Origin of the sequence: Sulfitobacter sp. 1A13496, assembly GCF_043557225.1 — a bacterium.
GTDB classification, from domain to species: domain Bacteria; phylum Pseudomonadota; class Alphaproteobacteria; order Rhodobacterales; family Rhodobacteraceae; genus Sulfitobacter; species Sulfitobacter faviae.
On the sequence record NZ_JBIFFP010000008.1, the window covers coordinates 1 to 110,557 of the forward strand.

A 110,557-nucleotide genomic window follows, 5' to 3' on the forward strand; every position below is an offset into this window, starting at 1 on the left:
TACAGACGTTGATCCATCGAATGAACCAAACCGCCCACATATCTCTTCAGATATCAAATTTTCAAACAGCGTTGAGACAAAAGAAACTGAGATGCGCCCTAACTTCTTGGCGCGCCCCGCCCCTAATACCTCGAATTCTTATCCGCCTCGTGATACGAACCACCGCGTCTCCGCTGCCGTCCGCCCCGTCTGGCGCCCCAGCGGTGCGTCTCAGCGCCGCCGGTAGAGGGGGTTCTAAGGTTAGTGAGGCAAAGCCGCAAGCAGAAAGTTGAGAAAAGATGATATTTCGGGGAGCTTTTCGGCAAGATGCTGAAATAGCGTGCTAATTTCCCGCATCTAACGCGCCGGAGCTGGCCTCCCCTGCCCTATCTGAGCCGACAGCTTCAACGCGGGCCCATGAATCGGCCGCGATTCACGGGATCACAGGGCAAAATCGGCGACTCGCAGCGCAGGCCCTACCCTTCCTCTGCATCCTCCTCCGCCCGGCTGAGCGAAAGCGGCTCTTTGAAGGTGAGCGTGCGGTAGGGGAAAGGAATTTCCAGCCCTTCCTTGTCCAGCGCCCGTTTCACCGCGGTCACCACCTCATCCCGAGAACGGCGCTGCTCGACCGGGGCTGAGCCTGTCCACCAAGTGACCTCGAAATTGATGGAGGACTCCCCGAACTCTTGGGCGAAGACCTGAATCGGATGCTCCCCCTGCTCTACCGTCTCGCAGCGCGCGACCGCTTCGGAGATCACCGCCCGCGCTTCACCCAGATCGACATCATAGGCCACTCCGCAGATCACGGTTTGCCGACGGTGCTTTTGATCCGTGCGCACATAGACGGGGTTCTTGAAAAGCATCGCATTGGGCACGATCACCAGTTGCCCGTCTGTCTGCCTGATATGGCTCTCTCTTATGGCGATATGGGCAACCTTGCCCTCAATCCCCTCGCATTCGATATGATCCCCCATGCGCATTTCCCGGCGAAAGAGGATGATGATCCCGGCGAGGAAATTCTCAAAGACGTCCTTGAAAGCGAAGCCGATGGCGACCGACCCAATGCCGAGCCCCGCCAGAATGCTGGCAGGCGTGAGCCCGGGAAAGACGATCACGGCCGCGATCATGATGCCAAGGACCCAGATGAGGATAGACGTTAGTAGGGTAAAGAGGTCCTGAAGGCTCGGGCGCAGCTTGGTGCGCGACAGGGTGCTGCTGACCAGCGACCGGCCGAGCGCGGCAATGGCCCAGGTCAATATCAATACGAGGGTAGCGACAGCGATCTGCGGCAAAAATGCGATTGCGTCTCGCGCCATCTCCATGATCTGGCGCCACATGATCCTGACTGGCTCCACCCTGCCCCTCCTCTGGCTGTTTGGTAGTTTGCCGCAAAACCCATGCTGCGGCGAGTGTTACTTGCGCCCCGTTCAACGCGCCACCACTGGCCGTGCGACGATCGGGGGCTAGCTTAGGGCAAGGTTTAGTATATTTGGAAAGGAGCCCGGCGCACCCGGCGTGACACTATGGACATCATTCGCATCATCATCGCTATCCTACTGCCCCCTCTTGGGGTGTTCTTGCAGGAAGGTCTGGGAAAGCACTTCTGGATCAACATTCTCCTGACCTTGCTGGGTTACCTGCCCGGGATCGTCCATGCGCTCTATATCATCATCAAAAGGTGAGAGCGCGGGCAGCGGCCCGAATAGATAAAGCGCGCCTCTGCGAAGAGGCGCGCTTTTGCAATCAATCAGATAGTTTGTCCTTGGCGTCACCGACACCCTTTTGCACTTTGCCCTCGGCCTGATCGACCTGACCTTCGTGCTTCAGGTCTTCGTTGCCTGTGGCATCGCCGGCTTCTTCTTTCAACTTGCCACCGATGTCTTTCGCCTTGCCTTTTGCTTGGTCGTCATTTGCCATGGTTGCTCTCCTCTATCTAGGTAGAGGAACAACGTTGGGCAGGAGGCGCGGGTTCCGTTGTGAGTGACCTGCCACTGAACTTTCATCCAGTCGCGACCGGAGCCCGGTTAGTGTTTACGCCATCTGGCGATTGCGTTGGTCAGGGTCCGCGCGTAATCAGCCGGGGTTTGGTAATTCAAGGCTGAATGCGGGCGTTCGGTGTTGTAGTCGGTGGCCCAAGTCGAGATCACGACGCGGGCATGAGGCAGGTTGCGGAACATGGTCTCATTGAGCAACTCATCGCGCATCCGCCCGTTGAAGCTTTCGACGAAACCGTTTTGCATGGGCTTGCCTGGCGCGATGTAGTGCCATTCGATCCGGTGTTCGGAACACCACCGCAGGATCGCATCCGAAGTCAGTTCCGTCCCATTGTCGGAGACAATCATCCCCGGCTTCCCGCGGCGCTCGATCAGAGCCGTCAGCTCGCGCGCTACCCGGCGTCCCGAGATCGAAGCGTCCGGGATCGCCGCCAGGCATTCACGGGTAACATCGTCGACCACGTTTAGCACCCGGAAGCGCTGTCCATTCGCGAATTGGTCGTGAACGAAATCCAGCGACCAACGTGCATTGGGCTGCGCCTCAACCAGGATCGGCGCCCGAGCCCCGACAGCCTTGCGCCGGGCCTTCCGCTTGCGCACCGTCAGTCCCTCCTCGCGATAGAGCCGATAGATGCGGTTGATGCCGGATGGCTCGCCCTCGCGGCGCAGCAGCACGAAGAGCCGCCGATAGCCGAACCGACGTCGCTCATTGGCCAACTCGCGCAGCCTGCCCCGTAGCACAGTGTCAGGCGCACGCTGTGATCGGTAGCGCAGCATCTTGCGATCCGCTCCGGCTATCCGGCACGCCCGCCGTTCCGACAGCCCGAAGCGGGCCTTCAGATGCGCGACCGCCTCGCGCTTCACGGCAGGCGTCACCACTTTTTTGAAACCAGCTCTTTCATTGCCGCGAGATCCAGCATCTGCTCGGCAAGCAGCTTCTTCAACTTCGCGTTCTCATCTTCGAGCGCTTTTAGACGCTTGGCCTCCGACACTGTCATGCCGCCGAACTTGGCCTTCCAATTATAGAAGGTGCCTTCAGACATGCCGTGCTTGCGACACAGGTCCTAACCTGCTCCCCGAGGCTCCCTCATTCATAACGAGAGTTTGCGGGTCTGGTTTTCATATTCGTCGTCGTTGGTTTGGGCAAGCGCGCCGGGCGTGGAGCCCTCGACTTGCTCGAGCGTCCGGCGCGCTTGTGCGGGTGCTTGGTTGTCGAGCGATGAGTGCGGTCTGACATTGTTGTAATCGTATCGCCAAAGGGCCAGCTTGCGCCGGGCATCGTCCAAGCTGTCGAACATCTCCTCGTTGAGGAGTTCATCACGTAGGCTGCCGTTGAAGGATCCGATGAATGCATTCTGCTGCGGCTTGCCTGGGTCGATGTAATGCCAATCGACGCCGTTTTCGTTCGCCCATTTCAGGATCGCCCGGCTGGTGAACTCTGTCCCGTTGTCACTGACAATGCTGGCAGGCTTGCCATAGAGACGCACAAGCGCATCCAGCTCCCGCACAACGCGGAGGCCCGAGATGCTCGTGTCTGCCATCAGGCAGAGATTTTCGCGGCAGCAATCGTCGTTCACCGCCAGAATGCGGAACTTGCGCGAGGCGCCGAACGTGTCGGACAGAAAGTCCAGAGACCAGCGCTCACCCGGTCTCAGCGCCTCAGGCATCGGCCTCCGCGAGCCACGCGCCCGTTTCCGGCCCCGTCGTCGTCTGACGACAAGCTTCTCTTCCGTGTAAAGCCGATACAGCTTCTTGTGGTTCATGATCATACCATTGCGTTCCAGCATCACCCCGATCCGCCGATAGCCAAACCGGCGCCGCGTGGCTGCGACGGCCTTCATCTCTTTGCGTATCTCGGGATTGTCCGGCGGGCGTTCACGCCGGACCGTCTTGGGGTCGACACCGACAAGTCGGCAGGCCCGGCGCTGCGAGATGTCATGATCCCGCATCGCTCTGACCGCTGCCTCTCGCCGCTCATTCGGCGCCGTCAGCTCTTTCCCAGCAGGTCCTTCAGCACGACGTTGTCCAGCATGCTGTCCGCCAGCAGACGCTTGGGCTTGGCGTTCTCGTCTTCCAGCGCCCTCAGCTTGGCCGCGTTAGAAACCCCCATGCCGCCATACTTGGATTTGAACTTGTAGAACGTGCCTTGGCTGAGGCCATGCTTCCGGCACACCTCCGCTGTCGGCATTCCGGCTTCCTGTTCCTTGATCATCCCGATGATCTGCGCCTCGGTGAAACGACTCTTTCGCATCTGTTTGCTCCGTCGAAAGGTTGAGCAAACTCTACATCAGAACGAGGGAAGTTTCGGGGGGGGGGGGCAGGTCATTAACGAACCCCAGTTGGACAGTGCTTTGGCAAGCATCAGATCAAGATGCGCACCGCCACTAATAATCGTTAAACAATGATAGTCTTGCACAGAACGCTTAAGGATCACCCCTTGAGAGAGACGAGCAGCCCCCACTGCCCGTCTTTCTCTTTTCTCACGTGCCCTTATTCAGGATCGCGGATGGTAATCGCCGGGTTCATCGGGAAGAAGTTATGCGGCATGATATGCACCGTCTTCCACTCCGTCGACATGACAGGCCAATCTTCCATGCGCGGCACATGGTGAAACCCTGCTGTGAACCACGTTACGATGTCCTGATCCTGTAGCGGCGCGTCTTCCTTGACCCACTGCGCCAGCGTGTCGGACCCATCGCTTTGCAACGCGAACTTGCCGCCTGCATAGCGTTCCTCAGGGTCATGCACCGTGTTCCATACCGAATTCTCGATATAGGCGTTGCGGATCATCGGGGGGTCGTTCTTAAAGTCGAATGGCCCGTAAGCCACGCTGCCGTGGTGGATCATATAGCCCGGTTTATGCCCCAACGGCCCTTTGCGGTCGGGGTTCTGCAGCATGAAGTAACGCGGCTTGAACGAGGATACCTGATAGGCCGCCTCAGCCTCGGACTTGGGCATGTTATGCTCGACCTTCCATAATGACCGGCGCGGGCTATCTTCGGCCACTTCGGCGGGCACGATGTCCATCGTCATGAATCGGTTTTTGGGCTGGTCAATGTCGAAGTCGAGGCGGAAGTTGAAGTAGTGGTCATGGTTCGCCGCCACCAAGTTGGGCGCAATAAGCGTGCCGTACTCCGTCTCTCGCGCCGCCGAAGGATCATCCATTGATGTCGCATCGGCGCCTTTCACACCATCCAGTCCTGTGGCACCAATCTTGATCTCCATTTGGCCGTTCTGCTTGAAACGGTAGTCGATCAGATAGTCGTAGTTCCCCACTTCTGAAGCAGTACGCACCACCAACTCGGTCTCGGGCCGACCCTCGGCGGGGGTGTATTGATCGGGACCTTGGGCAAAGACCTCGAAATGTCGCCACGCCGGATCACCGATGTTGCGCTCAAAGATGCAGACCGCATCGGGGATTTCCAGCGGCTGACCGTCATCGCCCGCGATCATTGCTGGCAGGAAGGTCGCATAAGACGGGCAGTCGATCCCTGCCACCAGCGGGGTCAGGAACAGCCCGAAGCCATATTCCCCACTGTCCATATAGGTCCGCCAATAGAGCCCGGCGCTCGGGTCCATATAGGGCACGAAAACCTCGGACAGATGGGCCTGATAGAGCAGCGTGCGCCATTCGTCGCCATCCTTCACATCTATGTTCGACAGCACCGGACCGGGGCGTTTGTCGACCCGCAGGCGCATGCGCCACATGTCCCATTCCAGTGCGCCATCGGCATAGGTGAAATTCGGTCCGCCCTCTTGGGTCAGCACGGCGGGATTCGTCGCGGCGCGTTGTGGGGTCCGGGCCTCGATCTCCTCGCCCGTGTAGCCCCAGCCGTCTTCGGGGACCGCCACATTGCCCTCGTCAATCACACGCAGCGCCTTGCCGCTTTGCAGATCGACCACGGCGTAGATGTTCTCGATCGGTTTGGCATAGAAATTCGACCCTTCGGGCGAGACATAGCAAGGCACTTTCATCAACCGCGTGCCGTCGTCTTCGTCCGAAAAGAAATTGCCCGCAGTGAGCGGCAGGCAGAACACCTGATCCGGCGTCAGCCCCCGTTTCTCTAGCCCCGCGATCATGTCGGGATGCTCTAGCGCGGCGGTCATAGCGTTGGCGAACTCATTGAAGAGGATCATCGGCTGACCCTCAGTGGGCGCGCTGCTCTCGATCTCTCCGGTCGTCAGGTTCACGATGGTCTCGACAAAGCCGCTGTTATCGGCGTTGGACATATGCACCATCGCGCGACGGTCGAGCGTGTCTCCCTCGCTCCATGCCAGCACATCGGCTTTAGGCGGCTCGATCAGTTCGATCAGCGGATAAAGCGTGTCATCCCCCGCCAGATCATTGGCCCGCAGGATTTCGTTAATCTTCTGGTATTCCTCCCCGGAAAAACCGTCGAGCGGATGGGCGAATGCCCCCGCGGTGGTGAGGGCAAGGGCCGCGGCCCCGCCAAGTAGCGTTTTTCGTAACATGCTGTCTCCCTTCATGTTGCTATGAAAATGCCCGCTGCCGCGGGCACTAATTGATCGCCAAAGCGCTCCCAGCGTCAGGCGAAAATCACTTGAATGTCGGTGTATTCCTTCAGCCCCTCCTCACCGAATTCGACACCGAAGCCTGATTTCTTGACCCCGCCAAAGGGCGCGTTGGGTTGGATCATGCCATGGCTGTTGATCCAGACCGAGCCGCATTCCATCCGTTTTGCCACCTCCTTGGCCGCCGCCCTATCAGACGACCAGACAGAGCCACCAAGGCCCACGTCCAGCGCATTGGCCTGCGCCAGCGCATCGTCGAGGTCACTATAACGAATGATCGGCAGCGCGGGGCCGAATTGCTCTTCGTAGACCAACGGGTCATCGGCGCTCATCCCGGTAATGATCGTCGGTGGGAAGAAGAGCCCCTCGCCCGGCTCACCGCCCAGCAGAACTTGCCCGCGTTCCTTGGCCTGCGCCACCAGCTTCGCCACCTTGTCAAACTGCATCTGGTTCTGGACGGGGCCAAGGACGCTGTCCTCCTGCGTGCCTTCGCCCACTTTGATGTTGCGTGCATAGGCGACCAGTGCGTCACAGACCGCGTCGTGGATATCGTCGTGCACATAAAGCCGTTTCATCGCGGCGCAGGTTTGGCCGTTGTTGATGAAGGCGCCCCAGAACAGCCCTTCGGCAATCGCTTGCGGATCGGCATCGGGCAAGACGATGCCCGCGTCATTGCCGCCCATCTCAAGGGTCAGACGCTTCATCGTCTCAGCGCTGGATTGCATGACCTTCTGACCCGTCCCGCAGGAACCGGTAAAGACGATCTTGGCTATGTCCGGGTGCGCGGACATCGCCGCGCCCATGTTGAATGCGCCATCAGCGGCGCTGACGGAATTGACCACGCCTGCTGGCAGTACTTCGTTCATCAACTCAATCATGCGTAGGGACGCGAGCGGGGTCATCGGGGATGGTTTGCTGACCACCGTATTGCCGCTACGCAGCGCGGGCAGAATGTGCCAGACCGCGATCAGCACGGGGAAGTTCCACGGGGTGATCGACCCCACCACCCCAAGCGGCTTGCGGTACATCTCGACCCGCCCCTCCGGCGTGTCTTGCAGAACTTCCATCGGCAGCGAGAGTACCGCGGTATAGCGCGCCCAAGCGACCGCGCCGCCCAGTTCCCATTGCGATCCGATGCCGCCCAACGGCTTGCCTTGCTCGGCGGTGACAAGCTGGGCCAACTCCTCCGCATAGGCTTCGATCTTATCGGCCACGGCTGTGCAAGCGGCGGCGCGTTCTTCGTCGGATCTGGCTGACCACGCGGGGAAAGCCGCCTTTGCCGCGGCGACTGCGCGGTCCAATTCTGCCTGTCCGACATCCGGCGCCGTGCCTGCTTGGCCCCCCGTGCCGGGATTGGCCACGGGGAAACGCGCGCCCGTCTCAACCCGTGTACCGGCCGCGATCAGGCCGATGCTATCGATGGTGTCTTTCATGATGTCCTCCGTCATCCCGTTCCGGCACCGTGCCGAAACGCCTCCTCTGGTCAGAGGTTAGGCGCGGATTCGACGGGCATCTTGGGATAACGCGACAGCCCTATTGGACGATCGCGCCACCGTCGCGGGCCTGTGCGACAACGGCGCCCGGCGTCATCCCGTAGCGCTGGCGGAAGGCGCGGTAGAAATGCGAAAGATCGTTGAAGCCGCAGCGATAGGCGCAGTCGGTGACAGAGACCTCTTTGCCCCCGCGGCGAGAGAGTTCTGCATGCGCTTGGGTCAAACGCATTTGCAGCAGACGTTGACCCGGCGTTTCGCCCAAGGGTTCGAAATAGCGTTGCAGGCTGCGCAGAGATACGCCCAAATGCAGCGCCAAAGCGCTCGGCCCGAACTGAGGGTCGCGGTAGTGGCGGGTCATCAGCTGCAAGGCACGTTCCATGATCTGCCCGCGGGCATCCAACGTCTGACTGCGCCGCTCGTGGAAATAGGCCCCCATCAGCCCATAGAACGCTTCGGTCAACTGCAGTCCTGCCTCGGGCGGGCAGTGCATCATCTTGTAGAGCACTGCGCGCAGCGCCAGCCACAGCGGATCATTGCGGTCGATCGCCACTCCGCCATCACAGATGCCACCGAACCTGCCGATCATCTCATCCCGCGGGAGATGCACTGAAATCTGATGCGCCAATTGCCCGTCATAAACAAATTTCGAGGGACGCGTCGCGTCGACGATAAACATGTCGCCGGGCCGCAAAAGGGTAGATGCACCGCTTTGATGCACCACACACTCGCCAACATCCTGTACCAGCATAAAGAAATATTCGGCCGGATCGCGCCGAATGCAGGTCTGCGTGCGGGCCGCTTCCTGAGCATCGAGCGAAACCAGCGCGGCTTCAAACCCACCCATCCCCCGCTTTCGCGCCAGACCGTGAGACGGCCCCTCGCGGCGCGCAGGTTCCACCTCAAAAGCGCCGCAAATCTGCAGAATATCGTTGCGCAGGACTTCGATGGGAATGGCCTTTGTGGCGATCCGGCTCAATGCCTTCATGATCCCATTCTCCTCAAAAACCGGCGCAGTGACGCCTCTGGGAAAAGGTTATCGCATTCATTTGCATGCATCAAGCGAGGCAAAACTGGGAAATACCGAGCTTTGAGAGCGTTTCTAAAATCTCCATGACAGCTTGAGTGAGTGTTGCGAGCCGAGCAGAGCTTTTTGTCATTGGCGCAAAGGAAGTCATCGAAAAGCCTTGTGATCCTATGTCAATGGGCACGCAAATTAGTACGGCAATGGATGCGCGCTCCTTCTTCCGAGTGCTGAGAATATAAAGGCGACAGACTTCGTGATTAGAACTACACTCTTCACAAGCGTTGACATACTCCGACCCCACCAGCTGTCGTGAGACCACTTGAGTCAGCATATTGCAGTTCACAGGATAGAGTTGATCCTCAATTGCCAAGCAATTTAGCAACGAAGTCTCCAGTACATGATGGACCCCATCCGTGAACAAGCAGTTCGGCTGGTTGGTGAGGGAACAATCGCGATCAAGCAGGGCGAGAAGCGCGTCGATCCTAAGTCGTTCAGTGGGATATACCGCATCGCCATCGCCTAGAAGCCGGATTAGTCTTGCGCCAAGCCGCGCCACCAAACGGCCTGTAGTCTGTTCTCGGGGTGGTAGCGGCTCACGTCCGGGGCGCCGTCGTTCAACCAGACCGGCCCACGTTCGCCCAATGCCACCTTGGCCTCATGCACCTTTCCTTGAGGAGTTTTCACGTCTTCATTTGTCTTTGCATTCTTCACAGCCAAGCGTGCTTGCATGAGTTCTTTCACAAGCGCCGCCCGTTCCGCTTCGGGGAGGGTGGGATTGGTACAATGCCAAAGACGGTTCTTGAAAATCGATAATTTTAGGGGGATTACCTTAGCGGAATTGCATGACATACTAGCATTCCAACTATTTTCAGATGCAGGTTAAAAGATGGCGAAGATGACCAAGGATAAATTGCGCTCGCGAGATTGGTTTGCGCGCGAAGGTGATCCGGAAATGTCGGCGCTGTATCTTGAACGTTATCTGAACTACGGGCTCACGCGCGAGGAGCTTCAGGGCGGCAAGCCGATCATCGCGATTGCACAGACGGGCAGCGATCTCAGCCCCTGTAACCGCCATCATATCGAGCTTACCAAGCGTGTCAGGGACGGAATTATCGCAGCGGGCGGGACCTGTATCGAGGTGCCTGTGCATCCCATTCAGGAGACCGGCAAACGGCCTACGGCCAATCTAGATCGCAATCTTGCTTATTTGTCATTGGTTGAGACGCTCTACGGCTATCCCATTGACGGCGTGGTCCTGAACATCGGATGCGACAAAACGACCCCGGCCCTGTTGATGGCGGCTGCGACGGTCAATATTCCTGCGATCGCACTGTCTGTCGGCCCCATGTTGAACGGCTATTCGAATGGGGAGCGCGCAGGCTCGGGCACGGTGATCTGGAAAGCGCGCGAGTTGATGGCCAAGGGCGAGATCGATGGCGAGGAATTTATGGAGATTGCCGCCTCCAGCGCGCCATCCGTCGGATATTGTAACACGATGGGAACGGCCACCACGATGAACTCCCTGGCGGAGGCTTTGGGCATGCAGCTTCCCGGCTCCGCCGCCATTCCCGCGCCGTACCGCGAACGCGGGCAGATCAGTTATGAGACAGGAAAGCGTATCGTCGGGATGGTCTGGGACGATCTGCGCCCGTCCGACATCATGACGCGGGAGGCTTTTGAAAACGCCATCGTCATCAACTCGGCCATTGGCGGCTCTACCAATGCGCCCATCCATCTGAATGCGATCGCTGCGCATCTTGGTGTGCCGCTGGACAATGACGACTGGCAAGCCTTGGGGCATAAGGTGCCGCTGTTGGTGAACCTCCAGCCGGCGGGGGAGTATCTGGGCGAAGATTATCACCGCGCCGGCGGCGTGCCTTCCGTGGTGGCGCGTCTGTTGGAGGGTGGATTGCTGCCGCACCCTCAGGCGACCACTGTGAATGGACGGTCGATGGGCGACAATTGCGAAGGGCGCGCCGCGACGAACGATGACGTGATCCGCAGATTGGAGAACCCGCTATCGACGAATGCGGGGTTCTTGAACCTCTCGGGCAACCTGTTCGAAAGTGCGCTTATGAAGACCAGCGTGATCTCTGACGATTTTCGCAAACGCTATTTGTCGAATGCGGACGACCCCAATGCCTTTGAAGGCCGCGCTATCGTGTTCGACGGCACCGAGGATTATCACAACCGCATCGATGACCCTGCCGAGGATATCGACGAGAACTGCGTCTTGTTCATGCGGGGTGCGGGGCCGAAGGGCTATCCGGGCGGGGCTGAAGTGGTCAACATGCGCCCCCCTTCCTATTTGCTGACTAAAGGGATCGCCGCCTTGCCCTGCGTCGGCGACGGGCGGCAGTCTGGCACGTCCGGGTCGCCTTCGATCCTCAACGCCTCACCCGAAGCGGCGGAGGGAGGCGGCTTGGCTCTTTTGAAAACCGGTGACCGGGTGCGATTTGATCTGGGAAAAGGCACCGCGGACATGCTGGTACCGCTGGATGAGCTGGCCGAGCGGGCGCGTCAACTTGTCAGCGACGGGGGATACCAAATGCCCGCCAGCCAGACACCGTGGCAGCAGTACTTCCGCGAGCTAACAACCGAATTGGACAAAGGGATGACATTGCGCGATGCGCCTTCCTATCGCGATGTCGCCCGTAAGAGCAGTCCGAGGGATAGTCACTGACGTCCGGTTTGTTCATGCTATAGTGGGGGGTTGGACGCCATTCAGTCGCAGATTAGGGCTTGTTGAAAAGACCCTACTCTCTAGCGCCCCAACCAGCCGCCATCGACAGGCAGCGTAATCCCCGTGACATAACGCGCGGCGGGGGAGGCGAGGAACGTGACGGCGCCTGCGATATCCTCGGGCTCAGCCCAGCGACCCAGTGGGATACGGTCGAGGATCGCTTTGTTCCGATCGGGGTCAGCACGCAGGTCTGCTGTGTTGTTGCTGACGACATAGCCCGGCGCGACAGCATTCACCGTGATCCCCTGTGCCGACCACTCGTTAGACAGGGTTTTCGTAAGCCCCGCCACAGCGCTTTTCGATGCTGTATAGGATGGCACGCGAATGCCGCCCTGAAACGAGAGCAGTGATGCCACGTTGATCACACTGCCGCCTTGTTGTGCCGTCACGCGCGCCTTGGCAAAGGCTTGGCTGAGGAAGAAGACGACCTTGAGGTTGATATCCATCACGGCGTCCCAATCGGCCTCCGTGAACTCCAGACTATCCGCGCGGCGGATGATGCCTGCGTTGTTAACCAGTGTATCAATCGGCCCGAACTCGGCCACAGCCTGTTCGAACGCGGCGACCGCGCCTGCGACCGTTCCCAGATCGGCCTGCACCGCATCAGCCTTGCCACCTGCTTCGGCAATAGCCTTTAGCGTGTCCGCCATGCTGGACCGACCCACCGCGATGACGTGACAGCCTTGGGCTGCCATACCAATCGCGATTGCCTGACCGATGCCTGTGTTCGCACCGGTCACAAATGCACGGGTTCCCTGTAGTGAAAAGCGGTTCATCTGAGGTCTTCCATGGCGACCATGTCCATATCGGTGAAGGCCATATTGTCGCCCGCCATCGCCCAAATGAACGAATAGGCAGCCGTACCGGCACCGCTGTGTATCGACCACGGAGGGGACAAAACCGCCTGTTCGTTGCGCACGATCATGTGGCGGGTCTCATCAGGTTCACCCATCAAATGCACGACGTTCTGATCTTCGGGCAGATCGATGTAGATATAGGCTTCGGAGCGGCGTTCATGCACATGCGCCGGCATCGTGTTCCAAATCGAACCGGGGGCGAGTTTCGTCATCCCCATGACGATCTGGCAGCTTTCGATCCCTTCGGGATGGACGAACTGGTAGATGACACGCTCGTTGCAGGTATCTCGCGACCCGAGAGGAACCTGCCGTGCATCGTCGATGGTTACCAGTTGCGCAGGAATGGCGCGGTGGGCGGGGGCGGAGATGATATAAAAATACGCGTCCTCTCCGTTGAGCGTTACGGCGCCGGTTCCCATGCCAAGATACAGCATGTCGCAGCGGCCTAAGGAATATGTCTCTCCGCCCGCCTCAACAATGCCGCCTGTGCCGAGATTGACCAACACAGCTTCGCGGCGATCCAGCCAAGACGGTGTCCCCGTCTGGTCGACCGCATCAATCGCGAGCGGCCCGCTTTTCGGTTTGGCGCCCCCCACAATCATGCGGTCATACTGGGTGTATGTCAGATTGACCTCGTCGTCCTTGAACAGGCCTTCAATCATGAACTCCGCACGCAGTTCCGCGCTGCTCATCGTCTTGGCGTGGCGCGGATCAATTGCGCGGCGTAGGTTGGTCTTGTGCATCGTTTCCTCCCGTGATGCCTGAATGATCGAAGGCTTTAATGGGCCTTGCTTTGTAGGGTTACTCCCGTGCCCCTACTGATCCTCAAATGTCTCGAAATAGCTGGCGTTGGTATCGGTGATGCGCTGGATCGTTTCATCAAGACGTGACAAATGCAGCGCCCCCGCGGCGACAGCCTGGTCTGCATCATGCGCCTTGACCGCCTCTGAGATCGCTTTGTGATCCGCCAAAAGCTCAGGCATGCGCTGTTCCTTAGACAACCCAAGCCGACACAGGCGATCTACTTTCGCCTTCTCCCGCATGATGACGTCGAAGGCGAATTCTGCATCCGCGATGCCGCAAAGGGTTTCATGAAACTCATAGTCCAGCTTGCCGAAGCCATCGACATCGTGGTCCTGTATCGCCTGCTCTTGCAGCTTTAGGGCCGCGTCGATCTTTGCCGTACCATCGGCATCGCATTTTGCAGCGGCGCGGCGCAGAACTTCGTATTCCACAGAAGCGCGCACGAAGCGGGATTTCTCGATCTCCCGCATGGAGAACCGCTTTACCTCAGTTGCGCGTTGCGGGCGGATCAACAGCAGGTCTAAATTCGCCAACCGGCTAAAGGCATCGCGCACGGGTTGGCGCGAAATACCGAATTTCGTTGCGATCTCCGCCTCGGAGATCTTGTCGCCGGGAAGCAATGCCAATGTCGAAATTTCGCTATGCAGGTAATCGAACACCTCATCGACGCTGGTGCGCCGCTCGCTCAATTTGGTTACCTTCGCCATGTCGCTACCTTCTCTTAAAGGGGCCGTGAATTTCGCCGTCTCGTGGCATTGGGCATATTGGCCCCACAGGAGCGACTCACTCACTTTTGCTTCTTTGAAGCCGCCAGATCTAGAAGTCTAGGGATACCCTACCCAATAAATAACTAGTATGCTAGTACTCAGATCGAGTTGATTCGACCGAAGTTCGCGGCGAGACGTGTTGTAGATTGCTGGGCCTAGGGTCATTTCCCGCACCGCCCAGCATATGCCGATACGATCGATCGCGCTGCTTTGAACGCTTCGCAGAAACCGGCCAACATATTGTTGTGCCACGCCAGTTAGAAGAAAGTAGATTTATGAAACTTGTAGGAAAAACAGCCATCATCACTGGCGGTGGTCGGGATATCGGGGCGGCGGTCGCGCTTAAATTTGCGGAAGAAGGCGCGAATGTCGCGATCAACTATTTCGCCAGTTCCAAAGGTGCCGACGATGTGGTTGCCAAGATCGAAGCCGCTGGCGGGAAGGCAATTGCGGTTCAGGGTGATCTGAACAAACAGGCAGACGTCGATGATCTGGTGGCAAAAACGCTCGAAGCATTCGGCGGTATTGATATCCTGGTGAACAACGCAGGCGGGCTGATCGCACGCAAGACACTGGCGGAGATGGATCTGGACCATTGGAATGCCGTCATGTCGCTGAACCTGACCAGCACATTCATGATGACCAAAGCCTGCTTGGAGCACATCAAAACGGGGACGATCGTGAACCTTGCCAGTCAGGCGGCGCGTGATGGCGGCGGCCCCGGTTCGGTGGCCTATGCCTCCTCCAAAGGTGCCATTGTGACCATGACCCGCGGCTTGGCCAAAGAGCTTGGGCCCGATGTGCGCGTAAACGCGCTTTGCCCCGGCATGATCGACACGGATTTCCACAACATCCACACGCCTGATGCGGGTCGTCGCGGGTACGAAGCAAACGCCCCGCTGAAGCGCCAAGGCACCGTGGATGATGTAGCCAGTGCTGCGCTCTTCCTCGCCTGCGATGATAGTGCCTTCCTCACGGGGACAAATATCGACATCAATGGCGGTATGCTGTTCAGCTAAGGATCGAAGATGGCCGATTTTCCTGTTGTGTCCACCGGCGAAAACGTCACCCGCCAAGTACTCTCGGACCATCCTGAGATGATGGTCGTGGCGTTCCGTTTTGCAAAAACCGGTGCGGTTGGCGCACTGCACAATCACCCGCATGTGCAGTCGACATATGTCGAGACAGGGCGTTTCCGCTTCACTCTCGGCGATGTCGAAAAAGAGGTGGGACCTGGTGATAGCTTTGTCATTCCGACCCAACTGACCCATGGATGCGTCTGCCTTGAGCCGGGCACGTTGATCGACTGCTTCACGCCCAGGCGTGACGATTTCCTGTAGCCTTCGGTATGCGGATTTTGTCCATAGGCGAATGTATGGCCGAGCTTTCCCCGCAGGAGGATGCGGGGGCCTTCAAGCTTGGGTTTGCGGGGGATACGTTCAACACCGCGTGGTATCTGGCGCGCATCGCCCCCGACAGCCAAGTGTCCTATTTCACGGGGCTGGGGGATGACGCGATATCGAGCCAGCTGCGTGACACGATCACGGCTGCCGGCGTCGATGACAGCTATTGTGTCGAGGTGCCGAACCGGACCGTGGGCCTCTACCTGATCTCTTTGGAGAATGGAGAACGGAGCTTCTCCTATTGGCGTGGTCAATCGGCGGCCCGCAAACTGGCCGCTGACCTCCCCGCATTGGAACGTGCGATCGATGCACATGACCTGATCTATTTCTCAGGGATCACCTTGGCGATCCTTGAGACTGGCGACCGCGATGCGTTCATTTCTGCTGTGAAAGCGGCTCGTGCCAGCGACAAAACGATCGCATTCGACCCCAATCTTCGCCCCCGGCTGTGGGACGATAGCGACACGATGCTTTCGGTCATCATGGCGGGTGCTGCAGTGTCTGACATTGTCCTACCTTCGTTCGAGGATGAGGCGGATTGGTTCAAAGACACGTCCCCACAAGCCACGGCAGATCGCTACGGCGCGGCAGGGGCGGGCACCGTAATCGTCAAGAATGGCGCCGGTGACGTCTACTATGTCAGTCCAGAGGATCGCGGAACAATTGCCGTCGCACCGGTAACGCATGTGGTGGATTCCACGGCTGCTGGTGACAGCTTCAATGCGGCAATCCTTGCGGGGCATGTCGGAGGGCAGCCATTGTCAGACAGTATCGCGACGGCCTGTCGCCTGTCCGGCGCAGTCGTTCAGGGCCGTGGGGCGTTGGTCGACATCAATCTGGGCCCATCCGAAACTTGAAGGGGCGGAAAGATGCGGGAGACTTGGCGCTGGTTCGGTGAGTTCGACCCTATTCCGCTGGATCAGGTCGCACAGACAGGAACAGCGGGCATCGTGAGCGCTCTGCATGCGATCCCCTACGGCGAAGTCTGGACCCGTGACGCCATTTCCAAACGCCGGGACGAGATTTCGGCGGCGGGGTTCACATGGGATGTCGTCGAAAGCCTGCCCGTTCACGAAGACATCAAACGCGGGACCGGTGATCTGCCGGGCCTGTTCGAAAACTACCGACAATCCCTCGCGAACCTTGCCGCCGAAGGCATCACCACCGTCTGCTACAACTTCATGCCGATCCTTGATTGGACCCGCACCGACCTGACGGCGCCTGTCGCGCGCGGTGGCACTTGCCTGCATTTTTCAGCAGCCAAGATGGCCGCGTTCGAAATTCATATGCTGGGGCGTGAGGGTGCTAAGGAAACCTATCACCCCGATGCCGTCCGACAAGGCCGCGCGTGGCATGACACGGCTTCACAAGAGGACAAGGCGTCGCTCTTGCACGCGATCATGTCCGGCCTTCCGGGGGCGTATGACAGGTACGATATCAGCGGGTTGCGCGAGGTTCTGACCACATACGACGGGCTGACCCATAATGATCTCCGCGCAAATCTCGCGCGGTTTCTGGCGGAAATCATTCCGACCGCTGCCGAGCTTGGCATTCGCATGTGCATCCACCCCGATGATCCCCCACGCGACATTCTGGGCCTGCCCCGCATCGTGTCGACGCAAAGCGATATCGACTGGATTATGGACGCCCACCCTGAGCCTGTGAACGGCCTGACGCTTTGTAACGGCTCGCTCGGGTCTCATGCAGATAACGACGTGCCCCGGATTGCTCGCGCCTTTGCGGATCGCATCCACTTTGTCCATCTGCGGAACGTGGCCAAATCGCACGACGGGTCGTTTAGCGAGGTGGCCCATTTGACGGGCGATGTCGACATGGTCGCGGTGGTGGATGAAATCCTGAACGCCGAGAGGCTACGCAATGCCGAGATCCCCTTCCGCGCGGATCACGGTCACGCCCTTTTGTCGGATGCCGAGACTGAAACCCAGCCCGGCTATACTCTTATCGGGCGGCTGCGTGGCTTGGCCGAACTGCGCGGGATCATCACTGCCCTGAACAGATGACTTTCTTCTAGTATACTAGTCTGTATGGACGTAAGGTAAGGCGGGAGATTACTTGTTCGTCTAGGAGTAGAAAATGGAAAACCCTGTCATCGGCTTTATCGGGCTCGGCCTCATGGGCGGCAATATGGTCGAATGCCTTCAGAAGAACGGCATCGAACCCGTTATCATGGGCCGCAATAGAAAAGCGGTTGATGCGGCAGTCACCCGCGGAGCCCGCGAGGTGGCCACCCCTCGGGAGATGGCGGAGGCCTGCGACATCATCATGCTCTGCGTCACCACCTCTGACGTCGTGGAAAGCCTGGTCTACGGCGACGATGGCATCTTGGCTGGCATCAAAAAGGGCGCCGTTCTGATTGATTTCGGCACATCCATTCCGGCCTCCACGCGCAAGATCGGTGCCGACCTCGCCGCCAAAGGCGCGGGCATGATCGATGCGCCACTGGGCCGCACACCTGCCCACGCCAAGGATGGGTTGCTGAATATCATGGCCGCAGGGAATGAGGACATATTCGCCGCCGTTAAACCGGTGCTCGGTATTCTGGGAGAAAACGTATTCTACGTTGGCGCGCTTGGTGCGGGGCATACGACGAAATTGATCAACAACTTCATGGGCATGACGACCGTCAGCGCCATGAGCCAAGCCTTCGCCGTTGCCGACCGTGCGGGTCTCGACGCTGCGCAGTTGTTCGAGATCATGTCGGCAGGCCCGTCCAATTCCCCCTTCATGCAATTCTGTAAGAAATACGCCGTCGATGGTGTAAGCGACCTTGGGTTCTCATTGGCGAATGCCAACAAGGACATCGCCTATTTCCTTGAGATGGTCAGCGATCTTGGCACGCGGTCCGAGATTGCCGAAGGTACGTCGCATAACCTTCAGGCCGCCGTCGATGCGGGCATGAGCGATGGTAACGTACCCGAAATTTTCGACTATTTCCTGAAGCTTAAAGGCTAGGCGCCTTTTGCGTCAAACGCGTCAACACCGGCCTGTGCGACCTCAAGGTCTTGGGCCGGTGTTCCCGAACTTACGCCGATACCCCCGATCACTTCGCCATCCTTGAGTATCGGCAACCCGCCTGCAATCACGACAAAACGCCCGCCATGGGCGGAGGTGAGCCCATAGACCGGGCCGCCCGGCATGCTGGGTTCGGCCAAGGCCTGCGTCGGCTTCTGGGTTCCCGTCGCGGTAAAGCATTTGTCGATGGCCATCGTGATGCTGGGGATTTTCCCGCCATCCATGCGTAGAAACCCGATCAGGTGGCAGCTTTCATCCATAACCGCGATGCACATCGGCACGCCGATCGCCTCGGCGTGTTTCTTTGCGGCATCGATAATGCGCTGCGCGTCGTCGCAATCAAGACGGTGAATAGACTGCATTCTAAGTTCCTTCTTCTGTTTCTTGTGGGGCATTAACGGCCCGTTCAATCGCCCTGCGCACGCCGAAGGCCCAAACCTCTTTCGCGGCGGCGGTCAAAGGTGCTTTCAACTGACGCGCCAAGCCTTCGGGGAACACCGCGCTCATTCCCAGCAGCGCGGTTACGGTTGCTTCCGGCCCGTCTGCATTGGCGGTCAGTGCATTGAGCTCGCTGGCCAGAGGGTCGCGCAGATCGATGGCATTGCCCGTCTCATCGATGCCGCGCACATAGAACATCCATGCCGCGACCGCCAAACACATGAGCGGTGTATCGCGGCCGGATTGATGCGCGTCGCCCATGGTTCCCAGCAACCGTTGTGGCAGTTTCTGGCTGCCATCCATCGCGATTTGCCATGTGCGGTGCCGGATATTAGGATTTGCGAAACGGGTGAACAATGCGGTGGCATAATCACTCAGGTCAACGCCTGCCGGCGCTGTGACCGTCGGCATAATCTCACCCCAAAGACCGTGAACAAACCGCTCGAACACAGGATCGGCCACGGTTTCGGAAATGGTTTCATACCCTGCCAAATAGCCTGTGTAGGCCATAGCGGAATGCGCGCCGTTCAGCATTCGCAGCTTCATCTCTTCGTGGAAAGCGACATCGGCCACCAGTTCGGCGCCCGCAGCGGCCCAATTGGGCCGTGCATTCGCGACAAAGCTGTCTTCGATAACCCATTGGGCAAAGGGCTCATGCACAACCGGCGCGGCATCATAGCGGCCCGTCAGCGCGGCGACCCGCGCGATGTCATCTTGGGTTGTCGCAGGCGTGATACGGTCCACCATCGTGCAGGGAAACCGGGCGTTCTCGGCGATCCAGCGCTGCAACTCGGGATCGACGAGGGCCGCAAACTCGAGGACCAGCCCGCGTAAAAGCCGACCGTTCTGGGGAAGGTTATCGCAGCTCATCACCGTGAAAGCCGGTGCGCCCGCGCGCATACGTTCTGCCAAAGCGCGCACGATGTATCCGATCGCGGATTTCGGAAGCTGGCTCGCCAAATCATGTGCGATATCGGGGTGACCACGGTCCAGTTTTCCCGTCGCCGGGATGTGGCAATAGCCCTTTTCGGTCACCGTTAGGGTCACGATGCGCACATCCGCATCGGCCATCGCTTTCAATACTGCGGCAGGATTTTGCGGTGCGACGAGCACGTCATTCAGAATCTCCATCACACGCGGGGTTTCTGCCTCCGCTCCTACGGAAACGGCGGTGTAGGCCCAGCCCTGATCCCGCAAGGCGTCGAGCAGTTCCGAACTGCGAAGAGAGACCCCGACGATCCCCCAATCGCCGCCACTTGCCGCCATGGCATCGCTGGTTATCGGTGCGCCAAAAGCCCGAAAGAATGCTCCGAGACCGAGGTGGACAATACCGGTTTTGGGGCGCGGATCGGTCGAGCGTTGCAGACGGGGTCGGGTCATAGCTTATAGGCCGTCTTGGCCAACCCGTAGGACAGGTCATGGGCCACTTCGTCGGCCTCGTCACGGTCAAGTCGCCCTGTCTCAACCAGCGTGGCCAGAAAACTGCAATCGACGCGCCGCGCAACATCGTGCCGCGCGGGGATCGAGCAGAAGGCCCGCGTGTCATCGTTGAAGCCAACGGTATTGTAGAAACCCGCCGTCTCCGTGACCGTTTCGCGAAACCGCCGCATGCCTTCGGCGCTGTCGTGAAACCACCAAGGCGGCCCCAGTTTCAGCGCGGGATAGACCCCAGCCAAGGGCGCAAGCTCCCGCGCGAACGCCGTCTCATCCAGAGTAAAAACGATGATGGTCATTCTCGGGTCTTGCCCAACGGCGTTCAGCAAAGGGCGCAGCGCGTGGACATAATCGGTGCGCGTTGGGATGTCATAGCCTTTGTCGCGGCCAAAGCGTTCCATGATCGGCCCGCTGTGATTGCGATAGGACCCGGGGTGAATTTGCAGAACCAATCCATCATCCAGCGACATCCGCGCCATTTCAGTCAGCATATGACCGCGAAACGCATCCGCCTCCGCCTGCGTGCAGGCGCCACGCAGGGCTTTGTCGAACAGGGCGGCGGCGGCCTCTTGCGAGAGGTCCTCGGTTCGGGCGGTGGGGTGGCCATGATCTGTGGACGTGGCCCCGAACTCCTTGAAATAGGCACGCCTGTTTCGATGGGCGGCAAGGTATCCGGCCCAAGTGGTCGTATCCTCACCGGCCAGTTCGCCCAAGGTCGCGACATTGTCGGCGAATCCTTCGAACTCGGGGTCGATCACGGCATCGGGCCGGTAGGCCGTGACCACCCTTCCCGGCCAGCCGCTTTCCCGTATTATGCGGTGCCAGCGCAGGTCATCGATCGCGCTTTCGGTGGTGGAGATTGCTTCGATGTTGAAGCGTTCGAACAGCGCACGGGGGCGGTAGGTCTCTTGCGCGAGGCAATCGTCGATCTGGTCGTAAATCTCGTCAGCGGTGGCCGCAGACAAACGCTGGGTTACGCCGAACACCTCTTGCAGCGCATGGTCGATCCAAATGCGCGAAGGTGTGGCGCGAAATAGGTGATAGTTGTCTGCAAACAAACGCCAAATCTTACGCGGGTCTTGCTCGACGGCGCCGCCATCGACGCGGGGCACACCCAGATCCTCCAACGCGATCCCCTGAGAATGGAGCATCCGGAACACATAATGATCGGGCGTGACGAACAGCTCAGACGGGTTGGCAAACGCCTTGTTCTCCGCAAACCAGCGCGCAACAGTATGGCCATGAGGGCTGATGATGGGCAGATCGCGCACCCCATCATAAAGCGTGCGCGCCAGTTCTCGCAACTTGGGTTCAACCGGAAACAAGCGGTCGGGGTGAAGCAGGGTCATCACGGGGCCTTTGCTGAAGTCGTATCTGGTATTCTAGTCAGCACATGTTGGTCTGTCACGGGGTATAAGGAACTAATGACCTTCTCCTGTTCGATGCCTTCTCTCGCTACCGGATGAAGAAAATCCGAGGTTGAGCGTGATCCTTTGCACCCGCCAATTCGGGCGACGGTAGGGTGCCCGATAAATAATCGCCCCACTGACAAGAGACGCATATCGATCACTCACCCCCTAAAAATCTTAGTAAAAACCGCGGCCTCGTGCAAAAAATACCACTTTCGCAGATGGATAATTGACTCAAACATGGACATGCCATACTAGTATACCTGTTACGATGAGCGAGTGATGTGAGAGGGCACATCAACGTTCCAAATAGTCAAACGTATCTGGGAGGATCACATGACAATAGGTTTTACACTTCGCAGCGCACTGCTCGGCAGCTGTATCGCACTCGCGGCGACATCCGTTTCGGCGAAAGAGCTCAGAGGCTGGAACATTCACGTTGAAGAATATCCGGTGTCTATCGCCATGGACTTTTTCGCAGAGTCCCTCGCTGAGGCCACGGGCGGTGAATTGACGGCAAAAACTTTCCACAATGGCGTTCTGGGCAGCCAGCCCGACGCGATCGAACAGCTTCGCCTCGGCGTATTGGATTTCGGTGAATTCAGCCTTGGCCCGTTCGGGACTTCCGTGCCGGAGGCCAACGTCGTTTCGCTGCCGTTCATCTTCTCTTCTATCCCGCAGATGTACAAACTGATGGATGGCGAAGTGGGCGAGGCGATTTCCGAAGGCATGCGCGCCCGCGGTGTTGAGCCGCTTGGCTGGTATGACGCTGGCGCCCGGTCCTTCTACAACTCCGCCCGCCCGATCAACACGCCGGCTGATGTCGAAGGCCTGAAAATCCGTGTGATGAGCAACGACCTCTTCGTGCAGATGGTCGAATCCATGGACGGCAACGCGACACCGATGGCATTTTCCGAAGTGTACCAGTCGATCCAGACAGGCGTCGTCGATGGCGCGGAGAACAACCCGCCCTCTTACGAATCGACAAGCCACTATGAGGTCGCAAAATACTACTCGCTGACCGAGCACTTGATCATTCCCGAGTGCCTTTGCATGTCGAAAAAGACTTTCGACTCTTTGACACCTGAGCAGCAAAAGATCGTGAAAGAGGCGGGACAAGCCTCTACGGAATTGCAGCGTGAACTGTGGCAGGCCCGCGAAGCGGCTTCAATGGAGACGGTCAAGGCTGGCGGTACAATCGTGAACACTGTGGCAGATAAGGCGCCTTTCCAAGCCAAGATGACACCGGTTTACGAAAGCTTCCTTGAAGCGAACCCTGATCTTGCGCCTTTGGTGGACATGATCCGCAACGCTGAGTGAACCTGCTTTGAGTGAATGAATGAAACGGCCCGTGTCCTTTGCGGCGCGGGCTGTTTTGCATTCGGACAAGAATACTGAACACGGCGAGACTGTTATGAGTGGCAAGAAGACCGTTCTGAAAAGATGTGAAACCGTACTGGCGGCCGTTCAATGGGCCAGCATTCTGACGGCGTGTATCGCTCTCGTCGTTCTGATCGTTACATTCGGCTGGCTGGTCTTTGGCCGCTATGTCTTGAACGCCACACCAACTTGGGTCGAGCAGCTTGCGTTGCTTCTGATCTGCTACATTGCATTTTTGGGCGCTGCCGCGGGGGTTCGGGACAACACCCATCTGGGCGTCACACTGTTTCGCGACGTCATGCCCATTCCGGTGCAAAAAGTCATCATGATGGCAATCGACTTTATCCTCGCCGCGTTCGGTGGCGTCATGTTTTACGCAGGCACGCAATTGATGATATTCGGCTGGGATTCCAACCTGCCCATGCTGGACATCCCCGAAAGCTTTCGCACCCTCGCCATCACCCTGTGCGGCGCCTTGATCGTGCTGCATGCGGGTACGCGCGGCATCATTCGCATTCTTACCTATTCCGATTGGCATCCCCAATTCGAAACGCAGGAGTCCTGATATGGGCCTGATGATCCTTTTGCTCGTGTTTGCCATCGGCGTCTTCATCGGCTTGCCCGTCGCCTTTGCCATGGGCATCGCTGCCGCCTCTGCCTTCTGGATCGAAGGCTTTCCGATGCTCATCACTTTCCAGCGTGCGACAGCGGGTGTTTCGGTCTTCTCCCTCCTGGCGATCCCCTTTTTCGTCCTGGCGGGCGAGATTATGCTTCACGGCGGGATTGCTGCTAGACTGGTCAAGCTCGCCTCGGCCCTCGTGGGGCACCTCAAGGGCGGCCTTGCGATGGTGAATATCTTTTCGTCCATGCTGTTCGGCGGCATCTCTGGCTCTGCCGTGGCGGACATCTCGGCGCTTGGGTCGATCCTTGTCCCCGTTATGAAAGAGCGTGGATACCGGCCCGACTTTGCGGTGAATGTCACGGTGACGTCGTCCATCGCCGGGATCGTCATCCCTCCCAGCCACAACATGATCATCTTCGCTGTTGCCGCCGGTGGCGGGATCTCAGTCTCCAAACTGTTCCTTGCTGGGGTCGTCCCCGGTCTGTTGATGTGCATCAGCCTTGCGATCGCCGCCTATATCCTTTCCGTCAAACATAACTATCCAGCCGAACCATTCCCCGGATGGCGCGAGGTTGGGCGCAGTGCTGCCGACGCGATACCCGGCTTTCTGACAGCTGTGATTATCGTCGGCGGTACGCTGTCGGGTGTGTTTACGGTGACTGAATCCGGTGCCTTTGGTGCGATCTACGCAATCCTTTTGACCAAGTTCTACTATCGGAGCCTGACGTGGGACTCCTTCAAGATCGCTTTGGTTGGCACCGTGCGCACGACGTCGATGGTCATGATCCTTATCGCCTTTGCCAGCTCGTTTGCCTATCTGCTGGCCCTATACCAAGTACCGGCCCGCCTTAGCGAAGCCTTGGTTCTGATCTCGGATAACCCGATCATCATTTTGCTGATGATCAACGTGATCCTGCTGGTGCTTGGAATGATCATGGATATGGCCGCCCTCATTCTGATCTGCACACCGATCTTCCTACCCATCGCAAAGGGTCTTGGCATGGACCCGACGCAATTCGGCATCATGATGTTGATGAACCTCGGCCTCGGCCTCTGCACGCCGCCCGTCGGAACCTGTTTGTTCGTGGGATGTGCGGTCGGTCGGATCAAGATCGAAACGGCATTGAAATCGATCTGGCCCTTCTACATCGCGATCCTCGGCGCGTTGATCCTGGTGACCTATGTTCCGGCTGTGTCGCTGTGGCTGCCGTCGCTGTTCTGATTTTGCGCTCCCCGCTTTAAGGCGGGGGTTCACTGCTTTCGGTCTGACCTACTACTGTCTCGGGGCAGAGCGTTGCGGCGAAGCGCCGCTGAATCGCCCATTCATCCATCTTGTAGTATTGCCGGCGGATGAAGGCCGGGAAAGCGGACCTTAGTGATCTTAGCAGCAAAAGACAGGTTGAGCGATTGCTGACCAATTGAGGTGCAGAGTTCTTCGCCACTGCTGCATAGGCCGCGCCGCTAGGAGCGGCCCAAAGTATGCGTAATTGGACTGACCCTGAACTGAGGTCGAGTTCCCGATAGGATCACTGGGAAACTGTGAACAAGGGGGATTTCGAATGGAATATTATGCTGGTTTGGATGTGTCGCTGCGGTCCTGCGCGATTTGTGTTGTCGACGGCAAAGGCACGGTTCTGCATGAGCGAGACCTGCCGTGCGAGATTGAGGAGATCGCGAGGTATCTGACGGCGCTTCCCGTTTCGATCGAGCGCATCGGGTTCGAGTCCGGCACCTTGAGCCAGCATTTGTTCTACGGATTGAAGGCTGAAGGGTTTGAGGTCGTTTGCATGGAGTCGCGCCAGGTAAGCGCCGCCCTGTCGGCAATGCGCAACAAGACTGATCGCAACGATGCCCGCGGCATCGCTCAAATCTTGAGGACGGGTTGGTTCAACCCGGTTCATATGAAGAGCCAAGAGGCACATGGGGTTCGAGCCGGATATCAAAGGCTGGGGATCGAGATGTGAGAGCCGCGCTCTATGCCGCCCCCAACGCATTGCTGATGCGGACCGTGGCAGGATCACAGATCAAATCCTGGGGCATGCGCTTGATGCGCACCACGGGGCGGCGCCGCGCGGTTGTCGCCGTTGCCCGAAAACTGGCCGTTTTGCTTCACCGGATGTGGGTGGATGGCACCGAGTTCCGTTCAGAAAAGGTGGAGGGCATGGCATGATCTAACCGCCCAACACCAATCTGAACGGGATCGTCCTCACCGGACGAGGTTCGTGGATGAAGCCGAAAATGTCTGCTGCGCAACGAGAAGCGCGTCTCAAAGCGAGGCTGTCCACAACCAATCCGACACATGCGTGCAGCGATGTCCCGCGTGGCATCAAACAGACTGCGAAGAGAAGCGTGACCCGGATGAGTGACAATGATCCAAGACGACAAGGAAAACGAGCTTGACCCCAACGCCCAATTAGAGAAGCGGACGTTGTCGGCGGAGTGCAGCATTTTGGTATGGTCAATGACCGCAATGCGGACGAAGCTGCCATTGATTTGTTAGGCGCGCGCGTGCTTTGAGGACATGCACCTTTCCTGGAGCTACCATGACTTTCTCTGCGTCCGAACGGAACAACGCTGTCCCGAAACACCTGCCTGTGCCCGTCACTGTCTGGATGCTGGGTTTCGTGAGCCTGCTGATGGACGTCTCCTCGAAGATGATCAATGCGCTGCTCCCGCTCTATCTTTCCGGTGGTCTGGGCGTGTCGGCTCTGGCGATCGGCTTCATAGCGGGCTTGTCTGGGGCGGCTGCCACACTGTCCAAGTTCCTCTCCGGCGTGCTGGCCGATGTCAGCAGACGTGCGAAGCCGTTGGCGGTTCTGGGCTATGGACCGGGAGCGCTGTCCCGCCTGATCTTTCCCTGGGCGATGAGCTTGGACCAGATCTTTCTGGCGAAGGCCATGGATCGAGCCGGCAAGGGCATTCGGGGCACGCCGCGCGATGCATTAGTTGCCGCCGCCAGCCCGCCGGAGACCCGCGGCGCGAGCTTCGGTTGCGGAAGTCGCTCGATGCCCTCGGCGCCTTCCTGGGGCCGCTCGTCGCGGTCGCGGGCATGATCGCATTCGCAGGCGACATTCAGTCAGTTTACTGGATTGCCGTTCTCCCCGCCGTGCTCTGCATGATTGTGCTGGTCTTCCTTGTGAAGGAGCCAGCACAAACCCATCCAATGAAGCGCGGTGACTTCCGGATTGCCGATGCCCTCCGGCTCAATCGTGCAGTCTGGGGTGCAATCGGACTGGCCTCTGTGATCATGCTGGCGCGGTTCAGCGAGGCTTTCGTGCTGCTGAAGGCCCTCGGGGCTGGTTTCTTGCCGGCCTGGGTTCCACTGTCCCTCGTTGTCATGCATGCGGCCTACAGCCTGACGGCATTTCCAGTCGGCAGGCTCTCGGACAGGCTGGGGACTTCGGGCCTGCTGATCTGGAGCCTTGGATTCCTGGTCGCGGCGCATCTGACGCTTGCCCTTGCCATGACCCCCTGGGTCTATGTTCTCGGCACCGTCTTCTGGGGTCTGCACATGGGGTTCTCGCAAGGATTGCTGGGCGCCATAATCGCTGCCGCGACGCCGGACCACCTGAAGGGCAGCGCATTTGGAACGTTCAATCTTGTGACCGGGCTGGTCGTGTTTTTGGGGAATACGCTTGCCGGGTGGCTCTGGCACAGCACGGGATCGGCCACACCATTTCTTGTCGGGGCGGGCATTTCGGCTGTCGCGATGATATTGATCGCTATGCGAAAACCGCGGCGTACCCGGCTCTGACCCGTTGGTATGGGTCCGCTTCGGGCTCAAAGCCGACCTCGGATGCGGCGCAGCATCATATGGTATGATGTCTTGTCTACGTCGGGTTGTCGATGTGGGAGGGCGTGGTGGATCGGAGGCTCCATCATGGAAACATCAAACTTACCGGCCATCCGCGCCTTACGCCCAGCCTGGAACAAAGGCCGGATCGTCGGCCAGAAAAGGCCGCTCAAGCCCAAACACGTCTGGGCGATCAGGGTGCGGCTGGAATTGGCCGAGAACCACCGTGATCTGGCCCTCTTCAATCTTGCCATCGACAGCAAGCTGCGCGGCTGCGATCTGGTAAAAATGAAGGTTGTTGATGTTATGGCATCCGGCCAAATCAAGGAACGCGCGTCGGTTCTTCAGAGCAAGACCCAGAAACCTGTGCGCTTCGAAATCTCCGAAGGCACCCGTGCATCGCTGCCAAGATGGATGCGGGAACCGCTGATGGTCGGATCCGAATACCTCTGGCCTGGGCGTTTTCACGAACGGCTTCACATCTCGACCCGCCAGTACGCGCGCATTGTGCGTGACTGGGTGACATCCATTGGTCTGGAGGCAAGCGCCTATGGCACGCACTCGATGCGGCGAACGAAAGTCACGCAGATTTACAAGAAAACAGGCAACCTGAGGGCGGTCCAACCGCTGTTGGGTCACACCAAGATGGACAGCACTGTCAGGTACCTCGGCGTCGAGCTTGAAGATGCGCTGGTGATCGCCGAAGCTATCGAAATCTAAACCGCTGGGCCGTCGCCGAAGACGGCCCCAAGCCGACCTTCCTACCAGATGCAGCGGATGACCGATCCCAGCCCAATTCAGACGTTCGCACGATGCGCTTGCGTCGCCCTCGCCCCAAGCGCAAAAGTTCCAGGCAGATTCCCCGAAAGCGGAACTTCAGGGCTGCACTATTGAGCAGGACGATGCTGAACCCCGCTCGAAGGTCGGCTATGCTGGCTGAAGCCGGTAACGTTGATCGAAACCACTCCGCTCAAAAGGTTGCACTGAGGCGCAGCCCTGAAACCGTGACCGTTGTCTTGCTTGGATTGTCTATCGGGTTCGTGATGAATCGAACCGACGGGGTGATGGCGACGTTGTCGAGCAGTTGGAACCGGTAGTAAATCTCGCTCGTTATCTGGTCCTGCAGGACATCTTTCTGATCAATGCAAAGCCCCACTGACGGATCAGCGGGGCTATCAACATTCGCCATAAGCGGCTGGGGGCCGCCACGGCGGCCAGGAGAAAGGAATGTTACGGGTGCGAGCTGCTCCTTAGGTCTTCCGAAAACAAACGGAGCGCCGCATCGGCGCCGCGCGGTTTCCCAGGAGAAGCGGGCCCGGTGCAGCCAGAGCCTGGGAGGGTCCTTATGCACCGGCCTTCTGCGCGCGGCTGCGGAAGCCGAAAAACAGGGCCGCCGCTAAACCGGCAGGGACCAGCAGTCCGAGGGACATCGGCAGGGCCGTATCCATGCTCCCCAAAGCGACGCAGGAGGACACCGAAAACGCGATGGCGAATTGCGTGGCGCCGAGCAGGGCGGATCCGATACCGGCCCCCTCGCCGCACAGGTCCATCGTCATCGCCATCGCATTGGCCGACAGCAGGCCGACCATGCCGATGGACACCCAAAGTGGAACGGCAAAGACCCACAGCGTCTGCGTGCCGGAGACCACCACCAGGCACAGGGCTGCGGCGGCAAATACGGGCAAGCCGGCCGTGACGATCTGTTCCGGGCTGTAACGGTTGAGCAAAACCCCGTTGATCCGGCCGAAAAGGATCAGCGCAGCGGCAATGACAGCAAACATGATGCCGAATTCAAGCGCGCTCAGCCCGAAGATGCCCTGAAACACGCCGGAGGAGCCGGTGATGAACGCAAACATGCCGCCCTGTATCAAGCCGGACACCAGCACCATGACCACAAATCTTCGTTGCGACAGCAGCATGGCGGCTGCCCGCAGGCTGCCGATGAACGGCCGGGGCTTGCGGCTGGCGGCAGGAAGGGTTTCCGGCAGGACAGCCGCCGCCAGCGCGAAGGCGGTGATGCTGATCAGCGCCATCGCCGCAAAGATTGAGCGCCAGCCGAAAGCTTCGAGAAGGAGGCTGCCCAGCGTCGGCGATGCAATCGGACCGATTGTCAGCAGCATGACCAGCACGGTCATCACCTGAGCCGCGCGGCGTCCCTGATAAAGATCCTTGACCACGGCCCGGCCCACAACCATGCCCGCGCTCGCCCCGATGGCCTGCACGAACCGCAAGGCGTTGAACCATGCGATGTCGCTGAGAAGCGGCAGAGCGATGGATGTCCCGGTGAACAGCGCGACTCCGGCCAGCAGCGGTGCCTTGCGCCCATAGGTGTCGGTCAGCGGGCCGAGCAGCAGCTGTCCCGCGCAGAGGCCGAGAAAGAAGACCGACAGCGAAAATTCTGCCGCGGTGCGCGTGGAGCCCATGGAAGCGGCCAGATCGCCGAGCGCGGCCAGGTACATATCTGTCGCCAGAGGCGGAAACAGGGACAGCAAGCCCAGCGTCGCCGTAATCGCCGCTGCGTGTTTGGGGGAAAGGGTCGTGTGAGGCATCATCGGTCCTGCTGCGTTATTAGACTGCGGTCTACTTGCGGTTAATAGACTTTGGTCCAATAAGTAAAGCAGGATATGTTCTGCATCGGTGAACAGGAGCTGTGCATGACCAGGACCCCGCCAGGCGGACGCCCCGTGAATGCCCAGGCCGGAGCCGCTTTGAAAGCGGCCGCGCTGCGCCTTGTGCGCGAAAGAGGGTACGGCAAGGTGACGATCGCAGCCATTGCCGAGGAGGCGGGGGTGGCCCGCCAGACGCTTTACAACCGGTGGAACACAAAGGCTGATCTGGTTCTTGATGCCGTGTTTGAGGAGACGCAGAGCTACGCTGCCGCGCCGCCGCTGGACGGGGAGCGGGCGTGCCGCGATCTGCTTGAGGAGTTCCTGATAAACGTCTTCAGCCATCTTGCTATCAATGGCGGCGTTCTGCGTGCGCTGATTGCGGCGGCGCAGCAGGATGCGGCTTTTCAAGCGACATTTTACGCCAAGTTCGTTCTGCCCCGCGAGAAGATGGTCACGAATCTGCTGCAGCGGGCCATCGAACGCGGCGAGCTGTCTGCAGATCGCAGCCCAGAGCTGGTTTCGGGCCTGATCCATGGCGCTTTCTGGTACCGTCTGCTGAACCGGGGGGTGCTGGACGCCAGTTTTGCCAGAGCGGTCACGCGTGACGTATTCGGCCCGCCGACTTCGGCGGCAGGGGAGCCTGCTAGGCTCCAGCCTCATTAAGTTTTAAAGCCAGAAGATGACGGCGGCGGCAAGCGCAATGGCTGAGAGGGAGGCCTCCGGGCAACTGTCGTAACGAGTGGCGACACGCCGCCAAGGCGTCACCGTCGGCCCAATCTGCGACATCTCGGATCCGGTCGATCATCCCTATATTCGTGGCCGCGGCGTGTTGCAGGATTACGAATACGACAGCACGGTGCGCCTGCCGATGAACCAGACCTTTCCGCGTCTGAGCACCACGCCGGGCGCTGTACGTGCGTCGGCGCCGAGGCTCGGCCACCACACCGCAGAAATCCAGGCTGAACTTGGCTTCGGCGATCTAGGCACAGCCCGCGCCGCCGATGCTGTCGTTCTCGACTTTGAAGACAGCGTGATCGAAGGCGTCTCGGCGATTGACCTGCCCCCTACGCTTCGTTGGCCTTGGAGTCGGGCGCAGCCCCCACTTAGGTCAACTGATCGAACTTGAAGGTCCGCTTGCGCGTTTATTGGAACACAGAACTTATTCGCTGGAGTTTGATGCGCCCGATTCCGGTTTGACTACAATGACTGTTGAACCGATCGACTTTCCATCTTTCGCCCATTCACTATGGTCATTAGCATTCAAAGTCACGCTGACAGCATTTGCCCCTGCAACCAAAAGATTAGAAGGGATATGCACCCAATTCCCATAAACGCGCGAGATTTTTTCGCCATTTATGTAGAGATGCGCATGGCCTTTATTTTCCACTACATCCTTGTTGATTGCCGAAGGCGTGAAGGTAAAGTTTTCCGTTAAAACTTGGACATTGTATCCGTCCATCTCGTCCGGAAACACAAGATGAGTGATCGTTGGAACCGGCAGACCTGCAGCGACCTCCCGCAAAGGATGATTGTGGGTCATACCCGCCTCCATGGTGGTTGGCATGTCCGCGCCGATCAGGTTCTCCGCATGGCAAATTTCCTGCCTCTGCGCGGTCTCAAAGACTGCATTGGCTGCCGCTTGGGCAGCTTCCGGTTCTGCGGTTGAGCCAGTCCATGACAAAAACGCCATGGAGCAGGCAAACGTCAAAAGCGCAACGACGGCACCATATACCAAGGTTCGCATGGCGCCCGCCTTATTGTGGAGGCGCAGGAAGCACTGACATCAGGTCGTCAACGCTCACTCCAAGCGTTTCAGCGGCTGCTTCAAAGTTCGGTGGACCATCGCCCAAGGCTTCTGCTAGTGCGTCAGGCGAGATGCCCAATTGTTCAGCGGCTGCCGACAGGTCCGGGCCGCCACCGCCGCGCATCTGAGCCATGTCAACTTCGCCGTGGTAGCAATCAATCGTGTAGGGCGCTTCGTCAGCGGTTAGGTGGTAGTGGTAGATACCGTCTGGAAATTCCGGAGTTCGGCCAAAATGACCGCCGCACTCATCCAGATCGGCATTCACAATGATCTCGCCGTTTTCACCTTGATTGGCATAGACCGGAAAGCCATCTTGCAAGACCCCGATCATGTAGGAATGTTCACCATCGACGTCGACTTCTGCAGTCAAGCAGACCGGAATCCCGTGGTAATGATACGTCGTGCCATCACCAAGGGGATGGCCGTTGCATTCATCGACAAAGGCTGCATGGTCGTGGATGACATTGTCATCGAGCGCGACGATCGTGCGTTCCATGTCCTCGTAGTCATTGAACAGGCGCGCGCCGTTGATGGCGACACCGATCTGGCCCAACGATGTGTCCGTCGTTGTCTCGCTGTAAACTGGTAATGTTGTGATTGTTGTGTCGATCGGCGACGCTTCGATGTCTTCAGCATTCAAATCCCAGAATGTTGCATCAGGGTTTGTGCTAAACGGCATCATGCCTGGATCATCCGGGACCAAGTAGACGTCTGCCAGATACGTTGAGGGCAGGCCATCAGATTCATAGCGGAACGTGTCATTATCGTTGATGGTTATCGTCACGTTGTCCGACCATTTGGCGGCAGCAACTGCCTGCGATGTATCCGTGGTTGCGACATTCGTTGATTGGGCCGTTAGGGTGGAACTGCTCAGCAAAACAGCTCCGGACACGCCGACGGCGGCCGCAATCACGGTTGTGGCCAAGAATTTAAGCTTCACTCTCATACTGAGCTCTCCGGGTCTATACCAAGGCTACATGTCTGCCAGTCTTAAGTCACTAACGCATGGCAGACATCTTTCCGTCGGTACAATCTGGAAAATTATATGGTACGGTGAACCACACCGATGTCGATGTTTTGCTTTCATCCATTCAACTGGTGCAGGCTAGACTGCTGCAATGTGTGGGCCATCAAAGCGGACCTTCACGAAAAGCCCAGCAGCGGCCGCTCCGTCCCGCACCGCAGGCCTTCGAAGGTGGTCGGCGGCTGCACCTGCGGCGAAGGTCAGCTCTTCTTATTGCGCCTGCGGCATGGATCGCCCGCAAAGTCGCAAGATCTGTCGACTTTGCAAAGGTCACTTACTGCGCATCACTGCTGTTCGTTCAGGACGCAGCGAAGGTCCGCTTCCCGCCCGGAGCCGCGCGGTCAGTTCCCGGCCCAAAGCCGACCTTTACCGTGAGAATAGACGTCGCATCGCAGCTTCCCCGAAGCAGCCTTTAATGCAGACCGCTACATTTCCGGCGTGCAGACGTTGGCCACTGAAATGAACGGGTTCTAACTGACCAACTCGTAGTGTTTTATGGTGCGAGCCTCAAAACGAACGCCCCCCCCTTCGCGGTCGAACGCACCGACATTCCAAATCCCCAGCAACTACTGGCGCCGCATCACTACATGCCAGCGGTCACCTCCAGCTCTGCTTCCAGTCTGCGCGCTGCTCCTCCGGGGGCGGCACCCCAGACGGCGATCCAGCGGTAGAAAATCAGCGTCAGGAACAGAGTGAACACGGTCGCAAAGCCCAAGCCGCCGACGATCACCCATCCGACGGCGATGCGTGCCTCGGCCCCTGCCCCGGAGGTCAGGATCAACGGCAGGCCGCCAAAGACGGTTGAGACCATCGTCATCATCACGGGCCTGATGCGCAGGCGCAGCGCGTTCCGGATGGCGCTGTCGATATCCTCCCCCGCTTCGCGCAACTGGTTAGCGAATTCGACGATCAGGATACCGTTCTTGGCCATGACCCCGATCAGCATCACAAGACCGATCTGGCTGTAATAGTTCAGCGACCCGCCCGTCATGGAGATCGCCAGCAAAGCAGCCGCAAGGCCGAAGGGCACCGTCATCATGATGACGACCGCGCTGGCGAAGCTTTCGAACTGGGCGGCCAGCGCCAGCAGAACCACGATCAACGCCACGCCGAAGACCATGTAGATACCGCCTTGGGAATCGTCGAGCGTCGCGGCCTCTCCGGTGAAGGTGATGCCCATCCCATCGGGCAGCACCTCTTCTGAGAGGGCCAGCACCCGGTCCATTGCCGTCGAAAGGTCAACACCCGCGCCAAGGTTGGCCTGCAAGGAAACAGACAAGGCACCGCCCAAACGCTCGATCTGCGCGTCGCTCACCACCATGTCGAGCGAGGCGACCGAGGACAGCGGCACATAGGCGCCACTGTCGAGCCGGATCGACATCGAAGCGATATCCGATGGGTCGTTGATCGGCGGCCCACCCGGGACGACATTCACGTCCACTTCGACGTCATCCGAAAAGACGCTGACCGCCACATCGCCCTGCACCATGGCACTTACGAGGGAGGAAACGTCAGAACCGCTGAGCCCCATATCGCCCGCCGCGCTGTCGTCCACCGTCACCTCCAACTGGGCGTTGACGCTGTTGTTGGACAATTGCGGGTTCAGGAAGGTGTCGTCCTGCGCCATCTCTGCGACAAGGCTGTCGGCCGCCTCGGTCATATTCGCAAGGTTCGTACCCGTCACCGCAAAGCTCAGCCCGCCGCCCGCACCGCGGATGTTCAGGCTATTGGTCGACCGCGCACTGACCTGCACGCCGGGGACCGAGGCCAGCTTGCCACTGATCTGGCCAATCAACTCTTGCTGGGTAAAGTCACGCTCGGTCCAATCCGGCAGGCGAACGACGATAAAGGCACTGGTGCCGCCGCCGACGCCGATAATGCTTTGCACGGTCTCGATCTGCCCGCTCTCCCGATAGGGGGCGAGGATGTCTTCGACCAACGCGACTTGCGTATCAAGGTAGTCGATCGTCGTATCCGACGCGCCCCGCGCCTGTACGAGGAAGAAGCCCCTGTCCTCTTCCGGTGTGACGGTGGACGGCAGGGTCATCGCGGCCCCCATCGCGATCATGGCAAAGCCGATAGCGATTGACAGAACCAGCAGCGGCGTGCGGATGGCGAAATCCATCACCCGGTCAAAGCTGCGCGCCAAGACGCCCGGCACGGCGGTTTCCGCGCTGGCCAAAGTCTTGCCGGGATCCAGCAAGGCCGAGAGGACTGGCGCGAGAGTTAGCGCGGTGATCGACGACAGGGTAACGGCAAAGGCCAGCACAAAGCCGAATTCGGAAAAGACCCCGCCCGCCTGCCCCGGCAGAAAGGAAATCGGGATGAATACAGCAGCAAGCGTCGCGGTGGTCGAGATCACGGCGAAGAACACCTCATTCGTGCCGGACGCCGCGGCAGCGAAAGCCCCCATGCCGGACTTGCGTTTGCGGACGATGTTTTCGACCACCACGATGGCGTCATCCACGACCATCCCCGTAGCCAACACCAGCGCCAAAAGGCTGATCGTATTGACGGAAAACCCCGTCAGCCAGATCGCCGCCAGCGTCCCGATCAAGGCCACGGGGATCGTGACGGCGGGGATCAATGTCGCCCGAGGGGAACGCAGAAACAGGAAGATCACAACCACCACAATGCCGGTGGCCATGAGAATGGATTTGACGACCTCGTTGATAGAACCTTCGATGAAGATACCGTCGTTTGAGGTAATCAACAGTTGCACGCCCTCAGGCATCTGCGTCTGCAATTCCTCAACAGCGGCAGTTACATCTCGCGAGATCTCCAACGTGTTGCCAACCGATTGCCGTGTGATGTCGAGACCGATGGCCGTTTCGCCATTCACGCGGGTATAGACGCTGGCGTCTTCGGGGATCAGTTGGACAAAGGCGACATCGGCCACCTGCGTCGTATCGTTGACCGGCAGTTGGTTAATGGTGTCAACGGTGACATCCTTGCTGCCGACCCGGAGCGAGAGGGTCTGCGTTTCGCTGGAAAGCGAGCCCAGAGCGGTATCGTCGCGAAGCTGCGCAAGTGCGGTGGAGACATCGAAGATGGTCAAGCCACGGCTTAGCAAAGATGGCATGTTCACCGCCACGCGGAACTCATTGGCGCGTTCCCCGCGCAGGGTCACTTCGGCAATGCCGTCGATCAGGGAAAGCCGTTCATAGACGACCCCCTCCCCCAGTTGGGTCAATGTGTCGAGGCTGGCATCGCCAAGCAGCGCAAGACGGATGATCGCATCCGCGTTGCTGTCGCTTTTGCTGACGCTGGGGTCTTCGATATCGTCGGGCAAGGACCTCAAGGCCCCCGATACGATCTCGCGCGCCTCATTGGCGGCGACGTTCACATCGGTGCCATCCGAAAGGTCGATGGTGATCCGGCTCGATCCCATGCTCGAAGTGGATTCGATATAAGACATGCCATCAAGCGCGCTCAGCGCGTCTTCGAGGACTTGGGTCACTTCGGTTTCGACCGTGCTGGGCACCGCACCTTCGTAGTCGGTCCTGACAGAAATGACGGGCCGGTCAACATCCGGCATTTCGCGGATATCGACGCTGGCAAAGGCCGCCAGCCCGGCGATGATGATCAGCAGGTTCAACACGATCCCGAAGATGGGCCGCGCCACGAAGACATCCGCGAAACCGGCCTTATGCGCCTTTTTCTCAAAGCTCATGCGTCCGGTCCCCCGCGCGCGCCAGCGGCGGTGACCTGCGCGCCTTCACGCAGTTTCGCGGCACCTTCGGCCACGATCTGCGCGCCTATGGGCGCTTCGGTTTCAACCCAGACCCGATCCCCCTCGCGGTAGCGGATGGTCACGGGAACACGGGCCGTGCTGCCCTCCTCCGCGACCCAAATGCCCGCGCCGCTGCGGTCCCATGTGATGGCGGTCGCGGGCACGACGGGCAGCGGATCAGTCTCTTCGGTCATGCGGATGGCGAAGGTCATGCCGGCAAGCAGCAGCCCGTCGGGGTTTTCGATCTCCGCTTTCACCGTGGCACTGCGGGTCACGCTGTCGAGACGGCTGTCAAAGGCGGTAACCTTGCCCTCGAAAATACGCCCCGCATAGGTGGGTGTCGAAACGAGGACCGGCTTGCCCTCGGCCAGGAGACCGATGGAGCGTTCCGGCACTTCGAATGTGGCCAGCAGGCTTGTGGTGTCGTCGATGGTCACGATGGTCTCACCGCTCGCCACACGGTCGCCCACGCTGACATCGCTCAGTCCCAAACGGCCCGAAATCGGGGCCTTGATCGTGCGGTCATCGAGCGCGACCTGCGCAAGCCCGACATTGGCCTCGGCCAGTCGCAACGCGACGCGCGCCTCGGAGAGTGTTACGTCGGTCACTACCGCACTGCCATTGCGGCGCAGTTCCTCATAGCGGGTGACCGTGTCCTGCGCCTGATCGCGATTGGCCTCGGCAATCTCGAGCGCCAGCCTTTCCGAACGGTCTTCCAGCTTCAGAAGGACATCGCCCTTTTGCACCATCTTATTGGCCTCAAGTGCGGTTTCGACCACCTCACCGACATCGGTTGCGGTCACTTCGGTCTTGCGCAGGGACACGGCGCTGCCGACGGTGCGCAGGATCAGCGTGTATGCGCGGGCCTCAAGTGGCGCGAGAACGACCGTGGTCGCCCGCCCCTGCCCGCCGCGACTCCGACCAGATCGGGCCTCTCTGGGCCCCTCGGCTGTCTCTATGGCACTGCCACCCCAAAGCTGCGCAGCCTCATCGGGCACGCCGAATGCGATGCCGTAGGCACCTGCGATGATCATGAGTGAGAGTGCGGCGTAAGATAATTTCTTCAATTTCTTCATGGTTCCTGAAAGGCGCTGTCGGAAGGGACTGGGTGTCATTGGTCTTCCCAACTGCGCATTTTGGTAGAACATCCCCACCGAACGGGGGGACGCCTCCACGCTATGATCAGCTGGGGGCGGTGCGAAATTTAACGGTTAAGAGAGACCCTGCGATGCTTGTGCTTCTTCTGATACGAAGAGCGAAGAATATTCCGTCGCTCAAACATCATTGTTCGGGTCAAAAAGTGGGATGTCTTTCGATCAGGGCAAAACCTGCGAATGCTGACTTGGACGGTGCTATGCTGGGGCCTTAATCGCAGCTCTTGATCCTTAGCCGCTATTGGTTGGCGAAAGCAGCGAAGGTTGGCAAACCGCCGTTCCTCCAAGAGATCTTCTTAACTGCAATGGAGACTGGGCGTCCGCAGCAAATGGGAGCAAAGTCCCGCGTTGCAGACCTAAATGCGCAACGCAGCGGATGACCGCATTCCGCCCTTTTCTGCGAAGGGCGCTCCCGGCCCGATCCGGACATTGATCCAACCATACGTCGCCATGCTGCAGCTTCCCCGAAGCGGTCATTGGAACAGTTGCGCAGCATTTTGGCCCGTTCGGTGTCAGCTATGCGAGACAAAGCTGGCGTTGACAGTATGGTGTAACCAGAAAGCATCAGGAGTATGGAAATGGCGCAATTGGATGAAGATGTGCTCAAGGAGAGAGAGGCACAAATAACGCAGCAGTACCATGGCATCTATCCCGTCCACGAAGCGTTCTACATCCACTCCATAATCTATGCGGCCGAGCGTTCGGAGTCGGCGTTCCAGCGCTTTGATGACGCTGTTGCCGCCTCATGTTCGGCCGAATTGATTTTCGCCACTATTCAGGAGGCGTTGACCCACGCGGGCGCGCTATCCCGCTTTTTCTGGCCAATGAAGAAGCAAAATGAACTTTCAGTCGCGCGTGGTGATCGGCTGCGAGGTGCCTTCGCGCTTGATGAAGCATCAGCGCTGAAATGGCGCAAGCTGCGAAATGCCTTTGAGCATTTCGACGAGGACCTTGACCGCTTCCTTCTTGAGGATCGAGCCGGGTACTTCTTCCCAAATCCGTTGGTAGACGACCAAGCGCTCGCCAACGAGGCCATCGGGCATATTTTCAAGCTGGTTGATCCAACGCATGGCATTTGCATGTTCCTTGGCAAAAAATTCGAATTCCAGCCCATTAGGAGCGAAGTGCGGCACATCCTGTCTCGCGCACGCGAAATGGACGAGCAAGGCAATCGCCTTTGACAGGAGGCATTGTCATGCGGCGTTGCTGTGAGAAATGCCAGGAGCGGGCACGGAGCAGACCTGCGGCGAAACGGCGCTCTGGACGTTCTGGTGAGCGGGTCTGCCCGGTAGATCAACCCGAAGCAGACTGTCAATCGGAACGCAATCATGACCCCTTATCGGCATCCAATAGTGCCCCCCTTTGGGCGCTCTGTAACTGGCCTTCAGAACGCCTGTGTCCAAGGTAACACTTCGTTTGCGTGATCGACACATCGCTAATCGACTAGCGAGTTGCTCAGAAGCTTAGCAATATCATCTAAGTGCACAGTTTTGCCTGTATGGTGGTCAGCGACAATTGGACCAGCTAACAGGCAGGAAATCGCTGAGCTCACCTACCAGGATACTGTCTCCCGTGGTACACTTCTGCTGCAACTCATTGAGCGCATTGCCCCGCGTTCGGCAGAATGTGGTACCCTCCAATCCCTATTCTATTGGGGTTTTCATAGATTCTTGGAGCCCCCACTAATTTCTCACATAGCCGCTGACAGTTAGCGGTTGTCATAGATGCAAGAAGTGCCATTCTTGCTCTCGGTAGCAACATCCCAAGAGCGCTCACGGAACAAATGTGATACAAAAATTAAGGCAGCAAGAACAGAGAAACGCAAAAATGGTTATATCTCAGCCACTTAATAAATTTCATATACCGTAAAATGGTGCCCGGGGGCGGAATCGAACCACCGACACGAGGATTTTCAATCCACTGCTCTACCCCTGAGCTACCCGGGCACGGGTCACCTCTTTCGAGGTCGGGTGAGCGGGTTCTAGGACCTGTGGCGCGGGGTGTCCAGCCCCATTTTGCCCTGAAACCCACTTCTTTTCAAAAAACGCAAATTTTCCTGTGTTAATGGGGCTTTGCAGGACGGTCTTGTGCCGCTTCGGCGGCGTCGATGGCGGCTTCCACGTCTTCGGGGTCGCGCGAGGGGACGGCGTAGCTGCCGTTGAACCAGCGGCCCAAATCGATGTCGGCGCAGCGGCGCGAGCAGAAGGGGCGATGCGCCTTGACGGTTTCGGCTTTGCAGATCGGGCAGTTCATCGGGCGGCCCCTGTCAGCACCTCCGCCAGCACCGGGCGGGCACGTTTGCGCTGCAGCTCGTAATGGCCCAGAGGCGTCCAGCCGACCAGCGTCGTATCCACGTCGTCGGCGCGGAAAGCGGCGCGCAGGGCGCTTTCAAACGTCCGGCGGTCCTTCTTGGGCATGGGTGCAAGGTCGAGCGTGATCTGCCCGCCCAGCCCGCGCAGACGCAGGGCGCGGGGCAGCGCTTTGGCGCAGGCCATATTGGCCTTCACCCCGGCGGCGAGCGAGGCATCGTTGCCGGTGTTCACATCGACCGCAACCAGCGCGCGTGTCGGCTCCACAAAGATCGACGCGCCGCCGCCGAGCGGCACCTGCGCCGAGGCCACGCGGTCGAGCTCTTCCAGAACGCCGTGGTCGTCAAAGCCGCCGGCCTCGGTCACCACCTCGGCGGGCGCGGTCCAGTCGCGCCAAGCGAGCAGATGCGGACCATCGCCTTCGCTCAGCACCTCCATCTGTTGCGCGTCATCATTGGCCACGGTATCCGCCAAGCTGAGCATATTGACGATATCCTCGGCAATATGCTCGGCATCGGCACCGGCGCAGGAGGACCGCAGGATCAGGCCCAGATCGGCCCCGCCCGCCACCTCATGGGCGATCTCCAGCAGCCGGTCGCGTTCTTCCTCGTCTTTGATCGAGCGCGAGATGTTCAGCCCCGGCGCACCCGGCGTCACGATGGCATAGCGCGACTTGAAGAGCAGCTTATTGGTCACCGGGATCGCCTTGCCCGGCTCGGCATGGCCCGAAACCTGCACGAGAATCGTCTGACCGGGGGCCAGCCCCTTGATCTGCCGCAGAAACGCCGCGCCATCGGGGGTCTTGAGGAACATGCCCCCCTGCCCCTTGACCGGACGATCCGCAATCGCACGATAAACGGTGCCGACGCGCGGCCCGTCACTGTCGATCAGAAAATCATCCAGCTTGCCGTCCACCATCAGGGCGGCGGCTTCGATATCACCGAGATGGTCGAGAATAATCGTACGGCCCTTCATGGCGTCCTTCCGTCAAATGGGTAGCCTGCCGCTTGCAGCAGGTTCGCAGCCTCGGCCAATGGCAGGCCGACGATTGCAGTGAATGACCCGCTGATCCAAGGGATCAACGCGCCCGCGGGGCCCTGAATGCCATAGCCACCCGCCTTGCCGCGCCAATCGCCGGTGGCGAGGTAGCGGCGAATCTCGGGCTCGGACAGGGATTTCATCTTCACGCTGCTTTGCACATCGCGCTGCCACAGCTTGTCGCCACGTTTGACGGCGACGGCGGTGACCACCTTATGCCGACGGCCCGACATCAGCCGCAAAAAGGCTTCGGCCTCGGCCTCATCCTCGGGCTTGCCGAGGATGCGCCGGCCAAGCGCCACGGTGGTATCAGCGCAAAGCACGATATCCTCCGCGCCCGCGTGCACCGCCGCCACTTTCTCGCGCGCCATTCGGGCGCAATAGGGACGCGGCAGTTCGGCCTTATAGGGCGTCTCGTCGATGTCGGGGGCGCGAATGGCATCTGGGGTCACGCCGATCTGGGCCAAAAGCTCCAACCGGCGCGGCGATCCTGATCCAAGAATGAATTGCATCTTATAGGCCTCTTTGCCTGAGGCCGGCAGCCCGGTCGGGGCCGCGCACGGCCCCGCCTGCGCCGCGCAACGCGCGAACGCGGTGCCGCTTACTTGAAGCGATAGTTGATCCGACCCTTGGTCAAATCATAGGGGGTCATTTCCACCTGAACCTTGTCGCCAGCCAGAACACGGATGCGGTTTTTCCGCATCTTGCCTGCCGTATGCGCGATGATCTCATGGCCGTTTTCCAGCTCGACCCGAAACGTCGCGTTAGGCAGGAGTTCCTTCACGACACCGGGAAATTCGAGCGTATCTTCCTTGGCCATGGTCTCTCCTTGAGCACAAAACCCTCCAAAACGAGGGCGCAGGCTTAAATGGGCGCATTTTCGCGCTTTTTCAAGGGGGATTCAGCGCAAAGCGACGTTTATCGCCTTTCCGTCGCGGCCAATCTGGTCTTGCCAGTCCCTTCGGTTGAGCACGATGCCATCCGCGCGCACCTCGGCGACCTGCGCCAAATCGGCGTCCGCCACGGTCCAGCCGGGGGCGTTGACCTCGCGCACACCCAAAATCCCCGTGGGCGGGAAGCCGCGATCCGGGGGGCAAAAAATCCCCCCCGCGCCATAGGATTGACCCAAAGCCTCGGACCAATCGGCCTTACCCACGACCGAGGACATGGCGGTGATACACTGATTCTCAAGCGCCCGCGCCATGGAGCCGATGCGCACCCGCCAATAGCCCGCAAGCGTCTCGGTCACACTGGGCACGCAGATCACATCACATTCCGCCAGCGCACGGCCCAGCAGGGGAAACTCGCTGTCATAGCAGATGAGAATCCCGATCTTGCCAATCGCCGTGTCAAAGACCTGAAACGCATTGCCCCCGATCACACCCCATTCCTCGCGCTCGAAACGGGTCATGATCTGCTTGTCCTGCACGCCGATCTGCCCCGTGGGCGTGATCAGCCGGGCACGGTTCACCGGGCGGCTCTCAGTCGCTGCGGGGCCTGAGCCGGCCACGATATGCACGTTATGCTCGGCGGCGAGTTTCACATGCAGCCGGTCCGCCTCCTCAAGCTTGTCCGACACCGCAAAGAGCGACCGCTCCAAATCGCCCGCCACCTCGGCCCCATCGAGCGTTGCCAGTTCCATCGCCGCATATTCGGGGAAAACCAGCAGTTCCGCCCCCTGCACCGCCGCCTCGGCGACCCAATGGGCCAGTTTGTCTTCGTATTGCGCCCAAGATGTCAGAACATCGAGCGGATAGGCGGCTGTGGCGATCTTCATTCGAAAGGCTCCTCATTTTCGCGCAGTCTGCGCAGCTTTACCGATGGCTTCAAGACCGGCAGCACCGCTTTCGTGGAACCGCCCGAGAGGCTGCCGCTTGCTTGGGCAAAGGCTTGACCTGACCCGCGCGGGGTTTCACAAGATCCGAAAGAGATGGGACCATATGCTGAACAAGGGCATCACCCTGCGGGGCATCGAAGTGTTTGAGGCGCTGGCGCGAAGCGGGTCAGTGGCGCAGGCGGCCGAGGCAACGGGGCTCAGCCAGCCCGCCGTCAGCCAGCAGATGCGCAACCTCGAGGCCGCCATCGGCGCGGAACTGGTCGACCACACCCGCCGCCCCATGCGACTGACCCCAGCCGGGCAGATGTTCCTACGCCGGGCCGAACAGGCGCTCAGCGAATTGCGCCAAGCGCAGAGTGAAGTCACGGTGATGGATTTGGCCCATCTGGAGGCGCTGAACCTTGGCGTGATCGACGATTTCGACGATGACCTGACCCCACGCCTTGCCACAATCCTTGGCGACAGCCTCACCGGATGCCGCTTTCGGATGATCACCGCAGGCAGCAATGAATTGGCCCGGGCACTGCGCGACAAAAGCCTGCATATGGCGCTATCGGTGCAGATCGACGAACCGATGGCGGGGGTTCTGGAATACCCGTTGGCCCGCGATCCGTTTATCCTCGTCACCCCTGCGGGCACCTCCGCCGATCCCGACGCCCTGCTGCGCGGCGCCACCGATCTGCCCTTTCTGCGCTATGTCGCCGATCAGTTGATCGCGCGGCAGATCGAGGCGCATCTTGCATCAGAGGGACACAACCTGCCCGCCCGTTTCGAGATTGGCAGCCATCTGGCGCTGATGGCCATGGTGGCACGCGGGATTGGCTGGGCGATGACGACGCCCTTGGGATACATGCGCGCCGCCCGTTTTCACGACCGCCTCGCCGCGCACCCCCTGCCCGCGGCGGCACAGGCCCAACCGCCTGCGCGCACCATCTCTCTCTTCGCCGGTGCGGAATGGTCCGGCCCCGTGCCGCGCGACATCGCCCAGACCCTGCGGCAGTTGATGCAGACCCATATGATCGCCCCCGCCATCGCGCAATTGCCCTGGCTGGCCGACGGCTTTCACCTGCTTGAAGACATGGACCCTATCGGAGAATAATGCCCCATGACCAAGATCGTGATCCTCACCGGCGCGGGCATCTCTGCCGAAAGCGGGCTTGAGACCTTCCGCGCCTCAGATGGCCTCTGGGCGCAGCACCGGGTCGAAGACGTGGCGACGCCCGAAGGTTTCGCCCGCAACCCCAAACTGGTGGTCGACTTCTACAACGCGCGCCGCGCGCAGGCCGCCGAAGTGGCCCCCAACGCCGCGCACCGCGCCCTCGCCCGGCTGGAGGCCGAGTTGGACGGCGAGGTGGTGGTGATCACCCAAAACGTCGACGATCTGCACGAACAGGGCGGCTCGCGGCAGGTCATGCATATGCATGGCGCGCTCAAAGGCGCGCTCTGCGCCGCTTGCGATCACCGCTGGCCCGCACCCATGGTCATGGCGCCGGGCGATCCCTGCCCCGCCTGCGGTGCCCCCGCCGCGCGGCCCGATATCGTTTGGTTCGGTGAGATGCCCTATGAGATGGACGCGCTTTTCGATCATCTGGCCGAGGCGGATATCTTTGCCGCCATCGGCACATCGGGCAATGTCTACCCCGCCGCCGGTTTCGTCGCCGAGGCCCGCCGCGCCGGGGCGCATACGATAGAATTCAATCTCGAACGCTCCGCCGTGGGCAATCAGTTCGCCGAACATCGCATCGGGCCCGCCAGCCAGACAGTGCCGGAATGGGTGGCCGAAGTGCTTGAGGCGCGCCACTAGTTACCGGCGCGCCACGGGCCGTCAGCGCGGTTCGCTGCGCAACCCTTTGTAGATCGTGTAACACATCACCAGCATCAGGATCGCAAAAGGCACCCCCGTCGCGGTGACCCCGGCCTGCAGCGCCGACAACCCGCCGCCGATCAGCAGCACGATGGCGATCAACCCTTCGACGATGCACCAGAAGATGCGCTGCGGCACCGGGGCGTCAATCTTGCCCCCCGCCGTGATCGTATCGACAACCAGCGACCCCGAATCCGAGGAGGTGACGAAAAACACCAGCGCCAGAAGGATCGCGATGGTCGAGGCTATCTTGGTAAAGGGAAGCTCATTCAGCATCCCGAACAGCGAGAGTTCCGGCGAATAGCTGTCGATCACATTGGCCTTGACCAGCGATGTCTCAGGGCTGGCAAGGATCTGGTCGATCGCGATGCCGCCAAAGACGCCCATCCAGATGAAGATGATCAGCGACGGGATCAGCAACACGCAAATGATGAACTCCCGCACCGTGCGCCCGCGCGAGACGCGCGCGATGAACATGCCCACGAAAGGCGCCCAAGAGACCCACCACGCCCAATAGAACGCGGTCCAGCCTTCGCGGTAGGAATCATCCTCCCGACCGAATGGATTGGAGAGCGGGATGATCTCTTGCGTATAGGCCAACAGACCGGTCCAGAACCCGTCGAGCCCCACCAGCGTCGGGCCGACGAAAAGCACGAAGAGGAAGAACAGGACGGCTACGATCATATTCACCTCGGACAGGATCTTCACCCCGCCGTCCAGCCCGCGCCAGACCGACACCAGCGCCACGGCGGTCACCAAGAGAATGATGATCACCTGCACATTGGTCGAAATCTCGAGCCCGAAGGCGAAGTTGAACCCCGCATTGGCCTGCTGCGCGCCAAGGCCAAGCGATGTCGCGAGACCAAAGAGCGTCGCGAAAACCGCCAGAATATCAATGATATGCCCCGGCCAGCCCCAGACCCGATCCCCCAGCAGGGGGTAGAAGCACGACCGGATCGAAAAGGGCAGCCCCTTGTTATAGGTGAAGAGCGCCAAGGCCAGCGCCATGATCGCATAGACCGCCCAACCGTGCAGCCCCCAGTGATAAAAGGTCGCCGCAAGACCCATGGCGCGGGCAGCCTCCACATTCTCGAGAATGATCGACCCATCCTCGGCAATCGGCAGGGGCACCCCCAGCGGACCGGAGACGTTCATATGGTACACCGGTTCGAGCACGCCAAAGAACAACAGGCCAATCCCCATGCCCGCGGCAAAAAGCATGGCGAACCACGTCAGATAGGAATATTCCGGCAAGGCCTCTTGCCCGCCGAGCCTGACCTTTGAAATCGGCATGAAGATCAGCGCGATGCAGAACAGAACGAAGATGTTCACGATGATCATGAACAGCCAATCCAGCTTGGTCGTGGCGAAATCACGAACCGCGAGGAAGACCACCCCGGCCTGATCCGGGAAGAGCATGGTCAGCAGCACAAAAGCCACCGCCGTTAGGCCCGAGACCATGAAGACCGGGTTGTGAATGTCAAAACCCAACGGGCCGAGGGATCCGTCGATATTGTCTTGGCCGACCTCGAAATCAGTCTCAATCTCATTCGTATCGGGTGGCGTAGTGGAACTGGACGTGCCGGGTGTGGGGTCGGTCATGGAGTCTCCGATCTTGATGCACTGTCTGACCCCCGCTCGGCAGGTAGCATGGTCAGAACAACAATTGTCGGAAGATCAATTAGCGCGCATTTCCAAGGTTTCCCGAATTAAAACATGCCCCTGCGCAAGAAAATTACCCCGGGCCGCCACGGCCCTAGCCCCTGATAGGCAGGAAACCCTAACAAAACCCTAAGCCCAAAACGAAAAAGGCCCCGATCCTTTCGGATCGAGGCCCCAATCTCTATGCGGTAAGCCTTAGCTCAGCACATCGGCTGTCGCGCTGGATTTCGCGATGGCCTTTTTGATTTTCAACGCGTTGTCGGACAGTTCAACATCTTTGGCTTTTGCCAGGAACTTGTCCAGACCACCACGGTGGTCAACGCTGCGCAGGGCTGCGGCAGAGATGCGCAGCTTGAACGCGCGGCCCAGTGCTTCGGACTGCAACGACACGTCGTTGAGGTTCGGCAGGAACCGACGGCGTGTACGGTTGTTGGCGTGGCTTACGTTGTTGCCCGTCATCGGGCCTCTTCCGGTCAATTCGCAACGGCGCGACATGGGTTCATCCTTTTGCTGTTGTGTCTTTCCAGCGATCCGGAAACACACATAACGTGGGGGCCGCGCAGAGCCGACCCTGAATTGGTTCGCTGGCTTTAAGGGGAATCGCAGTAGCCGTCAACCCGGTGCGCGGGACTTGGCCATATTTCCTGCGCCCGCCGCCGATCGCGTCAAGCATAGCTGCCCCGCCCTGCCCCCGCTACGCTGGTTTTTGCCATCCGGGCCAGAGTTTCCTTTGCATCCCCTCGGCGGATTTGCGATGCAGACGCATGACCATACAGATGCGCGCCCTCTTCGTTCACCTTTTCACTGCCACCGGAGCAGTGCTGGCGATGCTCGCCATGCTCGCCGCCGTGGAAGAGAAATGGGACCTCATGTTCCTGTGGCTGGTGATCGCCTTTTTCGTCGATGGCATCGACGGGCCGCTGGCGCGCAAATATGACGTGAAGACCAACGCGCCTGAGTTCGATGGCGTCTTGATGGATCTGATCATCGATTATCTGACTTATGTCTTCATCCCGGCCTTCGCGCTCTTTACCTCGGGGCTGATGGATGGCTGGAGCGGTTGGGCGATGATCATCATCATCACCTTCGCCAGTGTCATGTATTTCTCTGACACGCGCATGAAAACAAAGGATAACTCCTTTAAAGGTTTCCCCGGCTGCTGGAACATGCTGGTGCTGGTGCTCTTTGCCTTGCAGCCCGAGTGGTGGATCAGCCTGATCGTGGTCACGATCCTTGCCGCAGCGATGTTTCTGCCAATCAAATTCGTCCACCCCGTCCGGACCGAGCGCTGGCGTCCCGTGACGCTGCCCATGGCGCTGGCTTGGACCTTTTTCGCGGGCTGGTCCGCTTGGGTGAACTTCCACCCCGAAAGCTGGGCGCATTGGGGTCTGGTGATCACCTCGGTCTACCTGATCTGCGCCGGTGCCGCGCAGCAATTGATCCCTTCGGGCGACGACTGATCCCGCCTTAGCTCCTCAAATCAACAGTCCCGCCGCGCCTTCATGGCGCAGCAGGGCGACCTTGGTCTCGACCCCGCCCGCGCCGCTGAAGCCAGTGAGCCCCTTGGCACCCATGACGCGGTGGCAGGGGATGAGGATCGGGATCGGATTGCCGCCACAGGCCCCACCCACGGCCTGCGCTGGCACGCCGAGGTCACGGGCGATCTCGCCGTAGGTGCGGGTGTGGCCGAAGGGAATGGCCGCGATGGCGGCGCAGACCGCGCGCTGGAAATCGCTGCCGGTGACGCGCAGCGGCAGGTCAAAGTGCTGACGTTGGCCTATGGCGTATTCGTTAAGTTGGCGCAGTGCGGTGTCGAGCAGCACCGAGCGGTCTTGCCCCGCCGCCTGCCCCCAGCCGAGCGCCGTGATCGAACCGTCTTCTTCAGTGACGATCAGATCGCCGAAGGGCGTGGAGAGAGAGGCCTGTTTCATCGCCCTACTCTGCGCCAGAAATAACGCCTGCGAAAGAGTGCTGAGGGCATCGCCCTCCCTGGGGGGCGATACGACCTATCCGGCGGGCAGATAGGCGCGTGAGACGCTGACCAAGCAATGCGCGCAAACGCTGCAAAATCGCCCTCCGGGGGGGGAGGGAGGGCGATGCCCGTGGTTCCCACGGGCGGGGCATCGGCGACCTGACAAAAAAAACGGGCGCCGGTTTTCCCGACGCCCGTTTGATCACTCACTGAAAACGCCTCAGGCTTCCGCCGATGCCTCACGCACCGCCTCATCACAGCGCCCGCAGACGCCGGGATATTCATGCGTGCCGACATCCGGCAGCACCTTCCAGCAGCGCTCGCATTTCGCGCCTTCGGCCTTTTCGAACACCACGGCCACGCCATCGGTCTCGGGCATGCGGAAAGCCTCGGCAGGTGCCGGATCGCCGGTCACGGTGATGTCGGAGGTGATGCTGACATCCTCGAAGGACACGCTCTCCAACGCCTCCCGCTGCGCTGCATCGTCGACATGTACCACGGGGGCCGCCTCGAGCGAGGCGCCGATGACCTTCTCGGTCCGCTGCACTTCGAGCGCTGCGGTCACCACCCGGCGCGCGGCGCGGACCTTGGCCCATTTCGCCGCCAGTTCCGGGTTCAACCATGCTTCGGGCGTCTCGGGCATGTCGACCAGATGCACCGAGGAGTCGTCGCCCGGGAAGCGCTCCAGCCAGACTTCTTCCATGGTGAAGACCAGCACCGGGGCCAGCCATGTGGTCAGACGGTGGAAGAGGATATCCAGCACCGTCCGCGCCGCGCGGCGGCGCAGGGTGTCGCCATCGCAGTAAAGCGCGTCTTTGCGGATGTCGAAGTAGAAGGCCGAAAGATCGACGGTGGCAAAGGTGAAGACCGCTTGGAACACGCCTTGGAAGTCGAAACGCGCAAAACCGTCGCGCACCACCTTGTCGAGTTCCGCCACCCGGTGCAGCACCCACTGCTCAAGTTCCGGCATCTCCGCCGGGTCCACGCGGTCCGCCTCGGAAAAGTCACTCAGCGCGCCCAGCATGTAGCGCATGGTGTTGCGCAAGCGGCGATAGCTGTCGGCCACGCCCTTGAGGATCTCGTCCCCGATGCGCTGGTCGGCGGTGTAATCGGTCTGCGCCACCCAGAGCCGCAGGATATCGGCGCCATACTGCTGCACGATCTTCTCGGGCACGATGGTGTTGCCGATGGACTTGGACATCTTCATGCCCTTGGCATCCAGCGTAAACCCATGGGTCACCACGTTGCGGTAAGGCGCGCGGCCCGTGGTGCCGACGGATTGCAACAGCGAGGAATGGAACCAGCCACGGTGCTGGTCGGTGCCTTCCATGTAGACATCGGCGATGCCGTCCTCCGTCCCGTCTTCGCGGTCGCGCAGGGTGAAGGCATGGGTTGAGCCGCTGTCGAACCAGACGTCGAGGATGTCGGTCACCTGATCGAACTCCGCCGGGTCGACGATGCCCGAAAGGAACCGCTCCTTCGCGCCTTCGGCATACCAAGCGTCTGCCCCCTCGGCCTCGAAAGCCTCGACGATGCGCTGGTTCACCGCGTCGTTGCGCAGTAGGAAGTTCTCGTCCGTGGGCGCCACGCCCTTGCGCACGAAGCAGGTCAGCGGCACGCCCCAGGCGCGCTGGCGGCTCAGCACCCAGTCGGGCCGCGCCTCCATCATCGAATGCAGGCGGTTGCGGCCGGATTTCGGCACCCAGTTAACCTTGTCGATACAAGTGAGCGCACGCTCACGGATGGTTGTGCCGTTCTGGTCCAGACCGTCGCCCACCTCCTTGTCGATGGCGGCGAACCACTGCGGCGTATTGCGATAGATCACCGGCGCCTTGGAGCGCCAGCTGTGCGGATAGCTGTGTTTAATCTTGCCGCGCGCCAGCAACCCGCCGACCTCCACCAGCTTGTCGATGATGGCGCTGTTGGCGTTGCCCTCTTTGCCGTTCGGCTTGAGGATCGCCTTGCCACCGAAGAAGGGCAGATCGTCGCGGAAGCGGCCATCTTCCATGACGTTGTAGGTGATGACCTGCGGCAGCATGCCGAGATCGCGGTAGAGCTCGTATTCCTCCAGACCGTGCGAGGGCGCGCAATGCACAAAGCCCGTGCCCTCGTCCGAGGTCACGAAATCGGCGGCACGGAAATCGCGCAGATCGTCCCATTCGCCGTTTGCCCCTTCGGCCCCGGCCAGCGGGTGCTGAAGCGAAATCTTGGCCAACTCATCATTGCTCACGCCGCGCACCCGGCGCCACATGCCATCTTCCAGCCGCGCCCGGCCCAGCACGTCGGCGGCCAGATCGTCGGCCAGGAGGTAACGATCGCCGACATTGGCCCAGCATTCCTCGGGCGTGCCCGTGACCTCGTAAAGGCCGTAGGAGATGCCCTCGCCGTAGACCACGGCCTTGTTCGAGGGCATGGTCCAAGGCGTGGTGGTCCAGATTACCACCTTGGCGCCGTCCAACTCGCTGTCGGTGCCCACGACGTTGAACTTCACCCAGACGGTGAAGCTTTCCTTGTCGTGATACTCGACCTCGGCCTCGGCCAGCGCAGTCTTCTCGACAGGCGACCACATCACGGGCTTGGAGCCCTGATAGAGCGTACCGTTCATCAGGAACTTCATGAATTCCTCGGCGATCACCCGCTCGGCATGGAAGTCCATGGTCAGATAGGGATTTTCCCAGTTGCCGGTGATGCCGAGCCGCTTGAACTCCTCGCGCTGCACGTCGACCCATTTGGCGGCGAAGTCGCGGCATTCAGCGCGGAATTCGTTGATCGGCACCTGATCCTTGTCGCGGCCCTTCTTGCGGTACTGCTCTTCGATCTTCCACTCGATCGGCAGGCCGTGGCAGTCCCAACCGGGGATGTAGCGCGCGTCATAGCCCATCATCTGGTGGGAGCGCACGATCATGTCCTTGATCGTCTTGTTCAGCGCGTGGCCGATGTGCAGGTTACCGTTGGCATAAGGCGGGCCGTCATGCAGGGTGAAAGGCTCCCGCCCCTCTTTCTCGCGCAGGCGGTCATAGACGCCGATCTTTTCCCAACGCTCCAGCCAGCCGGGCTCGCGCTTGGGCAGTCCGGCGCGCATCGGGAAATCGGTTTTGGGCAGGTTCAGCGTGGCTTTGTAGTCGGGGGTCTCGGCGCACATGGGGGGCGTCCTCTAGGCATTTGGGGGGTTATTCAATCTCGGTCGGTGCGAATGGCTCAAGCACCTCGGCCCGGCGTCTCAACTGCTTAGAGCGCCGGGAATATAATTCGAATAATGATCGCGGTGAGGCGTGTCATGGGCCCGCTTATAAACAGCCCCCCCTGCCCCGACAAGCCCCGGAAGACGCGCGACAATCGGGCTGAAAACACTGCCAGAGTCGCCGCCCGCCGGACTTAACATTTTTTATGATCCCCGGCCTTCGCTTGAATTTTTCGGCGAAAACAGCATCATAAGGTATTCGACAAAGCTTTATTTCCGCGGGCTCCGTTTTGGGGAACCCGCGACAATTCTAATGGGCAGAAAGACCTGCGTGTGACCATCAAAGACACCTTTTATCACGATATGGTCGTAAAACCGTCGGGCATGGTCGACCATCTGAGCGGCGCGCAATGGGCCAAACTTGCCCCGCTGATGACCCATCACAAGCGTTTCACGCCCGGAACCGTGATCAGCCGCAGGGGTGATTTTCTGGATCACAGCCTGTTGCTGCTCGATGGGTTGATCGCCCGCAGCGTGCCGCGCGGACAGCGTGCCCGCAGCACCTTCGTCGCCCTCCAATTCCCCGGTGAGTTTGTCGATCTGCACGCCTTCCCGCTGAAGCAACTCGACCATGATGTGATCTCGCTGACCGATACCCATGTCGCCATCATCTCGCATGAGCCGCTGCGCGAGTTGCTCAATGGCGATGTCGAGATGGCCCGGAAGCTCTGGCTGATGACCTTGGTCGATGCCTCCATCCACCGCCATTGGGTGATGCGCAACAGCGCCATGCGTGCGCTGGCCCGGGTGGCGAATTTCCTGAGCGAATTCGATGCCCGCATGACCGCTGCGTATGGGATGGAGCGTCAGAGCCTGCCCTTCAGCCTGCGCCAGACCGATATCGCCGATGCCACCGGCCTCACCTCGGTCCATGTCAGCCGCACCCTGCGTGAGCTGCGCGAACATGGCTGCTGCGCCGTGACGGGCGGCAAACTGCTGATCCACGACCGCGCGGGGCTGCATAAGGTCGGCCAGTTCGAGCCTGCCTACCTCTATATGCCCCAAGCCGAAGCGGCGCTTTAGCCCGCCTCTGCCAGAGACTGGGGCGCACGCTCTACCTGCAAAGCAATCGCCGGATAGGTTTTACGCGGCAGCGCGACATCCCTCTGCGCCCGAGCCGCGTGATAGAGCCGTTCGAACTCCGTCACCATCGCCTGCGCATCAAAAAACCGTGCCACACGGGCGCGGGGCACTTCGGCGGGGATATCGCGCGCCTGCAGCAAGGCCTGCGCCAAGGCAGTCGCGCTATCCTCCGCCGCGATGACACCCGCCTCGCCAAGCACCTCCTCAACCGCGCCATGCGGGGTCGCGGCAACAGGCAGGCCCGTCGCCATCGCTTCCACCGCGGCGAGGCCAAAGGGTTCTTCCCACTGCGGGGTGAAAAGAGCCGCCGAAGCCCGCCCATAGGCCGCCCCAAGCGCCGCCGTTTCCAGATGCCCGACATATGCCACATCGCCATAAAGATGCGGTCTGACCATATCGTTAAAGTAATCCTGATGCTCGACCACGCCATAGATGCGCAGGGGCACCCCTGCGATCTGCGCCGCCTCCGCCGCCAGATGGGTGCCCTTGGTCGGGGTGATCCGCCCCGCCCAAACGGCGCTGCCATCTCCCGGCCCGCCTTGTGGCCATTCGTCAAGGTCAATCCCGTTGTGCACCACATGCGCCGTGTCGGGCGCGCCCTCGGGCCACCAGATGCCGCGTTGCCGGGCCGAGACGACAGAGGACAGATGCCATGGCGCCGCCCCATCCATCAGCGCGCCCCGCAGCACTTTGAACGGCGGGATATGCAGCGAGGTCACCATCGGCAGCCGCTCCGCCCGCGACAGGCGCGGCAGGAAGCGGTGCAGCGCGTTGTTGTGCACCACGTCAAAGCCGCCCTCCAGCAAGAGCCGCGCGGCGCGGGCATAGCAGGCGTCGAGGTGGTCGTTCAGCGCGTCGGTGCCGTGAAAGTCATGCCATGGAAAACGCGCATCATAATGCGCGTCACAGATCGGCAGCAGCTTCACCCCCGGCGGCAGGCTCGCCGCGCTGTCTTCGCTGGCCAATAGGGTCACCTCATGCCCGCGCTCGGCCAAGATCCGGGCAAGACCGTGGGTAAACGCCTCCATCCCGCCCTTGAAGGGGGCGGCGATGGGGTGGCGAATATGGCCGACGATGGCGATGCGCAGGGTCATTCCGCCGCGATCCGCTCTTCGCCGCGCAGATAGCGCAGCACCCTCGCGGTATTGGCGTAAGGCTGGTCTGACTGCTGCTCGCAAAGCGCGAAATCATCCGCATCCGGCTCGCGCAGCTGCACCAGCGCGTCACCGTCGCTCCCCACCAGCCCCATCAGGCGAAAGGCGGTGAGCCAGTGGTTCATGGTGCGATGGCCCCATTTATCGGCGAAAATCTCGGTATTGCGCAGGATCGAGGGGATGTGGTGGATCGGCGGCATGCAATGCGGGTGATGCTGGTGAAAGACCTTCGCGCCCTTCGCCCAGTGGATCGGCACGCCGCGCTCGTCCAACTCTCGGCCAAAGTCCGTATCCTCCCCCCCTAGCCGGTGAAACGCTCGTCAAAGCCGCCGGAGCGGTCCCAATCTTCGCGGTGGATGGCAAAGTTGAGCGACCAGAAACAGCGGTAATCGTTGCAGCGTTTCAGCCCTTCGGCGGGCGGCCCCTGACGGTCGGAATGGCGCACGGCAACGGCCTCCAACTTCGGATAGCTCCAACCTTCGGTGGCCGTGCCTGCGGGGAGGTAGTTGACCTCGCCCATGATCAGCCCGTTGCCCGGCACCACATAGCCCATATAGTCGGCGATCAGCTCCGGCGCCGGAATGCAATCCACGTCGAGAAAGACCAGACAGTCGCCCTTGGCCTCTGCCGCGACGGTATTGCGCGCGCGTGAGAGGGGCAGTTCATTGCCCGTCACCTGAACCTGCCGGATCGGGAAATCGGTCTGCGGCAGGTCGTCGTAAAGCCTGTCCTGCATGACCCCGATCACCAGCTCATCCGGCTGCCGGGTCTGTCGGGTCAGGCCAAGGATCACATTGCGCAGATGCGCCGCCCGTCCCCGCGCGAGCGTCAGCGCGCTAACTGTGGTATTCTCAGGCACGGATGGGGTGAACGACGTCATGTAAGTCTCCGGTATCTTTGGGTGTTTCTGATAGCAGCTGGTCGGTCAGGCCGATCAGCCAATTGGCCGTCTCTCTGGCGGCATCCTCATTGACCAAGGCCTTCTGCAGGGCGGGGTCATGGGCATCGAAGGTATCTTGGATCGCGCGGCGCCATGCCGCGGCGGAAGACGGGAAATGCGGCAGGTGATGCGCCGCCCCCGCCCGCGCCAGCGCTTCGGCCTTTTCGACCTGTTCGTCGAAATAGCGCCACTCCTGCACGGCGAGCCACGGGGTCTCTGCCGCTAGGATCTGGTGGCAGGTGGTGTTCCCGGTCGAGGCCACGATCATATCCGCCGCCGCCAGATAATCCGCCGCGTTATCGACCCAGCCGTGATGGTGCAGGTTGGCGGGTTCGGTGGCATGCCAATCGCGTGCCATGCGCCCGATGGTGATGAAAGCCGTCTCGGGCATCGCCCGCGCCGCGATGCCGAAGGGGGCAGAGGCGAAACCCGTGCCGCCCCCGCCCGACATGACCAGCACCATGCGCTGCTCTGGCCCGACGCCAAGCCTCTCGCGCAACCTGTCCCGCCGCGCCGGATCGGGGCGTTTCACATCGACGCCCAAGCCCCCGGCGAAATGCGTCTTGGCCATATGCCGCGCGGGCCAGTCCGGCTGCGCCAGCGCCTTGGCGGCGGGACAAAGCAACCCAACCGCCCCGTCATAGGCCGCCTGATGCCCCGGATCACCGCGCTGGCCGTGTTGCAGCACCTTCACATGCGGCACCGAACAGATCCGCGCAAGCTGCGCCACCTCAGCCGAGACATCGCTGATCATCAGCACCGGATTGGCGCTGGCGAACCAAGCGGCCAGTTGTGCCATGGCCTGCCGGATGCCGGGCCAGCCAAGCGGCGCGCAATGCACCGTATCCGGCGCGTTGGTGGTGTCGTTGATGTCCTCGGCCCCGGTCGCCTCGAAAAGCGATGGCAGGGTGATGACCTCCACCGCCCGGGTGAACGCGGGGAATATGTCCGGTTTCGCGCAGAAGACGGTCACCGGCTGGCTCTCGGGCAGCGCGTTGACGACCGCAGCGCAGCGCTCCGCATGGCCGCGCCCCTGATGATGGACGAAGTAACCGATGGGCCGCGTCATTGCGCCACCATCTTCACCGGCGGCTCCATCGCGTTGAGGGCGAAGCCGAAGGTTTCCAACCCCTCCAAGACCCCAGCCGCATGGGCGGCGCGGGCGTGGTAGAGCCGTCTGCCGCTCAGGCGTTCTCGGAGCCCGTCCATCGCGTTGCCGACCAAGATGCCCCGACCCGGTCCATCCTCTACCGCCTGCAACATGTCGAAATCATTGCCGCTGTCCCCGGCCACGACAACCCGGTCCATCGGCATGCCCAACCGCCGCGCGGCGGCACAGACCGCAGGCCCCTTGCCCGCCGCCAAGGGTAGAACATCGATCAGCCGCCCATGCGAGGCCACGATCTGCGCCGCAGCACCGCGCCGCGCCAGATGCCGCTCCAACCGGCGCGCGGTGCGCATGTCACCAAAACCGCTGAGCTTCCACCGCCGCTGCTCAACCGGCGCTTGCCAGTTAAAGCCGAAGTCCTTCAGCGCCCGCTCCACCCGGGCACGGTCCCATCCGGCGTCGAGCTTTTGGGCAAAACGCTCATCCAGACACAGCCGCCCCTCGGCATCGGGCAGATAGACCTCGGTCCCGACAGAGGTGATAAAGACGCGCGGGCTGGGCAGGTTCCAATCGCGCAGGATACGGCGGGCTTCCGGCAGGCTGCGGCCCGTGGCCACGGCAAAAAGCGGGCGGTCGCGGGCGATCCATGCGTTGAACAGGGCAGCGGATGGCGCGCAGCCCGTCAACGTGTTGTCGATATCGCTGGCCAGCAGGACCGGCGCAGACGTCGTCACCGGCGCGGCGTGGCGGATATCTTCGCAGAGGTGCTGCACGTCCTCGGCCCATTTCGACCAGTCGTAGCGCCCGACATGGGCGCGCCCGGCCTCAGATGCCTCGGACCAGAATGCGCGATCGTCCAACAGCTTCAACAGCGCCGCTTCAATCGCATCCATGTCACGCGGCGGCACGCAGAGACCATGGCCAAGGTCCGCCACGATATCGGCAGGGCCGCCTTCGCGCGTGGCCACCACTGGCAGGCCATGCGATGCCGCCTCCAACATGGTCAGGCCAAAGGGCTCATGCAGTGCGAGGTTAACAAAAACCCCACCGGTCTGCGCCGCGCGGTCATAGAGGGCCGCCACATCGCCCTGCGTATGGCTTGGCGGCAGCGCCACTTTTCCGCGAAGTTCCGGCACCTCCAACGTCTCCCGCAGGCGGATCAGCTCCGCACGGGCTTCTGCATTCGCCTGTAGCGCATCGCCATGCTGGCCGGCGAGGATCACAAGGTTCGCCCGCGCCTGCAAAGCGGGGCTTTGCGCATAGACCCGCGCCAAGGTCGCAAGGTTCTTGCGGGCCACGGGGCGTGCCACGGCGAGCAGCGTGGGGCGGTCGGGGTCGCTCAACTGATCGGCCAATAGCGCACGGCCCGCCCCCGCCTCAGCCGGGCGGCGCAGCGACACGCCCGGAGAGACCCGGTGCACCCGCGCCTGCGCATCCGCCCCATAGGCCGCGACCTGCACCTCGGCCTCATCGCGCGAGGAAAGCACCACCGCATCGGCCTCCAACAGCGCGTGGCGCTCCGCCGACACCCGCGCGGCGTCCACCTTAGTTCCTGACTTGCTCAAAGCCAGCGAATGGGGGGTATAGATCACCGGAATGCCGAACCGAGCACGCGCCGCCAGCGCCAATTGCGCCGCATCGGCGAAATGCGCGTGGATCACATCCGGCAACCGTTTGGCCTGCGCCAAGTCCTCAAGGAACGCCTCAACCAGCGCGGGGATTTCCGCGGCGAGGTTTTCCTTGCTCAGATACCCCCGCTCCGCCGTCCAGAGCCGCCGGATCGACAGGCTGCGGCTGACCTGCTGCTCGGTCTGGGCATGCACGGCACCAAGGCTCGGTTCATCGAAAGCACGGGTCACGATCTGCACCGCATCCACATCGCCCCGCGCCGCCTGCGCGCGGGCCGCCCCCAAGATATAGGCGATGTGACCGCCGGTATCTTCGGTCACGCCATAGTTGACAGACGGCGCCGTGAGGCAGCCCCCGAGGGCAATGTGACAAATGAACATGAATGGGTCTCCTTATGGAGGGGTGACCCCCCTCACGGCCCATCCGTTCCGATAACAAATGTTAATGCATACATCGCTGGACAGCGGGGTTGGACGTCCTAGCTTCCTGCCATTGAACCCCGCCTCTCTCTCCCCCAATCAGAGCCGTCGTGATGCCCTCAGAAATCCCCCCGCGCTACCTGTTCATCGGCGGGCTGCACCGCTCTGGCACCTCGCTGGTCAACCGCTTGGCCAATGCCCTGCCCGGCGCGGGCGGCATCACCGGATCGTCGGCGCCCGAGAATGAGGGGGTCTACCTGCAAGGGGCCATCCCCCATACGGCGCAATCCGGGCGGCCCATGCATTTCGCGACCAACCCCGAGGAACATCTGACCGAGGCGCATCCGCTCAACAGTTTGGAGACGAAGACCCGGCTGGCGCAGGACTGGGCGCCGTGGTTTGCTCCGGACCTGCAATGGCGGGTTGAGAAGTCGCCGGTGAACCTGACCCGCATGCGGCTGATGCAGCAACTTTTTCCGATGTCGCAATTCATCGTCGTCCTGCGCCACCCCGAGGCTGTCGCCGCCTCGGTCGCGTCATGGGTAGATGCGCCGGCGCAGGCGTTGATCGATCATTGGATCGCGGCGCAGGCGCAGATGCTGGATGACCTGCCCTATCTGCATGCGGTGATGGTTCTGCGCTACGAGGATATCGTCGCCGACGCCCCCCGCGCCCTGCGCCGGATCGTGCGTTTCGTCGATCTGCCTGACGCGGCATTGCCCGAAGGCATCGCGGATGGAAACCAGACCTACGCCGGGGTCACGCAGATGACGAAGGCACAGGCGGCAGAGGCCGCGCGGTGGGGCTATGCCCCCGGGTTGCAGGCCTCGCCTTGGCCCGGCCTGATCCAGCACCCCCTGCGCGCTGTGCGCGAGGCGGTCGAGGCGGCCTGATCGGTTAACCCTCGCCGAGCACCCCGGTCAGCGCGCGTTTGATGATGCCCCGCACGCCGGGGCGTTTTTCGCGGGCAAAGGGCAGCGGGCGGCAAACCTCGATCGCGGCCACGCCAACACGCGCGGTCAGCGCCCCATTCACCAGCCCCTCGCCGAAACGGCGGCTTAGCTTGGCGACGATGGACCCGCCCAAGAGCGGCTCGATCAGATCATCCCCCACGGCCACGGCGCCCGTCGCCACCAGATGCGACAGCACCGCGCGGGTCAGCCGCCACGAGCCAAAAAAGCCCGAGCGCCCGCCATAGATTTCGGCAATGCGTCGGATCATCCGCAGGTTGCTGCTAAGAGCTGCGGCGACATCGGCCAGCGCCAGAGGCACCAGCGCGGTCACGGCGGCGACCTGCCGGGCCGCGGCTTCGACCTCGCGGGTGGCGGCACGGTCCAGCGGGGCCAGAACCTCGCTCTCGGCCAGCCCCAGAAGCGCTTCGGCATCGAATTGATCGCCCCGCAGCTCCGTCAGCCGGTCGCGGCCCCAGCGGGTATCCTCACGATGCTTGTAAAGCGCCTCAAGCCGGTCCGTGACGCTGCGCGCGGCGGTCAGATCCCCCTGCGCCAACGCTTCGCCCGCGTCATGGCGCAGCCCGTCGAGCCGCGCGAGCCGTCCGAAGGCCGCCATCTCGCGCAGCGACAGCAAGAGCAGCACCAGCAGGAACGCCCCGATCAGCAGCGTCATAGCCCAACCCAGCAGCGGGTAGCGCGCCATCAGGTCGGTCACGAAGGTCCAAGCCGCGATCGACACCAGTGCGGTGACCAATGCCCCCGCCAGCGCCCAGAACAGCCGCACCAAGCGCGACGGTTTGCGCGTGGCAAGCCGGGCGGCGATCTGCATCGCTTGCCCCTTGGGCGGCGGCGCCTCGACGTCCAACTCGGGCACGGCGGGCGCATCGGCGACCGAGGGCTGCGGCTTGGTGTCTTCTTCAAGGTCGAACAGGATCGGTCCGCGGGCCATCAGGCGGCCTCCCTTTGCCAGTGCAATGTCAAATCGGGCAGCCCTTCGTCATTGGCGCTGCCATCGCTGCGCGCGGTCTCGGCAAACCCGTGTTGGCGGTAGAAGGCGATGGCCCGGGCATTGGCCTGAAAGGTCCAGCAGGTCAGCGATTTATGCCGCGTCTTTAACGCGCCCAAAAGCGCCGAGCCGATGCCCTGCCCCCGCGCCGATTGCGCCACGAATAGCGCATCCAATGCGCCGCCCTCGCAGGCCGCGAAACCGGCCACGCGGCCCTCCCGCTCGGCCACCGTGACCCAGCCCCGGGCGATCATCGCATCCGCATGGGCGATATCCTCGGCACCGGTATGAATGCGCGGCAACCAAGCGGTGTCACGGGCGAAATCGCTCATGATGCCGCCCACGGCGCCTGCGTCGAGGGGCTGGGCCGGGCGCAGGGTGGCCGGGCCTGTCACAACCGCGCTCACAGCCGGTCCCCGATCAGGAATTCCGCCGCGCGGTCAAGCCGGATATGTGGCGGCCCGTCGCCGGGGCGCAGGTCCAGCACCGCCGGGGCGAAGCGCATAATCTGATAGTCCGCCCCCAGCCACTCCTGCGCACCCTGCCGCGCGGGGGTCAGCAGATGCGCCGGATCCTCGGGCAGTTCACCGGGGTAAAAAGCCGCCTGCCGCCCGCGCGTTTCATCGTCGTTCAAGAGCGTCCCGCGCACCACGTCGAGCGGCTCTCCGCCATGGGTCATCACGTCCTCGGTCGTGGCGCGCAGGCTGGCGATCGCCATGGCCCGCGTGCCCGCGCCCGCATATTGCGCCCGGTCCCGCGCCTCACGGATCAGCGCCTGCATGATGCCGCTCAGTCGCGGATGCTGGCTGTGGTGCAGATGGTCGGATTTGGTGGCGGCAAAGAGGATTTTCTCCACGCGTTTGCCACGCAGCAGCGTCGTCAAAAAGTTGTTCGTCCCCGGCCGGAAGGCGCCCAGAATATCGGCCATCGCGCCGCGCAGGTCTTCGACCGCCTGCGGCCCTTGGTGGATGGCGCCAAGTGCGTCGACCAGCACCACTTGCCGGTCGATCCGTGAAAAGTGATCGCGAAAGAAGGGCTGCACCACCTGTTTCTTATAGGCTTCGAACCGCCGCGCCATTTCGCGGATCAGCGATTTGCGCGGCGCGCCTTCCGATCCCGGCAGCGGCGCGAAGGTCAGCACCGGCGATCCGGCGAGATCACCGGGCAGCAAAAAGCGCCCCGGCGTGCAGTCGGAATAGCCATTGGCGCGGGCGGTTTGCAGATAGTCGGCAAAGCTGTCGGCAAGCCTGCGGGCGGTGGTTTCCTCCAACTCGGCATGGGGGTCGGTCTGCTCGGCCAGCGCGCGGTAGCCCGCCGCCTCTTCACGCGACGCGATGCGTTCAATGACCTGCGCCGACCATTCGGTGTAGGTGACATCCATCAGCGCCAGATCCAGCAGCCATTCGCCGGGGTAATCCACGATATCCAGATGCAGGGTGCGCGGCCCTTGAAACCCCGCCAGCAACCCATTGGGCCGCACCTTGAGCGAGAGCCGCAGTTCCGAAATCGCCCGCGTGCTTTCGGGCCAATGGGGCGTCTTTCCGGTCAGCGCGGCGAGGTGGGTCTCATACTCGAACCGGGGCACGGTATCGTCGGGCTGGGGCTGCAGAAACGCCGCCTCGATCCGCCCCTCAGAGGCCGCGAGCAGCCCCGGCATCCGCCCCCGGTCCAGCAGGTTGGCCACCAGCGAGGTGATGAAAACCGTCTTGCCCGAACGCGCAAGCCCCGTGACCCCAAGCCGGATTACCGGCTCGAAAAACGTCTCGCCCACCGTGTCGGTGACATTCTCAAACTGCCGCCAAATCCCGTCGGCAATGCCTGTGATACCCAAAGCTGCGCCCGTCCTTCTTTCTTTGGCCTCAACATAGGGCCGGCAGGCAGGGATTGCCAGAAGCGCCCGCCCGCGCTAAGGCCCCGGTCATGCCCAGATATGCCCTGAAAATCGAATACCACGGCGCGCCCTTCAACGGGTGGCAGCGTCAGGTTGACCAGCCCACAGTGCAAGGTGCGATCGAGGCCGCTTTGGCCAAGCTGGAACCCGTTGACCACACCATCGCCGCCGCCGGGCGCACCGATACCGGGGTGCATGGGCTGGCGCAGGTTGCGCATTGCGACATGGCCCGCGATTGGTCGCCCTTCCGGCTGGGCGAGGCGCTGAACTATCACCTCAAGCCGCAGCCCATCGCGATCACCGATTGCGTGCTGGCGCCCGAAGATTTTCACGCCCGCTTTTCGGCGCTTGAGCGGCGCTACCACTTCCGCATCCTCAGCCGCCGCGCCCCGGCGGTGCATCAAGCGGGGCTGGTCTGGCAGATCAAACATCGGCTGGATGTCGCGGCGATGCAGGCGGCGGCGGATCTTTTGGTGGGCAAACATGATTTCACCACCTTCCGCTCGACCGTTTGTCAGGCGGAAAGCCCGGTGAAAACGCTGGACCGGTTACAGGTTTCGCAGGTCGAGACCATGACCGGGACGGAGTATCACTTCGACGTGCGCGCGCGGTCCTTTCTGCACAATCAGGTGCGCAGTTTCGTCGGTTCGCTGGAGCGGGTCGGCGCGGGGTCATGGAGCGTGGCGGATATGGGTGCAGCACTTGTGGCGAAGGATCGGGCCGCCTGCGGGCCAGTCTGCCCGCCGCAGGGGTTATATTTGGCGCATGTGAGCTATCCGGTGGACCCGTTCGCTAAGGCGTGACGCGGAACATCGCCTGCCCGCGGGGTGGCGATGCTTCAGTCGGTTCATGCCACTTTATCGTGCAGCCTAGGGGCGCGTTACCCAGAGGACACCGCCCTTGGCGAAATCGCCTCCCCGACCGGGCGGGCAGGCGATGGTCCGGCGCCTTTGGCTTGTTTCCGGACCTATAAGCCCTCTTACGGCAGAGGCGTCCACGTCCCGTGGAATTTTCCCTCTTCGCTGATCCGCTCAAACCCATGCGCACCAAAGAAATCGCGCTGCGCTTGGATCATATTCGCCGTGCCCCGCGCCCGGCGCATGCTGTCATACCAAGCCAGCGCCGCCGACAGCGCGGGCAGCGCGACACCGAGCAATGCACCCGCCGCCACGACCCGGCGCAGCGCCGGAATGCTCTCTTCCAAGCGTTTGCGCATGGCGGGGGCGAGGATCAGATGCCCACCGGGCAATTCGCCCCGAAAGGCATCGGCAAACTCGTCCAAAAGCGCCGAGCGGATGATGCAGCCTGCCCGCCAAATCTCGGAGATCCGCGCCATGTCGAGGGACCAGCCAAACTCCTCTGACGCCGCCGACAGGATGCGAAAGCCCTGCGCGTGGCCGATGATCCGCCCCGCCAAAAGCGCCATCTCCAGATCTGCCACCTCGGGCAGCGGCGCGTCCTGCACGCCTTCGGGCAACAGCGGCTCGGCCATTTCGCGCACAGACTTCTCGCTCGACCAACCGCGCGCGCCGACGGCGGCTTCGATGGTATTGGCCGATTGCCCCATCTTGAGCGCTTCGATCAAGGTCCAGCGCCCGGTGCCCTTTTGCCCGGCCTGATCGCGGATCACATCGACCATCGGCGCACCGGTCTGGGTATCGACCGACAAAAGCGCCGCGGCCGAGACTTCGATCAGATAGGAGTTCAGCGGCCCTTTGCGCCAGTCGGCAAAGAGGTTGCCAATCTCCACCGCGCCCTGCCCGCCAGCATCCCGCAGCAGCCCGTAAACTTCGGCGATCATCTGCATGTCGGCATATTCGATGCCGTTATGCACGGTTTTGACAAAATGCCCCGCCCCGTCGGGGCCGAGATGCGCCACGCAAGGCGTGCCCTCGAATTGCGCGGCAATCTTCTCGGCCATCGGTTTGAACTGGGTCCAGGAATGCGCGCTGCCGCCGACCATCATCGACGGGCCATTGCGCGCCCCAGCCTCACCACCGGAGACACCCATGCCAACGAAATGCAGCCCCGTGCCTTCGAGTTCGGCACTGCGGCGGCGGGTGTCGTGGAAATCGGCGTTGCCGCCGTCGATCAAAGTGTCGCCCTCATCCAGCAGCGGTTTGATCGCCTCAATCATCGCATCGACCGGCGCGCCGGAGGGGATCATGAAAAGAATGCTGCGCGGGCGGGCGATGGCGGCGACGAAATCCTCAAGCCGCTCGGTCCCGATCAGGCGCTCGGCCAGCGGTCCGGCCTCATCAAGGAAAGGCGCAATCCAATCGGCCTCGCGGTTACTGACCGCCACGGTAAATCCATTGTCGGCCAAGTTCAGCGCCAGTGCCGAGCCCATGGTGCCCAGACCGTATACTCCGATATCGGCGCCTGCGCCCTGTGCTGCGCCCCCGTCCGCCTGCGTGCCAGTTGCCATAACGATCATGCCTCATTTCTAGCCTGTCATACTGCCAAGCCCGCCAATCCGGCAGGCCGCAGTTTGATTTGCGTTCGGGAAGACTATATAATGTGCGGATAACAAGAAAAACACCCGACCGAGGCATAGTTCTGTAATGACACAAGTATTTAGACGCGCATGGGAGGATATGGTCCTTCCTATTTTTAAACGTCCCCGCCGTGTGCAGGTTGCCGCCCTGTGCTACCGCGACACCGAGGCGGGCAAAAAGGTCCTGCTGATCACCAGCCGCGATACGGGCCGCTGGATTTTGCCCAAGGGCTGGCCGATCGACGGGTTGGACGGTGCCGGGGCCGCCTTGCAGGAAGCATGGGAAGAGGCCGGGGTAACCAAAGCGGATATCGAATCCGATCCGATGGGTATTTTCGACTATGACAAGGGTCTCGGCGAAGGTTTGACCGTGCCCGTGACCACACAGGTCTACCTCACCCGCGTCCGCGATCTAAGCGAGGAATACCCCGAAGCGGGCATGCGCAAACGCGCGTGGTTTACCCCGCAAGAGGCATCGGAACTCGTGGATGAGCCTGATCTTAAAGCAATCTTATCCGCCTTCCATTAAGCCCCTTCGGCACCGGGCCGCTGTCCGGTGCCATATCCCCCCGCCCCATTGCCGCCCCTGCCCGTTTCGGGATGTTACAATTTTGTGACAGGGTGACTTGCGCCCTCGGTAGCCTTATGTCACCCCCCGCTGAACGTTAGGATCGGAGATCATACAGGAATGGCAACGGAACCGCAGGGCAGCCAGTGGAAGACGCTGGACAAGGACCTCAACCGCATTTCGCAAGTCGAACTGGCCGCGACCTATGTCGCCCGCCCCCTCGTGGCGCCGGGCATTGCGCTGGCCTTTATCGTGGTGGCAGGTGCCGTTGCGGCGGTAATCTTCGGGCAGCAGCCCTCCAGCTTTGTCGTGATCGCCGCGGCGGTCTTTGGCGCCTATATGGCGGTGAACATCGGCGCAAATGACGTGGCCAACAACATGGGCCCCGCCGTCGGCGCCAATGCGCTGACCATGGGCGGCGCCATCGTCATCGCGGCCTTGTGCGAATCCGCCGGGGCCTTGCTGGCGGGGGGCGATGTCGTCTCGACCATTTCCAAGGGCATCATCGACCCGGCGAGTGTCGCGGACACGCGCATCTTCATCTGGGCGATGATGGCCGCGCTGGTCTCCTCCGCGCTTTGGGTCAACCTTGCCACATGGGTCGGCGCGCCGGTCTCGACCACCCATTCGGTCGTCGGCGGCGTCATGGGCGCGGGCATCGCAGCAGCGGGCCTTGGCGCGGTGAACTGGAGCTCGATGAGCATGATCGCCGCAAGCTGGGTGATCTCGCCCGTATTGGGCGGCGCCGTGGCGGCGATGTTCTTGGCCTTTATCAAGGCGCGCATCCTCTACCAAGATGACAAGATCGCTGCTTCGCGCACTTGGGTGCCGGTGCTTGTGGGGCTAATGGCCGGTGTCTTTGCCGCCTATCTGGCGCTCAAGGGTCTCAAAAAGATCATCAGCATCGACATGCCGGTCGCCCTGATCATCGGGCTTGTGACCGGGCTGGTAGTCTATGCCATCTCCGCCCCGCTGATCCGCCGCGCCTCGGAAGGGATGGAGAACCGCAACCGCTCGGTTAAAACGCTCTTTGGCCTCCCGCTGGTCCTCTCTGCCGCGCTTCTCAGCTTTGCCCATGGCGCGAATGACGTGGCCAATGCGGTCGGCCCGCTGGCGGCGATCGTCCATGCGACCGAGTTCGGCGGTTTTGAGGATAAGGTCAGCATCCCGACATGGGTGATGATCATCGGGGCCTTCGGCATCTCCTTTGGTCTGTTCCTCTTTGGCCCGAAACTGATCCGTATGGTGGGCAGCCAGATCACCAAGCTGAACCCGATGCGCGCCTATTGCGTAGCACTCTCAGCCGCCATCACCGTAATCGTGGCAAGCTGGCTGGGCCTGCCCGTGTCTTCGACCCATATCGCCGTGGGCGGGGTCTTTGGCGTGGGCTTTTACCGCGAATGGCATATGGAGCGCCGGCTGCGCCGGATCGGGGCCAAGACCGGTGAGGTCAAGCGTATCGCCAAGGAAGAGCGCCGCCGCCGTAAGCTGGTGCGCCGCTCGCATTTCATGACCATCGTCGCGGCTTGGGTGATCACCGTGCCCGCAGCGGCGCTGCTCTCTGGCATCGTCTTTTGGGTGCTCAACGCCTTTGTGAACTAAGGTCAGGCGCGGGCGCGCCTCACCCCTCTTGCCGGTCCTGCCTTGCCGCCATTTCGGCCCGCAGCGCGGCGACCGGCAAATGCGGCAGCCCTTCATTCGCAAGCTCTGCCCAGCCCATCACCCGCAGCACCATATCCGTCACCGGCGTCGCGCGGCCAAGCACCCTTGCGCGGCGCTGCACCTCGCCTTGAAGCGCGCCGATCTCGGTCGGGCGGCGCGCGGCGAGGTCTTGCGCCATGGAGGTCCGCGCCTGCGGGTCGATCTGCAACATGGCTGCAGCGACGCGGGTGAAAATCGGCGTCGGCAGGCGCAAGAGCGTCGGGACCAATCGAGCCGGGATTGGCGTGGTCATGGCGGGGCGGATCTTATCGGCGCGCAAGACCGCCAGCGCCTCGGCCCATTGATCGGCCATCAGACGGCGCCATGCGCGATCCTGCAACTGGGCCTGCAACGGCAGGCCGCTCAGCGCATTCAGCGCGTTGTTGAGGTTCATCAGAAACTTGCCCCATTGCAAGGCGGTGATATCGGCGTGTTCCACAACCTTCAGGTCCGGCAGCGACAACCGTGGGGCCAGATCGGCGGTGCCACCCTCGATCACCAGATCGCCCGAGCTCGCACGGTGGTAGCAGCCCTGCCCCATGGCCACGACGTTGAACGGCACCAGCCCCGCGCGCAGATCATGCTGCGGCAGGTGCTGCGCCAGAACCGCGCGATTGCCCATGCCGTTTTGCAGGCTGATGACCTGCACGCCCGGCGCGCTGTGACGGGCGATCAGCCGGGCCATGTCTTCGGTGTCGCGCGATTTGACCGTGACCAGCACGATATCGGCATCGCGCAGACAGGTCTCATCCCCCGCAAGGTTCAGATCATCCGGCGAGAGGTAGCGCGCCATGCCGCCGAAATCCGTCAGGGTCAGCCCATGGGTGCGGATTTCAGCCTGAATGCGGGGCCGCGCCAGCAGGGTCACGGCATGGCCCGCCCCGGCCAGCAGCCCGCCGACAAAGCAGCCCACCGCCCCCGCGCCCGCAACAACGATGCGGGGGCCGTCGCTCATGCGCCCAGACACCAGCGCATGACGGCTTTCTGCGCGTGCAGACGGTTCTCGGCCTCGTCAAAGATCACCGAATGCGGCCCATCCATGACCGAGCTTGTCGCCTCGTCATCGCGGTGCGCAGGCAGGCAGTGCATGAAGACCGCGTCCGGTTTCGCCAGCGCCATCAGCGCGTCGTTCACCTGATAGCCGCGCAGCTGGTTGTGCCGCCGCTCGCGGGCCGATTGCGGATCATGCATGCTGACCCATGTGTCGGTGACCACCAGATCGGCCCCCTCCACGGCCTTCTGGGGGTCGCGCTCGGTGGTATAAAGCCCGTCGAGCGCGCGCTCGGGGTCGAGCGGCTCAGGCCCGGTGAAGACAAGGTCGAAGTCGAACTGTTTGGCCGCATGGGCGAAACTGGCAAAGACGTTGTTGCCGTCGCCCGACCAGACCACCTTGCGCCCTTTGATCGGGCCTCGGTGTTCCTCAAAGGTCTGAATGTCGGCCATGATCTGACAGGGATGCGTGCGGTTGGTCAGCCCGTTGATCACCGGAACGGTGGCATATTCCGCCATCTCCAGCAGGGTCTGCTCTTCGAAAGTGCGGATCATGATCATATCGACATAGCGCGACAGCACGCGGGCGGTGTCGGCGATGGTCTCACCATGGCCAAGCTGCATGTCAGCACCCGAAAGCACCATCGTCTGCCCGCCCATCTGACGCACGCCCACGTCGAAGGAGACACGCGTCCGGGTCGAGGGCTTCTCGAAAATCAGCGCGACCATGTGATCTTTCAACGGCAGGTCATCATCCGGCGCGCCGCGCGGGCGGCCATTGCGCGCGGCTTTCATGGCGGCGGCATTGTCGATGATCTGCCGCAGATCGGCGGGGTCGGTTTGGTGGATATCGAGAAAATGGTTCATCTGTCGTCTCTGTCTTGCGGGGTCAAAGGCCACGGCCTTGAAAGCCCGAGGAATGTTTTGGGGTGAATGGCGCTCAGGCCGGGGTCAGGTCACGCGCGATGGCGTCGAGCCGGGTCACCGCCTCGGCGATCTCATCGTCGGAAATGGTCAGCGGCGGCAGCAGGCGGATCACATTGTCGGCGGCGGGCACGGTGATCAGCGCATGGGCATAGCCCGAGGCGACCACATCGGCATTCGCCACCTTGCATTTCAGCCCCAGCATCAGCCCCGCGCCGCGCACCTCTTCAAAAACCTCCGGGTGCTCAGCAACCAGCCCTTCGAGACGCTGACGCAGCAGCCCCGCCTTGCGGCTCACCTCGGCCAGAAAGGCCTCGTCGGCCACCACATCCAGCACCGCGCAGCCCACGGCACAGCCCAGCGGGTTGCCGCCATACGTCGAGCCATGGGTGCCTGCGGTCATGCCCGAGGCCGCCTTTTCCGTGGCCAGTACGGCGCCCAGCGGAAAGCCCCCGCCGATGCCCTTGGCGACCATCATGATATCAGGGGTGATCCCGGCCCATTCATGGGCAAAGAGCCGCCCGGTCCGGCCCACGCCGCATTGCACCTCATCGCAAATCAGCAAAAGCCCATGGGCGTCGCACAGCGCGCGCATCTGTTGCAACTCGGCATCCGGCACGGCGCGGATACCGCCTTCGCCCTGTACCGGCTCGACCATGATGGCGGCGGTCTTGTCGGTGATGGCAGCCTCAAGTGCGGCGCTGTCGCCGAGGTCGAGATGCACGAAACCCGGCAGTTGCGGGCCAAAGCCTTTGGTCATTTTCTCAGACCCCGCCGCCGCGATCCCGGCAGAAGAGCGGCCGTGAAAGGCCCCGTTGAAGGCGATGATCTCGACCCGCTCGGGCTGGCCTGCCTCGTAAAAATACTTGCGCGCCATCTTCACCGCCAATTCGCAGGCCTCGGTCCCCGAATTGCAAAAGAAGGCGGTGTCGGCAAAGGTCTCGGCCACCAGCCGGTCGGCCAACGCCTCTTGCTGCGGAATGTGGTAGAGGTTCGACGTATGCCACAGCGCCTGCGCCTGATCGGTCAGCGCCTTCACCAGCGCCGGATGCGCATGGCCAAGCGCGTTCACCGCGATCCCCGCGCCCAGATCAAGAAAACGTCGCCCATCCGCCTCGATCAGCCAAGTGCCTTCGCCTTTGACGAAGGTCAAAGGGGCGCGATTATAGGTTGGCAGAACGGAAGGGATCATCTGTTTGTCCTTGAAAGAGGGCCGTGTCACGCCGGTAAAAGGGCATGGGGCTGGCGCAGGGTCAATGGGATTTGCTTGTTTTTGAAAGGATGCAGCACGCAGGCTGCGAGATCAGGCCATCACGCCGCCCCAAAGGGGGGCACCATGTTATCGGACGAAGCGTCGTCGGATGGAATATGCGGCAGATTTGATCATGGCTCTTGCATAGCCGCCCTTCATCCCCCACGTAAAGCCCCAATCGCAGCGCCCCGTGCCCAGAGGGCATCGGCGCTTGCACCTGCGGCCCCAGAAGATAAAATGGGGGCCGATACACTGACAAAGCGGTCCGGGCTAGGGGGCCGCTTTTTAACTGGGGAACCCCGTATGTCCTGGACTGATGAGCGCGTAGAGACACTGAAAAAGATGTGGGGCGAAGGCCAGTCCGCCAGCCAGATCGCGAAGGAACTGGGTGGGGTGACGCGCAATGCCGTGATCGGCAAGGTGCACCGTCTGGGCCTGTCGAACCGCACCGCTGGCGCACCCGCCGCCGCGGCGGCGACTGCCAAGCCGGAGCCCAAGGCCAAGCCCGCAGCCCCCAAGGCCGAGGCCAAGGCAAAGCCCGCCGCCAAAGCCGCGCCCGAGCCGGAGGCCGAAGCCGCCCCCGCGCCCGAAACCGAAGAGCCCGCCGCAGCCCCGGCACCCAAGCCCAACCTGCCCGCGCGCAAACAGATCATCCCCGCAGGCCAACCCCTGCCGCCGCAGCCGTCGGCGAATGAGATCAGCCCAGAGGCGCTTGCCAAGGTCAGCGAAGTGGAAAAGAAGGCCAAGAAGATCGGCCTGATGGAACTGACCGAACGCACCTGCAAATGGCCCGTGGGCGACCCGGCAACCGATGATTTCTGGTTCTGCGGCCTGCCCGTGCAGCAGGGCAAACCCTATTGCGAGGCCCATGTCGGCGTCGCCTTCCAACCGATGAGCGCCCGGCGCGACCGCCGCCGCTAAAACTGGCAGGATAAAATGAAAAAAGGCGGGCGGGCTTGAGTGCCCTGCCCGCCTTTTTTTTGCCTGAGGCCAAGATCAGCGCAGTTTCGGCGGTTTCGCCGGATCGCTGCCCGGGGCCATCCGGGGCGTGTTCTGCAAAGGCTCCATCTGCGGCAGGTCAAAACGCAGGCCGACGCGGGCCAGCTTCTCGACCACCGCGTCATTGGGGCCGAAGAAGCCGACATCCATCGCTCCCGCCTCGATCCCTGAAAAGGTCAGCGCCTCGGACGCAGCGCGCACCAGCGCGTCTTGCGCCCGGGGGATTGCGCCAACGAAGGCCAGCAGATGCCCACGCCCGCCGCCGCTGTATTCGACACCGACAAGAAAGGCTCCCGCCGCCATGCCCGTGGCCGTCGCCAATTTCGCATCAATCGCGGCGATCAGCGTCTCGGGCAAGCCCTGCGGCGGGAACACGCGGTCGATGCCCGCCTCCACCTCGCCCGGCGCATGGGCCAGGGTGTTGCGCAGCCAGTCCATCGCCTCGGCAGGCAGCAGGATCTCCGACGGGGCCACGCCGATGTTCACCGCCATGCCCAAGGGCTGCCCCTCCAACATTGCGGCAATCGCACGCCCCGAGAGCGCCACGTAAGGAGACGCCTCCCCCACATGGGCCGAGAGCCGCGCGGCGCGGTCGAAGACCATGACATAGCGGTCGTCAAGCAGCACCGGGCTGATCTGATCGCCCTGCGGCTCATCCTCAAGCAGCATGAACAGCTCGACATCCGCGATACGCTCGTAAAAGCGAAGCCGCGCCGCGTCGTCGTCGGGGGCGGAGGCCATCGCGGCATGGGCTTGGTCGAGCGGGGTCGGCTCGGTCTTGGGGTCAGTTTGGCGGTCGGTCATTCATCACCTCGGACACGGCGGCGCGCAGACGGGGCAAGACCTCTTCCGCGAACCAGGGATTCTTGTTCAACCACCCGGTATTGCGCCACGACGGATGAGGCAAGGCAAAGACCCCCGGCGGGTGATCTCGCCAGCCCGCCACCGCCTCGGTCACATTGCGAAATCCGGGCAGGTGATATTTCATCGCATAGGCCCCGATCAGCACCGTGAGCCGCAGATCCGGCAGCATCTCCAACACCGGTTTGCGCCAAGTCTGCGCACAGATACGCGGCGGCGGCAGGTCGCTGCCCTTGTTGTCATAGCCCGGAAAGCAAAAGCCCATCGGCACGATGGCGACCCTGTCGCGGTCATAGAATGTCGCCTCATCCAGCCCCAGCCAGTCGCGCAGGCGGGTGCCGGACATATCCCAGAACGGCTTGCCCGCCTCATGCACCCGTTTGCCGGGCGCTTGGCTGGCGATCAGCAGCCGCGCGCCGGGTTTGAACCAGACGATGGGCCGCGGGCGATGCTGGGTGGCGGTCACGGCGAAACGCTCGGCACAAAGGCGGCAGGCCGCCAGATCATCTCGGATATCCTTCATGAGCAGGAGATAAGCGATAGGGCCAAAAGATAAAGGGCGGCGGGCCATCACTTCGTCAATTATCGAAATAAACCTTGCATCGCGCTGACGTTTCGATATTTCTAGAATCATGAAACAAGAATCCGCAACCCCCGCCCTCACCCTCGCCGCCAGCAGCTTTGCGGCGCTTGGATCGGAACAACGCCTTCTGGTGCTGCGCACGCTGGTGCGCGCCGGATCAGAGGGGCTGAACATCGGCACGCTGGGCGAACGCACCGGCGTGACCGGCTCGACCCTGACACATCATCTGAAACTCTTGGCCTCTGCCGGTCTGGTGAAACAGGAAAAACAAGGCCGCAGCACCATCTGCGCCGCCGTCGCCTATGAAGAAGTTCAAGCCTTGGCGAATTTCCTGCTGACCGAATGCTGCGCGGACGCAATCGACGGCTGCACGGAGCATAACCATGGCTGATACCACACAAACCCTCCCCGTGCTGCACCGCTTGGCCTTTCTGAAAGGCGCTTGGGGCATCACGCTGGCGCTCTTGGCGCTGATCGCGCTGCTGGATCCGCCGCAGGTCATGCCGACGGTCATCTTCGCGTCCGAGGCGCTTTTGCACACCGCCCCCTTCATCGCCTTCGCGGTGCTGGCCGTGGCCTATCTCAAAGCCAGCGGAGCCGAGAGCCTGCTTGCCCGCGCTTTCGAGGGCAACCCGGCACGGATGGTGGTGATGGCGGCGGCGCTCGGCGGCTTGTCCCCCTTTTGCAGCTGCGAAGTGATCCCCTTTATTGCTGCGCTGCTGGCCGTCGGCGCCCCGCTCGGCGCGGTGATGGCCTTTTGGCTGGCCTCCCCGCTGATGGACCCGGCGATGTTCGCGATCACCTCAGGCACGCTCGGCTTCGACTTCGCCCTGGCGAAAACCATCGCGGCGCTTGGCGTCGGCATGTTCGGGGGTTTCACCGTCATGGCCCTGTCCCGCACGCCGATTTTCAACGACCCCCTGCGCCCCCAGCCCGCGAAAAGCAGCTGCTGTTCTTCGGCCAAACCCTTCTCCGGCGCGCCGGTTTGGAAGTTCTGGCAAGAGGCCGAGCGCCGCGCGAGCTTTGCCGACACGGCGCTGACCAATGCGCTGTTCCTCGTCAAATGGCTGACCCTCGCCTATGTGGTCGAAGCCCTGATGCTGACCTATGTGCCCGCCGAATGGATCGCCAATGTCTTGGGCGGCACCGGGATCATGCCAATCATTCTGGGCGCATTCGTGGGCGCACCGGCCTACCTGAATGGCTATGCCGCGGTACCCCTGATCGACGCGCTGCTGGCGCAAGGGATGACCCAAGGCGCGGCCATGTCCTTTGTCGTGGCGGGCGGGGTAAGCTGCATTCCGGCGGCCATCGCTGTCTGGGCACTGGTCAAACCGCATGTCTTCGCCGCCTATATCGGCTTTGCCTTCGTCGGAGCGATCTTTGCGGGTGTGATCTGGCAGTTGGTGGCGTGACCGCGTCAAACTGACGGCCCGAATGCGGGGGCGGTAGAAATGCCGCCCCTTTTCTGTTTCGACTGTCACTGAGGCGAGGGCAGATGTCGCCCAAGCCGAGAGGCCGGGCAGCGAGGCGCTCGCGACTTACGCCGCCGCGCGCTCCCCATCTGGCTTTTCGGAGGGTTCATCCCCAATCGGCCCCTCGCCATTCACCATGTCTTTGACAGCCATCCCATGGGGCAATTCCTTCCCCGTACCATTGCCCAAGGGCATATCGATATAGAAGGTCGTGCCGGGGCCGTCGTTCTTGAAATAGTCGATCTGCCCGCCCAAAGCTTCGATGATCCGTTTGGAGATGTTCATCCCCAGCCCGGTGCCGCCGACGGCCCGCTGGTCCGAGGAATCGATCTGCGAGAATTCGTCAAAAACCTTCTCACGCTCGGATTCGGCAAGGCCGATCCCCTCGTCGATCACACTGATCCGCACCTTGTCGCCACGGTTGACCGAGGTGACCTTGACCGTCGATCCCGCGGGCGAGAATTTGGCGGCATTCGACAGAAGGTTGGACATCACCTGTTGCAGGCGCTTTTCATCCGTGGCGATCCCGGCAGGCTCCGACGGTTTGGCATAGCGCAGCGTCACGCCAAGGTTGCCCGCAAAGGATTGGTTCAACTCAATCGCGTCTTCAATGATCGTCTGCACCTCAAGCGGTTCGATATCAAAGCTGATCTTGCCCGCCTCGAACTTTTGCAGGTCAAGAATCTCGTTAATGATCGACGTCAGCCGCGCCGAATTGCGCTGCGCGATCTTTAGAACTTTCTCCATCTGCGGGGTCATTTCGCCCAAAACGCCGGCGCAGGCCATATCGAGCGACCCTTTGATCGAGGTCATCGGCGTGCGCAGCTCATGGCTGATGGTCGAGACGAATTCGGTCTTCACCTTGAACGCGATCTTGGTTTTCTCATGCTCGACCTTCAGCTCTTCAAGCTGGCGTAGATTGGTGCGGTACATCTTTAGGAAGATGCGAGAGCAATCGACGATGAAGTAGAGCACGAAGACCACGGTGAACAACTGGGTCCAAAGCTCGGATTCGATGCTCGCCCCCGTGCGCACGATGTCCCAGATCGGGATGAAGAGGAATGTCGCGCCATAGATCGCAAGCCGCAGCATCAGCACCGGCAGGATATGGTGGTTGTTCATCGAGGCGAAGAGCGCCGCGGCGAAAAGGAAGAAGAGCGGCAGGAAATGCGTCGTCGCCCCCTGCTGAAGCGCGATCCCAAGGGCGAAATAGCTGATCACCCCGGCGCTCAGCACCGTGCCGATATAGATCCGGTTCATGAACAAACGCGCCAAACGCGGGCTGCGCCCCCGCCAGCGGGTGATGCGCAGGAAAAGCAGATAGTCGAAAGTCTCGGAAATCGCGATCAGGATCACCGTCGAGATCGACAGCCAAAGATCGTAGTAGAAAGCGGACAGGCAAATGGCCGCCGCAAAGATCATCTGCCGCTGCCAAAACAGGTTAACGCCGACTTGGGAGTAGTCCCGCATCTGCTGCACCTTTGTCGCGTCTGCCAGATGCGGCGTATGAATCGGGCCGTATGTTACTTTTTCCTGCGACATCGCTCTCGTTTTCTTCGGTCGGCTGCTCGAATGCCGGCATTCTGCCGACAAACGCTCTTAACATGTTGCATTTCGGCATCGAAGCACATGTTAGACGCGATCATCTTCCCTTCTACACCCGGAAATGGGACATAAGTATGGCCATTTCATGCAACTAGAGGTTAGCCTCTTGATAAGAGGTATTTTTACAGCGAATTTTCGAGGTCCAACATGAGTCTGCAAGGACGGAGCTTCAGTGGAAAATCTTGGCAGGATGTTCTTCCCGAACTGACGCCACAGGACGCTAAGGCGCTGGAAGTAAAGAACAACCGCTTCCCACGAAAACTGCTTAACAACAAATCGACAGAGGTCGACCCCTATAGCCCCGAGGCCCTTGCCCGGGCCAACCCCTATATGCGTGCCACAACTTTGTCATTTTTGAACATGCATCAGCACGGGGAATTATTCGTTAATTTCCTCCGGGCGCGGCGCCGAATCTTTATCGACGACAAGCAATGGGATCTCCCTCAGGTTGATGGGATGGAGTTTGACCAATACGACACGCCCCGCGCGCGTTGGATCGTTTTGCATGAATATGGGGAGGTCATGGGCGGGGTCCGCCTAATGCCCACCACCTCGACCTGCGCGCAGTACAGCTACATGCTGCGCGATGCGCAACTGGGGATGCTGCCGGACATTCCGCAGGACGTGCTGTTCTTCAAAGCCCCCGTGCGCGACGACATCTGGGAAGCGACCCGTCTTTTCCTGACCAGCGCAGTCCCCGCGCAGCGCCGTATCGCCGTGCAGCGTATGCTGATGAACCAGATGGCCGGCGCCGCCCATGCCATGGGCGCCAGCCATGTTCTGGGCATCGTGCCCACCACCTTCAGCCGCTGGATGACACGGCTTGGCCTGATGAGCGCCGTGCCCGTAGGCCCGGTGCAAAACATCGACGGAGACCGCACGCAAGCGGCCTTGATGAACGTCAGCTACATCGGCGAGATGGCCCCGACCGAGAGCACCCACACGTTGCACTGACCCCGCACGGGCGCAGACCGATATGCCCTCCTCTTATGCCCCCTCGCCCGCAGGATACCCGTCCTGCGGGCAGCAGGTTTTACCGCCACCAGAAAGCCCCGCACGGCGCCCTGCCCCAGCGAACGCCCGCGTTTCGACATATTGTGGTCAAATTCCGTGAATAAACGGTTAAGATACCTCTGATACCAGAGGCGCCGCGACGCCCCGCTTAGCACCAACCGGAGCAGCGAATGCTGGAATTTGAAAATGTGTCCAAGTCCTTTTGGACGGGATCGCAGCACAAGGTCATTCTTGACCGGGTGTCTTTTCGCGTGGAGCTTGGCAACTCCTTGGGCATTCTGGCCCCCAACGGCACCGGCAAAACGACCCTGATCAACATGATGGCGGGACTGGAAAAACCCGACGAAGGAGAGATTAGGCGGGGCTGTAACATCTCGTTTCCATTGGGTTTTATGGGCGGCGTGGTCAATAAAGTCTCAGCCATGGAGAACGCCCGCTATATCGCGCGGCTCTATGGGCTTGACCCTGATTACGTCGAAAGCTTTTGCCGCTGGCTCTGCGGTTTGGGGGAATATTTCGACCAGCCGCTCGGCACCTATTCTGCGGGGATGCGGGCGCGTTTCTCTTTCGCGCTGATGTTGGCGCTGGATTTTGATATCTATCTGATTGACGAAGGCATGCCCGGCACGACAGACGTGGAATTCAACCGCAAGGCGGGCGATATTCTGAAAGAACGGCTGCGCACCACGACGATCATCATCGTCTCGCATCAGGCCCATACGCTTGAGAAATTTGCCCGCTCCGCCGCTGTCCTTTTGGACGGCAAGCTACATATGTTCGACACCTTGGAAGAAGCGAAACAGCTCTATGACTACGAAACCCAAGGCTAGAAAATTCCGCATCCGCAAGGCGCCGCCCCCCTCGGGCAGCAGCGCCGCGCCGAACAGCGCCGAGAAGGCGCAGGCGGACCAGACCGACGCCGAAAAGGCCGCGCGCAAGGCCAAGCTGCGCGCTGTCGCGGATGCGACCGAGGTAGAGCCCTCGCACAGCAAGGAAGCCTTGGAACATGCCGCCCGCAGCGGCAAAGCGCCCCATTCCGAAAGCGCCCGCTCGGGCGAGGTGTCTTCCGCCAACGAAGTCTCAGCCGAGCAGGACATCGACGCGATCCGCCGCGAAGGGCTGACAGGCCGCCAATTGCGCATGGCGCGGCGGGTGGCGCAGAAACACGGGCTGGCGCCAACCTCGGATTTCGACGCGGTGCGCCTTTTGCGGGCCAAGGGGATCGACCCGTTTCAGCGGTCCAACATGCTGGAACTCGTGGTGCCGCAGTCGGGCGATCCGGCGGACAGCGGTCTGCCCGCCACCCGCGGCCAGCCCGGCGACCCGAAGGTGCAACTGCCCCAGACCACGCCCCGCGGCCCGCGCGGCCTGCCCTCGACCGATGTCAGCCCCGCCGAGCGCCGCCAGCGCGAGATCTCGGACATTCAACGCGACATCACCCGCCGCCGCCGCCGCAAAGCGGCCATGCTGCTGGTCCGGCTTGCCTTTTTCGTCATGTTGCCCACGATCGCCGCAGGCTATTACTTCTACAAAATCGCCACGCCGATGTATGCCACCGAAAGCCAGTTTTTGATCATCCAGAACGAAGGCGGCGGTGGCTCCAGCCCCTTTGGCGGGCTGCTGCCCACACAATTCGCCAATAGCGCCGACAGCATCGCCACGCAGGCCTATCTCCAATCGAAAGACGCGATGCTACGCCTCGACGAAGACGCAGGTTTCCGCGCGCATTTCGCCGATCCGCAGATCGACGCCATCCAACGGCTTTCAGAAGACCCCAGCAACGAAGAAGCCTACAAAACCTACAAGAAGAACGTCAAAATCGGCTATGACCCGACCGAAGGCGTGATCCGGATGGAGGTGATCGCCGCCGATCCCGAGGTCTCGGAAGAATTCTCGAAACGTTTGCTCACCTATGCCGAAGAGCGGGTGAACAACCTGAGCAAGCAAAAGCGCGAAGACGGCATGCGCGACGCGCTGGAGGGTTATGAAACCGCGCTGGAGAACCGCCGCGCGGCGCAGGAGGCGCTGATCAAACTGCAGGTCGACAACAACGTCGACCCTGAGGCGATGATCGCCTCGATCCGCACGCAGATCACCAATTACGAGACCCTTTTGATCGAAAAGGAACTCGAACTCGCCGCCCTGCTCGACAACCAGCGCCCGAACCAAGCCAAGGTCGATGGCGCGCGCGGGGATGTGCGACGGCTGCGCGAACAGCTCACCAAACTGCGCGAGCGGATGACCGCCGCCAACGAAGGCGAAAACTCGCTGGCGCAACAGGCGGTCGCCGCACAGCTTGCGCAGGCCGATCTCGCCTCTGCCGACATGGTGCTGCAAAGCGCGCAAACCGCTATGGAGCAGGCCCGAACCGAGGCTGGGCGGCAGGTCCGCTACCTCACCGTGGCGGTCAACCCCGTGGCCCCGGACGAGGCGACCTACCCCCGCAAGTTCGAAAACACGATATTGGCTTTCCTTATCTTTTCAGGCATCTACCTGATGTTGTCCCTGACAGCGTCCATTCTAAGAGAACAGGTAACTTCATGACCCAGCTGCGCATTGGCAATATTACCGTCGGCAATGATCGTCCCCTCACCGTGATCGCTGGCCCCTGCCAGTTGGAGAGCGAAGACCACGCGCAGATGGTCGCGGGGGTGTTGAAAGAGGCATGTGACGCCGCCGGCGCGCAGTTCATCTTCAAGGGCAGCTATGACAAGGCCAACCGCACCTCCCTCTCGGGCAAGCGCGGTTTGGGCATCGAAAAGGGGCTGCAAGTCCTGCAATCCGTGGCGCGTGCCAATGACGTGCCGGTGCTGACGGATGTGCATAATGAAGCGCAATGCGCACAGGCCGGTGAAGTGGTCGACGTGCTGCAAATCCCCGCCTTCCTCTGCCGCCAAACCGACCTGCTGCTCGCCGCCGGGGAGACCGGAAAGGCGGTTAATGTGAAGAAGGGGCAGTTCCTCGCCCCTTGGGAGATGCAGAACATCGTCGATAAGATCGAAAGCACCGGGAACCGCAACATCCTGCTGACCGAACGCGGCACGACCTTCGGCTACAACACGCTGGTCGCCGACATGCGCAGCCTGCCGCAGATGGCTCAGACCGGCTACCCGGTGGTGATGGACGCGACCCACTCGGTCGCCCAGCCCGGCGGCAAGGGCGGGTCTTCGGGCGGCCAGCGTGAGTTTGCCCCGGTCATGGCCCGCGGTGCTGCCGCCATCGGCGTTGCGGCGATCTTCATGGAAACCCACGAAGACCCCGACCGCGCGCCTAGTGACGGGCCCAATATGATCTACCTCGACCAGATGCCCGGGCTGATTAACCTACTGATGCAATTCGACGCGCTGGCCAAAAGCCATCCGCTGACTTTCTAAATTTATCTTAAAAAGCGAGTATTTGACGTGAGTAAACCGGCCTCCACCGTGACCCCGAACACTTGGGAATTCCTGCGCGATGCGATGATCACCCCGACAGGTTTCCGCGAATATGACGCGCGTTGGAAATACCCCGACGACATCAACCTGCCCGGCATCACCGCCCTCGGCCTTGGGCTTGGCACGCAGATGCATGCGCGCGGGATTGAGCCTGTCATCGCCGTGGGCAATGACTATCGCGACTATTCGCTCTCAATCAAAAATGCGCTGATGCTGGGGCTGATGCAGGCCGGGATCACGGTTAAGGATATCGGCCCGGCGCTTTCCCCAATGGCCTATTTCGCCCAGTTCCACCTCGATGCCCCTGCCGTCGCCATGGTCACGGCGAGCCACAACCCGAACGGCTGGACCGGCGTCAAAATGGGTTTTCAGCGCCCCCTCACCCACGGCCCGGACGAGATGGCCGAACTGCGCGACATCGTCCTCAATGGCCGCGGCGAACAGCGTGCAGGCGGGGCTTACGAATTCGTCGACGGCGTGCGCGAAGCCTATCTGGATGACCTTGTGGGTGACTTCAAAATGACCCGCAAACTGAAAGTCGTTTGCGCCACCGGCAATGGCACCGCGTCGGCCTTCGCGCCCGAGCTGTTCCGCCGTTTGGGGGTCGAAGTCGTCGATAGCCACAACACACTCGACTACACCTTCCCCCATTACAACCCAAACCCCGAAGCCATGGAGATGCTGCACGACATGGCCGACAGCGTCCGCGCCTCCGGCGCTGATCTGGCGCTCGGTTTCGACGGTGACGGGGACCGCTGCGGCGTGGTGGATGACGAGGGCGAAGAGATCTTCGCCGACAAGATGGGTGTCATCATGGCCCGCGATCTGGCCAAACTGCACCCAAACAGCACTTTCGTCGCGGATGTGAAATCCACCGGCCTCTTTGCCTCGGATCCTGAGTTGCAGAAACACGGGGCCAAAGCGGACTATTGGAAAACCGGCCACAGCCACATGAAACGCCGGGTTAAAGAACTGGGCGCGCTGGCGGGGTTCGAAAAGTCCGGCCACTATTTCTTGGCCGAGCCGATTGGCCGGGGCTATGACTGCGGCATGCGCGTCGCGGTGGAAATCTGCAAGCTGATGGACCGCAACCCCGACAAATCCATGTCGGACCTGCGCCGCGCCCTGCCCCAGACCTATTCGACGCCCACCATGTCGCCCTATGCCTCGGACACCGAGAAATACGACATTCTCGACCGGATCGTGCAAAAGCTCACCGCCAAGGCCGAGGCCGGGGAGAAGATCGGCGGCCGCGCGATTGCCGAGGTCATCACCGTCAACGGCGCGCGCGTCATGCTCGACAACGGCGGCTGGGGTCTTGTGCGGGCCTCCTCCAACACGCCGAACCTGGTCGTGGTCTGCGAAAGCCCCGAATCTGACGCGGAAATGCGCGCGATCTTCGCCGATATCGATGCGGTGATCCGCACCGAGCCGGGCGTGGGCGATTACGATCAATCGATCTGATCGCCAGTTACGGCACCAGAACGACAAAGGCCCGGGGCATCGCCACCGGGCCTTTTTTCTTTGAACCAGAAGGTCTTACTTCAGCGCCGCTTCGCAAAAGGCGCGAATGCGCTCGGCATCCTTCACCCCCGGCGCGGTCTCGACCCCCGAAGAGACATCGACCTGCCGCGCCCCGGTGAGGGCAATCGCCTCCCCCACATTCTCGGCGTTCAGCCCGCCGGCGAGCATCCAAGGCTTCGGCCAGCGCCGCCCGGCGATCAGCCGCCAGTCAAAGGCCAGCCCGTTGCCCCCCGGCAGCACCGCGTCCTTGGGCGGTTTGGCATCGACCAAAAGCTGATCCGCGACGGTGACATAGTCGTTCAGCAGCGCCAGATCATCGCGATCGGCCACGCCGACGGCCTTCATCACCGGTAGCCCATAGCGCGCCTTGACCTCGGCCACCCGCGCCGGGCTTTCGCTGCCGTGCAGCTGTAGCATGTCCAGAAAGGGCACCGCGGCCAGCAGCGCATCCAGCGCCGCATCGTCGGCATTGACGGTCAGCGCGACCTTGCAAATGCCGTCAGGCACCGCTTCGGTCATATGCGCCGCGGCCTCCAGCGACAGATGGCGGGGGGATTTTTCGAAAAAGACGAACCCCAAAGTGCGTGCGCCCGCTAAAAGGGCGGCGGGCACATCAGCGGGGTCGGTCAGACCGCAGATTTTTACGTTAACGTTCTCAGGCATGGGTGGGGTTTAGCCTGCTTCGTCGAGCAGCGCCAGCACCTCATCCTTGCCCTGATGCTTCTCTTCCTTGAGGCGGATCACCTCACGCTCCAACCGACGACGCTCACGCGCTTGCCGCGCCAGTTCGGCCCGGTGGCCGTGTTCGCGGATCCACTCCCAAACGAAGCCCACCAAAAGCCCTACGATGATCCCGCCAAGGATTACGATAAAGAGCGGCAGTTCGACAGAGGGGTTCACGGCAAACCAACCTGAAATCTCGGTTGGAAGCACTTGAAGTGTCACGATATTCCGGTTCGCCAAAGCAACGGAAACCAGCGCAATCGCGAAAAGCGCGATGCAGGCATAACGAATGTAACGCATCAGCTTTTCCCGTTCAGCCGGTCACGCAAAAGCTTGCCCGTCTTGAAGAAGGGTACATGCTTTTCTTCGACATTCACCGTCTCACCAGTGCGCGGGTTGCGCCCCACACGGGCATCGCGTTTCTTAACCGAGAAAGCACCGAAGCCGCGCAATTCAACCCGGTCGCCACGCGCCATCGCGCCCGTGATCTCATCAAAGACCGTGTTTACGATCCGCTCAACATCACGTTGATAAAGATGCGGATTGTCGTCAGCGATCTTCTGGATCAGTTCCGACCGGATCATGGCACGTCCCCCAAGAATTTATTGATGTCTTACCCGACTATAGGAAATAACGCCCCACACGGGAAGGTGTTCCACCAGCGCCGCGATAGATTTTTCGCAGCGAAACCTCTGTTATTTCGGCTCTTTTCCGCCGCCTGCCGCCGCTGAAGGCCATGGCGCGTAGGGATTGGGCATAAGGGCCAAAACCCGCTTCGCGATTCGACCTTGCCCCCGGAACAGCAAAAGGCCCCGCATGTCGCCATGCGGGGCCTTCGCTAAGATTACATATTCAACCTGGAATATGCTTACTCGTCGTCGCCTTTCAGCGCCGCACCAAGGATGTCGCCCAAGCTCGCGCCGGAGTCGGAGGAACCGTACTGCTGTACCGCCTCTTTCTCTTCCGCGATCTCGCGTGCCTTGATGGAGACGCCCAGACGGTGTGCTTTCGCATCAACGTTGGTGATGCGCACGTCGACCTTGTCACCGACCGAGAAACGCTCGGGGCGCTGTTCGGCACGGTCACGGCTGAGGTCGGAACGACGGATGAAGCTCTTCATGCCTTCGTATTCGACTTCGATGCCGCCATCTTCGATGGAGGTCACGGTCACGGTCACGATCGAGCCGCGCTTCACGCCGCCCACGGCTTCGGCGAATTTGTCGCCACCGACGTTCTTGATCGAGAGCGAGATGCGCTCTTTCTCAACGTCCACTTCGGAGACAACGGCCTGAACCACGTCACCTTTGCGGTAGTCTTGGATCGCTTCCTCGCCGCGCTGGTCCCAGCTGAGGTCGGAAAGGTGAACCATACCGTCGATGTCGCCGGGCAGGCCAACGAACAGACCGAATTCGGTGATGTTCTTGACTTCGCCTTCGACTTCGGTGCCCTCGGGGTGGGTCTCAGCAAAGACTTCCCATGGGTTGCGCATGGTCTGCTTGAGACCAAGGGAAACGCGACGCTTGGCGCTGTCGATTTCCAGAACCATGACTTCGACTTCTTGGCTTGTGGACACGATCTTGCCGGGGTGCACGTTCTTCTTGGTCCAGGACATCTCGGAGACGTGGACCAGACCTTCGACACCGGGCTCCAGCTCGACGAATGCGCCGTAGTCGGTGATGTTGGTCACGCGGCCGCTGTGCACGGAACCCAGCGGGTATTTCGCGCCAACCAGATCCCACGGATCTTCCTGCAGCTGCTTCATGCCGAGGCTGATGCGGTGGGTCTCTTTGTTGATCTTGATGACCTGAACCTTGATGGTCTCGCCGATCGACAGGATCTCGGACGGGTGGTTCACGCGACGCCATGCCATGTCGGTGACGTGCAGCAAGCCGTCGACACCGCCAAGGTCAACAAACGCACCGTATTCGGTGATGTTCTTGACCACACCATCGACGGTCTGGCCTTCGGTCAGGTTGCCAATGACTTCGGCACGCTGTTCGGCGCGGGACTCTTCGAGGATCGCACGACGCGATACAACGATGTTGCCACGACGGCGGTCCATCTTGAGGATTTGGAACGGCTGCTTGAGACCCATGAGCGGGCCTGCGTCGCGTACGGGGCGCACGTCGACTTGGGAGCCGGGCAGGAATGCAACTGCGCCGCCGAGGTCGACGGTGAAGCCACCTTTGACACGGCCAAAGATCGCGCCTTCGACACGCTCTTCTGCGGCATAGGCTTTTTCCAGACGATCCCAGGCTTCCTCACGGCGGGCCATTTCGCGGCTGATGACGGCTTCGCCACGCGCGTTTTCGACTTGGCGAAGGAAAACTTCGACTTCGTCGCCAACTTCGATTTTGGGGGATTCGCCGGGATCAGCAAATTCTTTCAGCTCAACGCGGCCTTCCATTTTGTAGCCGACGTCGATGATGGCTTGGCCCGCTTCGACAGCGATCACCTTGCCTTTGACGACTGTGCCCTCTTGGGGCGTGTCCATTTCAAAGCTCTCGTTAAGAAGCGCTTCGAATTCGTCCATTGCTTTGGTCATGTAGCTTTTCGTATCCTTATCAAATGTTTCTGGCCGCGCGGTTGTCTCCGCCGGTCTGGAGTTGCAATTGGTCGTTGTGGTGGCACCGTGCCGATCTTGTCAGAGAAGCTCCGACATAAAAGCACAGCGGTTGACCCGCAGCCGAACGCAAACAAAAGAGGGCCGGTTAGTACCGACCCTGCCCGCTATATCGCGTCCGAAGCTGTAACCGCCCCTTAGACAAGGCGCGTATAGGCGAATTTTGACGCTCCTGCAAGGGCTATGGCGTGCTGGCCGGGGGATATGCGGGGTTCTGCCGGGCAAGGGTTCCGTAGCGCGCCAGAGGATAGACGGCACCACAACGGATCAGGGCCATCGCGGCGCTGCAACCTTTTCCTAGCGAACTGCACGGCCTCCGCCGCGGTAAGCCTGCCGCTCACCCGCCCCAGCCCGCGCCCAGCCCCGGCGCGGGTTTCGGCGGATCGGCAAGATCGCCTTCGGCAAGGTCACTGCCTTGATAGCTGGCAAGGTCCTCAACAAACTCCCACAGACGCAGGAAAGTGTAATCGACCTTTCCTAACGCCTCCGCCACGGCGGCGGGGTTCGACCGGTCCAAGGCGCATAGCGCGCGCATGCTCTCATTCACCATCGGCTTGATATCCTGCGCGCATTCCTCGGTGAACCGCCGTAGAACGCTTTGCAGCTCAGACCGTTTTTGTTCCTGCGTGGCCACGCCCAGTTGCAGCGCGGTCTTGTGAAGCGCGTGAAAGGCGGAACGCCTGAGCGTGCTTTGCGACAATTCATCCTTGGCGATATAGTCACTACAGCCGCCGCGCAGCGCTTCGATTGCGACGTCGCTCTGCTCCGTCCCGGTGACCATCACCGTGGCGACACCGCCGTTGCGAGGGTGGGCGCGGATCATCTGCAAGCCGCGCAGGCCATCCCCATCGGGCAGGTTGTAGTCCAGCAAGATCAGGTCAAACGCCCCCTCCTCTAACTGCTGGCCGAGGGCGGCAAGGCTCTCCGCCTCTGTCAAAGAGACAGGAAAGTCCAGCCCGCCGCAGAGCCGTTTGATCCGCATCCGGTCAAAGCGCTGGTCATCTACGATCAAGATGCGCGCCGCCGCCAAAGGCTCAGCCGCGCCATCCGCCCTATCGCCTGCACCGCTTCCGCGCCTTGCCACGCTCATCAGCCGTCCCCCTGCTTTGCCTCGGCATTTAGACCCACGGAGCCTAACAAATGGTTAACCCGCCCCTAATCGCCGCCAGCCTTGCAGAGGAATGTTGCGGTGGCGCGGCGAGGCCGCTACATGAGCCGCCATGAGTGATACAACACGCCCCCGCCGCAACTTCTATGGCCGCCTCAAAGGCAAAGCGCTGAAGAAGTCGCAAAAGACCTATATCGATGAAGACCTCGACGCATTGTCGCCGGGGGCCGTCGATTGGGAGAGCAATCCCGACCGAAGGCCCCTTGACCTTGATACGCTGTTTGGCGGGCGCAAGGTCTGGCTGGAAATCGGCTTTGGCGGTGGTGAGCATCTGGTGCATCAAGCCGGGCAGAACCCCGATGTAGGCATCATCGGCTGCGAGCCTTACATCAACGGCGTCGCCATGCTGCTGGGCAAAATCCGGCGCGCGGGCGTGGACAACCTCGCCATTCACCCCGGTGACGTGCGCGATATGTTCGACGTGCTGCCCGAAGACTCCATCGACCGGGCGTTCCTGCTCTATCCCGATCCTTGGCCGAAAACCCGCCACCACCGCCGCCGTTTCGTCACGCCCGAGCATCTGGAGCCGCTGGCCCGCGTGCTGAAACCCGGCGCGATCTTCCGCGTGGCGACGGATATCGAGGATTACGTTCGCCAGACGCTCGAACAGGTGCCGCAGCATGGGTTTGATTGGCTGGCCGAAGGGCCTGACGATTGGCGCGCGCCTTGGGATGACTGGATTTCGACCCGCTATGAGCAAAAGGCGCTGCGCGAAGGGCGCACCCCGCATTACCTGACCTTCCGCAAACGCTAAGTATTTGCGGCTGATACCACCCCGTCTACAATCCATCGCACGCGCGGCGATGGACGCTGCCGCCCGCCTGCGATAATAGGAACCTTGAGCAGATCAGAGGTACCTCATGTCCAGTCACGGCAGCCCCATTCCCATGTCATCGCGCGCCTGCGGGCCGCTTAGCGGCACCGCCGAAGTGCCCGGCGACAAGTCGATCTCGCACCGCAGCCTGATCCTTGGCGCTATGACCGTGGGCGAGACCACGATCACCGGGCTTTTGGAGGGGCAAGACGTGCTCGACACCGCCAAAGCCATGCGCGCTTTCGGGGCCGAGGTGGTCGACCATGGCGGCGGCTCTTATTCCGTGCATGGCGTGGGTGTCGGCGGCTTTGCCGAGCCGGACAATGTGATCGACTGCGGCAATTCCGGCACTGGCGTGCGGTTGTTGATGGGGGCGATGGCGACCTCTCCGATCTCGGTCACCTTCACTGGCGATGCCAGCCTCAACAGCCGCCCGATGGCGCGGGTGACCGATCCGCTGGCGCTGTTCGGCACGCAATCCGTGGGCCGCGCCGGGGGCCGCCTGCCGATGACGCTCGTGGGTGCCGCCGAGCCTGTGCCCGTGCGCTACACCGTGCCCGTGCCGTCGGCGCAGGTGAAATCCGCGGTGCTGCTGGCGGGGCTGAATGCGCCGGGCAAAACCGTGGTGATCGAGGCCGAGGCCACCCGCGACCATACCGAACGGATGCTGGCGGGCTTTGGCGCAGAGATCACGGTTGAAGAGACAGACGAGGGCCGCGTCATCACCCTGACCGGCCAGCCCGAGTTGAAGCCGCAGCATATCGACGTGCCGCGCGACCCCTCCTCCGCCGCTTTCCCCGTTTGTGCCGCGCTGATCGTGCCCGGCTCGGACGTGCTGGTGCCGGGCATCGGCTTGAACCCGACCCGCGCGGGGCTGTTCACCACCCTGCGCGAGATGGGCGCGGATCTGACTTATGAAAACGAACGTACCGAGGGCGGCGAGCCTGTGGCCGACCTGCGCGCAAAGTTCTCGCCCAACCTCAAGGGCATCGAAGTACCGCCCGAACGTGCGGCGAGCATGATCGACGAATACCCCGTGCTCTCGGTCGTGGCGGCCTGTGCGACGGGCGAGACCGTGATGCGCGGCGTCAAGGAACTCCGCGTCAAGGAAAGCGACCGGATTGAGGCCATGGCCAGCGGCCTGCGCGCCAATGGGGTCGCGGTCGAAGACGGGCCAGATTGGTGGACTGTCAAAGGGCTGGGCCATGGCAATATCCCCGGCGGTGCAACCTGTCAGAGCCATCTCGACCACCGCATCGCCATGTCGTTCCTGATCCTTGGCATGGTCGCGCAACAGCCGGTACAGGTGGACGATGGCGGGCCCATCGCCACCTCCTTCCCGATTTTCGAGCCGCTGATGGCCTGCTTGGGTGCGCAGGTCGAACGGTTGCCTGCGTGACAGGCGACCGGCTGATCTGGCTCAGCCTTTGCGCTGCACTGGCCTTTGCAGCCCTTGCGGGCTTTGCCGAAACGCATCTGCGCGCGGCGGGCATGGGCGTCTTGGACGGGCGGCTTCTGGGCTATGATCGGCCCGAGGCGCGCGCCTATCTGTCAGCACTCAGCCCCGAGCAGACGGCGCTGTATCTCGGCCAGTTCCGGCTGGCCGACACCGCCTTCCCCGCCCTTTTGGCGCTGGCCTTGCTGCTGTGGTTCCGGCGCTGGTCGTCGGGCGGGCTGCGGCTGGGGCTGACGCTGGCCGTGGCGCTGTATCTGGGGGCGGATTACACCGAAAACATGCTGATCGGGCGGCTGGTCGAATTGGGGCCGGACCGGATCACCGCACAGGCCGTCGCAACGGCGAGCCTGTTCACAAAGGCGAAATGGGTGATACTGGCGGGCTGTTTCACGGCGGCCCTGCTGCTTGGCCTGCGGGCCCGGAACAAGAGGAATTTGCAATGACGGATAACAAAACCAACGGCATCACCGTTGCCATCGACGGCCCCGCCGCGGCGGGCAAAGGCACCGTGGCCAAGGCGGTGGCGGCGCATTTTGGTTTTGCGCATCTCGACACCGGGCTTTTGTACCGCGCGGTCGCGGCCAAGACCCTCACCGGGATGGACCCGGAAGAAGCGGCCCAGAGCCTCGCCCCCGTCGATCTGGAAGACCCTACTCTGCGCAGCCCCGAGGTTGCCCAAGAGGCCAGCAAAGTGGCGGTGATCCCCGCGGTGCGTGCCGCCCTTGTGCGGTTCCAGCGCAGCTTTGCCACCCGCGCGGGCGGTGCGGTGCTCGACGGGCGGGACATCGGCACGGTGATCTGCCCCGACGCGCCGGTCAAACTCTTCATCACCGCCAGTCCCGAAGTGCGCGCGCAGCGCCGTTTCGCTGAGCTATCGGGCAAGGGGATCGAGACCAGCTATGAAGATGTGTTGGAAGACGTGCGCCAGCGCGACCTGCGCGACATGAGCCGGGACCAAGCGCCGCTGAAACCCGCCGAGGATGCCAAGCAGATCGACACGACGGAAATGGCGATCGAAGATGCGGTGGCCGCCGCCGTGGCCTTGGTCGAGGCGAAACGGGGCTGACCCCCGCCGCGAAAGGGGTGGGCGCTGTCGCCCACCCCCTGAATACTTAGACAGCCGCTTTCAACTGATCGACCAGATCGCGGCGTTCCCAGCTGAAACCGCCATCCGCGTCGGGCGCGCGGCCAAAGTGGCCATAGGCCGCCGTGCGCTGGTAGATCGGCTTGTTCAATTGCAAATGCTCGCGAATGCCGCGCGGGGTCAGGTCAATGATCTGGCGGATCGCTTTTTCGATCGCGGCGTCATGCACGTCACCGGTGCCATGGGTGTCGCAATAGATCGACAGCGGCTCGCTCACGCCAATTGCATAGCTCAGTTGGATGGTGCATTTGTTCGCCAGCCCTGCCGCTACGACGTTCTTGGCCAGATAGCGCGCCACATAGGCCGCCGAACGGTCGACCTTGGTCGGGTCTTTGCCCGAAAACGCGCCGCCGCCATGCGGTGCGGCCCCGCCATAGGTGTCGACGATGATCTTGCGGCCCGTGAGACCCGCGTCGCCATCCGGTCCGCCGATCACGAAAACGCCGGTGGGGTTCACATGCCAAACGGTGTCGGCGTCGATCCAGCCTTCGGGCAGCACCTCGCGGATATAGGGCTCAACGATCTCGCGGATATCGGCGCTGGTCTGGCTTTCGCTCTCATGCTGGGTCGACAGCACGATGGAGCTTACGCCCACCGGTTTGCCGTTCTCGTAACGCACCGAAAGTTGGCTTTTCGCATCGGGCCGCAGGGTCGGCTCGGTCCCGTCTTTGCGCACCTCGGCCAGACGGCGCAGGATCGCATGGGCGTAGTGGATCGGCGCGGGCATCAACTCGGGCGTCTCATCGGTGGCAAAACCGAACATGATGCCCTGATCGCCTGCGCCTTCTTCCTTGCCATCGGCGGCATCGACGCCTTGGGCGATATGCGCCGACTGCGGGTGCAGCAGATTGGTGATCTCACATGTCGCGTGGTGGAACTCGTCCTGCTCGTAACCGATGTCTTTGATGCAGGCGCGGGCAATATCCTCAACACCCGCCAGATATTCATCGAGCTTGGTCTTGTTGGCCAGCCCGACCTCGCCCCCGATCACGACGCGGTTGGTGGTGGCAAAGGTTTCGGCGGCGACCCGCGCTTCGGGTTCCTCGCTGATGAAAGCGTCGAGGATGGCATCGGAAATCCGGTCGCAGACCTTATCCGGGTGCCCCTCGGAAACGGATTCCGAAGTGAAAGTATAGTTCTGACGGGACATGTAGTGCTCCAATAAAAATTACGCACCACGTCAGGAAGCCGTTGTGGTGCTCTCCCAACGGCTTAGACAACCGCTGGTGGATGGTCAATCGGCATTCCCCGGGCTGCGACGGCGGGCCACGGCAAGCCCGCCAAGGCAGAGGGTCAGAAGCAGGATCAAAGGCAAATCACCGCTGCGGGTGTAGAGCGTGGGCGCCAGCGGCGCCGGCAGCGGCGCGTCGATGAAGCCCGCGGAATTGAGCGGCAGCGAAGCGATCACCCGCCCCTGCGGGTCGATCATCGCCGAGATGCCGGTATTGGCCGCCCGGGCCATGGGCAGCCCCTGCTCGATCGCGCGCATCCGCGCTTGGGCCAGATGCTGGCGCGGACCTGCGGCCTTGCCGAACCATGCGTCATTGGTGACCTGCATCAGAAACGCGGGCCGCGCTGGCGCGGCGTTCACATCATGGGCAAAGACGGCCTCGTAGCAAATCAAGGGCAATGCAGCACCGAGCGGCCCCAGTTCCAAAACCTGCGCGCCCGGCCCGCTGGAAAAACCGTTCCCCTCCTGCGCGGCGAGGCCGTGGATACCGAAACGCCCCATCAGATCACCCAATGGCATATATTCGCCAAAGGGCACGAGGTGATGTTTGTCATAAAGCTGATCGACCGCGCCGCCTTCGTCCAACACAACGAGCGAGTTGAAATAGCGCATGTTCGACCGACGCTGCACGCCCAGCACAACCGGCACGTCCGAGACCGCGCCGATCTCATCCAAGGCGCTCCCCGCCATGTCCAACGACCATGGGATGGCGGTCTCGGGCCAGATCACCAGATCGGGGGCCGTGCTTTCGTCTTGCGGCTCGGCGGCGGTGTAGTCGAGCTGGCGGGAGAAATAGAATTCAAAGGTATCGGGGTTCCACTTATCGCGTTGCGCGGCATTGGGCTGCACCAAACGCACCACGTTCTCGGTCAGCACCGCGGGCGGCGCTTGCGGGGGCAGCAGCAACAGCAGCACCGTCGACAAGGCCAACGCCCCCTGCCCCAATCGCAGGCTCAAAGGGCCGCGCAGCAGCAAGATCGCGGCAATGGCGAATAGCCAGAGGTTCAGCGCATAGGGGCCGACCCAAGCGAGGCCCTGCCCCGCCATCACGCCGACCAGTCCTTGAGCGGGCATGGCCCATGGGAAGCCGGTGAAGATATAGGCACGCAGCAGTTCCACCGCCGCCCAAGTCAGCGCCAGCGCCAGCCCACGCTTCGGCGCGATCCAACGGGCGAGGCCGAAGGCCAGCCCCCAGAACAGCGCCATGCCCGCGGCCAGAAGGATCAGCGCAAAAGGCGCCATCCACCCATGCCGCGCCACATCGACCATGAAGGGCGAGACGATCCATTGCAGCGCATGCAGGAAGTAGCCAAAACCAAAGCCCCAGCCCAAAAGCGCCGCCCGCAGTGGCCCGCCGGATTGCGCGCGAAACAGCCAAAACGCCGCCACCAGCCCGGCAAAGAGCAAAAGTGGCAGTTCATAAGGCGCTTGCCCGAAGGCTGCGATGGCCCCGGCGAGGGGGGCCAGCAGCAACCGGCCCCGCATCGCCAGCCGTTGCCTCATCCCCCGGCCCCTTGGGTGCGGACCCGCAACCGTTTGATGCGGCGCGGGTCGGCGTCGATCACCTCGAACTCCGGCCCGTCGGGGTGCAAGACCACCTCGCCCCGCGCAGGCACGCGGCCCGACAGCATGAAGACCAAGCCGCCAAGCGTGTCGATCTCTTCTTCGTCGACGGTTTCATGGTCGGTCAGGGAATGGCCAATCTCAGCCTCGAAATCCCCCAGCGGGGTCTTGGCGAGCGCGAGATAAGTGCCGGGCTTTTCGACTGTCCAATAGGTGCCTTCGTCAACGTCATGTTCGTCTTCGATCTCACCTATGACCTGTTCGATCAGGTCTTCGATGGTCACCAGCCCGTCGACACCGCCATATTCGTCGATCACCAAGGCCATATGCCGCCGCTCGGCCTGCATCTTGGTCAGCAGCACGCCGATGGTCATCGACGGCGGCACATAGACCAAGGGCCGCAGCAGGGTGCGCAGATCGAACTTGGTGTTTTTGCCATTGAACCCGTGGTTTAGCGCAAGGTCTTTGAGGTGGACCATGCCCACGGGCGTGTCGAGCGTGCCATCATAGACCGGCAGGCGGGTCATCCCGCTTTCCCTGAAGACCGAGACCAGTTCATCCAGCGTGGCGCTGACCGGCACGGCGGTGATATCCGCCTTTGGGATCGCCACGTCATCGACCCGCATCCGGCGCAGGTTCATCATGCCATGGCCCGTGGGCCGCTCGGCCTCTGCCGAGGTCTCTGGCGTGTCGTCCTCGCTGTCCGATGGGCTTAGCGCCTCGAACACCCGAGAAAAGAAATTACCGGTGCGCATCGCGCCATCATCCGGCTGCTCATGTCTGTCTTCATCTATCAGCGCGCTCTGCGCCGCGTCAGATGATCCGTCTGTATCGCCCATTGGGTCCCGTCTGTGTTACAAAGCCCCTCAAGGCCCATTTTCCTTATATGGGTCATCATAACCCATTTTGCCAAGTATTTCGCGCTCCAACCCCTCCATCAACGTCGCGTCGGGGTCATTTTCATGGTCATAGCCCAGAAGATGCAACAGCCCGTGCACGATTAAATGGGTCACATGGGCATCTAATGGCTTCTCCGCCGCCGCGGCTTCGGCGGCGCAGGTCTCGAAAGCCAAGGCGATGTCGCCCAGTTCGAGCATCCCGTCAATGCCGGGGGCGACAGGCAGCGGATCGCCGCCCGGGGTGACCGCCCCGCGTTCCTCCGCAGGCCAACTTAGCACATTGGTCGCCCGCGCTTTGCCGCGAAAGTCTTCGTTTAGCGCCGCAATGCGGCTGTCGTCGCAGGCCAGCAGGGTCATCTCAGCGGCTTCGGCATCAAGGCCGAGATGGCCCAGGGTAGCCCGCGCCGCGGCATGAGCGCGCGCTTCAAGGTCGACCGCCGCCCAACGGTCGTCTTCGATCACGATGTCGAAATCTTCCAGCATCACGTCAAGCGGCACCGCTATCGGCCTCATAAGCTTCGATAATCGCGGCGACCAGCGGATGGCGCACCACGTCTTTGGACGAGAAGTAGTTGAAGCTGATGCTGGGGATTTGCTTGAGCAAGCGCTCCGCATCCTGAAGCCCCGATTGCACCCCGCGCGGCAGGTCGATCTGGGTCCGGTCGCCGGTGATCACCATGCGCGAATTCTGCCCCAGGCGGGTCAGGAACATCTTCATCTGCATCGAAGTGGCGTTTTGCGCCTCGTCCAGCACCACGAAAGCGTTCGACAGCGTGCGACCCCGCATGAAGGCCAGCGGCGCGATCTCAATGCGCTTTTCCTCCAGCAGTTTGGCCAATTGCTTGCTCGGCAAAAAGTCGTTCAGCGCGTCGTAGAGCGGCTGCATATAGGGGTCGACCTTGTCTTTCATGTCGCCCGGCAGATAGCCCAGCTTCTCGCCCGCCTCGACCGCGGGGCGGCTGAGGATGATCCGGTCCACATGGCCGCCGATGAACATCGACACGCCCACGGCGACAGCCAGATAGGTCTTGCCGGTGCCCGCAGGGCCGATGCCAAAGGCCAGTTCGTTGTCGAAGAGCGATTGCACATAGGCTTTCTGCGCATCGGTGCGCGGCTCCACCCGTTTCTTGCGGGTCTGGATTTCGATCGCATCCGAGATCGGCATTTCAAGCTGGTCACCCTGACGCACGCCGGTGCCCGCGCCGGAGTTGCCCATGCGCAGCAGCCCGTCCACATCCGCAGGTTCAACCGCGCGGCCACTTTCCAGCCGGACATAGAGTGCATTGAGCAGGCTCTCGGCCTTCTCAACGGCCTCGCCCTCACCCAGAATTTGCAAGTGGTTGCCACGCCGGATGATCTGCACCTCAAGCGATTTCTCGATAGCCGCCAGATGCGCGTCATAGGCGCCGCAGAGGTCGATCAAAAGGCGGTTGTCGGGAAATTCCACCACCCGTTCGGCCGCGGTTTCCGGTGTCATCAGATCAGTTGAAGGCAATGCGCGTATCCTTTGTGAAGCACTAAATGTTGAAATAGTCAGACCGGATCGATTTACCAACCCGTCGCGACAAAAAGGGCCGAAGCGCAACGCGCTCCGGCCCGGGGTCTTTGATATGGCCCGCCAAGGTCAGTTCGGGTCTTTGATGTTGGAGCCACCTTTGAAGTGGCCCGCGGTATGTGTCGGTGGCGCCACGCCCGAGCAGACCGGCTTGCCGAATTTATCAAGCCGTGCCGAAAGATAGCCCTCGACCCCGTCGTCGATGATCCAGTGGTCGCAACCGTTCGGATCGACCCAGATGCCCGCCTGAAGGTTGCTCAGGTGCTTTTTGTCGATGCCCCGGTCAAAGGTCTTATCCGAAGGGTAGCCCCGGCCCAGACCGCCTTCGTAATCGGTACAGGCCGACAGGCCGACGGCACAGGCTGTGACCATGAGAAGTTTCGTCTTAATCACTTTTGTGGTCCCTTCAGCGAATGCAGATGATTTCGACACGGCGGTTCTTGGCCATGTTCGCAGCGGAATTGTTCGGCACGGCGGGCATCCGTTCGCCATAGCCCCGCACATCGGCGATCTTGGCGCCCACTTGATTGGCGATGCGCGCCACGGCATTGGCCCGGTTGTAGGACAGGCGCATGTTATAGGCGTCCGACGCGCGGCTGTCGGTATGGCCGGTGATGATATAGGATACCGCCCCGGTCGATTGGAAGAAATTCGCCAGACGCGCCCGGCCTTGCGGCGAGATGCTGTATTTGTCGGTGGCAAAGAACTGATCCGCCTCCATCACGCCGCAGACATCGCCGCGGCGGCACACCGGAATGCCCTGCCGGGTGACATGGGGGGTCATATAGCCCTCTGCCCCGTCATCCATAACCCAATGTTCACAGCCATCCGGGTCGACCCAGATGGTCGGCGTGTAAACGCCCTTGTCGCGGCCCTGTTGCGAGGGTGTCTGCGCATCGACCGAGGTGCTGGCCACGGTCAGCGCCGCTGCCATCGTCAGGCTGGCCATGGCGCGCAGTGCTTTGGAAATAGTGGGTCCCACAGCGTTTGTCCTATTCTAATTTCTGGTTCTTATCTTTGGCAAATGCGACCCCTCCCCGGACCCGCGCCTTTTGAGTATAGGGTCAGGTTAGGTAAAAACGGTCTCGCTGTGAAGCTGTGAAATCAACATTTTGTGGCCGAACCTTGGCGGCTTACAACGAATCCGCCGCGGGGTAGCGGCAAAACGGCTTCGGAGCGCGGCCATTTCACCCTGCCCCGATCCGCCGAAAACAGGCCATTGACGACGGCTTGGCGACAATCCCGCACAAGCCCTTGGGATTGTTCGCAAACACCGGCCCCTGCCATTGAATTTTCTTGAAAATCGCACCTTTAGACCTAAACCTCTTTCCATCGGATCGCGAGGGTGGGACTTCGCGCGGCTTTGCCGATCTTGATTGCTGCAATGATAACTGGGGGACCAAACCATGATAAAAACGCTACTCGCCACCGCCGTCACCGGCCTGCTTGCCCTGCCCGCTTTCGCGGGGGGCGTGAAATACGCCTATCACAACCAAGGTGTGGCCCATCCCACGGGCAATGTGATCCACGTCAGCTGCTACCGCGGCCCGTGGAACGACGTGATCTGGGACCGGCCAAACTCAGTCTTCGTGGATAGCCTCGTGGCCGTGGGCTATGACTTTGCCACCGCCCATGCTGTGGCCGAGCGTGTTTGCCGGGATCACACACTCGTCGGCAACCCTGAGGGGTTGAAAGCGACGATGAAACGGATCTTTGCGGATGCCGCATCGCACCGCAAACACAACTACTGACAAGCCAAGGGTGCGCGGCGACGCGCACCCGTTGCAGGCCCCTTGGGGCTGCGGATCAGACCAGAACGGCGGCCAGAGAGTTCGTCTTGGCCTCAGTCACCCGCACGCGCTGGATATCACCGATCTGTGCCGTGCTATCCTCGATATGCACCGCGTGCAGATACTCCGACTTGCCGAGCATCTGACCGGGTAGACGGCCCTTCTTCTCAACCAGAACCGATACCTCGCGCCCGACCATTGATTGCTGGATTTCCTGCTGGTGCTGGGTGATTAGCCCTTGCAAGCGCTGCAAACGGTCGTCGGCCACGGCTGGATCGACCAGCGGACGTTCGGCTGCGGGGGTGCCAGGCCGGGTGGAGTATTTAAACGAATAGGCATAGCCGTAGCGCACCTGCCGGACGAGCTCCATCGTGGCCTCGAAATCCGCTTCGGTCTCTTCCGGGAAGCCGACGATGAAATCACCCGACAGCACGATGTCGGGCCGCGCTTCGCGGATGCGCTCGAGCAGTTTGAGGTAGCTCTCGGCGGTGTGGCTGCGGTTCATCCGTTTCAGAATATGGTCGCTGCCCGACTGCACCGGCAGATGCAGATAGGGCATCAGTTCAGGCACTTCGCCATGGGCCGCGATCAGATCGTCGCCCATGTCGTTGGGGTGGCTGGTGGTGTAGCGGATACGCTCCAGCCCGTCGATCTTGGCCAGCGCACGGATCAACCCGGCCAGCGTCATGCCGCCGTGGTAGGCATTGACGTTCTGGCCCAGCAAGGTGACCTCGCGCACGCCGCGCTCGACGAGATCGCGGGCCTCTTCCAACACCTTTTCGGCGGGGCGAGAGACTTCGGCGCCGCGGGTATAGGGCACCACGCAGAAGGCGCAGAACTTGTCGCAGCCCTCTTGCACGGTCAGGAAAGCCGCGGGGGCGCGTTTCGCCTTGGGGCGTCCCTTAAGGTGGTCGAATTTGTCTTCCGCCGGGAAATCAGTGTCGAGCGCGCTTTGCCCGCCCTGCACCTTCGCCTCCATCTCCGGCAGACGGTGATAGCTTTGGGGGCCAACCACCAGATCGACGGCAGGCTGGCGGCGCATGATCTCTTCGCCCTCGGCTTGGGCCACGCAGCCCGCCACGCCGATCTTCAGATCGGGCCGCGCGTCTTTCAGCGGTTTCAGACGGCCCAGTTCGGAATAGACCTTCTCCGCCGCCTTCTCGCGAATGTGGCAGGTGTTGAGCAGGATCATATCCGCGTCATCGGCGCGGTCGGTGGTGACATAGCCCTGCCCGCCCAGGCTCTCGGCCATGCGTTCGCTGTCATAGACGTTCATCTGGCAACCATAGGTCTTGATGAACAGCTTTTTCGGTTGGGTCATGGCGGGCATCCAAGGGTTTTGACGGATTTCGGGCAGATGGCGTCGTCTAACAGCGGTGGCCGCGTCTTGCAATGCACCCGGAATTGGCCGACTTTACCGGCGGCAAATTCCAGCGGGGGCCTATGCGGTATCGCGATCTCGACCAGCTTATAAAAGAGGGCCGCACGGCGCTGAACGCAGGCCCCATCGCCATGATCTTGGTCGAGGATGAGGTTGAGGTCGACACCACCCTGCGCCACCACCAACAGGCGGGGTTCGACAACGTCGTGGCGCTGATGCCCCCCGGTTTCGACCTGCCCCGCGACCTAGAGGAAAGCGTGCTGCGGGTCGACTATGACACCACTGCCGAAGCCGCGTTGGAGCGCGCCGTGAACCGCATGATCGCGGCGGTGCCGGGGCAATGGCTTTATTACTGCTACAACGCCGAATACCTGTTTCACCCCTTCAGCGAGACACGCAACGTCAAGGAATTGCTGGCCTTTCACAGCGAAGAGCGGCGCGATGCCATGCTGGCCTATGTGGTGGACCTCTATGCGCTGGACCTCAAGCAATACCCCGATGCCGTCTCACTGGATCAGGCGCATTTGGACCGCTCGGGCTATTACGCGCTGGCGCGCAAGGATGCGGCCCGGCAGGGGCATCCCAAGGAACGGCAGCTTGATTTCTTTGGCGGGCTGCGCTGGCGGTTCGAGGAACATGTGCCGCCGCAAAGCCGCAAGATCGACCGTATTCCGCTGTTTCGCGCCAAACCGGGGCTGAAGCTGCGCGGCGACCACACGTTCAACGACGAGGAATACAACACCTACGCTTGCGAATGGCACCACAACGTCACGGCGGCGATCTGCTCGTTCCGCACGGCCAAGGCGCTGAAGCGCAATCCCGGCAGCCGCTATGACATCGCTACATTCCAGTGGCACAACTCCGAGCCGTTCGAGTGGCATTCCCGGCAGTTGATGGATCTGGGTTTGATGGAGCCGGGGCAGTGGTTTTGAGGCAAGCGCGGCGGGCTTTATGGTCTCGACGGAGGCCATGACCTTTTCAAATTGTCCCGCCCGTGGGAACCACGGGCATCGCACTCCCTCCCCCCGGAGGGCGATCTTGCAACGTTTCGGCAAACGGACCAGTCAGGGTCTAGAATGACCGCCCCGCACCACGCGACCGCTCATCACCCACCAGGGAGGGCGACACCCTCAGCACATGGCGGCTAACCTTTTCGATGCCCGGACAAGATGCCGCCGGTATCCGCTACCCTCACCGTTCAGCCCGCAACCGCCCAAAACCCGCGCCCGCCTAAAACCTCCTTGCACTCACCCGCTATGCACCTATGACGGAAGACAGCCTGAACGGGAGGGTCCGATGGCCGTCAACTTGCTCGACACATTCATCAAACCGATGCACCGCGAGGGCATCAAATTCGTGGCGATCTTCGCCGCTGTCACGCTGGTGCTCTTCGCCATCGAAGAAGTCCTCGGCTGGATCGGGGTGGGCCTGACGATCTGGTGCTACTACTTCTTTCGCGACCCCGAGCGTGTGACCCCCGACCGGCCCGACCTGATCGTCAGCCCCGCCGATGGCATCGTCTCACTCATCGAGCCTGCGGTGCCGCCCGCCGAGCTGGGGATGCCGGATGTACCCCTGACCCGCGTCAGCGTCTTCATGAGCGTCTTTAACTGCCACATCAACCGCGCCCCCGCCGCGGGCAAGGTGCAGGCCGTGGCCTACCGTCCGGGCAAGTTCTTCAACGCCTCGCTTGACAAGGCCAGCGCCGACAATGAGCGCAACAGCCTGTGCATCCGCATGGACGACGGGCGCGACATCGCGGTGGTGCAGATCGCGGGCCTCGTGGCGCGGCGCATCGTCTGTTTCGTGAAATCCGGCGACGGGCTTGAGACCGGCGAACGCTTCGGCTTGATCCGCTTTGGCTCCCGGCTAGATGTCTACCTGCCCGAAGGCGTCGACCCGATGGTGCGCATCGGGCAGACCATGGTCGCCGGGGAAACCGTGCTGGCCGAGTTGAAACAGCCGGTCATAGAGACCGCCCCGCTTTAGGAAAGACCCCATGCGCCCCCCATCTGAAAAGACCGGCGCGGACCTTGCGCTGATCCAGCTTCTGCCCAATGCGCTGACGATCACCGCGATTTGCGCAGGGCTTTCGGCGATCCGCTTTGGGGTGCAGGGCAACTATGTGCTGGCGGTGCAACTGATCCTTTTGGCCTGCGTGCTGGATGGGTTGGACGGGCGGCTGGCGCGACTCCTGCGGTCTTCCAGTCCGATGGGGGCGGAATTGGACTCCCTGGCCGATTTTTTGAACTTCGGCGTGGCCCCGCCGCTGATCCTCTATTTCTGGGCGCTGCAAGACATGCGCAGCGCGGCTTGGATTTCCGTGCTCGTCTACGCAGTCTGCTGCGTGGTGCGGCTGGCGCGGTTCAACGTCAACGACAAGGCCGAAGCCGCCAAGGCCAAGAACGGCGATGCGGTAGGCGAATCCGGTTCCTTCTTCACCGGCATCCCCTCGCCCGCGGGCGCGCTGCTGGTGCTCTTGCCGATGACCCTGTCCTTTGCCTTTCACAACCGGCCCATTCTGCCGGATTGGATGATCTGCCTGCATATGGTGCTGATCGGTTTTCTGATGATCAGCCGCATCCCCACATGGTCTTTCAAAACCACCAAAGTCTCCCGACGCCATGTGAAATACCTGCTGGTGGGCGTGGCAATTTTCGCCGCCGCCTTGGCCACCTACGCTTGGACCACGCTCGTCGTGCTCTGCTTGGCCTATATCGGCATGGTGATCTGGGGGCTTTTGAGAGCACGGAAAACGAGTTTAACCAAAAGGAATTGAAATGGACATCAAGGCGGTCGAGACATCCTATGCCCGTTGGGCACCGATCTACGACAAGACCTTCGGCGCGTTGACCAGTGGCGGTCGCCGTCATGTCGTGGCCCATATCAACAAGGGCAGCGGCTCTGTCCTCGAAGTGGGTGTGGGCACCGGCCTGTCCCTGCCCCACTACGCGCCACACCTCTCCGTCACGGGCATCGATTTCAGCGACGAGATGCTAGCCAAGGCCCGCCAGCGCGTCAACCGCGAAGGGCTGCAACATGTAGCTGACCTGCGCCAGATGGACGCGCGCCACCTCGACTTCCCCGATGCCAGTTTCGACACGGTTGCTGCGATGCATGTGCTGTCCGTGGTGCCCGAGCCTGAGCGGGTGATGGAGGAAATCGCCCGCGTGCTCAAACCCGGCGGTCAGGTGGTCATCGCCAACCATTTCATGCGCACCACGGGGGTGCTGGGCTTTCTGGAAAAAGTCTCGGCCCCCTTTGCGAATACGCTCGGCTGGCATTCGGATTTCGAGATGGAAACCGTGTTGCAACAAGATGCGCTGGAAGTCGAAGACGAACGCGCCCTGCCGCCCATGGGCATGATGACCTTCCTAGTGTTGCGCAAACGCGGCTGATCACGCAGGCGGCGGGGCCTGCCCCGCCGGTTCAGGTCTTCCGGCGCAGCCGGATCACCACATCGACCGAGGCAATCTCGGCCCCCTCAGGCGCATCGGGAAGCTGCGCGATCACCAACTCTTCCGAGGGCGCATCGGTCAGCTTGCTGTCGTCTTCCCAAAAGAAATGCGGGTGATCGTGGGTGTTGGTGTCGAAATAGCTTTTGGAGCCATCCACGGTCACCTCCTGCAACAGCCCGGCATCGCAGAACGCCCGCAACGTGTTGTAGACCGTGGCCAGCGAAACAGCCTCGCCCTGCCCCTTCGCAGCCTCAAACAGGCTTTCGGCGGTGACGTGGCGGTCTTGCCCATCGCCCACCAGAAGGCTCGCCAGCGTGACACGTTGGCGCGTGGGGCGCAGCCCGGCCTGAGCCAACCAGCGCGTTCCGACCTCTTGTACCTCTGCGGACATCAGTTCCCTGCCTTTCAGGGTCATATAAAGGAGGAAATCCCCGGTTTTCAATTGAAAACCTTGCACCAATCGTCGCAGCGTCCCTGCCGCGCCCTTGCGGCACGCGGCGGCGGGGTGCTAAACGGGGCCGGATGTTATAACAGAGCAGCAGGAGAGCCGCAGGATGGCCGACTACCCCACGAGTTTCGACAAGGAAGATCTGCTGAAATGCGCCCGCGGTGAACTTTTTGGCCCCGGCAACGCACAGCTTCCCGCCCCGCCGATGCTCATGATGGACCGGATCACCGATGTCTCGGCCGATGGCGGCGCCCATGGCAAGGGCCATATCACCGCCGAGTTCGATATCACCCCGGACCTGTGGTTCTTTGAGTGCCACTTCCCCGGCAATCCGATCATGCCCGGCTGCCTTGGCCTTGACGGCCTGTGGCAGCTCACGGGCTTCAACCTCGGCTGGCGCGGCTGGCAGGGGCGCGGCTATGCGCTTGGCGTGGGCGAGGTGAAGCTCACCGGCATGGTGCGTCCGGACCGCAAGATGCTGACCTACAAGATCGACTTTACCAAGGCGATCCAAACCCGCCGCCTGACCATGGGCGTGGCTGACGGCACCGTCGAAGCCGATGGCGAGGTGATCTATCAGGTGAAAGACATGAAAGTCGCCCTTAGCGAGAGCTGAAGCGCTGCGACTTTACGGATATTAAAAGGGGGCCACGCGGCCCCCTTTTGCATTGTCGCTCAAAGCGTCTGCATTTCCTGCACCTTACCGTCATGGCGCCCGGTCACCGCGGCCTCGGCCAGCACGGCTGCCACATCGGCACGATGCGCCTCGCCCTTCTGATCGACACCCTCGCCCAGATTGACCGCATTGGTCTTGGGGTCATCGGTCAGCGCCACGGGCCGCAGGATCGAATGGGTCAGGCCGGATGCTTGCAGATGTTCATCCGCCGCCTGCTTCGCCTTCAGGTAATGGGTCATCTCATGATCCTCCGGCGGGTTGTCGGCCCCCACCGAACTCAGCATCACAAAGCGGTCGACCTCGGCCTCGCGGGCCAGATCGACCAGACGCTGCGCGCCTTCGCGGTCGACCTTTTCAGTCATCTCCGGCCCCGTGCTGCCGCCCGACCCGGCGGCGAAAACAACGGCGTCGACACCGTCGCACACGCCCGCTTGCAGGTTGGTCAGATCGCCCTTCCGCTCTTCGGTGCCCTCGGGCAGCACAGAGGTATCAGAACCGTCGCGCACCAGTGCGATGGGCTCGGCCCCGCGGTCTTTCAATTCACTGACGAGCAGACGCCCGGTTTTGCCGGTCGCACCGGCGACAAGTACTTTCATGGTCATATGGAACCTCTCGGAATTTAGTTTGATACGGGCGAGCGGCGTTTCGCGCCGCCCGCCCTTTGCCAGTTACGACGGCAGGAAAATCGACTTGGCGTTGACGAACTCTTTCATGCCAAAGCCGCCGTGTTCGCGCCCGTAGCCGGAATTCTTCACCCCGCCGAAGGGCATGTTCGGATCGGCGGCGCCAAAGTTGTTGATCCGCACCATGCCGGTGTCGAACTCATCCCGCGCAAGGCGCAGGGCGTGCTCTTCATCCGTGCAGAAGATGCCGCCGCCCAGACCATAGCGGCTGTCATTGGCAATGCGCATCGCGTCTTCGTCATCCTTCGCCCGGATGACCGAGGCGACGGGGCCGAAGATTTCATCGTCATAGGCTGGCATGCCCGGCTTGACCTCGGCCAGAACGGTCGCGGGATAATACGCACCTGTGCGGTCGGGCACTTCGCCACCGCAGAGCACCTTGGCGCCCTTCTCGACACTCTCATTCACCTGATCGCGAACGGTTTCGAACTGCTCTTGGCTCGACAGCGGCCCGAGCTTGGTGTCTTCGTCCATCGGATCGCCCATCGGGATCGCTTTCATCGCATCGACATAGGCGCTCACGAAAGCGTCGTAATTCTTCTCGGTCACGATGAAACGCTTGGCCGACACGCAGGTCTGACCGTTGTTATAAAGCCGCCCCATGGTCGAGAATTTCACCGCCGTTTCGATATCGGCGTCGTCGAGCACGAGATAGGCGTCGTTCGAGCCCAGTTCGAGCACGGACTTCTTCAGATGTTTCGCCGCCTCGGACCCGATATGGCTGCCCGCGCTGTCCGAGCCGGTCATGGTCACGCCGCGCACCAACTTATGGCCGATCAGCTTGTCGGAGGTATCGTGGTCGATGATGATAACGTTGAACAGGTCTTTGGGCAGGCCCGCTTCTTCGCAGATCTCTTTCAAACGCAAGCCGCTGCCGGTGCAGATTTCCGCGTGTTTCAGGACGCAGCCGTTGCCGGTCATCAGGTTCGCGGCCAGCACGCGCACGGGCTGGTAGAGGGGGAAGTTCCACGGCTGAATCTGATAGATCACGCCGATGGGCTGATAGGTCACCACACCGCGCTTCTTGCCGCCCGCGTGTTTACGCTCTTCATCCTTCAGCATGTCGGGGCCGTTCTCGGCGGTATATTCAAAGATCTGCGCGCAGAGTTCGGCCTCGGTCAGCCCGTCTTTGTAGAGCTTGCCGACCTCGCGGGTCATCAGTTCCGACAGGCTTTCCTTATTTTCGCGCAGCTTCTCGGCGATCTTTTTCAGATAGGGCGCGCGTTCTGCATGGGTCAGCTTGCGCCATTCCTTGAACGCCTCATGCGTGGCCTCGACCGCTTGGGTCGCTTCGGTTTCGGACATCACGTCATAGGTGTCGAGCACCTCTTCAGTGGCGGGATTTACCGTATTGATCTTGGGCATTCTAATCTCCTTTATGTCTCGTGAAGCCAACCCCGCCTGCCTCTGCCCCGTTCCATCACAGAACCTTGACCGCGACCTTCGCGCGCAGAGGATCGGCAAACCGCTTGCGCCGTATGGGCGTGCTGGCATACACCGGGGCTGCCAAAACAAAGGAGTGCTGCGCATGCGCCGCGTCGTCGTCACAGGGTTGGGGATTGTCTCATCCATCGGAAACAACGCCGAAGAAGTGCTCGAAGCACTGAAAAACGGCACCTCCGGGATCGAAGCCAGCCCGGAGATGGCCGAACACGGGTTCCGCAGCCGCGTCGCCGGGACGCTGAAGATCAATCTGGCCGATCACATCGACAAGCGGACCTTGCGTTTCATGGGGCCGGGCGCGGGCTATGCCTATGTCGCCATGGATCAGGCGATCAAAGATGCGGGGCTAGACGAGGCTCAGATCAGCAACCCGCGCACCGGTCTGGTGGCAGGCTCCGGCGGGCCGTCGACCTCGGCCATGTTCGCCGCGCATAACATCGTGAAAGACACCGGCGCCACCAAGCGCATCGGGCCTTTTGCCGTGCCGAAATGCATGTCTTCGACCGTCAGCGCGAACCTCTCGACCTCCTTCAAGATCAAGGGCATCAACTATTCGATCACCTCGGCCTGCTCCACCTCGCTGCATTGCATCGGCAACGCGGCCGAGCAAATCATGCTGGGCAAGCAGGACGTGATGTTCGCCGGCGGCGGCGAGGAGTTGGATTGGACGCTCAGCTGCCTCTTCGACGCGATGGGCGCGATGTCGTCAAAATACAACGACGCGCCTGAGACGGCGAGCCGCGCCTTCGACGCGGACCGCGACGGTTTCGTGATCTCCGGCGGCGGCGGCATGCTGGTGCTGGAAGACCTCGACCACGCGCTGGCGCGCGGTGCAAAAATTTACGCCGAGGTGACCGGCTATGCCGCCACCAGCGACGGGCATGACATGGTCGCCCCTTCGGGCGAGGGCGGCGAGCGCGCCATGCGTCTGGCGCTGGAGACCCTGCCCGAGGGCCGCAAGGTGGGCTACATCAACGCCCATGGCACCTCGACCCCGGTGGGCGACGTGGGCGAGATCGAAGCGGTGCGCCGTGTCTTCGGTCAGGGCAACACCCCGCCTGTCAGCTCCACCAAGTCGATGACCGGCCACGCGCAGGGCGCTGCCGGCGCGCTGGAGGCGATCTTCTCGCTCTTGATGCTCGACAACGATTTCATCGCCAAGTCGATCAACGTGCAAAACCTTGACCCCGCGCTCGATCCCTCCGAGATCGCGTTGGAGCGGGTCGACAACGCGGGCCTCGACTCGGTGATGACGAACTCCTTCGGGTTCGGCGGCACCAACGGGTCGATGATCCTGTCGAAATACCAAGGCTGAGGGCGCGGGATGTCTGGATTGCTTGCAGGAAAACGCGGCCTCATCATGGGTGTGGCCAATGAACGCTCCATCGCCTGGGGCATCGCCAAGGCGATGGCCGAGGCCGGGGCGGAACTGGCCTTCACCTACCAGGGCGAAGCCTTTGGCAAGCGGCTGGAGCCGCTGGCGCGGAGCGTCGGCTCCGACTTCATGGTCGATGTCGATGTGACCGACGACGCCTCGCTCGACGGCGCTTTCGAGGAGTTGGGCGCGCGTTGGCCAACCATCGACTTCGTTGTCCATGCCATTGCCTTTTCGGACAAATCCGAACTGACGGGGCGGTTTTTGAACACCAGCCGGGCGAACTTTAAAAACTCCATGGATATCTCGGCCTATTCCTTCATCGACGTGGCGCGCCGCGCGCATCCGCTGATGAAGGAGAACGGCGGCACGCTGATGACGCTGACCTACATGGGCTCGAACCGGGTGACGCCGAATTACAACGTGATGGGCGTGGCCAAGGCGGCGCTGGAAAGCGCGACGCGCTATCTGGCGAATGATCTGGGGCCGGAAGGCATCCGGGTGAACGCGATCTCGCCGGGGCCGATGAAGACGCTGGCGGGGGCTGCCATCGGCGGCGCGCGCAAGACCTACAAGCATACGGATCAGAACGCGCCGCTGCGGTCCAACGCGACGCTGCAGGCGGTGGGCGGCACGGCGGTCTATCTGGCGTCTGACGCCGGCGCCTGCACAACAGGTGAGATCATCCGTGTGGATGGCGGCTTCCACGTGCTGGGGATGCCGCAGGCGGAGCATCTTTAACCAGAGACTGAGGGCCATCGCCTGCCCGCGGGTGGGCGAGCCAACAGCTGGACCTTGCCACTTTATGGTTCAGCCGTGACGTGACTTCGCCAAGTCGCGTCCAGCCTCACCAAATCGCCTACCCGTCCGGGCGGGCAGGCGATGGCCCGGCGCCTGCGGCTTGATTCCGGGCCAAGTGGCAGCCTCTACCGCAACGCCTCGGTCTGCCAAAGCCACACCTTCATCCCGCCATGCGCAATCGCCGGCCCCTGCCCCTTCCACGGCAACCCGGTCGCCTTCGCAAGCGGCGGCTCCGAGGTCACGAGCCCCACGCGCCAGCCACGGAACCGCGCCTTCAGCGTCTCGCCCAGCGTTCCATAGAGCGGATAAAGCAGCTTCTTGTTGCCGATCCGCCCCCCGTAGGGCGGGTTCACGATCACCAGCCCGGGCGGGCCTTCGGGCGGCTGCACCTCCCCTGCCCCGTGGCAGATGAAGTGACACCACGCCCCCACCCCGGCCCGGTCGGCATTGGCCGTGCTCATGCGGATCGCGCCCGCGTCCCGGTCAGAGCCGTGGAACCGCAGGGCAGGCTCGGCCTCCGCCCCGGCAGAGCGCATCTCTTCCCACGCCCCGGCATCGAAACTCGCCAGATCCTCGAAGGCGAACCGGCGCGAGCGCCCGGGCTTCAACCCCGCCGCGATCTCGGCCGCCTCAATCAGGAACGTACCCGAGCCGCACATCGGGTCGACCACCGGCTCGCCGGGCGCATAGCCGCAGGACCGCAGCATCAGTGCCGCCATGTTCTCGCGCATCGGCGCCTTGCCCACGGCCTCCTTGTGGCCGCGTTTGTGCAGCGCTTCGCCGGAGGTATCGAGGCTGAAGATCACTTGATTGTCGTGGATGCGGACCTTCAGCACCAGCGCGGCCTCGGCATCGACGGGGATGCCATGGCTCTCGCGCAGCGCCGTCTCGACCCGCTGGGCCGCGGCCCCGGCGTGATAGATCTTCGACGCCTTGCTGGTCACCTGCACCTTCACCGGCACATCGGCCCTCAGCACATCGCCGAAGGGAAACTTCCGGCAACGCTTATCCAGCTGCGCCAGATGGAAGGCCATGAAACCGCCGATCCGCGCCAGCACCCGCGCGGCACCGCGCAACTCCAGATTGGCGCGCCAGACCTCGGGCCAGCCGCCCTGAACGGTCACGCCACCGGGCTGGGCCTGAGCGCCTGCAAAACCTTTTTCCTGCGCTTCGGCGCAGAGCAAATCCTCAAGCCCGGGCGGGCAGACAAGGAAAATCTCGAATGTATCTGGGGTATCCATGGCCCCTGCATAAGCGCCAATGCGCGGGCGTGCGAGGGAAAAAGACGCCGGAGACGTCTTTGGGGCGTGCCGGGGGGGAAGCCCCCCCGGCCACCGATATCAGGCCGCCGGAGCGATCTTGACCAGTTCGATGTCGAACTGCAGGTCCTTGCCCGCCAGCGGGTGGTTGGCGTCGAGCGTGACGGTGGTCTCGTCAACCTCAACCACGGTCACCGGCAGGGCCTGACCCTCGGGGGTCTGCATCTGCAGCTGCGTACCGGGATCGAGCGGGATGTCCGCCGGGATGCCTTCGCGCGGCACGGCCTGACGCATCTCGGGGTTCACGGGGCCGTAGGCCTCTTCGCTGGGCACTTGAACGACCTTCTTGTCGCCTTCGGTCATGCCCGGAAGTGCGCTGTCGAGACCGGGGATGATCTGGCCCGAACCCACAACGAACTCCAGCGGGTCACGGCCCTCGGAGCTGTCGAATGTGGTGCCGTCCTTCAACGTGCCGGTATAGTGAATCTGTACTGTGTCGCCGGATTTGACCTCAGCCATCGGGTGTCTCCAATCTGTAGGGGGAAAAAAGGGAAGGAGGCCGCGTATCTGCGCGGGTGCTCCAAATTCCGCGACAGCATGAAGATTGTGACCCCGAGAGTAAACCCCCCGTCCGGGTCGATCGCGGAATTCGCCCCTTTTCGCCGCCGCGCCTGCGTGCCACTCTGCCGCGACACGGAAAGGGAGAGCCTGTCAGATGCCCATCACCACCTGCGTTTTCGACGCCTATGGAACCCTCTTTGACGTGGCCGCCGCCGCCCGTGAGGCCGCAGCCGAACCCGCTTTCGCCGCCATCGCCGAGACTTGGCCGGAACTAGCAGAACACTGGCGCCTCAAGCAGTTGCAGTATTCATGGCTGCGGGCCGTGACCGGGGCGCATGATGATTTCTGGCAGGTCACCCAAGAGGGGCTGGACTGGACGCTGGAGAAGATGAACCTCGCCGATGACCCTGCCCTGCGCGAGCGCCTGCTGGCGCTTTACTGGGAGCTTCGCGCCTATAACGAGGTGCCCGCCATGCTGCGCGCGCTGAAAGACGGGGGCCTGAACACTGCGATCTTGTCGAACGGCGCCCCCGCGATGCTGGACGGGGCAGTGCAATCGGCGGGAATCGGTGAACTTTTGGATGTCTCGCTTTCGGTCGAAAGCGTCGGCGTCTTCAAACCGCATGCGTCGGTCTATGACCTTGTCGGAGAACACTTCGGCTGCGCCAAGGACGAGGTGCTGTTCGTGTCCTCCAACGGCTGGGACGCGGCAGCGGCGACGGGCTATGGGTTCACCACCGCATGGGTGAACCGGGGTGGCGATCCGGTGGACCGGCTGCCGTGGAAACCCGCGCATCAGTTACGTGAGCTGAGCGGCATCCCCGCATTGGCGGGGCTCTGATGCCGCGTTTCACCACCTCCGACGGGCTGTCGCTGCATTACACGGATGAGGGCAGTGGCTTGCCGATCCTCTGCCTTGCCGGTCTCACCCGCACCGGCGCGGATTTCGACTACCTCGCCCCGCATTTGGCTGATCACCGGCTGATCCGCATGGACTACCGCGGACGGGGCCGCTCGGATTTCGACGCGAACTGGCGGAACTACACGCTCTCGGTGGAATGCAGCGACGTGTTGGAATTGCTGGCGCATCTGGGGTTGGAACAGGTCGCCCTCATCGGCACCTCGCGCGGCGGGCTGAATGCCATGGCGCTGGCGATGATCGCCCATGATCACCTTTTAGGCGTGGCGCTGAATGACGTGGGCCCCGAGCTTGACCCCAAGGGCGTTGAATTCATCATGGGCTATCTCGGTCGCAACCCCGCCGCCAAAACCTATGAAGAAGCCGCCGCCGCCATGGCCCGCGCCTTCCCCGAGTTTCACGGCGTGCCCGAGAGCCGCTGGCTTGAGGAGGTCAAGCGTCACTACAGGGCGACCGACGATGGGCTGAAAATCACCTATGATCCGCATCTGCGCGATGCCGTGGCCGCCGCAGGCCAGCAGGCTGTTGACCTTTGGCCGTTCTTCGATGCGCTGCAAGGGTTGCCGCTGGTCACGATCCGCGGAGCCAATTCCACCTTGTTCAGCCGCGAGACGCTGATGCAGATGCAGGCCCGCCGCCCCGATATGATCGTGGCCGACGTACCGGATCGCGGCCATGTGCCCTTTCTCGACGAACCCCAAGCGCTCGCCGCGCTGCACGAATGGATAGGACAAATCAAATGAACATCGACATGATCCGCGCCGCCGCCGACCGCGCCAAGGGCCATGTGCGGCGCACGCCGCTCTTGAACTCCCCCTTTCTGGACGAGATCGCGGGCCGCCGTGTCTGGGTCAAACCGGAGTGTTTGCAGCATACCGGCAGCTTCAAGTTCCGCGGCGCGTGGTCAGCCCTTTCGGCCCTGCCAAGCGCGCAGCGCGCCAAGGGCGTCATCGCCTATTCCAGCGGCAATCATGCCCAAGGCGTGGCCCTGGCGGCCAAGATGCACGGCGCGCCTGCCGTGATC

At 61.7% G+C, this 110,557-nt stretch carries 109 protein-coding genes, 1 tRNA gene, 4 pseudogenes and 1 riboswitch (1 of these 115 cut by a window edge); of the genes and pseudogenes, 50 read left to right on the forward strand and 64 right to left on the reverse strand.

Annotated elements, in window-relative coordinates; genetic code table 11:
• Positions 1-455: 455 nt before the first annotated feature.
• On the reverse strand, positions 456-1,316 hold the full coding sequence (locus ACGYLX_RS15685; RefSeq protein WP_168613623.1) for a mechanosensitive ion channel: 861 nt from the start codon (positions 1,314-1,316) through the stop codon (positions 456-458).
• A 186-nt stretch (positions 1,317-1,502) separates the two neighbouring features.
• Between ACGYLX_RS15685 and ACGYLX_RS15690 the strand changes: the two genes are divergently transcribed.
• Positions 1,503-1,661 carry a YqaE/Pmp3 family membrane protein gene (locus ACGYLX_RS15690; RefSeq protein WP_082852043.1) on the forward strand — a complete coding sequence of 53 codons (159 nt, stop codon included), beginning with the start codon at positions 1,503-1,505 and terminating at the stop codon, positions 1,659-1,661.
• A 61-nt stretch (positions 1,662-1,722) separates the two neighbouring features.
• On the opposite strand, the gene ACGYLX_RS15695 is transcribed toward ACGYLX_RS15690, so the two are convergent.
• From ACGYLX_RS15695 to ACGYLX_RS15720, 6 genes and pseudogenes are all read right to left on the reverse strand, one after another.
• Positions 1,723-1,896, reverse strand: a complete 174-nt coding sequence (locus tag ACGYLX_RS15695; protein ID WP_168613622.1) for a CsbD family protein — start codon at positions 1,894-1,896, stop codon at positions 1,723-1,725.
• An 82-nt stretch (positions 1,897-1,978) separates the two neighbouring features.
• Positions 1,979-3,037: pseudogene (locus ACGYLX_RS15700) on the reverse strand (IS3 family transposase); the annotation flags it as partial.
• A 27-nt stretch (positions 3,038-3,064) separates the two neighbouring features.
• A protein-coding gene (locus ACGYLX_RS15705) for an IS3 family transposase (RefSeq protein WP_394450636.1) occupies positions 3,065-4,224 on the reverse strand; the annotation gives its coding sequence in 2 pieces (ribosomal slippage) (positions 3,065-3,975 and positions 3,975-4,224; 1,161 coding nt in all).
• 239 nt (positions 4,225-4,463) lie between these two features.
• A complete protein-coding gene (locus tag ACGYLX_RS15710) occupies positions 4,464-6,446 on the reverse strand; it encodes a tyramine oxidase (protein ID WP_394450638.1) in 1,983 nt (660 codons plus the stop codon).
• Positions 6,447-6,520: 74 nt separating this feature from the next.
• Positions 6,521-7,939: an aldehyde dehydrogenase family protein gene (locus ACGYLX_RS15715; protein WP_394450640.1), complete on the reverse strand. Its 1,419-nt coding sequence runs from the start codon at positions 7,937-7,939 to the stop codon at positions 6,521-6,523.
• 100 nt (positions 7,940-8,039) lie between these two features.
• Positions 8,040-8,984, reverse strand: a complete 945-nt coding sequence (locus tag ACGYLX_RS15720; RefSeq protein ID WP_394450642.1) for a helix-turn-helix domain-containing protein — start codon at positions 8,982-8,984, stop codon at positions 8,040-8,042.
• A 436-nt stretch (positions 8,985-9,420) separates the two neighbouring features.
• On the opposite strand from ACGYLX_RS15720, the gene ACGYLX_RS15725 reads away from it, so the two are divergent.
• Positions 9,421-9,546, forward strand: coding sequence for a DUF3253 domain-containing protein (locus tag ACGYLX_RS15725; RefSeq protein WP_394450644.1), 126 nt, complete (start codon positions 9,421-9,423; stop codon positions 9,544-9,546).
• 8 nt (positions 9,547-9,554) lie between these two features.
• Here the strand turns inward: ACGYLX_RS15725 and ACGYLX_RS15730 are convergent, their stop codons facing one another.
• Positions 9,555-9,707: a hypothetical protein gene (locus ACGYLX_RS15730; protein ID WP_394450645.1), complete on the reverse strand. Its 153-nt coding sequence runs from the start codon at positions 9,705-9,707 to the stop codon at positions 9,555-9,557.
• Positions 9,708-9,909: 202 nt separating this feature from the next.
• Between ACGYLX_RS15730 and ACGYLX_RS15735 the strand changes: the two genes are divergently transcribed.
• The gene (locus ACGYLX_RS15735; protein ID WP_394450647.1) at positions 9,910-11,706 is read left to right on the forward strand and encodes an IlvD/Edd family dehydratase; all 1,797 of its coding nucleotides are present in this window, start codon (positions 9,910-9,912) and stop codon (positions 11,704-11,706) included.
• A gap of 80 nt (positions 11,707-11,786) precedes the next feature.
• Here the strand turns inward: ACGYLX_RS15735 and kduD are convergent, their stop codons facing one another.
• The 3 genes from kduD to ACGYLX_RS15750 form a co-directional block, all read right to left on the reverse strand.
• Entirely contained in the window at positions 11,787-12,542 is a 756-nt protein-coding gene (gene kduD / locus ACGYLX_RS15740) for a 2-dehydro-3-deoxy-D-gluconate 5-dehydrogenase KduD (RefSeq protein WP_394450649.1), read from the reverse strand.
• The gene (kduI, locus tag ACGYLX_RS15745; protein WP_394450651.1) at positions 12,539-13,366 is read right to left on the reverse strand and encodes a 5-dehydro-4-deoxy-D-glucuronate isomerase; all 828 of its coding nucleotides are present in this window, start codon (positions 13,364-13,366) and stop codon (positions 12,539-12,541) included. The genes kduD and kduI overlap by 4 nt, the downstream gene beginning before the upstream one ends.
• Before the next feature lie 72 nt (positions 13,367-13,438).
• Entirely contained in the window at positions 13,439-14,134 is a 696-nt protein-coding gene (locus tag ACGYLX_RS15750; RefSeq protein WP_394450653.1) for a GntR family transcriptional regulator, read from the reverse strand.
• 335 nt (positions 14,135-14,469) lie between these two features.
• Here ACGYLX_RS15750 and ACGYLX_RS15755 point away from each other — a divergent pair, with 335 nt between their 5' ends.
• The 5 genes from ACGYLX_RS15755 to ACGYLX_RS15775 all read left to right on the forward strand — a co-directional run bounded on the left by ACGYLX_RS15755 (position 14,470) and on the right by ACGYLX_RS15775 (position 18,570).
• On the forward strand, positions 14,470-15,213 hold the full coding sequence (locus ACGYLX_RS15755) for an SDR family NAD(P)-dependent oxidoreductase (RefSeq protein WP_394450654.1): 744 nt from the start codon (positions 14,470-14,472) through the stop codon (positions 15,211-15,213).
• 9 nt (positions 15,214-15,222) lie between these two features.
• Positions 15,223-15,534 (forward strand): cupin domain-containing protein, encoded by a 312-nt coding sequence (locus ACGYLX_RS15760; RefSeq protein ID WP_067266924.1) that lies wholly within the window; start codon positions 15,223-15,225, stop codon positions 15,532-15,534.
• Between the two features lie 8 nt (positions 15,535-15,542).
• Positions 15,543-16,454 carry a sugar kinase gene (locus ACGYLX_RS15765; RefSeq protein ID WP_394450657.1) on the forward strand — a complete coding sequence of 304 codons (912 nt, stop codon included), beginning with the start codon at positions 15,543-15,545 and terminating at the stop codon, positions 16,452-16,454.
• Between the two features lie 12 nt (positions 16,455-16,466).
• Positions 16,467-17,618, forward strand: coding sequence for a mannonate dehydratase (uxuA, locus tag ACGYLX_RS15770; RefSeq protein ID WP_394450659.1), 1,152 nt, complete (start codon positions 16,467-16,469; stop codon positions 17,616-17,618).
• Positions 17,619-17,691: 73 nt separating this feature from the next.
• Positions 17,692-18,570 (forward strand): NAD(P)-dependent oxidoreductase, encoded by an 879-nt coding sequence (locus ACGYLX_RS15775; protein WP_394450660.1) that lies wholly within the window; start codon positions 17,692-17,694, stop codon positions 18,568-18,570.
• Here the strand turns inward: ACGYLX_RS15775 and ACGYLX_RS15780 are convergent.
• The 3 genes from ACGYLX_RS15780 to uxaC are packed head-to-tail and all read right to left on the reverse strand — an operon-like array spanning position 18,567 to position 21,851.
• Positions 18,567-18,992, reverse strand: a complete 426-nt coding sequence (locus ACGYLX_RS15780; RefSeq protein WP_394450663.1) for a heme-binding protein — start codon at positions 18,990-18,992, stop codon at positions 18,567-18,569. The genes ACGYLX_RS15775 and ACGYLX_RS15780 overlap by 4 nt on opposite strands.
• Before the next feature lies 1 nt (position 18,993).
• Entirely contained in the window at positions 18,994-20,448 is a 1,455-nt protein-coding gene (locus ACGYLX_RS15785) for a mannitol dehydrogenase family protein (protein WP_394450665.1), read from the reverse strand.
• Entirely contained in the window at positions 20,445-21,851 is a 1,407-nt protein-coding gene (gene uxaC, locus ACGYLX_RS15790; protein WP_394450667.1) for a glucuronate isomerase, read from the reverse strand. Before uxaC ends, ACGYLX_RS15785 begins: the two co-directional genes overlap by 4 nt.
• A gap of 396 nt (positions 21,852-22,247) precedes the next feature.
• On the opposite strand from uxaC, the gene ACGYLX_RS15795 reads away from it, so the two are divergent.
• From ACGYLX_RS15795 to ACGYLX_RS15825, 7 genes and pseudogenes are all read left to right on the forward strand, one after another.
• A complete protein-coding gene (locus tag ACGYLX_RS15795; protein WP_394450669.1) occupies positions 22,248-23,231 on the forward strand; it encodes a TRAP transporter substrate-binding protein in 984 nt (327 codons plus the stop codon).
• Between the two features lie 19 nt (positions 23,232-23,250).
• On the forward strand, positions 23,251-23,856 hold the full coding sequence (locus ACGYLX_RS15800) for a TRAP transporter small permease (protein WP_394450671.1): 606 nt from the start codon (positions 23,251-23,253) through the stop codon (positions 23,854-23,856).
• Position 23,857: 1 nt separating this feature from the next.
• Entirely contained in the window at positions 23,858-25,135 is a 1,278-nt protein-coding gene (locus ACGYLX_RS15805; protein ID WP_394450673.1) for a TRAP transporter large permease, read from the forward strand.
• A gap of 337 nt (positions 25,136-25,472) precedes the next feature.
• A pseudogene (locus ACGYLX_RS15810) lies at positions 25,473-26,083 on the forward strand (transposase).
• A gap of 373 nt (positions 26,084-26,456) precedes the next feature.
• Positions 26,457-26,966 carry an MFS transporter gene (locus tag ACGYLX_RS15815; RefSeq protein ID WP_394450676.1) on the forward strand — a complete coding sequence of 170 codons (510 nt, stop codon included), beginning with the start codon at positions 26,457-26,459 and terminating at the stop codon, positions 26,964-26,966.
• Positions 26,963-27,667: an MFS transporter gene (locus tag ACGYLX_RS15820; protein WP_394450677.1), complete on the forward strand. Its 705-nt coding sequence runs from the start codon at positions 26,963-26,965 to the stop codon at positions 27,665-27,667. Before ACGYLX_RS15815 ends, ACGYLX_RS15820 begins: the two co-directional genes overlap by 4 nt.
• Positions 27,668-27,793: 126 nt before the next feature.
• On the forward strand, positions 27,794-28,426 hold the full coding sequence (locus ACGYLX_RS15825) for a tyrosine-type recombinase/integrase (protein ID WP_394450680.1): 633 nt from the start codon (positions 27,794-27,796) through the stop codon (positions 28,424-28,426).
• Between the two features lie 250 nt (positions 28,427-28,676).
• Here ACGYLX_RS15825 and ACGYLX_RS15830 read toward each other — a convergent pair whose 3' ends face one another.
• Positions 28,677-28,895 carry a carbohydrate porin gene (locus ACGYLX_RS15830; RefSeq protein WP_394450682.1) on the reverse strand — a complete coding sequence of 73 codons (219 nt, stop codon included), beginning with the start codon at positions 28,893-28,895 and terminating at the stop codon, positions 28,677-28,679.
• Between the two features lie 154 nt (positions 28,896-29,049).
• The gene (locus ACGYLX_RS15835; RefSeq protein WP_394450684.1) at positions 29,050-30,255 is read right to left on the reverse strand and encodes a multidrug effflux MFS transporter; all 1,206 of its coding nucleotides are present in this window, start codon (positions 30,253-30,255) and stop codon (positions 29,050-29,052) included.
• Between the two features lie 105 nt (positions 30,256-30,360).
• Here ACGYLX_RS15835 and ACGYLX_RS15840 point away from each other — a divergent pair, with 105 nt between their 5' ends.
• Positions 30,361-30,978 carry a TetR/AcrR family transcriptional regulator gene (locus ACGYLX_RS15840; protein WP_394450686.1) on the forward strand — a complete coding sequence of 206 codons (618 nt, stop codon included), beginning with the start codon at positions 30,361-30,363 and terminating at the stop codon, positions 30,976-30,978.
• Between the two features lie 3 nt (positions 30,979-30,981).
• Here ACGYLX_RS15840 and ACGYLX_RS15845 read toward each other — a convergent pair.
• Positions 30,982-31,071 (reverse strand): annotated as a pseudogene (locus ACGYLX_RS15845) (IS5/IS1182 family transposase); the annotation flags it as partial.
• Between ACGYLX_RS15845 and ACGYLX_RS15850 the strand changes: the two are divergent.
• Complete coding sequence (locus tag ACGYLX_RS15850; RefSeq protein WP_394450689.1) at positions 31,055-31,441, forward strand: CoA transferase; 387 nt, start codon at positions 31,055-31,057, stop codon at positions 31,439-31,441. The pseudogene ACGYLX_RS15845 and the gene ACGYLX_RS15850 overlap by 17 nt on opposite strands.
• A gap of 33 nt (positions 31,442-31,474) precedes the next feature.
• On the opposite strand, the gene ACGYLX_RS15855 is transcribed toward ACGYLX_RS15850, so the two are convergent.
• Complete coding sequence (locus tag ACGYLX_RS15855; protein WP_394450691.1) at positions 31,475-32,059, reverse strand: hypothetical protein; 585 nt, start codon at positions 32,057-32,059, stop codon at positions 31,475-31,477.
• Positions 32,060-32,069: 10 nt separating this feature from the next.
• Positions 32,070-33,065: a YHYH protein gene (locus ACGYLX_RS15860; RefSeq protein WP_394450693.1), complete on the reverse strand. Its 996-nt coding sequence runs from the start codon at positions 33,063-33,065 to the stop codon at positions 32,070-32,072.
• A gap of 59 nt (positions 33,066-33,124) precedes the next feature.
• Here ACGYLX_RS15860 and ACGYLX_RS15865 point away from each other — a divergent pair, with 59 nt between their 5' ends.
• On the forward strand, positions 33,125-33,559 hold the full coding sequence (locus ACGYLX_RS15865; RefSeq protein WP_394450695.1) for a hypothetical protein: 435 nt from the start codon (positions 33,125-33,127) through the stop codon (positions 33,557-33,559).
• Between the two features lie 167 nt (positions 33,560-33,726).
• Here the strand turns inward: ACGYLX_RS15865 and ACGYLX_RS15870 are convergent, their stop codons facing one another.
• Positions 33,727-36,816, reverse strand: a complete 3,090-nt coding sequence (locus ACGYLX_RS15870) for an efflux RND transporter permease subunit (RefSeq protein WP_394450697.1) — start codon at positions 36,814-36,816, stop codon at positions 33,727-33,729.
• Positions 36,813-37,943: an efflux RND transporter periplasmic adaptor subunit gene (locus ACGYLX_RS15875; RefSeq protein ID WP_394450699.1), complete on the reverse strand. Its 1,131-nt coding sequence runs from the start codon at positions 37,941-37,943 to the stop codon at positions 36,813-36,815. Before ACGYLX_RS15875 ends, ACGYLX_RS15870 begins: the two co-directional genes overlap by 4 nt.
• A gap of 665 nt (positions 37,944-38,608) precedes the next feature.
• Between ACGYLX_RS15875 and ACGYLX_RS15880 the strand changes: the two genes are divergently transcribed.
• Positions 38,609-39,211, forward strand: a complete 603-nt coding sequence (locus ACGYLX_RS15880) for a hypothetical protein (protein WP_168612745.1) — start codon at positions 38,609-38,611, stop codon at positions 39,209-39,211.
• A 690-nt stretch (positions 39,212-39,901) separates the two neighbouring features.
• Here the strand turns inward: ACGYLX_RS15880 and ACGYLX_RS15885 are convergent.
• The 6 genes from ACGYLX_RS15885 to ACGYLX_RS15910 all read right to left on the reverse strand — a co-directional run bounded on the left by ACGYLX_RS15885 (position 39,902) and on the right by ACGYLX_RS15910 (position 43,154).
• A tRNA-Phe gene (locus tag ACGYLX_RS15885) sits at positions 39,902-39,976 on the reverse strand.
• A 115-nt stretch (positions 39,977-40,091) separates the two neighbouring features.
• Positions 40,092-40,283 (reverse strand): DNA gyrase inhibitor YacG, encoded by a 192-nt coding sequence (locus ACGYLX_RS15890; RefSeq protein WP_394450701.1) that lies wholly within the window; start codon positions 40,281-40,283, stop codon positions 40,092-40,094.
• Positions 40,280-41,314, reverse strand: coding sequence for a ribonuclease E/G (locus ACGYLX_RS15895; protein WP_394450703.1), 1,035 nt, complete (start codon positions 41,312-41,314; stop codon positions 40,280-40,282). The genes ACGYLX_RS15890 and ACGYLX_RS15895 overlap by 4 nt, the downstream gene beginning before the upstream one ends.
• Positions 41,311-41,889, reverse strand: coding sequence for a Maf family protein (locus ACGYLX_RS15900; RefSeq protein WP_394450705.1), 579 nt, complete (start codon positions 41,887-41,889; stop codon positions 41,311-41,313). The genes ACGYLX_RS15895 and ACGYLX_RS15900 overlap by 4 nt, the downstream gene beginning before the upstream one ends.
• An 89-nt stretch (positions 41,890-41,978) precedes the next feature.
• On the reverse strand, positions 41,979-42,197 hold the full coding sequence (gene infA, locus ACGYLX_RS15905; protein WP_005978431.1) for a translation initiation factor IF-1: 219 nt from the start codon (positions 42,195-42,197) through the stop codon (positions 41,979-41,981).
• An 81-nt stretch (positions 42,198-42,278) separates the two neighbouring features.
• Positions 42,279-43,154 (reverse strand): carbon-nitrogen hydrolase family protein, encoded by an 876-nt coding sequence (locus ACGYLX_RS15910; RefSeq protein ID WP_394450706.1) that lies wholly within the window; start codon positions 43,152-43,154, stop codon positions 42,279-42,281.
• 163 nt (positions 43,155-43,317) lie between these two features.
• On the opposite strand from ACGYLX_RS15910, the gene ACGYLX_RS15915 reads away from it, so the two are divergent.
• Together ACGYLX_RS15915 and ACGYLX_RS15920 are read left to right on the forward strand one after the other, a co-directional pair.
• Complete coding sequence (locus tag ACGYLX_RS15915; protein ID WP_394450708.1) at positions 43,318-44,313, forward strand: LysR family transcriptional regulator; 996 nt, start codon at positions 43,318-43,320, stop codon at positions 44,311-44,313.
• A gap of 6 nt (positions 44,314-44,319) precedes the next feature.
• The gene (locus ACGYLX_RS15920) at positions 44,320-45,018 is read left to right on the forward strand and encodes an NAD-dependent deacylase (RefSeq protein WP_394450710.1); all 699 of its coding nucleotides are present in this window, start codon (positions 44,320-44,322) and stop codon (positions 45,016-45,018) included.
• A gap of 21 nt (positions 45,019-45,039) precedes the next feature.
• Here the strand turns inward: ACGYLX_RS15920 and ACGYLX_RS15925 are convergent, their stop codons facing one another.
• Together ACGYLX_RS15925 and rpmB are read right to left on the reverse strand one after the other, a co-directional pair.
• Positions 45,040-46,680 carry a BCCT family transporter gene (locus tag ACGYLX_RS15925; RefSeq protein ID WP_394450712.1) on the reverse strand — a complete coding sequence of 547 codons (1,641 nt, stop codon included), beginning with the start codon at positions 46,678-46,680 and terminating at the stop codon, positions 45,040-45,042.
• Positions 46,681-46,935: 255 nt separating this feature from the next.
• Entirely contained in the window at positions 46,936-47,235 is a 300-nt protein-coding gene (gene rpmB / locus ACGYLX_RS15930) for a 50S ribosomal protein L28 (protein ID WP_394450713.1), read from the reverse strand.
• Between the two features lie 269 nt (positions 47,236-47,504).
• Here rpmB and ACGYLX_RS15935 point away from each other — a divergent pair, with 269 nt between their 5' ends.
• Complete coding sequence (locus ACGYLX_RS15935; protein ID WP_067268016.1) at positions 47,505-48,200, forward strand: phosphatidylcholine/phosphatidylserine synthase; 696 nt, start codon at positions 47,505-47,507, stop codon at positions 48,198-48,200.
• Positions 48,201-48,215: 15 nt separating this feature from the next.
• Here the strand turns inward: ACGYLX_RS15935 and ACGYLX_RS15940 are convergent, their stop codons facing one another.
• Both ACGYLX_RS15940 and ileS read right to left on the reverse strand, forming a co-directional pair.
• Positions 48,216-48,671, reverse strand: coding sequence for a methylated-DNA--[protein]-cysteine S-methyltransferase (locus ACGYLX_RS15940; protein ID WP_394450715.1), 456 nt, complete (start codon positions 48,669-48,671; stop codon positions 48,216-48,218).
• A 261-nt stretch (positions 48,672-48,932) separates the two neighbouring features.
• On the reverse strand, positions 48,933-51,854 hold the full coding sequence (ileS, locus tag ACGYLX_RS15945; protein WP_394450716.1) for an isoleucine--tRNA ligase: 2,922 nt from the start codon (positions 51,852-51,854) through the stop codon (positions 48,933-48,935).
• A gap of 372 nt (positions 51,855-52,226) precedes the next feature.
• Here ileS and ACGYLX_RS15950 point away from each other — a divergent pair, with 372 nt between their 5' ends.
• Positions 52,227-52,976, forward strand: a complete 750-nt coding sequence (locus tag ACGYLX_RS15950) for a Crp/Fnr family transcriptional regulator (protein ID WP_394450717.1) — start codon at positions 52,227-52,229, stop codon at positions 52,974-52,976.
• On the opposite strand, the gene ACGYLX_RS15955 is transcribed toward ACGYLX_RS15950, so the two are convergent.
• Genes ACGYLX_RS15955 through ACGYLX_RS15975 form a run of 5 tightly spaced genes read right to left on the reverse strand, consistent with a single transcriptional unit; the run spans position 52,973 to position 58,247 of the window.
• The gene (locus ACGYLX_RS15955; RefSeq protein ID WP_394450718.1) at positions 52,973-54,130 is read right to left on the reverse strand and encodes a glycosyltransferase; all 1,158 of its coding nucleotides are present in this window, start codon (positions 54,128-54,130) and stop codon (positions 52,973-52,975) included. The two genes, ACGYLX_RS15950 and ACGYLX_RS15955, sit on opposite strands and share 4 nt — an antisense overlap.
• Complete coding sequence (locus ACGYLX_RS15960) at positions 54,127-54,462, reverse strand: hypothetical protein (protein ID WP_394450720.1); 336 nt, start codon at positions 54,460-54,462, stop codon at positions 54,127-54,129. The genes ACGYLX_RS15955 and ACGYLX_RS15960 overlap by 4 nt, the downstream gene beginning before the upstream one ends.
• Before the next feature lie 29 nt (positions 54,463-54,491).
• Entirely contained in the window at positions 54,492-55,070 is a 579-nt protein-coding gene (locus ACGYLX_RS15965) for a glycosyltransferase (protein WP_394450723.1), read from the reverse strand.
• Entirely contained in the window at positions 55,042-56,199 is a 1,158-nt protein-coding gene (locus tag ACGYLX_RS15970) for a hypothetical protein (protein ID WP_394450726.1), read from the reverse strand. The genes ACGYLX_RS15965 and ACGYLX_RS15970 overlap by 29 nt, the downstream gene beginning before the upstream one ends.
• Positions 56,196-58,247, reverse strand: coding sequence for an HAD-IIB family hydrolase (locus tag ACGYLX_RS15975; RefSeq protein ID WP_394450727.1), 2,052 nt, complete (start codon positions 58,245-58,247; stop codon positions 56,196-56,198). Before ACGYLX_RS15975 ends, ACGYLX_RS15970 begins: the two co-directional genes overlap by 4 nt.
• 152 nt (positions 58,248-58,399) lie before the next feature.
• Here ACGYLX_RS15975 and ACGYLX_RS15980 point away from each other — a divergent pair, with 152 nt between their 5' ends.
• Entirely contained in the window at positions 58,400-59,179 is a 780-nt protein-coding gene (locus ACGYLX_RS15980; RefSeq protein WP_394450729.1) for a sulfotransferase family protein, read from the forward strand.
• Between the two features lie 4 nt (positions 59,180-59,183).
• Here ACGYLX_RS15980 and ACGYLX_RS15985 read toward each other — a convergent pair whose 3' ends face one another.
• The 3 genes from ACGYLX_RS15985 to ACGYLX_RS15995 are packed head-to-tail and all read right to left on the reverse strand — an operon-like array spanning position 59,184 to position 62,076.
• On the reverse strand, positions 59,184-60,188 hold the full coding sequence (locus ACGYLX_RS15985; RefSeq protein ID WP_394450731.1) for a YcjF family protein: 1,005 nt from the start codon (positions 60,186-60,188) through the stop codon (positions 59,184-59,186).
• Positions 60,188-60,652, reverse strand: a complete 465-nt coding sequence (locus tag ACGYLX_RS15990; protein WP_231886446.1) for a GNAT family N-acetyltransferase — start codon at positions 60,650-60,652, stop codon at positions 60,188-60,190. The genes ACGYLX_RS15985 and ACGYLX_RS15990 overlap by 1 nt, the downstream gene beginning before the upstream one ends.
• Entirely contained in the window at positions 60,649-62,076 is a 1,428-nt protein-coding gene (locus ACGYLX_RS15995) for a YcjX family protein (protein ID WP_394450733.1), read from the reverse strand. Before ACGYLX_RS15995 ends, ACGYLX_RS15990 begins: the two co-directional genes overlap by 4 nt.
• Positions 62,077-62,165: 89 nt before the next feature.
• On the opposite strand from ACGYLX_RS15995, the gene truA reads away from it, so the two are divergent.
• Positions 62,166-62,939 (forward strand): tRNA pseudouridine(38-40) synthase TruA, encoded by a 774-nt coding sequence (gene truA, locus ACGYLX_RS16000; protein WP_394450735.1) that lies wholly within the window; start codon positions 62,166-62,168, stop codon positions 62,937-62,939.
• A 176-nt stretch (positions 62,940-63,115) separates the two neighbouring features.
• Here truA and gndA read toward each other — a convergent pair whose 3' ends face one another.
• On the reverse strand, positions 63,116-64,564 hold the full coding sequence (gene gndA / locus ACGYLX_RS16005) for an NADP-dependent phosphogluconate dehydrogenase (protein ID WP_394450870.1): 1,449 nt from the start codon (positions 64,562-64,564) through the stop codon (positions 63,116-63,118).
• Positions 64,565-64,733: 169 nt separating this feature from the next.
• On the opposite strand from gndA, the gene ACGYLX_RS16010 reads away from it, so the two are divergent.
• Together ACGYLX_RS16010 and ACGYLX_RS16015 are read left to right on the forward strand one after the other, a co-directional pair.
• Complete coding sequence (locus ACGYLX_RS16010; protein ID WP_231886276.1) at positions 64,734-65,162, forward strand: NUDIX hydrolase; 429 nt, start codon at positions 64,734-64,736, stop codon at positions 65,160-65,162.
• Between the two features lie 159 nt (positions 65,163-65,321).
• Positions 65,322-66,803: an inorganic phosphate transporter gene (locus tag ACGYLX_RS16015; protein ID WP_067261454.1), complete on the forward strand. Its 1,482-nt coding sequence runs from the start codon at positions 65,322-65,324 to the stop codon at positions 66,801-66,803.
• A gap of 19 nt (positions 66,804-66,822) precedes the next feature.
• Here the strand turns inward: ACGYLX_RS16015 and ACGYLX_RS16020 are convergent, their stop codons facing one another.
• From ACGYLX_RS16020 to ACGYLX_RS16030, 3 genes are all read right to left on the reverse strand, one after another.
• Positions 66,823-67,857, reverse strand: coding sequence for a 2-dehydropantoate 2-reductase (locus ACGYLX_RS16020; RefSeq protein ID WP_394450736.1), 1,035 nt, complete (start codon positions 67,855-67,857; stop codon positions 66,823-66,825).
• Positions 67,854-68,759 (reverse strand): ornithine carbamoyltransferase, encoded by a 906-nt coding sequence (gene argF / locus ACGYLX_RS16025; RefSeq protein ID WP_394450738.1) that lies wholly within the window; start codon positions 68,757-68,759, stop codon positions 67,854-67,856. Before argF ends, ACGYLX_RS16020 begins: the two co-directional genes overlap by 4 nt.
• A 73-nt stretch (positions 68,760-68,832) precedes the next feature.
• Positions 68,833-70,008: an aspartate aminotransferase family protein gene (locus ACGYLX_RS16030; protein WP_394450740.1), complete on the reverse strand. Its 1,176-nt coding sequence runs from the start codon at positions 70,006-70,008 to the stop codon at positions 68,833-68,835.
• 363 nt (positions 70,009-70,371) lie between these two features.
• Between ACGYLX_RS16030 and ACGYLX_RS16035 the strand changes: the two genes are divergently transcribed.
• A complete protein-coding gene (locus ACGYLX_RS16035; RefSeq protein WP_394450742.1) occupies positions 70,372-70,989 on the forward strand; it encodes a GcrA family cell cycle regulator in 618 nt (205 codons plus the stop codon).
• A 75-nt stretch (positions 70,990-71,064) separates the two neighbouring features.
• Here the strand turns inward: ACGYLX_RS16035 and ACGYLX_RS16040 are convergent, their stop codons facing one another.
• A complete protein-coding gene (locus tag ACGYLX_RS16040; RefSeq protein WP_394450743.1) occupies positions 71,065-71,871 on the reverse strand; it encodes an SseB family protein in 807 nt (268 codons plus the stop codon).
• Positions 71,852-72,451 (reverse strand): uracil-DNA glycosylase family protein, encoded by a 600-nt coding sequence (locus ACGYLX_RS16045; RefSeq protein WP_394450745.1) that lies wholly within the window; start codon positions 72,449-72,451, stop codon positions 71,852-71,854. The genes ACGYLX_RS16040 and ACGYLX_RS16045 overlap by 20 nt, the downstream gene beginning before the upstream one ends.
• Positions 72,452-72,560: 109 nt before the next feature.
• Here ACGYLX_RS16045 and ACGYLX_RS16050 point away from each other — a divergent pair, with 109 nt between their 5' ends.
• Both ACGYLX_RS16050 and ACGYLX_RS16055 read left to right on the forward strand, forming a co-directional pair.
• Positions 72,561-72,902, forward strand: a complete 342-nt coding sequence (locus tag ACGYLX_RS16050) for an ArsR/SmtB family transcription factor (RefSeq protein WP_394414264.1) — start codon at positions 72,561-72,563, stop codon at positions 72,900-72,902.
• Positions 72,895-73,926: a permease gene (locus ACGYLX_RS16055; RefSeq protein ID WP_394432275.1), complete on the forward strand. Its 1,032-nt coding sequence runs from the start codon at positions 72,895-72,897 to the stop codon at positions 73,924-73,926. The genes ACGYLX_RS16050 and ACGYLX_RS16055 overlap by 8 nt, the downstream gene beginning before the upstream one ends.
• 126 nt (positions 73,927-74,052) lie before the next feature.
• On the opposite strand, the gene ACGYLX_RS16060 is transcribed toward ACGYLX_RS16055, so the two are convergent.
• Positions 74,053-75,456, reverse strand: coding sequence for a sensor histidine kinase (locus ACGYLX_RS16060; protein ID WP_394414258.1), 1,404 nt, complete (start codon positions 75,454-75,456; stop codon positions 74,053-74,055).
• Positions 75,457-75,951: 495 nt separating this feature from the next.
• On the opposite strand from ACGYLX_RS16060, the gene ACGYLX_RS16065 reads away from it, so the two are divergent.
• From ACGYLX_RS16065 to ACGYLX_RS16085, 5 genes are all read left to right on the forward strand, one after another.
• A complete protein-coding gene (locus ACGYLX_RS16065) occupies positions 75,952-76,545 on the forward strand; it encodes an acyl-homoserine-lactone synthase (RefSeq protein ID WP_394450746.1) in 594 nt (197 codons plus the stop codon).
• 230 nt (positions 76,546-76,775) lie between these two features.
• Positions 76,776-77,435 (forward strand): ABC transporter ATP-binding protein, encoded by a 660-nt coding sequence (locus ACGYLX_RS16070; RefSeq protein ID WP_067261436.1) that lies wholly within the window; start codon positions 76,776-76,778, stop codon positions 77,433-77,435.
• On the forward strand, positions 77,413-79,149 hold the full coding sequence (locus ACGYLX_RS16075) for a capsule biosynthesis protein (protein ID WP_394450748.1): 1,737 nt from the start codon (positions 77,413-77,415) through the stop codon (positions 79,147-79,149). The genes ACGYLX_RS16070 and ACGYLX_RS16075 overlap by 23 nt, the downstream gene beginning before the upstream one ends.
• A complete protein-coding gene (gene kdsA, locus ACGYLX_RS16080; RefSeq protein ID WP_394450750.1) occupies positions 79,146-79,979 on the forward strand; it encodes a 3-deoxy-8-phosphooctulonate synthase in 834 nt (277 codons plus the stop codon). Before ACGYLX_RS16075 ends, kdsA begins: the two co-directional genes overlap by 4 nt.
• Before the next feature lie 27 nt (positions 79,980-80,006).
• Positions 80,007-81,503 (forward strand): phosphomannomutase/phosphoglucomutase, encoded by a 1,497-nt coding sequence (locus ACGYLX_RS16085; RefSeq protein WP_394450751.1) that lies wholly within the window; start codon positions 80,007-80,009, stop codon positions 81,501-81,503.
• Positions 81,504-81,578: 75 nt separating this feature from the next.
• Here ACGYLX_RS16085 and ACGYLX_RS16090 read toward each other — a convergent pair whose 3' ends face one another.
• From ACGYLX_RS16090 to ACGYLX_RS16110, 5 genes and pseudogenes are all read right to left on the reverse strand, one after another.
• Positions 81,579-82,226: a phosphoribosylanthranilate isomerase gene (locus ACGYLX_RS16090; RefSeq protein ID WP_394450754.1), complete on the reverse strand. Its 648-nt coding sequence runs from the start codon at positions 82,224-82,226 to the stop codon at positions 81,579-81,581.
• Positions 82,227-82,235: 9 nt separating this feature from the next.
• Entirely contained in the window at positions 82,236-82,586 is a 351-nt protein-coding gene (locus ACGYLX_RS16095; RefSeq protein ID WP_394450756.1) for a lipopolysaccharide assembly protein LapA domain-containing protein, read from the reverse strand.
• Positions 82,586-82,870, reverse strand: a complete 285-nt coding sequence (gene ihfB, locus ACGYLX_RS16100; protein WP_067261426.1) for an integration host factor subunit beta — start codon at positions 82,868-82,870, stop codon at positions 82,586-82,588. Before ihfB ends, ACGYLX_RS16095 begins: the two co-directional genes overlap by 1 nt.
• 284 nt (positions 82,871-83,154) lie before the next feature.
• Positions 83,155-84,849, reverse strand: a pseudogene (rpsA, locus tag ACGYLX_RS16105) (30S ribosomal protein S1); the annotation flags it as partial.
• Positions 84,850-85,246: 397 nt separating this feature from the next.
• Entirely contained in the window at positions 85,247-85,999 is a 753-nt protein-coding gene (locus ACGYLX_RS16110; RefSeq protein ID WP_394450758.1) for a response regulator, read from the reverse strand.
• Between the two features lie 130 nt (positions 86,000-86,129).
• On the opposite strand from ACGYLX_RS16110, the gene trmB reads away from it, so the two are divergent.
• From trmB to ACGYLX_RS16130, 4 genes are all read left to right on the forward strand, one after another.
• Positions 86,130-86,831, forward strand: coding sequence for a tRNA (guanosine(46)-N7)-methyltransferase TrmB (gene trmB / locus ACGYLX_RS16115; protein WP_394432263.1), 702 nt, complete (start codon positions 86,130-86,132; stop codon positions 86,829-86,831).
• 106 nt (positions 86,832-86,937) lie between these two features.
• Positions 86,938-88,290 (forward strand): 3-phosphoshikimate 1-carboxyvinyltransferase, encoded by a 1,353-nt coding sequence (gene aroA, locus ACGYLX_RS16120; protein WP_394450759.1) that lies wholly within the window; start codon positions 86,938-86,940, stop codon positions 88,288-88,290.
• Positions 88,287-88,790: a hypothetical protein gene (locus ACGYLX_RS16125; RefSeq protein WP_394450761.1), complete on the forward strand. Its 504-nt coding sequence runs from the start codon at positions 88,287-88,289 to the stop codon at positions 88,788-88,790. Before aroA ends, ACGYLX_RS16125 begins: the two co-directional genes overlap by 4 nt.
• Positions 88,787-89,413 (forward strand): (d)CMP kinase, encoded by a 627-nt coding sequence (locus ACGYLX_RS16130; protein WP_394450763.1) that lies wholly within the window; start codon positions 88,787-88,789, stop codon positions 89,411-89,413. The genes ACGYLX_RS16125 and ACGYLX_RS16130 overlap by 4 nt, the downstream gene beginning before the upstream one ends.
• Positions 89,414-89,459: 46 nt before the next feature.
• Here ACGYLX_RS16130 and metK read toward each other — a convergent pair whose 3' ends face one another.
• From metK to ACGYLX_RS16165, 7 genes are all read right to left on the reverse strand, one after another.
• Positions 89,460-90,641: a methionine adenosyltransferase gene (metK, locus tag ACGYLX_RS16135; protein ID WP_271691856.1), complete on the reverse strand. Its 1,182-nt coding sequence runs from the start codon at positions 90,639-90,641 to the stop codon at positions 89,460-89,462.
• A 4-nt stretch (positions 90,642-90,645) separates the two neighbouring features.
• A riboswitch (SAM-SAH riboswitch) is annotated at positions 90,646-90,694 on the reverse strand.
• Between the two features lie 31 nt (positions 90,695-90,725).
• Positions 90,726-92,225: an apolipoprotein N-acyltransferase gene (gene lnt, locus ACGYLX_RS16140; protein ID WP_394450765.1), complete on the reverse strand. Its 1,500-nt coding sequence runs from the start codon at positions 92,223-92,225 to the stop codon at positions 90,726-90,728.
• A complete protein-coding gene (locus ACGYLX_RS16145) occupies positions 92,222-93,124 on the reverse strand; it encodes a hemolysin family protein (RefSeq protein WP_394450767.1) in 903 nt (300 codons plus the stop codon). Before ACGYLX_RS16145 ends, lnt begins: the two co-directional genes overlap by 4 nt.
• Positions 93,125-93,151: 27 nt before the next feature.
• On the reverse strand, positions 93,152-93,697 hold the full coding sequence (gene ybeY, locus ACGYLX_RS16150; protein ID WP_271689432.1) for an rRNA maturation RNase YbeY: 546 nt from the start codon (positions 93,695-93,697) through the stop codon (positions 93,152-93,154).
• Entirely contained in the window at positions 93,672-94,661 is a 990-nt protein-coding gene (locus ACGYLX_RS16155; RefSeq protein WP_067261409.1) for a PhoH family protein, read from the reverse strand. The genes ybeY and ACGYLX_RS16155 overlap by 26 nt, the downstream gene beginning before the upstream one ends.
• A 147-nt stretch (positions 94,662-94,808) precedes the next feature.
• Entirely contained in the window at positions 94,809-95,132 is a 324-nt protein-coding gene (locus ACGYLX_RS16160; protein WP_197470808.1) for a hypothetical protein, read from the reverse strand.
• A 13-nt stretch (positions 95,133-95,145) separates the two neighbouring features.
• Positions 95,146-95,688, reverse strand: a complete 543-nt coding sequence (locus ACGYLX_RS16165) for an OmpA family protein (protein WP_394376182.1) — start codon at positions 95,686-95,688, stop codon at positions 95,146-95,148.
• 457 nt (positions 95,689-96,145) lie between these two features.
• On the opposite strand from ACGYLX_RS16165, the gene ACGYLX_RS16170 reads away from it, so the two are divergent.
• Complete coding sequence (locus ACGYLX_RS16170) at positions 96,146-96,490, forward strand: hypothetical protein (protein ID WP_394403095.1); 345 nt, start codon at positions 96,146-96,148, stop codon at positions 96,488-96,490.
• Between the two features lie 55 nt (positions 96,491-96,545).
• Here ACGYLX_RS16170 and miaB read toward each other — a convergent pair whose 3' ends face one another.
• Positions 96,546-97,850 (reverse strand): tRNA (N6-isopentenyl adenosine(37)-C2)-methylthiotransferase MiaB, encoded by a 1,305-nt coding sequence (gene miaB, locus ACGYLX_RS16175; RefSeq protein ID WP_394403097.1) that lies wholly within the window; start codon positions 97,848-97,850, stop codon positions 96,546-96,548.
• Positions 97,851-97,972: 122 nt separating this feature from the next.
• On the opposite strand from miaB, the gene ACGYLX_RS16180 reads away from it, so the two are divergent.
• From ACGYLX_RS16180 to ACGYLX_RS16195, 4 genes are all read left to right on the forward strand, one after another.
• Entirely contained in the window at positions 97,973-98,842 is an 870-nt protein-coding gene (locus ACGYLX_RS16180) for a hypothetical protein (protein WP_394450769.1), read from the forward strand.
• A 364-nt stretch (positions 98,843-99,206) separates the two neighbouring features.
• A complete protein-coding gene (locus ACGYLX_RS16185) occupies positions 99,207-99,899 on the forward strand; it encodes a phosphatidylserine decarboxylase (protein WP_394450770.1) in 693 nt (230 codons plus the stop codon).
• A 10-nt stretch (positions 99,900-99,909) separates the two neighbouring features.
• Complete coding sequence (pssA, locus tag ACGYLX_RS16190; protein WP_067261404.1) at positions 99,910-100,689, forward strand: CDP-diacylglycerol--serine O-phosphatidyltransferase; 780 nt, start codon at positions 99,910-99,912, stop codon at positions 100,687-100,689.
• 1 nt (position 100,690) lies between these two features.
• Entirely contained in the window at positions 100,691-101,308 is a 618-nt protein-coding gene (locus tag ACGYLX_RS16195; RefSeq protein WP_394450772.1) for a class I SAM-dependent methyltransferase, read from the forward strand.
• A 31-nt stretch (positions 101,309-101,339) separates the two neighbouring features.
• Here ACGYLX_RS16195 and irrA read toward each other — a convergent pair whose 3' ends face one another.
• A complete protein-coding gene (gene irrA / locus ACGYLX_RS16200) occupies positions 101,340-101,759 on the reverse strand; it encodes an iron response transcriptional regulator IrrA (RefSeq protein ID WP_067261468.1) in 420 nt (139 codons plus the stop codon).
• 163 nt (positions 101,760-101,922) lie between these two features.
• Here irrA and fabA point away from each other — a divergent pair, with 163 nt between their 5' ends.
• A complete protein-coding gene (gene fabA, locus ACGYLX_RS16205) occupies positions 101,923-102,432 on the forward strand; it encodes a bifunctional 3-hydroxydecanoyl-ACP dehydratase/trans-2-decenoyl-ACP isomerase (protein WP_394450774.1) in 510 nt (169 codons plus the stop codon).
• A 59-nt stretch (positions 102,433-102,491) separates the two neighbouring features.
• On the opposite strand, the gene ACGYLX_RS16210 is transcribed toward fabA, so the two are convergent.
• Positions 102,492-103,094: an SDR family oxidoreductase gene (locus ACGYLX_RS16210; protein ID WP_394450776.1), complete on the reverse strand. Its 603-nt coding sequence runs from the start codon at positions 103,092-103,094 to the stop codon at positions 102,492-102,494.
• A 66-nt stretch (positions 103,095-103,160) separates the two neighbouring features.
• Complete coding sequence (locus ACGYLX_RS16215) at positions 103,161-104,540, reverse strand: NAD-dependent succinate-semialdehyde dehydrogenase (protein ID WP_394450778.1); 1,380 nt, start codon at positions 104,538-104,540, stop codon at positions 103,161-103,163.
• A 163-nt stretch (positions 104,541-104,703) separates the two neighbouring features.
• Here ACGYLX_RS16215 and fabB point away from each other — a divergent pair, with 163 nt between their 5' ends.
• Positions 104,704-105,933 carry a beta-ketoacyl-ACP synthase I gene (gene fabB, locus ACGYLX_RS16220; protein ID WP_394450781.1) on the forward strand — a complete coding sequence of 410 codons (1,230 nt, stop codon included), beginning with the start codon at positions 104,704-104,706 and terminating at the stop codon, positions 105,931-105,933.
• A 9-nt stretch (positions 105,934-105,942) separates the two neighbouring features.
• Positions 105,943-106,734, forward strand: coding sequence for an enoyl-ACP reductase (locus ACGYLX_RS16225; RefSeq protein ID WP_394450783.1), 792 nt, complete (start codon positions 105,943-105,945; stop codon positions 106,732-106,734).
• Between the two features lie 185 nt (positions 106,735-106,919).
• Here ACGYLX_RS16225 and ACGYLX_RS16230 read toward each other — a convergent pair whose 3' ends face one another.
• The gene (locus tag ACGYLX_RS16230) at positions 106,920-108,035 is read right to left on the reverse strand and encodes a class I SAM-dependent RNA methyltransferase (protein ID WP_394450785.1); all 1,116 of its coding nucleotides are present in this window, start codon (positions 108,033-108,035) and stop codon (positions 106,920-106,922) included.
• A 99-nt stretch (positions 108,036-108,134) separates the two neighbouring features.
• The gene (locus ACGYLX_RS16235; protein WP_067261388.1) at positions 108,135-108,572 is read right to left on the reverse strand and encodes a peptidylprolyl isomerase; all 438 of its coding nucleotides are present in this window, start codon (positions 108,570-108,572) and stop codon (positions 108,135-108,137) included.
• Positions 108,573-108,768: 196 nt separating this feature from the next.
• Here ACGYLX_RS16235 and ACGYLX_RS16240 point away from each other — a divergent pair, with 196 nt between their 5' ends.
• The 3 genes in view from ACGYLX_RS16240 to ACGYLX_RS16250 are tightly spaced (each overlapping or abutting the next) and all read left to right on the forward strand, a layout consistent with a single transcriptional unit that may run on beyond the window.
• On the forward strand, positions 108,769-109,455 hold the full coding sequence (locus ACGYLX_RS16240; RefSeq protein WP_394450787.1) for a haloacid dehalogenase type II: 687 nt from the start codon (positions 108,769-108,771) through the stop codon (positions 109,453-109,455).
• Positions 109,455-110,276 (forward strand): alpha/beta fold hydrolase, encoded by an 822-nt coding sequence (locus ACGYLX_RS16245; protein WP_394450789.1) that lies wholly within the window; start codon positions 109,455-109,457, stop codon positions 110,274-110,276. The genes ACGYLX_RS16240 and ACGYLX_RS16245 overlap by 1 nt, the downstream gene beginning before the upstream one ends.
• Positions 110,273-110,557: the 5' end (the start) of a threonine/serine dehydratase gene (locus ACGYLX_RS16250; RefSeq protein WP_394450791.1), read on the forward strand. Its footprint extends 687 nt past the window's final position; only the first 285 of its 972 coding nucleotides appear in the window; the start codon lies at positions 110,273-110,275; the stop codon falls past the right edge of the window. Before ACGYLX_RS16245 ends, ACGYLX_RS16250 begins: the two co-directional genes overlap by 4 nt.

What these genes read in the sequence shown, in the direction of transcription:
- ACGYLX_RS15685 (WP_168613623.1), bottom strand. Translation starts at nt 1,316, where the DNA reads ATGTGGCGCCAGATCATGGAGATGGCGCGAGACGCAATCGCATTTTTG.
- ACGYLX_RS15690 (WP_082852043.1), top strand. Translation starts at nt 1,503, where the DNA reads ATGGACATCATTCGCATCATCATCGCTATCCTACTGCCCCCTCTTGGG.
- ACGYLX_RS15695 (WP_168613622.1), bottom strand. Translation starts at nt 1,896, where the DNA reads ATGGCAAATGACGACCAAGCAAAAGGCAAGGCGAAAGACATCGGTGGC.
- ACGYLX_RS15710 (WP_394450638.1), bottom strand. Translation starts at nt 6,446, where the DNA reads ATGTTACGAAAAACGCTACTTGGCGGGGCCGCGGCCCTTGCCCTCACC.
- ACGYLX_RS15715 (WP_394450640.1), bottom strand. Translation starts at nt 7,939, where the DNA reads ATGAAAGACACCATCGATAGCATCGGCCTGATCGCGGCCGGTACACGG.
- ACGYLX_RS15720 (WP_394450642.1), bottom strand. Translation starts at nt 8,984, where the DNA reads ATGAAGGCATTGAGCCGGATCGCCACAAAGGCCATTCCCATCGAAGTC.
- ACGYLX_RS15725 (WP_394450644.1), top strand. Translation starts at nt 9,421, where the DNA reads ATGATGGACCCCATCCGTGAACAAGCAGTTCGGCTGGTTGGTGAGGGA.
- ACGYLX_RS15735 (WP_394450647.1), top strand. Translation starts at nt 9,910, where the DNA reads ATGGCGAAGATGACCAAGGATAAATTGCGCTCGCGAGATTGGTTTGCG.
- kduD (WP_394450649.1), bottom strand. Translation starts at nt 12,542, where the DNA reads ATGAACCGCTTTTCACTACAGGGAACCCGTGCATTTGTGACCGGTGCG.
- kduI (WP_394450651.1), bottom strand. Translation starts at nt 13,366, where the DNA reads ATGCACAAGACCAACCTACGCCGCGCAATTGATCCGCGCCACGCCAAG.
- ACGYLX_RS15750 (WP_394450653.1), bottom strand. Translation starts at nt 14,134, where the DNA reads ATGGCGAAGGTAACCAAATTGAGCGAGCGGCGCACCAGCGTCGATGAG.
- ACGYLX_RS15755 (WP_394450654.1), top strand. Translation starts at nt 14,470, where the DNA reads ATGAAACTTGTAGGAAAAACAGCCATCATCACTGGCGGTGGTCGGGAT.
- ACGYLX_RS15760 (WP_067266924.1), top strand. Translation starts at nt 15,223, where the DNA reads ATGGCCGATTTTCCTGTTGTGTCCACCGGCGAAAACGTCACCCGCCAA.
- ACGYLX_RS15765 (WP_394450657.1), top strand. Translation starts at nt 15,543, where the DNA reads ATGCGGATTTTGTCCATAGGCGAATGTATGGCCGAGCTTTCCCCGCAG.
- uxuA (WP_394450659.1), top strand. Translation starts at nt 16,467, where the DNA reads ATGCGGGAGACTTGGCGCTGGTTCGGTGAGTTCGACCCTATTCCGCTG.
- ACGYLX_RS15775 (WP_394450660.1), top strand. Translation starts at nt 17,692, where the DNA reads ATGGAAAACCCTGTCATCGGCTTTATCGGGCTCGGCCTCATGGGCGGC.
- ACGYLX_RS15780 (WP_394450663.1), bottom strand. Translation starts at nt 18,992, where the DNA reads ATGCAGTCTATTCACCGTCTTGATTGCGACGACGCGCAGCGCATTATC.
- ACGYLX_RS15785 (WP_394450665.1), bottom strand. Translation starts at nt 20,448, where the DNA reads ATGACCCGACCCCGTCTGCAACGCTCGACCGATCCGCGCCCCAAAACC.
- uxaC (WP_394450667.1), bottom strand. Translation starts at nt 21,851, where the DNA reads ATGACCCTGCTTCACCCCGACCGCTTGTTTCCGGTTGAACCCAAGTTG.
- ACGYLX_RS15795 (WP_394450669.1), top strand. Translation starts at nt 22,248, where the DNA reads ATGACAATAGGTTTTACACTTCGCAGCGCACTGCTCGGCAGCTGTATC.
- ACGYLX_RS15800 (WP_394450671.1), top strand. Translation starts at nt 23,251, where the DNA reads ATGAAACGGCCCGTGTCCTTTGCGGCGCGGGCTGTTTTGCATTCGGAC.
- ACGYLX_RS15805 (WP_394450673.1), top strand. Translation starts at nt 23,858, where the DNA reads ATGGGCCTGATGATCCTTTTGCTCGTGTTTGCCATCGGCGTCTTCATC.
- ACGYLX_RS15815 (WP_394450676.1), top strand. Translation starts at nt 26,457, where the DNA reads ATGACTTTCTCTGCGTCCGAACGGAACAACGCTGTCCCGAAACACCTG.
- ACGYLX_RS15820 (WP_394450677.1), top strand. Translation starts at nt 26,963, where the DNA reads ATGATCGCATTCGCAGGCGACATTCAGTCAGTTTACTGGATTGCCGTT.
- ACGYLX_RS15825 (WP_394450680.1), top strand. Translation starts at nt 27,794, where the DNA reads ATGGAAACATCAAACTTACCGGCCATCCGCGCCTTACGCCCAGCCTGG.
- ACGYLX_RS15830 (WP_394450682.1), bottom strand. Translation starts at nt 28,895, where the DNA reads ATGGCGAATGTTGATAGCCCCGCTGATCCGTCAGTGGGGCTTTGCATT.
- ACGYLX_RS15835 (WP_394450684.1), bottom strand. Translation starts at nt 30,255, where the DNA reads ATGCCTCACACGACCCTTTCCCCCAAACACGCAGCGGCGATTACGGCG.
- ACGYLX_RS15840 (WP_394450686.1), top strand. Translation starts at nt 30,361, where the DNA reads ATGACCAGGACCCCGCCAGGCGGACGCCCCGTGAATGCCCAGGCCGGA.
- ACGYLX_RS15855 (WP_394450691.1), bottom strand. Translation starts at nt 32,059, where the DNA reads ATGCGAACCTTGGTATATGGTGCCGTCGTTGCGCTTTTGACGTTTGCC.
- ACGYLX_RS15860 (WP_394450693.1), bottom strand. Translation starts at nt 33,065, where the DNA reads ATGAGAGTGAAGCTTAAATTCTTGGCCACAACCGTGATTGCGGCCGCC.
- ACGYLX_RS15865 (WP_394450695.1), top strand. Translation starts at nt 33,125, where the DNA reads ATGGCAGACATCTTTCCGTCGGTACAATCTGGAAAATTATATGGTACG.
- ACGYLX_RS15870 (WP_394450697.1), bottom strand. Translation starts at nt 36,816, where the DNA reads ATGAGCTTTGAGAAAAAGGCGCATAAGGCCGGTTTCGCGGATGTCTTC.
- ACGYLX_RS15880 (WP_168612745.1), top strand. Translation starts at nt 38,609, where the DNA reads ATGGCGCAATTGGATGAAGATGTGCTCAAGGAGAGAGAGGCACAAATA.
- ACGYLX_RS15890 (WP_394450701.1), bottom strand. Translation starts at nt 40,283, where the DNA reads ATGAACTGCCCGATCTGCAAAGCCGAAACCGTCAAGGCGCATCGCCCC.
- ACGYLX_RS15895 (WP_394450703.1), bottom strand. Translation starts at nt 41,314, where the DNA reads ATGAAGGGCCGTACGATTATTCTCGACCATCTCGGTGATATCGAAGCC.
- ACGYLX_RS15900 (WP_394450705.1), bottom strand. Translation starts at nt 41,889, where the DNA reads ATGCAATTCATTCTTGGATCAGGATCGCCGCGCCGGTTGGAGCTTTTG.
- infA (WP_005978431.1), bottom strand. Translation starts at nt 42,197, where the DNA reads ATGGCCAAGGAAGATACGCTCGAATTTCCCGGTGTCGTGAAGGAACTC.
- ACGYLX_RS15910 (WP_394450706.1), bottom strand. Translation starts at nt 43,154, where the DNA reads ATGAAGATCGCCACAGCCGCCTATCCGCTCGATGTTCTGACATCTTGG.
- ACGYLX_RS15915 (WP_394450708.1), top strand. Translation starts at nt 43,318, where the DNA reads ATGCTGAACAAGGGCATCACCCTGCGGGGCATCGAAGTGTTTGAGGCG.
- ACGYLX_RS15920 (WP_394450710.1), top strand. Translation starts at nt 44,320, where the DNA reads ATGACCAAGATCGTGATCCTCACCGGCGCGGGCATCTCTGCCGAAAGC.
- ACGYLX_RS15925 (WP_394450712.1), bottom strand. Translation starts at nt 46,680, where the DNA reads ATGACCGACCCCACACCCGGCACGTCCAGTTCCACTACGCCACCCGAT.
- rpmB (WP_394450713.1), bottom strand. Translation starts at nt 47,235, where the DNA reads ATGTCGCGCCGTTGCGAATTGACCGGAAGAGGCCCGATGACGGGCAAC.
- ACGYLX_RS15935 (WP_067268016.1), top strand. Translation starts at nt 47,505, where the DNA reads ATGACCATACAGATGCGCGCCCTCTTCGTTCACCTTTTCACTGCCACC.
- ACGYLX_RS15940 (WP_394450715.1), bottom strand. Translation starts at nt 48,671, where the DNA reads ATGAAACAGGCCTCTCTCTCCACGCCCTTCGGCGATCTGATCGTCACT.
- ileS (WP_394450716.1), bottom strand. Translation starts at nt 51,854, where the DNA reads ATGTGCGCCGAGACCCCCGACTACAAAGCCACGCTGAACCTGCCCAAA.
- ACGYLX_RS15955 (WP_394450718.1), bottom strand. Translation starts at nt 54,130, where the DNA reads ATGACCCTGCGCATCGCCATCGTCGGCCATATTCGCCACCCCATCGCC.
- ACGYLX_RS15965 (WP_394450723.1), bottom strand. Translation starts at nt 55,070, where the DNA reads ATGACGTCGTTCACCCCATCCGTGCCTGAGAATACCACAGTTAGCGCG.
- ACGYLX_RS15970 (WP_394450726.1), bottom strand. Translation starts at nt 56,199, where the DNA reads ATGACGCGGCCCATCGGTTACTTCGTCCATCATCAGGGGCGCGGCCAT.
- ACGYLX_RS15975 (WP_394450727.1), bottom strand. Translation starts at nt 58,247, where the DNA reads ATGTTCATTTGTCACATTGCCCTCGGGGGCTGCCTCACGGCGCCGTCT.
- ACGYLX_RS15980 (WP_394450729.1), top strand. Translation starts at nt 58,400, where the DNA reads ATGCCCTCAGAAATCCCCCCGCGCTACCTGTTCATCGGCGGGCTGCAC.
- ACGYLX_RS15985 (WP_394450731.1), bottom strand. Translation starts at nt 60,188, where the DNA reads ATGGCCCGCGGACCGATCCTGTTCGACCTTGAAGAAGACACCAAGCCG.
- truA (WP_394450735.1), top strand. Translation starts at nt 62,166, where the DNA reads ATGCCCAGATATGCCCTGAAAATCGAATACCACGGCGCGCCCTTCAAC.
- gndA (WP_394450870.1), bottom strand. Translation starts at nt 64,564, where the DNA reads ATGGCAACTGGCACGCAGGCGGACGGGGGCGCAGCACAGGGCGCAGGC.
- ACGYLX_RS16010 (WP_231886276.1), top strand. Translation starts at nt 64,734, where the DNA reads ATGGTCCTTCCTATTTTTAAACGTCCCCGCCGTGTGCAGGTTGCCGCC.
- ACGYLX_RS16015 (WP_067261454.1), top strand. Translation starts at nt 65,322, where the DNA reads ATGGCAACGGAACCGCAGGGCAGCCAGTGGAAGACGCTGGACAAGGAC.
- ACGYLX_RS16020 (WP_394450736.1), bottom strand. Translation starts at nt 67,857, where the DNA reads ATGAGCGACGGCCCCCGCATCGTTGTTGCGGGCGCGGGGGCGGTGGGC.
- argF (WP_394450738.1), bottom strand. Translation starts at nt 68,759, where the DNA reads ATGAACCATTTTCTCGATATCCACCAAACCGACCCCGCCGATCTGCGG.
- ACGYLX_RS16030 (WP_394450740.1), bottom strand. Translation starts at nt 70,008, where the DNA reads ATGATCCCTTCCGTTCTGCCAACCTATAATCGCGCCCCTTTGACCTTC.
- ACGYLX_RS16035 (WP_394450742.1), top strand. Translation starts at nt 70,372, where the DNA reads ATGTCCTGGACTGATGAGCGCGTAGAGACACTGAAAAAGATGTGGGGC.
- ACGYLX_RS16040 (WP_394450743.1), bottom strand. Translation starts at nt 71,871, where the DNA reads ATGACCGACCGCCAAACTGACCCCAAGACCGAGCCGACCCCGCTCGAC.
- ACGYLX_RS16045 (WP_394450745.1), bottom strand. Translation starts at nt 72,451, where the DNA reads ATGAAGGATATCCGAGATGATCTGGCGGCCTGCCGCCTTTGTGCCGAG.
- ACGYLX_RS16050 (WP_394414264.1), top strand. Translation starts at nt 72,561, where the DNA reads ATGAAACAAGAATCCGCAACCCCCGCCCTCACCCTCGCCGCCAGCAGC.
- ACGYLX_RS16055 (WP_394432275.1), top strand. Translation starts at nt 72,895, where the DNA reads ATGGCTGATACCACACAAACCCTCCCCGTGCTGCACCGCTTGGCCTTT.
- ACGYLX_RS16060 (WP_394414258.1), bottom strand. Translation starts at nt 75,456, where the DNA reads ATGCGGGACTACTCCCAAGTCGGCGTTAACCTGTTTTGGCAGCGGCAG.
- ACGYLX_RS16065 (WP_394450746.1), top strand. Translation starts at nt 75,952, where the DNA reads ATGCATCAGCACGGGGAATTATTCGTTAATTTCCTCCGGGCGCGGCGC.
- ACGYLX_RS16070 (WP_067261436.1), top strand. Translation starts at nt 76,776, where the DNA reads ATGCTGGAATTTGAAAATGTGTCCAAGTCCTTTTGGACGGGATCGCAG.
- ACGYLX_RS16075 (WP_394450748.1), top strand. Translation starts at nt 77,413, where the DNA reads ATGACTACGAAACCCAAGGCTAGAAAATTCCGCATCCGCAAGGCGCCG.
- kdsA (WP_394450750.1), top strand. Translation starts at nt 79,146, where the DNA reads ATGACCCAGCTGCGCATTGGCAATATTACCGTCGGCAATGATCGTCCC.
- ACGYLX_RS16090 (WP_394450754.1), bottom strand. Translation starts at nt 82,226, where the DNA reads ATGCCTGAGAACGTTAACGTAAAAATCTGCGGTCTGACCGACCCCGCT.
- ACGYLX_RS16095 (WP_394450756.1), bottom strand. Translation starts at nt 82,586, where the DNA reads ATGCGTTACATTCGTTATGCCTGCATCGCGCTTTTCGCGATTGCGCTG.
- ihfB (WP_067261426.1), bottom strand. Translation starts at nt 82,870, where the DNA reads ATGATCCGGTCGGAACTGATCCAGAAGATCGCTGACGACAATCCGCAT.
- ACGYLX_RS16110 (WP_394450758.1), bottom strand. Translation starts at nt 85,999, where the DNA reads ATGAGCGTGGCAAGGCGCGGAAGCGGTGCAGGCGATAGGGCGGATGGC.
- trmB (WP_394432263.1), top strand. Translation starts at nt 86,130, where the DNA reads ATGAGTGATACAACACGCCCCCGCCGCAACTTCTATGGCCGCCTCAAA.
- aroA (WP_394450759.1), top strand. Translation starts at nt 86,938, where the DNA reads ATGTCCAGTCACGGCAGCCCCATTCCCATGTCATCGCGCGCCTGCGGG.
- ACGYLX_RS16130 (WP_394450763.1), top strand. Translation starts at nt 88,787, where the DNA reads ATGACGGATAACAAAACCAACGGCATCACCGTTGCCATCGACGGCCCC.
- metK (WP_271691856.1), bottom strand. Translation starts at nt 90,641, where the DNA reads ATGTCCCGTCAGAACTATACTTTCACTTCGGAATCCGTTTCCGAGGGG.
- lnt (WP_394450765.1), bottom strand. Translation starts at nt 92,225, where the DNA reads ATGAGGCAACGGCTGGCGATGCGGGGCCGGTTGCTGCTGGCCCCCCTC.
- ACGYLX_RS16145 (WP_394450767.1), bottom strand. Translation starts at nt 93,124, where the DNA reads ATGGGCGATACAGACGGATCATCTGACGCGGCGCAGAGCGCGCTGATA.
- ybeY (WP_271689432.1), bottom strand. Translation starts at nt 93,697, where the DNA reads ATGAGGCCGATAGCGGTGCCGCTTGACGTGATGCTGGAAGATTTCGAC.
- ACGYLX_RS16155 (WP_067261409.1), bottom strand. Translation starts at nt 94,661, where the DNA reads ATGACACCGGAAACCGCGGCCGAACGGGTGGTGGAATTTCCCGACAAC.
- ACGYLX_RS16165 (WP_394376182.1), bottom strand. Translation starts at nt 95,688, where the DNA reads ATGGCCAGCCTGACGATGGCAGCGGCGCTGACCGTGGCCAGCACCTCG.
- ACGYLX_RS16170 (WP_394403095.1), top strand. Translation starts at nt 96,146, where the DNA reads ATGATAAAAACGCTACTCGCCACCGCCGTCACCGGCCTGCTTGCCCTG.
- miaB (WP_394403097.1), bottom strand. Translation starts at nt 97,850, where the DNA reads ATGACCCAACCGAAAAAGCTGTTCATCAAGACCTATGGTTGCCAGATG.
- ACGYLX_RS16180 (WP_394450769.1), top strand. Translation starts at nt 97,973, where the DNA reads ATGCGGTATCGCGATCTCGACCAGCTTATAAAAGAGGGCCGCACGGCG.
- ACGYLX_RS16185 (WP_394450770.1), top strand. Translation starts at nt 99,207, where the DNA reads ATGGCCGTCAACTTGCTCGACACATTCATCAAACCGATGCACCGCGAG.
- pssA (WP_067261404.1), top strand. Translation starts at nt 99,910, where the DNA reads ATGCGCCCCCCATCTGAAAAGACCGGCGCGGACCTTGCGCTGATCCAG.
- ACGYLX_RS16195 (WP_394450772.1), top strand. Translation starts at nt 100,691, where the DNA reads ATGGACATCAAGGCGGTCGAGACATCCTATGCCCGTTGGGCACCGATC.
- irrA (WP_067261468.1), bottom strand. Translation starts at nt 101,759, where the DNA reads ATGTCCGCAGAGGTACAAGAGGTCGGAACGCGCTGGTTGGCTCAGGCC.
- fabA (WP_394450774.1), top strand. Translation starts at nt 101,923, where the DNA reads ATGGCCGACTACCCCACGAGTTTCGACAAGGAAGATCTGCTGAAATGC.
- ACGYLX_RS16210 (WP_394450776.1), bottom strand. Translation starts at nt 103,094, where the DNA reads ATGACCATGAAAGTACTTGTCGCCGGTGCGACCGGCAAAACCGGGCGT.
- ACGYLX_RS16215 (WP_394450778.1), bottom strand. Translation starts at nt 104,540, where the DNA reads ATGCCCAAGATCAATACGGTAAATCCCGCCACTGAAGAGGTGCTCGAC.
- fabB (WP_394450781.1), top strand. Translation starts at nt 104,704, where the DNA reads ATGCGCCGCGTCGTCGTCACAGGGTTGGGGATTGTCTCATCCATCGGA.
- ACGYLX_RS16225 (WP_394450783.1), top strand. Translation starts at nt 105,943, where the DNA reads ATGTCTGGATTGCTTGCAGGAAAACGCGGCCTCATCATGGGTGTGGCC.
- ACGYLX_RS16230 (WP_394450785.1), bottom strand. Translation starts at nt 108,035, where the DNA reads ATGGATACCCCAGATACATTCGAGATTTTCCTTGTCTGCCCGCCCGGG.
- ACGYLX_RS16235 (WP_067261388.1), bottom strand. Translation starts at nt 108,572, where the DNA reads ATGGCTGAGGTCAAATCCGGCGACACAGTACAGATTCACTATACCGGC.
- ACGYLX_RS16240 (WP_394450787.1), top strand. Translation starts at nt 108,769, where the DNA reads ATGCCCATCACCACCTGCGTTTTCGACGCCTATGGAACCCTCTTTGAC.
- ACGYLX_RS16245 (WP_394450789.1), top strand. Translation starts at nt 109,455, where the DNA reads ATGCCGCGTTTCACCACCTCCGACGGGCTGTCGCTGCATTACACGGAT.